113 protein-coding genes, 3 tRNA genes, 2 rRNA genes and 4 pseudogenes (1 of these 122 running past the window's edge) are annotated in these 110,703 nt (G+C 59.7%); 79 read left to right on the forward strand and 43 right to left on the reverse strand.

Going from position 1 to position 110,703, the window contains the following annotated elements:
- From SIC17_RS14175 to SIC17_RS14185, 3 genes are all read left to right on the forward strand, one after another.
- A 23S ribosomal RNA gene (locus tag SIC17_RS14175) occupies positions 1 to 1,055 on the forward strand; it begins 1,738 nt to the left of the window's first position.
- An 82-nt stretch (positions 1,056 to 1,137) separates the two neighbouring features.
- Positions 1,138 to 1,252: ribosomal RNA gene (gene rrf / locus SIC17_RS14180) — 5S ribosomal RNA — on the forward strand.
- Between the two features lie 155 nt (positions 1,253 to 1,407).
- Positions 1,408 to 1,484, forward strand: a tRNA-Met gene (locus SIC17_RS14185).
- Between the two features lie 272 nt (positions 1,485 to 1,756).
- Here the strand turns inward: SIC17_RS14185 and SIC17_RS14190 are convergent.
- Positions 1,757 to 1,993, reverse strand: coding sequence for a hypothetical protein (locus SIC17_RS14190; RefSeq protein ID WP_412545764.1), 237 nt, complete (start codon positions 1,991 to 1,993; stop codon positions 1,757 to 1,759).
- 243 nt (positions 1,994 to 2,236) lie between these two features.
- Here SIC17_RS14190 and SIC17_RS14195 point away from each other — a divergent pair, with 243 nt between their 5' ends.
- On the forward strand, positions 2,237 to 3,682 hold the full coding sequence (locus tag SIC17_RS14195) for an alpha/beta fold hydrolase (RefSeq protein WP_412545765.1): 1,446 nt from the start codon (positions 2,237 to 2,239) through the stop codon (positions 3,680 to 3,682).
- A gap of 89 nt (positions 3,683 to 3,771) precedes the next feature.
- Here the strand turns inward: SIC17_RS14195 and SIC17_RS14200 are convergent, their stop codons facing one another.
- Positions 3,772 to 4,704, reverse strand: coding sequence for a hydrogen peroxide-inducible genes activator (locus SIC17_RS14200; RefSeq protein WP_412545766.1), 933 nt, complete (start codon positions 4,702 to 4,704; stop codon positions 3,772 to 3,774).
- A 355-nt stretch (positions 4,705 to 5,059) separates the two neighbouring features.
- Between SIC17_RS14200 and SIC17_RS14205 the strand changes: the two genes are divergently transcribed.
- The 3 genes from SIC17_RS14205 to SIC17_RS14215 all read left to right on the forward strand — a co-directional run bounded on the left by SIC17_RS14205 (position 5,060) and on the right by SIC17_RS14215 (position 6,909).
- Entirely contained in the window at positions 5,060 to 5,377 is a 318-nt protein-coding gene (locus SIC17_RS14205; protein ID WP_412545767.1) for a Na+/H+ antiporter NhaA, read from the forward strand.
- Complete coding sequence (locus tag SIC17_RS14210; protein WP_412545768.1) at positions 5,338 to 6,141, forward strand: sodium-dependent bicarbonate transport family permease; 804 nt, start codon at positions 5,338 to 5,340, stop codon at positions 6,139 to 6,141. Before SIC17_RS14205 ends, SIC17_RS14210 begins: the two co-directional genes overlap by 40 nt.
- A 150-nt stretch (positions 6,142 to 6,291) precedes the next feature.
- Complete coding sequence (locus tag SIC17_RS14215; protein WP_412545769.1) at positions 6,292 to 6,909, forward strand: RluA family pseudouridine synthase; 618 nt, start codon at positions 6,292 to 6,294, stop codon at positions 6,907 to 6,909.
- 7 nt (positions 6,910 to 6,916) lie between these two features.
- Here SIC17_RS14215 and thrC read toward each other — a convergent pair whose 3' ends face one another.
- The 5 genes from thrC to SIC17_RS14240 all read right to left on the reverse strand — a co-directional run bounded on the left by thrC (position 6,917) and on the right by SIC17_RS14240 (position 13,188).
- Complete coding sequence (gene thrC, locus SIC17_RS14220) at positions 6,917 to 8,188, reverse strand: threonine synthase (protein WP_412545770.1); 1,272 nt, start codon at positions 8,186 to 8,188, stop codon at positions 6,917 to 6,919.
- 3 nt (positions 8,189 to 8,191) lie between these two features.
- The gene (locus tag SIC17_RS14225; RefSeq protein WP_291896475.1) at positions 8,192 to 9,154 is read right to left on the reverse strand and encodes a homoserine kinase; all 963 of its coding nucleotides are present in this window, start codon (positions 9,152 to 9,154) and stop codon (positions 8,192 to 8,194) included.
- Positions 9,151 to 10,935: a homoserine dehydrogenase gene (locus tag SIC17_RS14230; RefSeq protein ID WP_412545771.1), complete on the reverse strand. Its 1,785-nt coding sequence runs from the start codon at positions 10,933 to 10,935 to the stop codon at positions 9,151 to 9,153. The genes SIC17_RS14225 and SIC17_RS14230 overlap by 4 nt, the downstream gene beginning before the upstream one ends.
- A gap of 117 nt (positions 10,936 to 11,052) precedes the next feature.
- Positions 11,053 to 11,280 carry a hypothetical protein gene (locus SIC17_RS14235; protein ID WP_291896472.1) on the reverse strand — a complete coding sequence of 76 codons (228 nt, stop codon included), beginning with the start codon at positions 11,278 to 11,280 and terminating at the stop codon, positions 11,053 to 11,055.
- A 282-nt stretch (positions 11,281 to 11,562) separates the two neighbouring features.
- A complete protein-coding gene (locus SIC17_RS14240; protein ID WP_291896469.1) occupies positions 11,563 to 13,188 on the reverse strand; it encodes a phosphoenolpyruvate carboxykinase in 1,626 nt (541 codons plus the stop codon).
- Between the two features lie 405 nt (positions 13,189 to 13,593).
- On the opposite strand from SIC17_RS14240, the gene SIC17_RS14245 reads away from it, so the two are divergent.
- Positions 13,594 to 14,460 carry a TolB family protein gene (locus tag SIC17_RS14245; protein WP_291896467.1) on the forward strand — a complete coding sequence of 289 codons (867 nt, stop codon included), beginning with the start codon at positions 13,594 to 13,596 and terminating at the stop codon, positions 14,458 to 14,460.
- On the opposite strand, the gene SIC17_RS14250 is transcribed toward SIC17_RS14245, so the two are convergent.
- The gene (locus SIC17_RS14250) at positions 14,457 to 15,347 is read right to left on the reverse strand and encodes a pirin family protein (RefSeq protein ID WP_412545772.1); all 891 of its coding nucleotides are present in this window, start codon (positions 15,345 to 15,347) and stop codon (positions 14,457 to 14,459) included. The two genes, SIC17_RS14245 and SIC17_RS14250, sit on opposite strands and share 4 nt — an antisense overlap.
- A gap of 95 nt (positions 15,348 to 15,442) precedes the next feature.
- On the opposite strand from SIC17_RS14250, the gene SIC17_RS14255 reads away from it, so the two are divergent.
- The gene (locus SIC17_RS14255; protein ID WP_412545773.1) at positions 15,443 to 16,867 is read left to right on the forward strand and encodes a M20/M25/M40 family metallo-hydrolase; all 1,425 of its coding nucleotides are present in this window, start codon (positions 15,443 to 15,445) and stop codon (positions 16,865 to 16,867) included.
- Between the two features lie 45 nt (positions 16,868 to 16,912).
- Here SIC17_RS14255 and SIC17_RS14260 read toward each other — a convergent pair whose 3' ends face one another.
- The 4 genes from SIC17_RS14260 to SIC17_RS14275 form a co-directional block, all read right to left on the reverse strand.
- The gene (locus SIC17_RS14260) at positions 16,913 to 17,578 is read right to left on the reverse strand and encodes a glutathione S-transferase (protein WP_412545774.1); all 666 of its coding nucleotides are present in this window, start codon (positions 17,576 to 17,578) and stop codon (positions 16,913 to 16,915) included.
- Between the two features lie 61 nt (positions 17,579 to 17,639).
- Positions 17,640 to 17,963: a hypothetical protein gene (locus SIC17_RS14265; protein WP_291896459.1), complete on the reverse strand. Its 324-nt coding sequence runs from the start codon at positions 17,961 to 17,963 to the stop codon at positions 17,640 to 17,642.
- A gap of 222 nt (positions 17,964 to 18,185) precedes the next feature.
- The gene (locus SIC17_RS14270; protein ID WP_291896457.1) at positions 18,186 to 18,974 is read right to left on the reverse strand and encodes a hypothetical protein; all 789 of its coding nucleotides are present in this window, start codon (positions 18,972 to 18,974) and stop codon (positions 18,186 to 18,188) included.
- 63 nt (positions 18,975 to 19,037) lie between these two features.
- Complete coding sequence (locus SIC17_RS14275; RefSeq protein ID WP_412545775.1) at positions 19,038 to 19,874, reverse strand: hypothetical protein; 837 nt, start codon at positions 19,872 to 19,874, stop codon at positions 19,038 to 19,040.
- A 288-nt stretch (positions 19,875 to 20,162) separates the two neighbouring features.
- Here SIC17_RS14275 and SIC17_RS14280 point away from each other — a divergent pair, with 288 nt between their 5' ends.
- Complete coding sequence (locus SIC17_RS14280) at positions 20,163 to 21,911, forward strand: amidase (protein ID WP_412545776.1); 1,749 nt, start codon at positions 20,163 to 20,165, stop codon at positions 21,909 to 21,911.
- A gap of 8 nt (positions 21,912 to 21,919) precedes the next feature.
- On the forward strand, positions 21,920 to 22,549 hold the full coding sequence (locus SIC17_RS14285; protein WP_291896452.1) for a glutathione S-transferase family protein: 630 nt from the start codon (positions 21,920 to 21,922) through the stop codon (positions 22,547 to 22,549).
- Here the strand turns inward: SIC17_RS14285 and SIC17_RS14290 are convergent.
- The 3 genes from SIC17_RS14290 to SIC17_RS14300 all read right to left on the reverse strand — a co-directional run bounded on the left by SIC17_RS14290 (position 22,546) and on the right by SIC17_RS14300 (position 27,984).
- Positions 22,546 to 23,469 carry a carbon-nitrogen hydrolase family protein gene (locus SIC17_RS14290; protein ID WP_412545777.1) on the reverse strand — a complete coding sequence of 308 codons (924 nt, stop codon included), beginning with the start codon at positions 23,467 to 23,469 and terminating at the stop codon, positions 22,546 to 22,548. The two genes, SIC17_RS14285 and SIC17_RS14290, sit on opposite strands and share 4 nt — an antisense overlap.
- A complete protein-coding gene (locus tag SIC17_RS14295) occupies positions 23,466 to 25,508 on the reverse strand; it encodes a S9 family peptidase (RefSeq protein ID WP_291896448.1) in 2,043 nt (680 codons plus the stop codon). The genes SIC17_RS14290 and SIC17_RS14295 overlap by 4 nt, the downstream gene beginning before the upstream one ends.
- Before the next feature lie 136 nt (positions 25,509 to 25,644).
- Entirely contained in the window at positions 25,645 to 27,984 is a 2,340-nt protein-coding gene (locus tag SIC17_RS14300) for a TonB-dependent receptor (protein WP_412545778.1), read from the reverse strand.
- A 543-nt stretch (positions 27,985 to 28,527) separates the two neighbouring features.
- Here SIC17_RS14300 and SIC17_RS14305 point away from each other — a divergent pair.
- The 3 genes from SIC17_RS14305 to SIC17_RS14315 are packed head-to-tail and all read left to right on the forward strand — an operon-like array spanning position 28,528 to position 30,533.
- A complete protein-coding gene (locus tag SIC17_RS14305; RefSeq protein WP_291896443.1) occupies positions 28,528 to 29,568 on the forward strand; it encodes a hypothetical protein in 1,041 nt (346 codons plus the stop codon).
- Between the two features lie 3 nt (positions 29,569 to 29,571).
- Positions 29,572 to 30,162 carry a hypothetical protein gene (locus SIC17_RS14310; protein ID WP_412545779.1) on the forward strand — a complete coding sequence of 197 codons (591 nt, stop codon included), beginning with the start codon at positions 29,572 to 29,574 and terminating at the stop codon, positions 30,160 to 30,162.
- A gap of 2 nt (positions 30,163 to 30,164) precedes the next feature.
- On the forward strand, positions 30,165 to 30,533 hold the full coding sequence (locus tag SIC17_RS14315) for an MmcQ/YjbR family DNA-binding protein (RefSeq protein ID WP_291896439.1): 369 nt from the start codon (positions 30,165 to 30,167) through the stop codon (positions 30,531 to 30,533).
- Here the strand turns inward: SIC17_RS14315 and SIC17_RS14320 are convergent.
- Genes SIC17_RS14320 through SIC17_RS14335 form a run of 4 tightly spaced genes read right to left on the reverse strand, consistent with a single transcriptional unit; the run spans position 30,530 to position 36,056 of the window.
- Positions 30,530 to 31,006 carry a CC0125/CC1285 family lipoprotein gene (locus SIC17_RS14320; protein ID WP_412545780.1) on the reverse strand — a complete coding sequence of 159 codons (477 nt, stop codon included), beginning with the start codon at positions 31,004 to 31,006 and terminating at the stop codon, positions 30,530 to 30,532. The two genes, SIC17_RS14315 and SIC17_RS14320, sit on opposite strands and share 4 nt — an antisense overlap.
- A gap of 49 nt (positions 31,007 to 31,055) precedes the next feature.
- Positions 31,056 to 32,429, reverse strand: coding sequence for an alpha/beta hydrolase family protein (locus SIC17_RS14325; RefSeq protein ID WP_291896435.1), 1,374 nt, complete (start codon positions 32,427 to 32,429; stop codon positions 31,056 to 31,058).
- A 55-nt stretch (positions 32,430 to 32,484) separates the two neighbouring features.
- Positions 32,485 to 34,632, reverse strand: coding sequence for a methylmalonyl-CoA mutase (gene scpA, locus SIC17_RS14330; protein WP_412545781.1), 2,148 nt, complete (start codon positions 34,630 to 34,632; stop codon positions 32,485 to 32,487).
- A complete protein-coding gene (locus SIC17_RS14335; protein WP_412545782.1) occupies positions 34,632 to 36,056 on the reverse strand; it encodes a methylmalonyl-CoA mutase family protein in 1,425 nt (474 codons plus the stop codon). Before SIC17_RS14335 ends, scpA begins: the two co-directional genes overlap by 1 nt.
- Positions 36,057 to 36,210: 154 nt before the next feature.
- On the opposite strand from SIC17_RS14335, the gene SIC17_RS14340 reads away from it, so the two are divergent.
- A complete protein-coding gene (locus SIC17_RS14340; RefSeq protein ID WP_291896428.1) occupies positions 36,211 to 36,939 on the forward strand; it encodes a DUF2793 domain-containing protein in 729 nt (242 codons plus the stop codon).
- Here SIC17_RS14340 and pip read toward each other — a convergent pair.
- Complete coding sequence (pip, locus tag SIC17_RS14345; protein WP_291896426.1) at positions 36,936 to 37,940, reverse strand: prolyl aminopeptidase; 1,005 nt, start codon at positions 37,938 to 37,940, stop codon at positions 36,936 to 36,938. The two genes, SIC17_RS14340 and pip, sit on opposite strands and share 4 nt — an antisense overlap.
- Positions 37,937 to 38,305, reverse strand: a complete 369-nt coding sequence (locus tag SIC17_RS14350) for a hypothetical protein (protein WP_412545783.1) — start codon at positions 38,303 to 38,305, stop codon at positions 37,937 to 37,939. The genes pip and SIC17_RS14350 overlap by 4 nt, the downstream gene beginning before the upstream one ends.
- Positions 38,306 to 38,576: 271 nt before the next feature.
- On the opposite strand from SIC17_RS14350, the gene SIC17_RS14355 reads away from it, so the two are divergent.
- Entirely contained in the window at positions 38,577 to 38,903 is a 327-nt protein-coding gene (locus tag SIC17_RS14355; RefSeq protein ID WP_291896421.1) for a UrcA family protein, read from the forward strand.
- A 251-nt stretch (positions 38,904 to 39,154) separates the two neighbouring features.
- On the opposite strand, the gene SIC17_RS14360 is transcribed toward SIC17_RS14355, so the two are convergent.
- The 10 genes from SIC17_RS14360 to SIC17_RS14405 form a co-directional block, all read right to left on the reverse strand.
- Complete coding sequence (locus SIC17_RS14360) at positions 39,155 to 40,114, reverse strand: tyrosine-type recombinase/integrase (RefSeq protein WP_412545784.1); 960 nt, start codon at positions 40,112 to 40,114, stop codon at positions 39,155 to 39,157.
- Positions 40,115 to 40,332: 218 nt separating this feature from the next.
- Complete coding sequence (locus SIC17_RS14365; RefSeq protein WP_412545785.1) at positions 40,333 to 40,725, reverse strand: helix-turn-helix domain-containing protein; 393 nt, start codon at positions 40,723 to 40,725, stop codon at positions 40,333 to 40,335.
- Positions 40,722 to 41,690: a recombinase RecT gene (locus tag SIC17_RS14370; protein WP_412545786.1), complete on the reverse strand. Its 969-nt coding sequence runs from the start codon at positions 41,688 to 41,690 to the stop codon at positions 40,722 to 40,724. The genes SIC17_RS14365 and SIC17_RS14370 overlap by 4 nt, the downstream gene beginning before the upstream one ends.
- The gene (locus tag SIC17_RS14375; RefSeq protein ID WP_412545787.1) at positions 41,687 to 42,721 is read right to left on the reverse strand and encodes a PD-(D/E)XK nuclease-like domain-containing protein; all 1,035 of its coding nucleotides are present in this window, start codon (positions 42,719 to 42,721) and stop codon (positions 41,687 to 41,689) included. The genes SIC17_RS14370 and SIC17_RS14375 overlap by 4 nt, the downstream gene beginning before the upstream one ends.
- 118 nt (positions 42,722 to 42,839) lie before the next feature.
- Positions 42,840 to 43,265, reverse strand: coding sequence for a hypothetical protein (locus SIC17_RS14380; RefSeq protein WP_412545788.1), 426 nt, complete (start codon positions 43,263 to 43,265; stop codon positions 42,840 to 42,842).
- A complete protein-coding gene (locus SIC17_RS14385; protein WP_412545789.1) occupies positions 43,262 to 43,453 on the reverse strand; it encodes a hypothetical protein in 192 nt (63 codons plus the stop codon). Before SIC17_RS14385 ends, SIC17_RS14380 begins: the two co-directional genes overlap by 4 nt.
- A complete protein-coding gene (locus SIC17_RS14390; protein WP_412545790.1) occupies positions 43,453 to 43,776 on the reverse strand; it encodes a hypothetical protein in 324 nt (107 codons plus the stop codon). The genes SIC17_RS14385 and SIC17_RS14390 overlap by 1 nt, the downstream gene beginning before the upstream one ends.
- A gap of 176 nt (positions 43,777 to 43,952) precedes the next feature.
- Complete coding sequence (locus SIC17_RS14395; RefSeq protein WP_412545791.1) at positions 43,953 to 44,333, reverse strand: helix-turn-helix domain-containing protein; 381 nt, start codon at positions 44,331 to 44,333, stop codon at positions 43,953 to 43,955.
- A 256-nt stretch (positions 44,334 to 44,589) separates the two neighbouring features.
- Complete coding sequence (locus tag SIC17_RS14400; RefSeq protein WP_412545792.1) at positions 44,590 to 44,790, reverse strand: hypothetical protein; 201 nt, start codon at positions 44,788 to 44,790, stop codon at positions 44,590 to 44,592.
- A 99-nt stretch (positions 44,791 to 44,889) separates the two neighbouring features.
- The gene (locus SIC17_RS14405; RefSeq protein ID WP_412545793.1) at positions 44,890 to 45,051 is read right to left on the reverse strand and encodes a hypothetical protein; all 162 of its coding nucleotides are present in this window, start codon (positions 45,049 to 45,051) and stop codon (positions 44,890 to 44,892) included.
- Positions 45,052 to 45,136: 85 nt separating this feature from the next.
- Between SIC17_RS14405 and SIC17_RS14410 the strand changes: the two genes are divergently transcribed.
- The 9 genes from SIC17_RS14410 (at position 45,137) to SIC17_RS14450 (ending at position 51,637) form a co-directional block, all read left to right on the forward strand.
- Positions 45,137 to 45,640: a hypothetical protein gene (locus SIC17_RS14410; RefSeq protein ID WP_412545794.1), complete on the forward strand. Its 504-nt coding sequence runs from the start codon at positions 45,137 to 45,139 to the stop codon at positions 45,638 to 45,640.
- Between the two features lie 23 nt (positions 45,641 to 45,663).
- Entirely contained in the window at positions 45,664 to 46,311 is a 648-nt protein-coding gene (locus SIC17_RS14415) for a hypothetical protein (protein ID WP_412545795.1), read from the forward strand.
- The gene (locus SIC17_RS14420) at positions 46,311 to 46,769 is read left to right on the forward strand and encodes a RusA family crossover junction endodeoxyribonuclease (protein WP_412545796.1); all 459 of its coding nucleotides are present in this window, start codon (positions 46,311 to 46,313) and stop codon (positions 46,767 to 46,769) included. Before SIC17_RS14415 ends, SIC17_RS14420 begins: the two co-directional genes overlap by 1 nt.
- On the forward strand, positions 46,766 to 47,155 hold the full coding sequence (locus SIC17_RS14425; RefSeq protein ID WP_412545797.1) for an HNH endonuclease: 390 nt from the start codon (positions 46,766 to 46,768) through the stop codon (positions 47,153 to 47,155). The genes SIC17_RS14420 and SIC17_RS14425 overlap by 4 nt, the downstream gene beginning before the upstream one ends.
- The gene (locus SIC17_RS14430) at positions 47,152 to 47,865 is read left to right on the forward strand and encodes a hypothetical protein (protein ID WP_412545798.1); all 714 of its coding nucleotides are present in this window, start codon (positions 47,152 to 47,154) and stop codon (positions 47,863 to 47,865) included. The genes SIC17_RS14425 and SIC17_RS14430 overlap by 4 nt, the downstream gene beginning before the upstream one ends.
- Positions 47,865 to 49,340: a replicative DNA helicase gene (locus SIC17_RS14435; RefSeq protein ID WP_412545799.1), complete on the forward strand. Its 1,476-nt coding sequence runs from the start codon at positions 47,865 to 47,867 to the stop codon at positions 49,338 to 49,340. Before SIC17_RS14430 ends, SIC17_RS14435 begins: the two co-directional genes overlap by 1 nt.
- The gene (locus SIC17_RS14440) at positions 49,340 to 50,233 is read left to right on the forward strand and encodes a hypothetical protein (protein WP_412545800.1); all 894 of its coding nucleotides are present in this window, start codon (positions 49,340 to 49,342) and stop codon (positions 50,231 to 50,233) included. The genes SIC17_RS14435 and SIC17_RS14440 overlap by 1 nt, the downstream gene beginning before the upstream one ends.
- Complete coding sequence (locus SIC17_RS14445; protein WP_412545801.1) at positions 50,230 to 50,568, forward strand: hypothetical protein; 339 nt, start codon at positions 50,230 to 50,232, stop codon at positions 50,566 to 50,568. The genes SIC17_RS14440 and SIC17_RS14445 overlap by 4 nt, the downstream gene beginning before the upstream one ends.
- Positions 50,569 to 50,887: 319 nt before the next feature.
- A complete protein-coding gene (locus SIC17_RS14450; protein WP_412545802.1) occupies positions 50,888 to 51,637 on the forward strand; it encodes a hypothetical protein in 750 nt (249 codons plus the stop codon).
- A 253-nt stretch (positions 51,638 to 51,890) separates the two neighbouring features.
- On the opposite strand, the gene SIC17_RS14455 is transcribed toward SIC17_RS14450, so the two are convergent.
- Together SIC17_RS14455 and SIC17_RS14460 are read right to left on the reverse strand one after the other, a co-directional pair.
- Complete coding sequence (locus SIC17_RS14455; RefSeq protein ID WP_412545803.1) at positions 51,891 to 52,349, reverse strand: hypothetical protein; 459 nt, start codon at positions 52,347 to 52,349, stop codon at positions 51,891 to 51,893.
- Between the two features lie 8 nt (positions 52,350 to 52,357).
- Complete coding sequence (locus SIC17_RS14460) at positions 52,358 to 52,918, reverse strand: hypothetical protein (protein ID WP_412545804.1); 561 nt, start codon at positions 52,916 to 52,918, stop codon at positions 52,358 to 52,360.
- Positions 52,919 to 53,060: 142 nt separating this feature from the next.
- On the opposite strand from SIC17_RS14460, the gene SIC17_RS14465 reads away from it, so the two are divergent.
- Positions 53,061 to 54,410: a ParB N-terminal domain-containing protein gene (locus SIC17_RS14465; protein ID WP_412545805.1), complete on the forward strand. Its 1,350-nt coding sequence runs from the start codon at positions 53,061 to 53,063 to the stop codon at positions 54,408 to 54,410.
- On the opposite strand, the gene SIC17_RS14470 is transcribed toward SIC17_RS14465, so the two are convergent.
- On the reverse strand, positions 54,405 to 54,629 hold the full coding sequence (locus SIC17_RS14470) for a hypothetical protein (protein WP_412545806.1): 225 nt from the start codon (positions 54,627 to 54,629) through the stop codon (positions 54,405 to 54,407). The genes SIC17_RS14465 and SIC17_RS14470 overlap by 6 nt on opposite strands.
- Before the next feature lie 128 nt (positions 54,630 to 54,757).
- On the opposite strand from SIC17_RS14470, the gene SIC17_RS14475 reads away from it, so the two are divergent.
- The 11 genes from SIC17_RS14475 to SIC17_RS14525 all read left to right on the forward strand — a co-directional run bounded on the left by SIC17_RS14475 (position 54,758) and on the right by SIC17_RS14525 (position 63,229).
- Positions 54,758 to 55,225 carry a hypothetical protein gene (locus tag SIC17_RS14475; RefSeq protein WP_412545807.1) on the forward strand — a complete coding sequence of 156 codons (468 nt, stop codon included), beginning with the start codon at positions 54,758 to 54,760 and terminating at the stop codon, positions 55,223 to 55,225.
- Between the two features lie 88 nt (positions 55,226 to 55,313).
- Positions 55,314 to 56,870, forward strand: coding sequence for a TerL protein (locus SIC17_RS14480; protein ID WP_412545808.1), 1,557 nt, complete (start codon positions 55,314 to 55,316; stop codon positions 56,868 to 56,870).
- A 97-nt stretch (positions 56,871 to 56,967) separates the two neighbouring features.
- Entirely contained in the window at positions 56,968 to 58,305 is a 1,338-nt protein-coding gene (locus SIC17_RS14485) for a DUF4055 domain-containing protein (RefSeq protein ID WP_412545809.1), read from the forward strand.
- On the forward strand, positions 58,292 to 59,380 hold the full coding sequence (locus SIC17_RS14490; protein ID WP_412545810.1) for a phage minor head protein: 1,089 nt from the start codon (positions 58,292 to 58,294) through the stop codon (positions 59,378 to 59,380). Before SIC17_RS14485 ends, SIC17_RS14490 begins: the two co-directional genes overlap by 14 nt.
- 67 nt (positions 59,381 to 59,447) lie before the next feature.
- Complete coding sequence (locus SIC17_RS14495) at positions 59,448 to 60,230, forward strand: hypothetical protein (RefSeq protein ID WP_412545811.1); 783 nt, start codon at positions 59,448 to 59,450, stop codon at positions 60,228 to 60,230.
- A gap of 90 nt (positions 60,231 to 60,320) precedes the next feature.
- On the forward strand, positions 60,321 to 61,322 hold the full coding sequence (locus tag SIC17_RS14500) for a major capsid protein (protein ID WP_412545812.1): 1,002 nt from the start codon (positions 60,321 to 60,323) through the stop codon (positions 61,320 to 61,322).
- Between the two features lie 67 nt (positions 61,323 to 61,389).
- Positions 61,390 to 61,707, forward strand: a complete 318-nt coding sequence (locus SIC17_RS14505; RefSeq protein ID WP_412545813.1) for a hypothetical protein — start codon at positions 61,390 to 61,392, stop codon at positions 61,705 to 61,707.
- A complete protein-coding gene (locus SIC17_RS14510) occupies positions 61,694 to 61,903 on the forward strand; it encodes a hypothetical protein (RefSeq protein ID WP_412545814.1) in 210 nt (69 codons plus the stop codon). The genes SIC17_RS14505 and SIC17_RS14510 overlap by 14 nt, the downstream gene beginning before the upstream one ends.
- Positions 61,903 to 62,397, forward strand: coding sequence for a DnaT-like ssDNA-binding protein (locus tag SIC17_RS14515; protein ID WP_412545815.1), 495 nt, complete (start codon positions 61,903 to 61,905; stop codon positions 62,395 to 62,397). Before SIC17_RS14510 ends, SIC17_RS14515 begins: the two co-directional genes overlap by 1 nt.
- Positions 62,394 to 62,822 (forward strand): hypothetical protein, encoded by a 429-nt coding sequence (locus tag SIC17_RS14520; RefSeq protein ID WP_412545816.1) that lies wholly within the window; start codon positions 62,394 to 62,396, stop codon positions 62,820 to 62,822. Before SIC17_RS14515 ends, SIC17_RS14520 begins: the two co-directional genes overlap by 4 nt.
- Positions 62,822 to 63,229 carry a hypothetical protein gene (locus SIC17_RS14525; protein ID WP_412545817.1) on the forward strand — a complete coding sequence of 136 codons (408 nt, stop codon included), beginning with the start codon at positions 62,822 to 62,824 and terminating at the stop codon, positions 63,227 to 63,229. The genes SIC17_RS14520 and SIC17_RS14525 overlap by 1 nt, the downstream gene beginning before the upstream one ends.
- Before the next feature lie 3 nt (positions 63,230 to 63,232).
- On the opposite strand, the gene SIC17_RS14530 is transcribed toward SIC17_RS14525, so the two are convergent.
- Complete coding sequence (locus tag SIC17_RS14530; protein WP_412545818.1) at positions 63,233 to 63,607, reverse strand: hypothetical protein; 375 nt, start codon at positions 63,605 to 63,607, stop codon at positions 63,233 to 63,235.
- Between the two features lie 59 nt (positions 63,608 to 63,666).
- Here SIC17_RS14530 and SIC17_RS14535 point away from each other — a divergent pair, with 59 nt between their 5' ends.
- From SIC17_RS14535 to SIC17_RS14620, 18 genes are all read left to right on the forward strand, one after another.
- Positions 63,667 to 64,083: a phage tail terminator-like protein gene (locus tag SIC17_RS14535; RefSeq protein ID WP_412545819.1), complete on the forward strand. Its 417-nt coding sequence runs from the start codon at positions 63,667 to 63,669 to the stop codon at positions 64,081 to 64,083.
- A gap of 1 nt (position 64,084) precedes the next feature.
- Positions 64,085 to 64,270 carry a hypothetical protein gene (locus SIC17_RS14540; RefSeq protein ID WP_412545820.1) on the forward strand — a complete coding sequence of 62 codons (186 nt, stop codon included), beginning with the start codon at positions 64,085 to 64,087 and terminating at the stop codon, positions 64,268 to 64,270.
- A 64-nt stretch (positions 64,271 to 64,334) separates the two neighbouring features.
- A complete protein-coding gene (locus SIC17_RS14545; protein ID WP_412545821.1) occupies positions 64,335 to 65,282 on the forward strand; it encodes a phage tail tube protein in 948 nt (315 codons plus the stop codon).
- Positions 65,283 to 65,289: 7 nt separating this feature from the next.
- Positions 65,290 to 65,757: a hypothetical protein gene (locus SIC17_RS14550; protein ID WP_412545822.1), complete on the forward strand. Its 468-nt coding sequence runs from the start codon at positions 65,290 to 65,292 to the stop codon at positions 65,755 to 65,757.
- 119 nt (positions 65,758 to 65,876) lie between these two features.
- Entirely contained in the window at positions 65,877 to 66,047 is a 171-nt protein-coding gene (locus SIC17_RS14555) for a hypothetical protein (RefSeq protein WP_412545823.1), read from the forward strand.
- Positions 66,044 to 68,029 (forward strand): tape measure protein, encoded by a 1,986-nt coding sequence (locus SIC17_RS14560; protein WP_412545824.1) that lies wholly within the window; start codon positions 66,044 to 66,046, stop codon positions 68,027 to 68,029. The genes SIC17_RS14555 and SIC17_RS14560 overlap by 4 nt, the downstream gene beginning before the upstream one ends.
- A 56-nt stretch (positions 68,030 to 68,085) precedes the next feature.
- Positions 68,086 to 68,397 (forward strand): hypothetical protein, encoded by a 312-nt coding sequence (locus SIC17_RS14565; protein WP_412545825.1) that lies wholly within the window; start codon positions 68,086 to 68,088, stop codon positions 68,395 to 68,397.
- Positions 68,398 to 68,400: 3 nt separating this feature from the next.
- The gene (locus SIC17_RS14570; protein WP_412545826.1) at positions 68,401 to 68,991 is read left to right on the forward strand and encodes a hypothetical protein; all 591 of its coding nucleotides are present in this window, start codon (positions 68,401 to 68,403) and stop codon (positions 68,989 to 68,991) included.
- On the forward strand, positions 68,992 to 69,633 hold the full coding sequence (locus SIC17_RS14575) for a hypothetical protein (protein ID WP_412545827.1): 642 nt from the start codon (positions 68,992 to 68,994) through the stop codon (positions 69,631 to 69,633).
- Positions 69,634 to 69,653: 20 nt separating this feature from the next.
- Entirely contained in the window at positions 69,654 to 70,085 is a 432-nt protein-coding gene (locus tag SIC17_RS14580) for a DUF6950 family protein (RefSeq protein ID WP_412545828.1), read from the forward strand.
- Complete coding sequence (locus SIC17_RS14585; protein WP_412545829.1) at positions 70,085 to 74,674, forward strand: hypothetical protein; 4,590 nt, start codon at positions 70,085 to 70,087, stop codon at positions 74,672 to 74,674. The genes SIC17_RS14580 and SIC17_RS14585 overlap by 1 nt, the downstream gene beginning before the upstream one ends.
- Positions 74,675 to 74,704: 30 nt before the next feature.
- Positions 74,705 to 76,384, forward strand: a complete 1,680-nt coding sequence (locus tag SIC17_RS14590) for a hypothetical protein (protein WP_412545830.1) — start codon at positions 74,705 to 74,707, stop codon at positions 76,382 to 76,384.
- Positions 76,385 to 76,401: 17 nt separating this feature from the next.
- Positions 76,402 to 77,546, forward strand: a protein-coding gene (locus tag SIC17_RS14595) for an IS3 family transposase (RefSeq protein WP_412545501.1) whose coding sequence is annotated in 2 segments (ribosomal slippage) — positions 76,402 to 76,690 and positions 76,690 to 77,546 — 1,146 coding nt in all. Because the reading frame shifts where the segments join, the coding sequence is not laid out codon by codon here.
- 72 nt (positions 77,547 to 77,618) lie between these two features.
- Positions 77,619 to 78,029: a hypothetical protein gene (locus SIC17_RS14600; RefSeq protein WP_412545831.1), complete on the forward strand. Its 411-nt coding sequence runs from the start codon at positions 77,619 to 77,621 to the stop codon at positions 78,027 to 78,029.
- Positions 78,030 to 78,044: 15 nt separating this feature from the next.
- Complete coding sequence (locus SIC17_RS14605; protein WP_412545832.1) at positions 78,045 to 78,341, forward strand: hypothetical protein; 297 nt, start codon at positions 78,045 to 78,047, stop codon at positions 78,339 to 78,341.
- Between the two features lie 66 nt (positions 78,342 to 78,407).
- Entirely contained in the window at positions 78,408 to 78,740 is a 333-nt protein-coding gene (locus tag SIC17_RS14610; protein WP_412545833.1) for a hypothetical protein, read from the forward strand.
- Entirely contained in the window at positions 78,733 to 79,293 is a 561-nt protein-coding gene (locus SIC17_RS14615; protein ID WP_412545834.1) for a TIGR02594 family protein, read from the forward strand. Before SIC17_RS14610 ends, SIC17_RS14615 begins: the two co-directional genes overlap by 8 nt.
- Positions 79,290 to 79,739: a hypothetical protein gene (locus SIC17_RS14620; protein WP_412545835.1), complete on the forward strand. Its 450-nt coding sequence runs from the start codon at positions 79,290 to 79,292 to the stop codon at positions 79,737 to 79,739. Before SIC17_RS14615 ends, SIC17_RS14620 begins: the two co-directional genes overlap by 4 nt.
- A 358-nt stretch (positions 79,740 to 80,097) precedes the next feature.
- Here SIC17_RS14620 and SIC17_RS14625 read toward each other — a convergent pair whose 3' ends face one another.
- A complete protein-coding gene (locus tag SIC17_RS14625) occupies positions 80,098 to 82,350 on the reverse strand; it encodes a pentapeptide repeat-containing protein (RefSeq protein ID WP_412545836.1) in 2,253 nt (750 codons plus the stop codon).
- Between the two features lie 546 nt (positions 82,351 to 82,896).
- Between SIC17_RS14625 and SIC17_RS14630 the strand changes: the two genes are divergently transcribed.
- The 6 genes and pseudogenes from SIC17_RS14630 (at position 82,897) to SIC17_RS14655 (ending at position 91,926) form a co-directional block, all read left to right on the forward strand.
- Positions 82,897 to 83,787, forward strand: a complete 891-nt coding sequence (locus SIC17_RS14630) for an endonuclease/exonuclease/phosphatase family protein (protein WP_412545837.1) — start codon at positions 82,897 to 82,899, stop codon at positions 83,785 to 83,787.
- Between the two features lie 377 nt (positions 83,788 to 84,164).
- Positions 84,165 to 88,952: an RHS repeat-associated core domain-containing protein gene (locus tag SIC17_RS14635; protein WP_412545838.1), complete on the forward strand. Its 4,788-nt coding sequence runs from the start codon at positions 84,165 to 84,167 to the stop codon at positions 88,950 to 88,952.
- Positions 88,953 to 88,965: 13 nt separating this feature from the next.
- Positions 88,966 to 89,163, forward strand: coding sequence for a hypothetical protein (locus SIC17_RS14640; protein WP_412545839.1), 198 nt, complete (start codon positions 88,966 to 88,968; stop codon positions 89,161 to 89,163).
- A gap of 631 nt (positions 89,164 to 89,794) precedes the next feature.
- A pseudogene (locus SIC17_RS14645) lies at positions 89,795 to 89,887 on the forward strand (pyruvate, phosphate dikinase); the annotation flags it as partial.
- 70 nt (positions 89,888 to 89,957) lie between these two features.
- Positions 89,958 to 90,377: pseudogene (locus tag SIC17_RS14650) on the forward strand (integrase core domain-containing protein); the annotation flags it as partial.
- A 100-nt stretch (positions 90,378 to 90,477) separates the two neighbouring features.
- On the forward strand, positions 90,478 to 91,926 hold the full coding sequence (locus SIC17_RS14655) for a PH domain-containing protein (RefSeq protein ID WP_412545840.1): 1,449 nt from the start codon (positions 90,478 to 90,480) through the stop codon (positions 91,924 to 91,926).
- Positions 91,927 to 92,341: 415 nt separating this feature from the next.
- Here the strand turns inward: SIC17_RS14655 and SIC17_RS14660 are convergent, their stop codons facing one another.
- The 3 genes from SIC17_RS14660 to SIC17_RS14670 form a co-directional block, all read right to left on the reverse strand.
- A complete protein-coding gene (locus SIC17_RS14660; protein ID WP_412545841.1) occupies positions 92,342 to 92,710 on the reverse strand; it encodes a hypothetical protein in 369 nt (122 codons plus the stop codon).
- A 28-nt stretch (positions 92,711 to 92,738) separates the two neighbouring features.
- Positions 92,739 to 93,500, reverse strand: coding sequence for an endonuclease (locus SIC17_RS14665; protein WP_412545842.1), 762 nt, complete (start codon positions 93,498 to 93,500; stop codon positions 92,739 to 92,741).
- 235 nt (positions 93,501 to 93,735) lie between these two features.
- Positions 93,736 to 93,810: transfer RNA gene (locus tag SIC17_RS14670), tRNA-Thr, on the reverse strand.
- Between the two features lie 349 nt (positions 93,811 to 94,159).
- On the opposite strand from SIC17_RS14670, the gene murA reads away from it, so the two are divergent.
- From murA to fsa, 13 genes are all read left to right on the forward strand, one after another.
- Complete coding sequence (gene murA, locus SIC17_RS14675; protein ID WP_412545843.1) at positions 94,160 to 95,425, forward strand: UDP-N-acetylglucosamine 1-carboxyvinyltransferase; 1,266 nt, start codon at positions 94,160 to 94,162, stop codon at positions 95,423 to 95,425.
- 9 nt (positions 95,426 to 95,434) lie between these two features.
- Positions 95,435 to 95,869 carry a DUF2948 family protein gene (locus SIC17_RS14680; protein WP_412545844.1) on the forward strand — a complete coding sequence of 145 codons (435 nt, stop codon included), beginning with the start codon at positions 95,435 to 95,437 and terminating at the stop codon, positions 95,867 to 95,869.
- A gap of 2 nt (positions 95,870 to 95,871) precedes the next feature.
- Positions 95,872 to 96,348 carry a UPF0262 family protein gene (locus SIC17_RS14685; protein WP_291896414.1) on the forward strand — a complete coding sequence of 159 codons (477 nt, stop codon included), beginning with the start codon at positions 95,872 to 95,874 and terminating at the stop codon, positions 96,346 to 96,348.
- On the forward strand, positions 96,345 to 96,767 hold the full coding sequence (locus tag SIC17_RS14690; RefSeq protein WP_291896412.1) for a low molecular weight phosphatase family protein: 423 nt from the start codon (positions 96,345 to 96,347) through the stop codon (positions 96,765 to 96,767). The genes SIC17_RS14685 and SIC17_RS14690 overlap by 4 nt, the downstream gene beginning before the upstream one ends.
- A 107-nt stretch (positions 96,768 to 96,874) precedes the next feature.
- The gene (gene infA / locus SIC17_RS14695; RefSeq protein ID WP_019961978.1) at positions 96,875 to 97,093 is read left to right on the forward strand and encodes a translation initiation factor IF-1; all 219 of its coding nucleotides are present in this window, start codon (positions 96,875 to 96,877) and stop codon (positions 97,091 to 97,093) included.
- 21 nt (positions 97,094 to 97,114) lie between these two features.
- On the forward strand, positions 97,115 to 97,741 hold the full coding sequence (locus tag SIC17_RS14700; protein ID WP_291896410.1) for a Maf family nucleotide pyrophosphatase: 627 nt from the start codon (positions 97,115 to 97,117) through the stop codon (positions 97,739 to 97,741).
- Entirely contained in the window at positions 97,738 to 98,811 is a 1,074-nt protein-coding gene (locus SIC17_RS14705; RefSeq protein WP_291896408.1) for a ribonuclease E/G, read from the forward strand. The genes SIC17_RS14700 and SIC17_RS14705 overlap by 4 nt, the downstream gene beginning before the upstream one ends.
- Positions 98,812 to 98,822: 11 nt before the next feature.
- Positions 98,823 to 98,993: a DNA gyrase inhibitor YacG gene (locus tag SIC17_RS14710; RefSeq protein WP_291896407.1), complete on the forward strand. Its 171-nt coding sequence runs from the start codon at positions 98,823 to 98,825 to the stop codon at positions 98,991 to 98,993.
- A 108-nt stretch (positions 98,994 to 99,101) separates the two neighbouring features.
- Positions 99,102 to 99,177 (forward strand) — tRNA-Phe (locus tag SIC17_RS14715).
- 259 nt (positions 99,178 to 99,436) lie between these two features.
- Positions 99,437 to 100,954: a flavin-containing monooxygenase gene (locus SIC17_RS14720; protein ID WP_412545845.1), complete on the forward strand. Its 1,518-nt coding sequence runs from the start codon at positions 99,437 to 99,439 to the stop codon at positions 100,952 to 100,954.
- Positions 100,951 to 101,787 carry an SDR family NAD(P)-dependent oxidoreductase gene (locus SIC17_RS14725; RefSeq protein WP_412545846.1) on the forward strand — a complete coding sequence of 279 codons (837 nt, stop codon included), beginning with the start codon at positions 100,951 to 100,953 and terminating at the stop codon, positions 101,785 to 101,787. The genes SIC17_RS14720 and SIC17_RS14725 overlap by 4 nt, the downstream gene beginning before the upstream one ends.
- Before the next feature lies 1 nt (position 101,788).
- Complete coding sequence (locus tag SIC17_RS14730) at positions 101,789 to 102,751, forward strand: alpha/beta fold hydrolase (RefSeq protein ID WP_412545847.1); 963 nt, start codon at positions 101,789 to 101,791, stop codon at positions 102,749 to 102,751.
- Between the two features lie 70 nt (positions 102,752 to 102,821).
- Positions 102,822 to 103,472: a fructose-6-phosphate aldolase gene (gene fsa / locus SIC17_RS14735; protein ID WP_291896393.1), complete on the forward strand. Its 651-nt coding sequence runs from the start codon at positions 102,822 to 102,824 to the stop codon at positions 103,470 to 103,472.
- A 3-nt stretch (positions 103,473 to 103,475) separates the two neighbouring features.
- On the opposite strand, the gene SIC17_RS14740 is transcribed toward fsa, so the two are convergent.
- Entirely contained in the window at positions 103,476 to 103,730 is a 255-nt protein-coding gene (locus tag SIC17_RS14740) for a hypothetical protein (RefSeq protein ID WP_291896391.1), read from the reverse strand.
- Positions 103,731 to 103,977: 247 nt separating this feature from the next.
- On the opposite strand from SIC17_RS14740, the pseudogene SIC17_RS14745 reads away from it, so the two are divergent.
- Positions 103,978 to 104,943, forward strand: a pseudogene (locus SIC17_RS14745) (cbb3-type cytochrome c oxidase subunit I); the annotation flags it as partial.
- A 228-nt stretch (positions 104,944 to 105,171) separates the two neighbouring features.
- The gene (locus SIC17_RS14750; protein WP_412545848.1) at positions 105,172 to 106,680 is read left to right on the forward strand and encodes an alpha/beta hydrolase; all 1,509 of its coding nucleotides are present in this window, start codon (positions 105,172 to 105,174) and stop codon (positions 106,678 to 106,680) included.
- On the opposite strand, the gene SIC17_RS14755 is transcribed toward SIC17_RS14750, so the two are convergent.
- Positions 106,681 to 107,055, reverse strand: coding sequence for a hypothetical protein (locus SIC17_RS14755; protein ID WP_291896387.1), 375 nt, complete (start codon positions 107,053 to 107,055; stop codon positions 106,681 to 106,683).
- 79 nt (positions 107,056 to 107,134) lie between these two features.
- A pseudogene (locus SIC17_RS14760) lies at positions 107,135 to 108,486 on the reverse strand (IS3 family transposase).
- A 138-nt stretch (positions 108,487 to 108,624) separates the two neighbouring features.
- Between SIC17_RS14760 and SIC17_RS14765 the strand changes: the two are divergent.
- Complete coding sequence (locus SIC17_RS14765) at positions 108,625 to 109,110, forward strand: HAD-IC family P-type ATPase (protein WP_412546934.1); 486 nt, start codon at positions 108,625 to 108,627, stop codon at positions 109,108 to 109,110.
- Between the two features lie 17 nt (positions 109,111 to 109,127).
- Positions 109,128 to 109,268, forward strand: a complete 141-nt coding sequence (gene ccoS / locus SIC17_RS14770; protein ID WP_291896383.1) for a cbb3-type cytochrome oxidase assembly protein CcoS — start codon at positions 109,128 to 109,130, stop codon at positions 109,266 to 109,268.
- A 38-nt stretch (positions 109,269 to 109,306) separates the two neighbouring features.
- Here the strand turns inward: ccoS and SIC17_RS14775 are convergent, their stop codons facing one another.
- Positions 109,307 to 110,077 carry a DUF2189 domain-containing protein gene (locus SIC17_RS14775; RefSeq protein ID WP_412545849.1) on the reverse strand — a complete coding sequence of 257 codons (771 nt, stop codon included), beginning with the start codon at positions 110,075 to 110,077 and terminating at the stop codon, positions 109,307 to 109,309.
- 114 nt (positions 110,078 to 110,191) lie between these two features.
- Between SIC17_RS14775 and SIC17_RS14780 the strand changes: the two genes are divergently transcribed.
- On the forward strand, positions 110,192 to 110,674 hold the full coding sequence (locus SIC17_RS14780; protein WP_412545850.1) for a sulfite exporter TauE/SafE family protein: 483 nt from the start codon (positions 110,192 to 110,194) through the stop codon (positions 110,672 to 110,674).
- Positions 110,675 to 110,703 lie beyond the last annotated feature (29 nt).

The raw sequence follows: 110,703 nt of genomic DNA on the forward strand, positions 1-110,703 counted from the left end.
GTCTGACGCCTGCCCGGTGCCGGAAGGTTAAAAGGAGGAGTGAGAGCTCCGAATTGAAGCCCCGGTAAACGGCGGCCGTAACTATAACGGTCCTAAGGTAGCGAAATTCCTTGTCGGGTAAGTTCCGACCTGCACGAATGGCGTAACGACTTCCCCGCTGTCTCCAGTGTAGACTCAGCGAAATTGAATTCTCCGTGAAGATGCGGAGTTCCCGCGGTCAGACGGAAAGACCCCGTGCACCTTTACTACAGCTTGACAGTGGTATTAGCGGTAAATTGTGTAGGATAGGTGGGAGGCTATGAAACCAGGGCGCCAGTTCTGGTGGAGCCATCCTTGAAATACCACCCTATTTATTGTTGATATCTAACCGCGGTCCATGAACCTGGATCCGGGACCCTGTCTGGTGGGTAGTTTGACTGGGGCGGTCGCCTCCCAAAGAGTAACGGAGGCGCGCGATGGTGGGCTCAGAGCGGTCGGAAATCGCTCGTTGAGTGCAATGGCATAAGCCCGCCTGACTGCGAGACTGACAGGTCGAGCAGAGTCGAAAGACGGCCATAGTGATCCGGTGGTCCCGCATGGAAGGGCCATCGCTCAACGGATAAAAGGTACGCCGGGGATAACAGGCTGATGATGCCCAAGAGTCCATATCGACGGCATTGTTTGGCACCTCGATGTCGGCTCATCGCATCCTGGGGCTGGAGCAGGTCCCAAGGGTTCGGCTGTTCGCCGATTAAAGCGGTACGTGAGCTGGGTTTAGAACGTCGTGAGACAGTTCGGTCCCTATCTGCCGTGGGTGTTGGAAATTTGAGAGGAGCTGCCCCTAGTACGAGAGGACCGGGGTGGACGTACCTCTGGTGGACCTGTTGTCGCGCCAGCGGCATAGCAGGGTAGCTATGTACGGAAGGGATAACCGCTGAATGCATCTAAGCGGGAAGCCCCCTCAAAACCAGATTTCCCTTGAGAGTCGAGGAAGACTACCTCGTTGATAGGCTAGGTGTGGAAGTGTGGCGACACATGAAGCTTACTAGTACTAATATCTCGATAGACTTGATTTCACCGATGCTCATGCCCGGCGATCGCTTCGTCAGGCATGGCCTCAAATGCAGGATGTCTTTTCAACTGGATCTAGCGCGCTGACCGGGTGGTTATTGCAGGGGGACCATACCCGTTCCCATCCCGAACACGGCCGTCAAGACCCCTAGCGCCGATGGTACTCCGTCTCAAGACGTGGGAGAGTAGGTCGCTGCCCGGTCTGCTCGCTAGATCCAATACCCTCGTGAACATGTTTAATACGCCCTGCGTCATGCAGGGTGTTTTTGTCTCTGCTTCCAGTCGCTTAACGACAGTTTTCAAACTGTGCCGGAGTTGACGAGGAGCGATGTGAGGCCTAAAAGTTCCTCACCCTGATGCGGGGTGGAGCAGCCCGGTAGCTCGTCAGGCTCATAACCTGAAGGTCGTAGGTTCAAATCCTACCCCCGCACCCAAAACCAACCCGCCTGGCGCCTGCCCGGCGGGTTTTTTGTGTTCAGATGTCGGAGAGCCGGTTACCTGTACATGGTCGTGTGGTGACCGTACATCACATTTCAACCTGGTCATCTGGAAATCAGCTTGCTGAGATTTACGCCGCTGAGCGAGCATTGAAGGCGCTGGTTGCTCGAACGCTGTTCAATGGCCCATTCGGATCGTTATTCGAAGCACAACCTGCACTCCAATTCAGAGTAGATGTGCCAAATGCCGCCGTCGACTGAGCTGAATATTACTTCTTCCTGCGTCGCATCCGCTTCAATCGATCCATCGCTATCAGGTATTTGCTTGAGGCAATATTGCCTATCCGGAGCAAAATAACTGATGCGACCACCGCCAATAATGTAATCCAATGCAGCCAAACATCTAACTCGTTGACCCAGCGGCTCCAGCTGGCCACGGCGACGGCAGCAGCTAGCGCAATATAGAGAATACGGAGATTTAACTGACCTTTTCGAACACGTGTCATCGATTGACCCACCTCCCCGATAAAAAGCCTAAAACCGGGACACCTACCTTTTAATGGCGCGCCACCCCGCAGAACGAGGGAAGAATCAGTAAGTGTCCCCGTTTGTTACGCGCGAAATGTAGTAACCAGCGACCTATGATGGAATAGGTGACGGGAAATCGGTAAGTGTTCCCGTTTTATCCGGTACGTGTCCCCGTTTTATCCCGAGCTTGAACTCAGTCGATTTCCCAAGAGGAATTTGAAATGAAACTTCATTCCCTATTGGCTCTGTGCCTTCTGATAATGCTGGCGGGGTGTGGAAATTCTGATGAAGCATTGCCAGATTTGCCGCGGTTTGAATCTGTAGCTGCAGGTGAGGAATTCCCGGCTCAGGTCCCGTCTTCATTCGGGTCGACGCGTGGCTGGTTGGTGGTCGCGGAGGATCGTACCGATCCTCTATACTCCGAGATCAGATTGCCGGTTGTCATCGTCCACTGTCGAGCACGACGTCACAATGATCCGGTCATATATCTTGCCGGCGGGCCGGGTGTATCGGGCCTGAACGCGGCGGCTTACCCGGGCGCTTACCCCTGGCAGCAGGATCGGGATTTCATTGTCCTCGGCCAACGCGGCACTCAGGACGCCGTGCCCGCATTAATGTGTCCAGAGTATCGCGCCGCGGTGGGCAACGGGACCGACCTTGTTGATGCAGTCCGAGCGTGTCGACACCGGCTGACAGAGGCGGGCATAGGCGTGGAAAATTACCATAGCCTAGCAAGTTCTGACGATCTTGAGGATCTACGCCAAGTGTTGGAGATTGAGGCCTGGAACCTGTATGCGGGGTCGTACGGCACCTGGTTGGCGCTAACCTATGCGCGTAACTACAGCGAGTCCGTACGGTCGATGGTGCTCGATTCACCTCTGCCGCCCAATGCCATTTATGACGATGAAAGCGCAGTCAATTTTGAGGCTGCTTTGCGTGCGATTGCATCGGATTGTGCCGGGCAGCCCGCCTGCGATGCGGCCTATCCGGAACTGGAGAGCCGCTTTTTCGGTCGCCTAGAGACCGCGACAAGCTCCCCGTTCTTCGTCGAAGCTGTCTCGGCACCTGTGACCGGGGCTGATCTGGCCGCGCTGGTTCCATTGTCGTCAGGCCGCGATGTCATCGCCGCTCCGGGCATCATGGATGCCAGCGCGAAGATGGAGCCTGTCGTTATCGAAGCGCTCGGAAGGAGGCAAGAAGCCAGCGATTTCGCCTGGGGGATGCGTTTTTCAGTCTGGTGCAGCGAGGCTCTGCCTTTCAGCGAAAGAAGCCGTCGCCAGCGACCGGAAGCGACACTTGGCGGCTTTGAGAGCGCGGCGATGAGGCCTGAGCTGTGTGCTGCTTGGGATGTCCCCTCGCTCGGGGTCGAGTTTGTTGATCCGGTCACATCTGATGTGCGCGTGTTAATCGTCGCAGGAGAATTTGACCCACTTACACCGCCTGCATGGGGCGAACGCGCCGCTGAAACATTGACCCGCAGCCGTGTCGTGAGCGTGAGAGGAGAGGCGCATGTGCCGATCCAGCAATGGGGTGGAGATGGATGTGCGATGTCGCTGGTTGGGGCCTTTATCAATGCACCGGTGGCCACGTTATCGGCTCCAGCGTCGGAGTTTTGTGTTTTTGACCGTGCTGCACCACGATATGTTTTGCAAACCGGACAGGATTGAGCCCCTATCGACATGACGCGCGAAATCATCGAGCTTATAAACTGAGGCTCGCAGGGTGAATTCGGCCCCAGAGTTCAAAAAACAACCCGCTAGGCGCCTGTCTGGCGGGTTTTTTGTTGTCCAAGAGCGCCTCTTGCCGCGTCCCTCATGATCTCTGCCAGGAGTTCTAGCCCGTCGCGAATGGGGGAATTTCGGCGCCAGACAAGGGCGATGTCGCGGCTAGCTCTTGGGTCTTCGATCGGACGAAAAACGAGACTGTCATCGCGCCGGGCTTCGCATTGCACATAAAGGTCCGGCAGGACGGCGATGCCGGCCCCAAGGGCGGCCATGTGGCGGATGGCGTCGAGGCTGGTGCCTTCATAATCAGAAGCCACATAGCCGCCAGCGCGATAGGCGAGCTGCTGGACCAGCTTGGTTAGTCGATGGCCCAGCCCCAGGGTTAAAAAGCCGCGCTCTTTGAGATCATCAAGCTGGACGGGCTGGGACGTGGCGGCGAGGGGGTCTTCCGGCTCCACCGCGATCCAGAGCCGCTCGCTGAATAGCGTGACGCCTTCACACCCCGGGTGGTCTTCCAGTGTGGAGACTGTCGCGTCGAGCAGGCCCTGTTCCAGCATGCTGGCGAGACGATCAGTGGCTGCATCATTGATACTGAGGCGGAGCTCGGGAAAGCGGGCGTGAATCGGCTTGGTGCACCGCGGCAGGAGGTAGGGGCCGATTGTCGGCAGCACGCCCAGGCGGACACGACCAAACAGGCCGGTTTCGCCATGCGCGGCAATCGCCTTGAGATCTTCCATCTGACGCAGGATGTATCGGGCTCTGCGGATAACCTGTTCCCCGATCGGGGTGGGATAGGCACCGGCGCGGGAGCGTTCAAATAGCGTCGCCCCCAATTGTGTCTCGGCATCGGCGACCTGGGTGGACAGGCTTGGCTGGGCGACGTTGAGGCGCTCAGCAGCGTCGGAGAACCGGCCCGTATCGGCGATGGCGACGAGGTATTCGAGTTGGCGGAGTGTCGGTTTCATATAGGCAATAGCTATCTAAAATATACAGAACTTATATTTTATCTAATTCAGAGTCACAACTAACTTCTCCTCATCGACAACGACATGGAGATCTGCACGAAGAAACGGCGCCTCCGAATCAGCTTCCAAAGCCTGTCCCTGCACGCTCGGAAGTCGTCACGACTCTCCTCATCCGGACCAGGCGCGCCCGGCCCACCCTGTCAGTTTCCGGGCATCTGGCCAAACTTCGCCATTCCGTGTGCCCCGACTCGCACACGCGGCGCAGTCGGCCAGGGATGACGCCCGACCGGCCTCCTCCGTTCCTGTGTGCCGGTCGGGCGTTTCCTAATTGTAGATCAAGTTAAAGGACCAAGACATGACACGTGCGCTGGTGCGTATCGGCGAATTCCTGCGCATGGAAAGCGCCGCCGGGATCATCCTCATTTTTGCAGCAGCCTTCGCGCTGATTGCCTCGAACTCGCCGTTTGCGGTGGAGTATGCAGGACTGTTCCAGCAATACCTGCAGGTCGGCTTCGGCGAACAGGCGATCAACAAGCCGATCCTGCTTTGGATCAATGATGCCTTGATGGCCATTGGCTTCAAGGGGGGCGTGGAAATGGGCGCCGGCGCCAGTTGGGGGGGGCGGCGAGTGTTGTGCTGGCGGGCATTGTCCTGTCAGCCTGTCTGCCGCTGATCTCATTTACGGCGCTCAGAGCAACCACCCGGCTGGGCCAGGTTGATGCGGCTGCGGTTGCTGCGCACTACGGCTCGATATCCATTGTGACCTTTATCGCTGCCAGGGATGCCCTGGCGGGATTGGGGGAGGCGGCCAGCGGACATATGGTTGCCGTTGCTGCCGCGATGGAAGCGCCAGCCATTCTGACCGGCTTGATCCTGGCGGGCCGCGTTGCCAGCCAGGCGACCCTGCAACCTGCCGCGCTGAGCGCGGCACCCTCAGCGCCCAGTCGGCCAAATGGAGATCTGGTCAGGGAGTGTCTGACCAATGGATCCATTATGTTGTTGCTCGGCAGTTTTGTGATCGGCTGGATGACGGGCGAACGAGGCATGAGTTCGGTTGAGCCGTTTGTCTCCGACATTTTCCGCGGCATGCTTTGCCTATTCCTTCTGGATATGGGGCTGACGGCCGGGCGTGGCCTCGTGAAATCCTGGCGGCAATTGCGTCCTTCGCTTCTGGCCCATGGGCTGATGATGCCGGCGGTCGGCACGGGCATCGCCCTGCCGGTCGGGCTGGGCCTTGGTCTTTTGGCAGGTGATCTGGCGTTGTTGATGACACTGTGTGCCTCGGCATCTTACATCGCTGTTCCCGCCGCTTTGCGCATGGCCTTGCCGCAGGCGCAGTTGACGACGCCCTTGACGCTGTCACTGGGGGTGACTTTTCCGTTCAACCTGCTTGTTGGTATTCCGATCTATATCGCGATAGCGCAGGCGGTGACTTGATTGCGGAGAACCCGCCGGACACTGGTCCGGTGGGTTTTCTTGTCTGCGGCATGCTTTAGAAACGGGGCAAGCGAATGACAGGTCACAGCCATCTCTTCCCGAACAACCCCGCCTCGACCCTTTGTGTATAATCCGCCTGCCGCGGAGACTTTGCCGGTGCTGTTTGCGGACGAGCACATCCTGGTACTCGACAAGCCCTCGGGATTGTTGACCGTGCCGGGGAGGCCTGCCGAACACGCGGATTGCCTGGAAAGCCGGGCGCGTGAGGCGTTTCCGGAGGCGCGTATTGTCCACCGGCTCGACATGGATACATCAGGCGTCATTGTCCTGGCTCTAACGGCGCATGCCCACAGGCATATCGGCCTGCAATTCGAGAAACGCCAGACCCGCAAGGAATACCAGGCCCTGGTCTGGGGCGAGGTAAACGATGATGTTGGCCGTATCGATCAACCTATCATCACTGACTGGCCGAACCGTCCACGCCAGATGGTTGACCATGAACGGGGCCGCTCAGCGGTTACGGACTGGCTGGTGCTGGCGCGAGAAGGGGGAATGACCCGGGTCAGCCTCAAGCCCCTTACCGGGCGCTCCCACCAATTGCGAGTGCATATGGACTATCTCGGGCACCCGATCCTGGGCGATAATCTTTATGCGCACGACCAGGCGTTCCAGGCGCGCGGGCGGCTGTGCCTGCATGCGAAGGAATTGGGCTTTCGCCATCCCGATGGTGGTGAAGAGATGTGTTTTTCCAGCTCGGTACCGTTCTAGCCGTCGGTCAGCTCGCCAGGGCCGCCTGCAGAGCTGAAAGTTCTGCCGGGATGTCCCGGACCGTCGTCGGTCGTTCCAGCACATTGGCAAGCGTTTGCGGTGGTGAGATTTTTTGACCGATCAGCGGCTCGACGGTTTCACGGAATTTGTAGGGATGGGCGGTGGCGCCGACAAGCCAGGGGCGCTCTGCACGAACACGGTCGCTGATGCGGGTGTGCGCGACCAATGCCGTGGCGGTATGTGGGCAAGCGACATATCCGTGGAGTGTGTGTTCTTCCCGGATTGCCATCTCGATTTCATTGTCCGTGACACGGACCACCTCAACCGGGGCGTCCGGTTCGAAAGCAGCGAGGCGCTCAAAATTGCTCGGCGCGCCAACATCCATGGCGTTGGCGAGGGTCGCGACTGAGGCGCGGGCCTTGTACTGGCCATCGGTAAACCAGTCATAGAGGGTGCGGTTGGCGTTCGTTGCGAGGACGATGGGGCCGATGGGCTCGCCCAGCGCACGTGCAAGGATGGCAGCAAAGGCATTTCCCAGATTGCCGGTCGGGATGACAAGACCCGGTTTCTCACCCGTATCTGCCAGCATCTGCCTTGCAGCCATCGCCCAATAGCTCATCTGGGGCAGTAGTCGTCCGATGGAAATGGAATTTGCCGACGTCAGACCGAATGTGCGCGACAGGTCCTGATCCAGAAACGCACGTTTGACCAACGCCTGACAAGCGTCGAAATCTGCATCGACGCGCAGCGCGCGTACAGGTTTGTTCCAGCAACATAACTGGTGTTCCTGGAAGGGCGAGATACGGCCCTTGGGAAAAAGGATAACTGCGCCGGCATGGGCATTTCCTTGCGCCGCGCATCCAACAGCGCCGCCGGTATCGCCAGAAGTCGCTGCCAATACGGTAATTGGATCACTAGCATCCGCGATGCGATCAAAGGACCGGAACAGAAACCGCGCGCCGAAATCCTTGAAGGCCCCGGTCGGACCATGGAAGAGCTCGAGTATATGAGGCCCGCTTTCACCCGGCTGTACGATCGGTACCGGGAAGTTGAAAGCGTCATCACAGATCTGTTCGATCTGTCCTTCCAAGGCGCTTCCCGTGAAAAAGCTCGGAAGGAGTTCACGTGCGACTTCAGCGACTGAGCCGACGGCTCTCCCCGATCGGATCTGGGGCAAGCCTTCGGGCAGGTACAGGCCACCATCCGGGGCGGCACCGGCGCGCAGGGCCTTGTTGGCGGGAACGGAGGGGCTCTCGCCGCGCGTTGAATGAAAGAGCATGTCTCAGGCTCGCAGGGCTACGGGTTCCGACTCGATGACCAGGCCCCGGGATTTGAGCGGTGCGTTGTAACAATCCGCCTTGCAGCCTGTCTGTTCGAAAGCCTCCGCCATGCTGGCGCGCACGGCTGCCAGCTTGTTGCTTTCGCACCAAGCGAAAACAGAGGGGCCTGAACCAGAGAACGAGCAGCCGAGCGCGCCAGCATGCATGGCGGCAATCTTCACCTCCGCCAGCTCCGGCAGGAGTGGCAGGCGTTGCGGTTCGATCAGAATGTCCTTGAGACCGGCCCGGATGAGATCGAGGTCACCAATGGCACAACCGGCCACGAAGCTCGCGAGATTGCGGCTGTGCTCGACAGCGATTTGCCGATCAGTCACTGGAGCCAGCAGGTCGCGGGCGTCCTGGGTGTTGATCTTGCGTTCCGGATGAAAAAGCACACAGCTGAGGCCGTCCGGCAGGGGTAGGGCGCGGATCAGCGGTGGTTCCAGCCTGGCCGCCAGGACCAGCCCGCCATGAACGGCGGCCATGACATTGTCCCAGGGCGGCGGGTCTGCCGACACGCGTTCGCCTTGCATGGCGTGCACCAGGATCTCGTCCGGCGAGAAGGGGGAGCCGAGCAGCGCATTGACAGCACCTGCAGCCGCGACCGCCGATGCCGCGGACCCGCCCATACCGGCGCTAAGAGGGACACCCTTGTGTACATCGAGCCGAAGACCGATCGGAGCGCCTGCCGCATCCAGTACAGCTTTCGCAGCGGCGAGCGCGCAGTTTTGCGAGACCTCGCCTGGCAGGGCGTCAACCAGTCCGGTGACCTGGCCAAGCTCGATCAACCCAGGTTCATCCAAGCGATATGCTTCCACGCTGTCCCGGACCGCGTCGAAGGCGAGGCCGAGGACATCGAAACCGACACCGACATTGCCAATGCTGGCGGGCGCGCTGGCTCGCGCGCTGTTGGAGAGCTGGCTCATATCATCGATTCTTGCGGCATTCGCTGCGCTTGAGAAGCGGTTTTCTGGCGTGTTCGGGCAGATTTCCGTGTGCAGGCCTGATTGCGCTGAACATCCATCAGGTCGGCAAACATGGCTTCGGCCGTGGGCCAGCGGCCTGCGCCCTTGCCCTTGATATAGGTTGCGCCCTGGGCGCGGTGGATGAGGAAACCATTGGCTTCGTTGCGCAAGGATGCAAACGGGTGAGAGCGTGGCAAGGCGCGCAATTCCACCCGGGCCTCGACGCGGCCTGAATTGTCCGCCGCGCAACGGCCGACCTGTTTGAACACCAGGTCGGCCTCGCGCGCCGCTTCAATGCGCTCGGGGGAAAGGGCAGAAAGACTTTCTCGCGCGATATCGCGCAGATCGGGCATTACGCCAAAGGCGTGGTGGCAGATGATGGCCAGCTTGTCTGCAGCGTCATCTCCATCCAGATCCGTGCTGGGGTCCGCTTCGGCAAACCCAAGTCGCTGGGCTTCAGCAACGGCGTCGGCAAACAGCTCACCGCGGTCGAGAGCGTCGAGGATGAAGTTGCACGTACCATTCATGACGCCCTCAACGGCGAGCACATCGCTCGTCGGGCCGAGTTCGTCGAGATGTTCCAGGATGGGTGTGCCGCCGCCAACCGCAGCGGAATAGCGCAGCTCCAGCCCGTTCTCGCGCGCCAGGCCGGAAAGCAGTTCGAGGTCGAGCGCGATAACGGCCTTGTTGGCCGTAACCAGATGACGGCCTTCGCGCAGGGCGGACTGGCTCAGCGAACGGGCGACACCCGTACCGCCGAGAGCCTCGACGACAATGTCGACATCATCGCGCAAGGCCTCGGCAGGGTCCTGGGTGAACTTCAGGCGAGCATCGGCGATGGGGGAATGTTTCGCCGGGTCGCGCACCAGGACGGGGGAGAGTTGAAATCTGTTGGGATGTGCCAGCAAGTGCTGGCACAGGCCCGCGCCAACAGCGCCATGTCCGAGCACGGCGACACGGAGCGGGCGCTCGCTGCGGGCGGCGGCTGGCTTTTCTGCGGAGGCGGCGATGCGCGTCGCATAGGCCTTGCCAAGCGAGGCGACCTCGACGACGACATCCAGGGCCTTGGCTCGGCTGATCGCCTTGTCCTGGACCAGGCCATGACTGACTTTGCGGGCAGCCTCATAGTCCAGTGCGTCAAAACGATGTGCTTCAGGGTTTTTGGCCGGGTCGTCGGAATAGACGCCATCAACATCCTTGATCAGGCGCGCGCGTTCGGCCCCAAGCCAGTGCGCGAACATGACCGCCGTCAGATCCGTGCCGCCGCGGCCCAGCGTGATCGGGCCATCCTCATCCTCACCGAAGAAACCGGGCGCTACGATCACATCGGCCTGGTCAAACCGGGCCAGGACTTTATCGCGATTGAGGCCGGAGAGATTGGCATCCAGCGGATCACCGGAAGCGACCAGATCCATTTCATGCGGATCAAGCACAGCTACAGGGACGCCGGAGCGTTCCAGCGCCAACCCCATCAGCGCCGCGGATTTCAGTTCCCCGCAACGGACCAGGCGGGCCAGCACGCGATCGCTGGAGCCCTGGCCCACCTGGTCACCCATGGCAAACAGGGCATCGGTTTCGCCGTCGAGCGCCGAGACCACGGCAACAACCTTCTCCCCAGTGCGCGTGTGACGATAGATCTCGTGAGCGACACGGGCGTAATCGTCTGCATTGCGCAGGACCGAGCTGCCGAACTTCAGGACGCTGAAGCGGTGGGCCTGGCTGGAAGGTTGATACTGGGTCACGGTTTTGATCCTCGGGGTTTGTTGGGTCTGATCGCTGGGGTGGGGAGTTCGGGTAAGAAAAAACCCGCTCGCCGGGGTCGGGGAGCGGGTTTGGTGTGTTCTGGAATTTTTATTCCGTCAGTCCACGCCGTCCGCTCCCCCTGTCCAGGAGGTCATGGTCATTGTGGTAAAGGAATAAATGCCGAACGGCGTCACAGCGCCGACGGAGCGGTGCTGGAGCGTGATCGCGAGGATGTCGTTCGACAGGTGCATTTCTCTCATCCGTTTGGTGGGCGAATGCTGCGCCCGCGAAACTTCCCATATAGAAATGCCCAAAAATCGGGAAGCGTCAAACGAAAATTCCACGTCTTGCTTCATTTTCAATGATCGAGGGAAAAATAAACCTCCAGGTCGCCTTCAGGTAAAGCGCTGCAGATTTCCTGGAAGTGCGTCCTGTGACAAGGTAAGGGCGTAATTCCGGTTGGGGTGTTACCGCTTAAGGGCAGAAGGTCGCGCAGGGTCTTTCAAGCCATTTGTGTGCCGGTTGGAAAAATCACGCCCGGCGTGCAGCGCCGCTTCAATTTCAATTGAGAAAGAAAAAAGCCCCGCCTTGCGACGGGGCTTTGAGAACCTGAACCGGAAGGCATTCTACTCGGCGAATTCCTCAACCCGACGCTCTTCCGTTTGCAGCTTTGGGGCCGCGGCCCGGACATAGGGCTGAACATGGTCTTCGAACTTCTTGAAGTTCTCGATGAACATGCCGGCAAGCTTGGCCGCTTGTGCGTCATAGGCAGCCTTGTCGGACCAGGTGGACCGCGGATCCAGGATGGAGGCATCGACACCATCTACGGCGACGGGGACCATGAAGCCGAAATTCTGGTCTTCGCGATAATTGGCACCTTTCAGGGAACCGTCCAGCGCTGCATTGAGCAGGGCGCGAGTGGCTTTGATCGGCATGCGGTTGCCCGTGCCATAAGCGCCGCCCGTCCAGCCGGTATTGACCAGCCAGCAATCGACATTGTGTTCGGCGATCAGTTCGCGCAGCAGGGCGCCATACTCGGCCGGGTGACGCGGCATGAAGGGCGCACCGAAACAGGCGGAGAAGGTCGCAGTCGGCTCGGTCACACCTTTTTCGGTGCCGGCAACCTTGGCGGTGTAGCCCGACAGGAAGTGATACATGGCCTGGGCCGGCGTCAGCTTGGCGATCGGCGGCATGATGCCAAACGCATCACAGGTCAGCATGACCAGGTTCTTCGGCTGGCCACAGGTACCGGTTTCGCTGGCGTTCGGGATGGCACTGATCGGATAGGCGCCGCGGCTGTTTTCGGCCAGTGTTGCATCATCCAGGTCGAGGACACGGGTTTGCGGATCCATGACCACGTTTTCCAGGACCGTGCCCCACATCTTGGTGGTGGCGAAGATTTCCGGCTCTGCCTCTTCGGACAGGCGGATCATCTTGGCGTAACAACCGCCCTCGAAGTTGAACAGGCCGTTCTCGGACCAGCCGTGCTCGTCATCGCCAACCAGCGTGCGGCTGGCGTCAGCGGAGAGGGTCGTCTTGCCTGTGCCGGAAAGGCCGAAGAAGATCGCTGCGTCATCGTCCTCGCCGACATTGACGGAACAATGCATCGGCATGATGCCCTTTGTCGGCAGCAGATAGTTGAGGATGGTGAAAACGGACTTCTTGGTTTCGCCCGCATAGGACGTACCGCCGATCAGGACCAGCTTGCGATCGAAATCAACGCCGATCACGGTTTCCGAACTGCACCCATGACGCTCTGGGTCGGCCTTGAAGCTAGGCAGGTTGACGATGGTGAACTGGGCGTCGAAGCCTTCATATTCGTCGACTGCCGGTATGCGCAGCAGATGGCGGATGAAGAGCGAGTGCCAGCTCAGCTCGTTGACTACACGCACCGGAAGGCGATGGTCCTTGTCAGCGCCGCCGAACAATTGCTGGACGAACAGTTCCTTGCCTTCCATGTGGGCACGGAAATCATTCCACAGCGTCGCGAAATGCTCCGGCGTGATGGACGCATTATTGTCCCACCACACCTGGTTTTCGGTTGTTTCGTCACGGACAGTGAACTTGTCCTTGGCGGAGCGGCCGGTGTGAACGCCGGTCTTGACGACCAGGGCGCCACCTTCGGCGATTTCACCTTCACCACGACGAACAATCTCTTCGTAAAGACGTGCTTCATTCCAGTTCAGGTGAACTGTGCCGGCCTTGATGCCGAGCGACTCCAGGCCGCCGTCACGAACTTCCGAATTGGACATGGAAATACCCCCGATTGGTGGTGCGTTACTACGGGCACCGCCTTGTTGGTTCAAGATCGTCGCTCGCTGACCTTCTGTCGCGGACGATCCGGTTGCGGTTTCCCCATCACCCGTCGGGGATAACCGATGTCATAGCGTGCCGGTATCAGATCGAGATGGTGCGGAAAAGCCCAAAATTCACGATTTGGTAAAACGCCAGGCTGAGGCGAAGTTCATGTTATCGCAAACATTTTGGTCGCCGTGACCGTATTGCCTTTTGTTTGCAGAAAGATCCGGGATTTACCCTGTTGGAAGCGCGGCGGTGATAAATTTTCGTTTCCGTGTCCTACGCAGGAGATCGCGACTTTGTTAGCTGAATTTGACGACGAGGATTGCTAACCGGTTCGCGCTCGGAGAAGAGGTTTCATGAGAGTTTCCATCATTGCTGCGCTGGTGACGGCGGCGGTATCCGGCGCTGCCTCCGCGCAGGGCGCCCACCCGCAGGTCTCGCCGGACGGTGAGCGTGTCGCCTATTTCAGCTTCGACATGTCCGCGCGCTCGGCTTCGATCCATGTGTATTCCTTCGCCAGCGGCGAGACCGAGACGCTGGACACCGGAACGCTGTGGTCAGTCAATCCTACCTGGCACCCGAGTGAGAACCGGATTGCCTTTGGTGGTGCCGTCGGCGGGATGAGCGATGCCTGGAATGTCTACGAGATGAACCTGGACACCGGAGAGGTCACCCAGCTGACTGATACGGCGCAACGTGAAGCGCACACGCATTACTCACCAGACGGAACTCGCTTGGCGTTTGTGCGCATGGGGCCTACTGCAGACGTATTCATCCTGGATCTCGCCAGTCGCGAGGTGACTGCCGTGACCTCGACGGAGGGACGGGAATTTCACGTCAAATGGGCTGACAATGACACTCTTGTCTATGATCTGAGCGAGGGTGAGCGGTCCTGGATCGTCGCGCACGATATTGGCGGTGCGATCCACCGCATCGAAGGGGCTGTTGAAGACGGGCGTGTCGGCTTGCCCGCGGTGCAGCAGGGTACAGGCGCACTCGCGTTCGCCATACGAGGCCCGGCCGGCAGCGAACTTGTCGTTCTGCGCGGAGATGCTCGAACCGTAGCCTATGCGGCTGAGACGCGCTGGAATGTCGGTGGGAGTTACTGGCGTCCGGGACGCGAGGAAATCGTGTTCACGATAGCCAGTGAAGACCGCGTCAGCCGCCTGATGGTCGTAAATCCGGAGACGGGCGAAGCCCGCCCCCTGATCGCCGAAGACTAGTTATCTGGTAGCGGAATATGTTCGCTTTCTCCCCGCGGCAGGTGGAAACGCCCGTCGCTGGGAAAGCCGTTTTCGCTCGCTTGGGTCCAGTCCGCCTTGGCTTGCTCCAGGCGCTCGGCACTTGAGGCGACAAAATTCCAGTAGATCTTGCGTTCGCCAACAGGGGCGCCGCCGCACATCATGATGCGGGCTCCGCTTTTTGTTGAAACACGCGGGTTCAGATTTTCCGGCAATACAAACATGCTGCCAGCCTCGAGCGTCTGGCCATCAACGCTGAGGTCACCCTCTACCAGATAAATCGCGCGTTCTTCGTGTTCCACATCCATGGTGAAAGCGGAATCCGCGGCCATCTCGCTGTGCAGGTAGAATATGGGTGAGAATACGGCGACTGCGGCCTCGCTGCCCCAGGCGGTGCCCAGGATAAGGTCGAACCGCACCTCCTCCCGTTCGATCACAGGGATTGTCTCTGCCGGGTGATGGTGAAAGGCGGGGGCGACATCCTCATCCGCTTCGGGCAGGGCAACCCAGGTCTGGATGCCGTACATGCGATGCCCGTTCTCGCGCTCCGGGGAAGGCGAGCGCTCCGAATGCACGACGCCGTGACCCGCCGTCATCCAGTTTACCGCGCCTGGCCGGATAACCAGGTCCTCGCCCAGGCTGTCCCGGTGCTGCAGGGCCCCCTCGAAGAGATAGGTCACGGTCGCCAGGCCGATATGCGGATGTGGTCGCACATCAATGCCCTGACCGGGCGCGAATTGCGCCGGTCCCATCTGGTCAAAGAAAGTGAAAGGGCCGACCATTCGTTTCTTGGCATAGGGCAGCACCCGACGGACGCTGAACCCGCCGAGGTCGCGCTCTCGACCGGCGATTTCCAAAATTTGATCCATGCGACAGCTCCACTTTCAACGGGTTGCGGCGAGGGCGGCTTGCCTCGCGCGCGCGCTCGGGCTTAGTTGCCAGCCATATGTGAGTGGAGGAACACATGAAGGCAATACTTGCAGCCGGATCAATCGCCTTGATCACGGCGGGCGCCTTTGCCCAGGAGCGTTATGAACTACCGGCCGAGCAGGCCGAGACGGCACGCATGCTGATCGACCAGGCACTGGAATCAGATCTGGCCTGGGACATCGTCGAATCGCTGACCACGGAAGTTGGACCGCGCCTGGGTGGTTCCGAGGCCGAGGCGCGCGCCCGGGAATGGGGCGCAGCGCTGGGTGAGGAACTGAGCTTTGACCGGGTTTCCATCGAGGAATTCGACATGCCGTTCTGGACGCGCGGCGACATGGAAATCACCATGAACGCGCCCTACGAACAGGCACTCTACGGCACCGCCCTGGGGGGATCTGGCCGCTCACCGCGCCTGCGTCCGATTTCCAGCGATATCGTCTATTTCCGCTCGGTCGATGATCTGATGGCGGCTGCGGATGGTTCCCTGGAAGGCAGGATCGCCTTCGTCGATGGCGAGCCGATTGTTCGCTCCCAGACCGGAGCGGGATATGGCCCGGCCAATGTTCGGCGTCGTGTGGGCTGGCAGCATGCCGAACGCGCAGGAGCCGAGGCGCTGGTGGTGCGTTCCGTGGGCTCTGATATCCGTCGTTTCCCGCATACCGGCATGATGTCGTCCAACGGTAACGGCGAGTGGGCTGAGATCCCTGTGATCGCCGTTTCCAATCCGGATGCGGATCACATCCGCCGTCTGCACGAGCTGGGTGAGGACATCAATTTCACCATTCGATCAACTGCCGGCTGGCGTGGCGAAGTGGTCAGCGGCAATGTCGTGCTCGACATCATCGGTCGTGAAAACCCGGAGGAGATAGTCCTGATCGGTGGTCACCTGGACAGCTGGGACTTGGGAACGGGTGCCGTTGATGATGGCGCTGGCATCGCCATCACGGTCGCTGCTGCAGAACTGATCGCGCGTCTGCCGGAACGTCCGCGTCGCACGATCCGCGTGGTCATGTTCGGTGCCGAGGAAGTCGGCCTCCTGGGCGCACGCGCTTATGCTGCACAGCATGCCGCGGAGGTCCCGAACCATGTTCTGGCGACTGAATCCGATTTTGGTGCCGGTCCGATCTGGCAGTTTGTTTCCAACGTCAACGAGGATGCCAATCCGGTGATCGACGCCATTGGTCGTGAGCTGATGCCGCTGGGGATTATCCGCGGAGGCAGCAATGTCCCGGGTGGTGGTCCTGACATCATTCCGCTGGCGTTTGCCGGTGTGCCAACCATCCGTCTCAATCAGGACGGCACGGATTATTTCGATCTACACCACACGCCTGACGATACGCTGGACAAGATCGATCCGGAGAGCCTTGCCCAGAATGTGGCCGCCTATGCCGCCACGATCTACCTGGCCGCAGAGCTGGACGTGAATTTCCGGCCAGACCCGGAAGCGGCTAGCGAATAACTGCTGGACACAGAAATGACAAAGGCCCCGCTAGCGGGGCCTTTTTTATGCGTAATCGTATTCGCCACCACGTTCGAGCGCGGCCTGGTAGGCCGGTCTGGCATGGATGCGGTCGACGAAGGATACAATATTGGCGTAGCTGGAAAACCCGGGCGCGCGAGCAGCGGAAGCTTCGAGCGGGAAGCTCATCTGTATATCGGCAGCACTGAATTCCTCGCCACAGAACCATGTGTTTTTGCCGAGATGGTTGTTGATGTACTCCAGCAGGGAGCTGATCTCGGGACCGGAGAAGTTGGCTTCCATCTGTTTGGAGATGGATTTGACGATCGGCTTGACGAAAAACGGCACCTTGGCCTCGGTCAATCGGTCACCAATCAGTTTCACGAGCAGCGGTGGCATCAGAGAGCTTTCCGAGAAGTGCAGCCAATAGACATAGTCCCGGTAATGCACATCGTGGGTCGCAGGCTTCAGCTGGTTCCCATAGGTGTCCACCAGATATTCTATGATCGCGGCAGATTCAGCGTAGGTCTGCCCGTTGTCCGTGATCAGAGGCGACTTGCCGAGCGGATGGACCTCACGCAATTCCTGTGGAGCACGCATCGTTTCTGCATCACGCTGGTAACGCACGATCTCATAGTCGACGCCGATCTCTTCCAGCAGCCAGAGAATGCGCTGGGATCGTGAATTGTTGAGGTGGTGAACGGTAATCATGGCACGCTAGCTCCTGTCGGCGGTCAAGAGATAGCGCGTCTTTCCCAGAGCTCAAGGCTGGTTATTCGCCAACATCATCCGTGACACTTCCCGGAGGATTCCAGCCGTCCAGGCGCATGCCGCTGTCCAGCCCGTCACCTTGCAGGCGCAGTCGCAATTGCTCTGCCACTTCCTTGCGGCCACCAGCGATGTCGGCCAGCGTGAAGTTGGAAAGCCGCGCAACCTGGCCGACGAACAGATGTCCATGGTCGGCCAACCGATAGGCGAAATCGACCAGGTGAGGAGATCTCGAGCAGAAGCTGAGAATGTCCTCGTTGACGGTGGGGTTATTGCGACTCTGGTTCCAGATCCAGTCTGCATCCCGGTAGGTGTGGAAATCGACCATTTTCTATCCCTAGTGCCATTCATCTCCCAAGGCACAACATATTGTGGATCGATTTGAGTCGGCGATGAATAAGAATTGACCGCTCGCACCGCCCTCCGCTGTGGATAAGGGCGTAAAGCGCCTTGATCTCAGCGGCCAAGCATCCGCGAGGGCCGGGTAGTGTCTGATCGTTAAGGGATAGCCCACGCCCGGCTATGAACACCGGGCGCAGTAGGGTGGCGTCTAAATGCCTGACCAGCGCACGCGAGTGCCCAGCTGGTCGAACACTTCATTCCAGTAACTGCGCAGCGGACCACGCTGTTCGGCTTCCCAGCGGTCGCGCGGGATAAGGCGGATTTCGATTTCTACACCGCGCAGGCTGTCGCCATAGGTCTCACGGATGGCGTTCGCGACATCCCGGGCTGGTGGTACGCGGTCGCGCAGGTCACCGCGGCTGCGGCCATAGACCGTGAAGATCTCCGAATTCTGAAGCATGTCCGAGACAAGGACGATGCGACGGCCCGGTACGGTGCGGTCAAATTGCGGGTCCTGGCTCAGGCGGGCGATCGCCTCGATGATCGGGCTGTTTGGTGCATTCTTGGGGCTGATCAAGTCAGCCAGGGCACGGTCCAGCGGGCCTGAGAAGAGATATTCATAACGCGCCTGGACACGGTCCGGATTGCGATAGAGCGGATTGACCTGCTCTCCGGCGCCCGGATTGCACAGCGAGAAACGGTTGGTGTTGCGCAACTGCCCGCTTTCATTGAGCTCGTAGAGAGAGAGGCGTTCGCCGACCTCGAGCGAGTCGCGTTCGGACAGGATGACTCCTTCGATCGAGCCAGCCTGCTGCGGTGAATAAAGGTCCGTCTTGTCGATGATGACGACGCGATGGGGCGGTGTGACACCAACCATGCAAAGCGTATCACTGTCATACTCGGCTGGCTTCAGGATGAAGGCTGCGTAGCTGATCCCGCCAAGGATCGCGGCAACAATGATCAGGTTGAAGAACCCTACGATATCGCGTCCCGACATTTATCCCCCCGTCGCTCCGCTGGATGCCCCCGGCCCGGTGAGCCGGAGGCTTGTTCGTGCACTTTAGCGGCGAACGCCCGGTCCGGCGAGATCTGCGTTGACGTCACGCAGAACTTCATTGGCCTCGACCAGCAATTCCAGCTCTGCCTCGGACATTTTCTTGGCGTCCTTGAAGCCCGCTTCCGTGCATTTCTGCAAGTCACGTGCGGCACTTTCCAGGCGCTTGGTGACACCGCCATACCCAAGGATCGGGTCAGAGAAAGTGCGGCCCTTGTAGGCTGCAATGGCGGCAAAGGTCGTACCCAGGATGAAGAGCAGCAAAGCTTCCAGCGTCTGGAAACCGAACGGGTTCATCCGGGCTTCCGTAACAGGTGCCAGGACCTCTCCGGTCGTTTCAGCTCCGCCAAGCGCCAACGTTGCGGCGTTGAACTCCAGCAAGTCCCTGAAGTGGGCTGCGGTCAGGTTCAGCGCGATCAGAGCGATGGAGGTCGCGACGATCAGAACCGCACCCATTGCCATATGCATCGGGCGATGAGGGTTGGTCATCAGGCGCGAGCCGAGGAAGCCGATCAGGAAGAAGGCTGCGATGACATTGGTGAAGGACACGGTGATCGCCTGCAGCCAGCCACCCAGCAGGCCCAGATCAGAGCCCTTGGAGAAGAAATAGGCATTGGCCAGTCCCTCGAAGAGGACCAGGGAGGCCAGAACCGAGAAGTGCAGGATGTGCGACTTCGGATAAACGGCTGCACGCTCGATCGGCTTTTGACGGCCGCGCGGCTGGGCTTGTCCCTCGGCGACTTCCTGCGGCGGCTCGATTGCGCCGTCCCAGGTTTGTCGGAAGTGCAGCAGATCGGCATGGCGTGCCTGTGCCAGCGACTTGGCATTGTCCAGCCGAGTCATCTCGACCGGCGAATGCATCTGCCGATATTTTTCTAGCTCGTAATTACCGTGCCCGGCGTCTGGCGACGACGGTCTTGGCGGGAATTGGATTGGAGCTTCAGCGGTCATGGCCTCCCCCGTTTTCAGCTCACCGGAATGGTTCGAGTAATAGGGTTAAGAGCTAAATGTGGCGCACAATGGGGCAGTTTTCGGCGATTTGGCGATCTTTCGATAAAATGGCCATCAGGACTTGCCGATAACGCTTCGAAGCATCAGATATATAACAGAATTCACATGGGGAGAGTGATGATGAAAAAAGGTGGATCCAGACGCGATTTTCTCAAGACAGGCGCCGCGGGCATGGTCCTCGCGGGCGGGGGATCGGCCGCATTGGGGCAAGAAAATGGCGCCTCAACCGCGAATCCGGAGACCGAATCTCCCCTAACAGAAGAAACCATTCGCTCGGCCGAGGCGATTTTCGATGTGCGCTACACGGACGCTGAACGCCAGATGATGGTGGATGGCATGGAGGCGTGGATTGACCGCATGAGCCGGTTCCGCCGCATCTCCAAGCCCAACGAGCTCGCGCCGGCCTGTTCCTTTGATCCGCGCCTGCTCAATGTCGACTACCCCGAGCAGGACAATCAACTTGTTCGTTCCGGGCAGGATGCAGGTCAGTTGCCGTCCGGTGACACTGACATCGCCTTTGCTCCGGTCTGGCGCTTGTCACAGTGGATTGAACGGCGCCAACTCAGCTCCCGCCGCCTGACCGATATCTATCTGGAGCGCATCAGTCGCCATAATGGTGTGTTACAGTGTTTTGTCACAGTGACGCCGGAAATAGCGCGTGCCCAGGCGGATGATGCCGACAGGGAAATCGCCGCCGGACAGTATCGAGGCGCGCTGCACGGCATCCCCTATGGCATGAAGGACATCATCGATATTGCCGATATCGCTTCGACCTGGGGTGCGACACCGTATCGGGACCGGGTCGCCAGCGAGACCGCCTTCATCGCAGATCGTCTGCGCGAAGCGGGTGCTGTATTGCTGGGCAAGACCACGAACGGCGCGATTGCCTATGGTGATATCTGGTTTGACGGTGTGACCAAGAATCCCTGGAACCCGGAAGAGGGCTCTTCCGGTTCGAGCGCCGGGTCTGCCTCGTCGACAGCGGCCGGCCTGGTCGCTTTCTCGATCGGCACCGAGACGCTCGGTTCCATTGTTTCACCGTCCAATCGCTGCGGCACGACCGGCTTGCGTCCGACATTCGGACGTATTTCCCGCCACGGCGCCATGGCCCTGTGCTGGTCACTCGACAAGATCGGTCCGATCACACGTTCGGTGGAGGATACCGGCCTGGTGCTCGAAGTCCTGAACGGTTTCGATCGCCAGGACCCCGGAGCCATCGACATGGGTTTTTCTGCGGACTTCACCCGTGATGTGCGCGGTATGCGCGTGGGCTTTGACCCTGCCTGGTTCGAGCAGGGGTCGGATGCGGATCGCGCCACGCTGGAGGCCGCACGATCTGCCGGTGTAGACTTGGTCGAAATCACCTTGCCCGACCTGCCATACGACGCGCTTTTTGCTGTGGTTGAGGCGGAATCCGCGGCGGCCTTCGAGGAACTCACCCTGACCGATCAGGATGACGACCTGCGCTGGCAGGCACCGTTCGCCTGGCCCAATACCTGGCGCCAGGCGCGTTTCATTTCAGCCATAGATCTGATCAATGTGGACCGTTTCCGGCGACAGGTTATGCGGGAGATGCATACATTGTTCGAAGGGTTGGATGCGATGATCGGTCCGAATTTCGCCGGTGCGATGCTGACGATCACCAACTATACAGGGCACCCCCAGCTCGCGATAAAATCCGGCTTCAACGAGATCGCCAGCCGTGCTGCCTTCGATGTCGAGCCGGCCAATCCGGACACGCTGTATCGTGTGCCCCAGACGACCTCGCTCTGGGCGCCATTGTTCCAGGAGGGGAACATTCTGGCGCTGGGGCGTGAAATCGAGAACCGGTTGGGTGTTGCCGATATGCGGCCGCCGCTGTTCAGCTAGGAAAAGCCATGATCCTGTATGATTACCATCAGGCGCCGAGTCCGCGCCGCGTCCGCATGCTGTTGGCCGAAAAGGGGATCGAGGTCGAGACTCGACAGATCGATCTCGGCGCCCGTGAGCAGTTGGGTGAGGAATTCCGCAAGATCAATCCGCGCTGCACGGTGCCAGCCCTGGCACTCGATGATGGCACGGTGTTGTGCGACAGCATGGCGATCACGCGCTATTTCGAGGAAATGCGGGCGGAGCCGCCCATGCTGGGCCGTGATCCGGTTGAAAAGGCCCTGGTCGCCGAATGGATCGCTCGGTGCGAGCAGGAGGGTTTCTTCGCGGTCGCGGAAGCCCTTCGCAACAAGGCACGTTCCTTCGCGGATGCTGCGCTGACTGGCCCCAAAGCCTATGCCCAGGTGCCGGAGCTGGCCGAGCGCGGTCGAGCCCGGGCGCAGGATTTCCTGGCTATTATGGACGAGCGGCTTGCCGAGAGTGCATTCCTCGCAGGTGATAACTTCACCGCTGCGGATATCACAGGCTTCATTTTCGTGGAGTTTGCTGCCTGGGTGAAAGTCATGCCGAACGAGGCGCAAACGCACCTCCTGGCCTGGTACCAGGCGGTCAAGGCGCGACCCAGCGCGTCGGCCTAGCGCGGATAGATCCTGTCGCCCTCGAGGCGCACCTCGAACAGGTCCGGTCGGGAATAATGCCCGGCCGGGTCACAGGCGGATTTTGCCTTGCGCACTTCTTCCAGATCCGCTTCGGCCATCAGGATGGTCTCACCATCTGCCGGTCCTGCGATGATTTCGCCGCGTGGATCGATGATCGCGCTCTGGCCGGTGTGTTCGAAGGCGCTGAGTTCGCGGAAACGTTCCGGCACATGTTCGGTCAGGCGCAGACCGGCCGGAGCGATCACATAGGCGCCGGCCTGGCTTGCAAAAGCGCGTGACAGCAGGATCTGTCGTGACCAGACCGGATCACTGGGCGCCGTTTCCGGTTCGCGTCCGGGCCAGCCGGCCACGTGGATCTGGGTGCCCTGGCAGATCAGGGAAAAGCCGGGCAGGACGATATTGTGCTCCCAGCAATTGAGACCGGATAGTCGACCATAGGGGCGCTCATGGACCTTGAGGCCCTTGGCATCACCATCCGCCCAGACCGAGCGTTCGTGATGGGTCGGTTTGATCTTACGGTGGCGCCCCAGCAATTCTCCGTCCTTCGAGATGAAGACCAGGCTTGCGTAGATGCTGCTCTTCGTTGCCGGGTCGAGTTCGGCGATACCGATGACGACATCTGTTCCAGCCAGTTTGGCCGCCTTCCGGATGCGCGCCATTTCCGGCCCGTCAAGGAGCACGGCGTTTTCCAGATAGAGCGCTGCAGCTTCCCACCAGAGTTCGCTCAGTGGCGCTTCGATGAAGAACGGATAGCCCGGCAGCCAGGTCTCGCCGAAAGCTGTTACATCGGCTCCCTGCTTGCCGGCCCTGGCGATCCACTCACAGGCCTTGTCGGTCGATGCGGCCTTGTCGAAGAATACTGGGGCAGCCTGAACAGCGGCCAGCTTGATCTCGCTCATTGTGAGGCGTCCTCGCGGGCAGGGTCATGGGTTTCGAACCAGCGCAGAATTTCCGCGACCTTGGTCAGCAGGCGGCTGGGCCGGGAATTGGAAATGCCGTGGAAACTGTCCGGAATGGTGACGAAGGCCGTTGGAACGTCCTGAACGCGTAGTGCCGTGTAGTACTGTTCGGCTTCCGAGCCAGGTGTGCGGAGGTCGGCTCCTCCTACCATCACCAGCGTCGGCGTCTCGACATTCCCCACGAGCGATAACGGCGAACGACGCCAGTATTCCTCCGGGTCCTCCCAGGGCGGGTTTTCGAACCAGTAGCGCAGGAAGAAGGGCGGAAGGTCCGAGTGCAGCACGAAGCTCGACCAGTTGATAACCGGCTTGACCACCGCTGCTGCAGCGAAGCGATTTGTCGTGCCAATGGCCCAGGCCGTCAGTGTTCCGCCGCCAGAGCCGCCCGTGATGAAAAGGCGTTCAGGATCGATAAAGCCTCGGTCGAGCATGTAGTCGATAGCGCCCATCAGGTCGTCATGATCATTGCCGGGATAGGCGTGGTGGATTTCATTCGCGAACTGGTCGCCATACCCCGAGGAGCCGCGCGGATTGGTGTAGATCACGACATAGCCAGCCGCCGCCATCAGTTGAAATTCAGCCGAAAAGACAGGCCCATAACCAGAGAACGGCCCGCCATGGATCTCCAGGATTAGTGGATATTGCTGGGTCGGATCAAACTCGGGCGGGTAAAGGACCCAGCCCTCGATTTCGAGCCCGTCATGCGGTGAGTTGAAATGGATTTCTTCCGCATCGGAGATGTGGATTCCGGCGAGGGCGTCCGAGTTAACATCGGTAAGCTGCACGAAGCCCTGATCTGCCGTGCCCACAAAAAGCTCGGCCGGGCGGGTCGCGGTGATTCCGGTGATGGCCAGGGTCCCATCAGAGGCAACGCTGTAACTGCCACCTGTATAGGGGCGACCGAACACGGGATCTCCCAGCCCGCCTACCAGGGGTTCGAGACGACCATCCAGGTGGATGCGGGCGACCACGGTATCGCCGCTGTCCTCGTACTGAACGTAGATGGCCTGACTGTCCGAGGACCAGGTCGGATTGGCGAGGGAGCGATCCAGATCGGCACTCAGTACGCTGTGTTCGCCGGACTGGGTGTCTAGCAGCGAGAGGCGCGTATTGTGATACCCCATGCGCTGATCATCATAGCCCAGATAGGCGATGTATCGCCCATCGGGTGACACGGCGGGTGCAGTGTCCGGGCCAAGCCTGTTTGTCAGTTGCATCCAGCCGTCTTCGGCTAGGTCGATGCGGTAGAGTTCGGTATTGGGCGGGTCTGTCTCTCGCTCCCGGCGGTCCGCGGAAACTATGAGTGACCGGCTGTCCGGTTCCCAGGCCAGGGCGTCAATACCAGCAGTAGCGGTTTGGGTGAGGGGGGTAATCCGGCCGGAGCTTGCGTCCATGATGAAAATTTGCCGATCGCCATAGGGCAGGGTGCCAAATCCATCGAGACGGAAAACCAGTCGGTCTTCAACCTGTGCCCGTGCTGCCCAGCGCTCTTCGTCTGCTTCTACACCGAGACTGGCAGGCTGTGGTGCTGCGCCACCGACAAAGCCGACAAAAGCGAGCATGGAACCATCGGGCGACCAGGCCAGATCATTGAGACCACCGTCCAGGCGGGTCAGTGTCGCTCGACGACCGGAGGTCGGATAATATCGGATCAGGCTGGCGCCGTTTTCGTTCTGGAGGACATAGACAAAACTCTCACCATCCGGCGCCCAGAGCGGCGCTGAGGAAGTTTCATCACCGGGTGTCAGAGAACGTTGTTGCGAGCCGTCAGCCCGGCTGAGCCAGACATTGGACATGCCCTGATCGGCACCACGGTCATTTGAACGCCGCACATAGGCGATCCATTCGCCGTCGGGCGAGATCTGGGGTGCTGCTATGGCTTCGAGCTCGAACACGTCTTCAGGCAGAAACGGGCGGGAGACATCGGCAGTCTGGAGCGCTCCGGCGGCGAGGATCGCCGCCCAGATGGAAATCGACACAGCATACTCCCTGGGTATCTAACTGAAAATCGGCAGGCTGAAGGTCCTGCGGTAGTGAACCGCAAATCGCATTGAATTCCAAAATAAAAAGGCCGGGGCGATAACCCCGGCCTTGTCCTTGTGGTGTTGGAATCTACTAACGGGAGATCGTGAACTCGATTCCGATAGTCCGGCCCGGCTTCAGCGGGGACAAGGTTCCGACCGCCGGATACGCCCCGAACGGCGCATTCACGCCATCATTGAGACTGGGCAGACCGAACAGCGGAGCGACATTGCCGCCAAAGGGCAGCTGGGTGTCGCCACCCGCCTGGACTTCATCCAGCAGGTTGCGACCGAACAGAGAGATCTCGAGGCCGTCGACCGGGGTGTACCAGGTCAGGTTGGCATCGAGCATGTCCGCTTCCTGGATCCAGCCGAAATTGCTGTCCGTGTACGCGATACGATCACGGTGCTGAAGATTGACGCGGGTCGACACCGTACCGGAGTTACCCAGATCGAGATCGTGGATAAAGCCGATGCCCCAAGTGGTTTCCGGGACACGTGGCAGGGCGAGAGCCAGGTCCGCACCATCGACGAGTCCGCCTGGATCTGCGGAGATGTTGAAGGCGACGGAGTCATATTCGGCATCGATCAGACCAAGATTGGCCATGATCAGGAAAGTGTCGGTCAGCGCATAACGACCTTCGAATTCAAAGCCGGAAATGCTGGCATCTGCCGTGTTCAGGATGGTCTGGACGACACCTGCGGTCGGATCGGAGGCGTTTACCTCACGCTGCATGTCCGCAACATCCGTAAAGAACGCGCCAAGGCTGAACTGCCCGCGACCATCTTCGGTTTCATGACGAAGGCCGATTTCGTAGCTGTCCACAGATTCTTCATCGAACGCGTAGGCGCCACCATTGCTGGCCACGATGGCCTCGAACGGTGCAGGTGCGGTGATGCGGAAGTTGTAGCCGCCGGAACGGAAGCCGCGCGTGTAGTTACCATAGATGTTGGTGTTCTCACCCGGGAACCACTGGAACCCGATTTTCGGCGTAACGTTCGACCATTCATCAGCATCGGTGAAGCCGTTGTTTTCACCCGGAACAAACGGGTTGGTGCCCGTGAACGGGCAAGTGCCGGCGACGATCGAGCACTCTGGCCGGGGCCGGATATAGGTGATGCTCGCGTCTTTTTCCTCGTTCGAATAACGAAGCCCGAAGCTTGCGATGAAAGTCTCCGTCACATTCCAGTCAAGCTGACCGAAGAGGCCGAAGACCGTGTGGTCTTGGCGGCCACCGCCGAAGAAGCGTGCAGCAGAGACGGTCGGCAGATCACGGGTCTCGGTATAGGCGATCTCCTGATCGAAATAATAGATACCGGTCGTTACATCGACATTGCCGAACGTGCCCGCATACCGAAGCTCGTTGGAAATTTGTTCCTGCGTGGTTTCGGAACCCGAGTGGAAGAAGAAGCCCGGTGTCGAATCGATATCGCCATAGGAGCTGCCTTCGGAATCACGGAAGCCGAAAATATTGGTGATCGTGCCGTTACCGAAATCAACGTTCAGGTCGGCGCGTATCGAACCCAGCCATGCATCTGATTCATAAAACCCACGTTCGTCGATCGAGAAATCGAACGTGCTGCGTTCGAAAATACCACGGTTCTGAGTTGAAGGGCCGTCGCCATCGCCGGACGAATTTTCCAGCTTGGCTAGGATGCTGAGATCGTCACTCGGCGTCCACTCAAGCGAACCACGGATGATGGTGGCTTCATTGGCACCGTGGTCGGAGCCGTCAAGCAGATTCGTGAAATAGCCACCATCGTCGTTGCGGTACATGGACAGGCGACCATTCAGGACACCTTCTACAATCGGCCCCGAAACATAGCCCTGCAGGGTGTGAGCGCTGCTGCCGCGGTCGTCATCCATGGGGCCTTCGAACGTATAGCGCGCACCCCAGGTGAACTCGTCCGTCGGCGAACCGGTATTGATGACGATCGCGCCGCCGGTCGTGTTGCGACCGAACAAAAGGCCCTGGGGACCACGGAGAACTTCGATGGAATCCAGATCGAACATGTCGAAGACAAGTCCGCCATTATATCCCATATACACGCCGTCGATGAAGACGCCGACTGTCGGGTCAATCGACGGAATGGACGAATTCACGCCCAGGCCCCGAATTGAAAAGTTCGCGGTGCCTCGCGACGTTGCAATGTCATCGAGAGTGACGTTGGGAATGGAATAGCTAAGGCTTTCAAGATCACGCATGTTTAGCGCGTCCAGGGTATTGGCGTTAAATGCAGATACCGAAATGGCGACGTCCTGAACGTCTTCCGCATCCGGTCGTTTTGTTGCAGTTACGGTGATTGTGTCAGAGATGACACTTTGAACGCTGCCTCGGCGTTGTTCCTGGTTGTCCTGCGCGTTGGCGCCTGATGCGCATATCGCAATGGCACTAGCGCCCGCAAGGAGCGCTTTGGTGATGTCGAGTTTCATGTTTTCTCCCCTAATTATCGATCCGTCTGTATTTGTTGCCTCAGTCCGGGCGGCATGCCTTCGATAGCTTTCGGTCACGATTCTTCAGAACCAGACTATCTCGACCGTTCGCGCATCGAGCACTCATTTCGGTCGGTGTGTTGGCTGAAGCGAAGATGCTTCTTGTTCGGGTGTGGTCTTTTTGTTTTCTCCTCCTTAAGACCTAGACTGACGCATCTGGTAGTCCAGCGGGCCAGCGCATCTAAATCAGACAAGATAAGCATCTGGGCCGACACCGCGGGATGAAGCCTAATCTAGTTTCCTCTTGTAGGTAAACGCGTAGACGACCGAACTTTTCCACTTTGCTTCGCAAGTGATGGCTTAATTCACGTTTGCCCTTTTCTATCAGCGTGACTTAGCCGTTTTGTCAGACTTGTTAGGCCTGTCGGCTCGGTGTTATCTAGGTCAGTGTCATGAGTTGTTTTTTAAGGTGATTTTCACCACTAGAATCGGGCAATGGGTGTTAGGCGGACTGCCGACGATCATGGGTAGAGAGAAGGCGAGATGACACAGCGTACCAAACGACTTCTCCTAATGGCCGCCGGGGCCTGGCTGGTATTGACCGCGCTGGCCGTGAATTTTGGTCCGGTTTCCGTAGGAACACTTGAGCGTCGCCTGCAGGCCAATGCCCAGGATGCGCTGGATCGTCGTGGCTATAGCTGGGCTCAGGTTCGGATGGATGGCCAGGTTGCCACCTTGACCGGCGCAGCCCCCGACGAAGATCAACAGCAGGCTGCGATCGCGATTGTGCGTGCCTCGACCTGGTCTGGTGGCCGCGTTGCCGGTGGAATTAGCCGTGTTGTCGATGAGATGGTCGCCGAGACCCGATCCCGTGGCTTTTATATTCGCGGCGATATGATTTCCGCAGGCCGTGTCCATATCAGTGGCGGCGCTGCAACCGATGCCATGCGTCAGGAAATCGGCAGCTTTTCCTCCGCGACATTTTCCCAGGGTTCCGCAGTGGACCTGACGATTGTTCCGGGCGGTGAGGAAATCGCTGGCTGGGACGAAGCGGTCAGGAGATTGCTGGGTCAATTGGCGCGCCTTGAGCAAGGTTCCATTTATCTTTCCGGCACTTCCGCAGCCCTGATCGGCGAAGCGGCCAACCCGCAGATCGCCCGTTCGGTGACGCGCGCCCTGGTCAATATGCCCGAGGGATATGAAGCCGCTTCCGTAGTGACTCCGTCCGGAGCGCCGGCGGAAGTTTCCATCGCCGGAAGCGCGGGATGCCAGACTGTTCTGCGGGCAGCTCGCAGTGCTGATGAAGACGAATTACGTTTCGACCATGGCGGTGTTGAACCCAGCCCCTTTACTGAAGTGGCGCTGCGACGCATGGCTCGTGTTTTCCAGGCCTGTCCCGGAGAGCCCACGTTGCGGATCGGGATTGGCGTTGAAGAAGGCGGTGCGGAGTTGGCTGCGAGCCGGGCTGACCGCGTGCGGGCGTTGATGGTCCAGGCCGGAGCGCCAACCGAGAGATTGAATATCGTACTGGAGAACAATCAGGTCCGATTGCTTCAGTTCGAAGTGGAAAGCGATGAGGGGTAGGCCATGTTTTGGTTGATCTGGCAGATGGGACTGATCCTGTTGGCAGCGTTTGCGCTGGGCCTGTTCTTCGGAAGACAGATTTGGAGCGGTGATGCGCGAAGCGCTGAAGCTGACCAGGCTCTGGCGGAAGCGTCCCGCCTGCGCGCGGAAAATGAAAACCTGGCCCGTCGCCTAGGTGAATCCGAAGCCCGCCAGAAAGATGTCTCGCCAAACGTGCAACCCGTGCCGGCGCAGAGTGCACCCGCGCCAGCGAAAGCCGAGGCGGATACCGGGGCAGTCAACGCAGACGAGCAGGAACCAGATCCGGCTGCCGAGACACCCACTCCGAAAGTGGTCAAGCCGACCCCCTCCGCCAAGCGCGGGAAGACTGCGGCGAAGCCCGCCAAGGCAGATGCTCCAGCTGACGATTTGACGAAGATCAAGGGCTTGGGCCCAAAGGCCGCTGCGGCGCTGCATGACGGCGGCGTGACCCGTTTCGCCCAGATCGCCGCCTGGTCCGACACGGATGTTGAAGACTGGGATGCCCTCATCAATGGACGCGGCCGGATTACCCGGGATGACTGGGTCGGGCAGGCCCGTTCTCTCGTCGGCTAGCCATGCGGTCTGCGGATGATTTTCATGCGTTTTGTGCTGCTCTTCCGGCGACCAGCCATGTTGTTCAGTGGGGGGGGCATGATGTCTGGAAGGTGGGCGGCAAAGTCTTCGTGATCGCGGGCTTCAGTGAGGAAGAGGGGCCCCGCCTTTCCTTCAAGGTTTCGGACATCTCCTTCGAAATCCTGCAAGACCAGCCGGGCCTGCGGCCGGCGCCTTATCTTGCGTCGCGGGGAATGAGCTGGATCCAGCATTATGAAGAGCCGGGCCTCGATGATGCTGCGCTGCGCGACTATATCCGCGAGAGCCACCGTCTCGTGGCGGCGGGTCTGACCAAGAAGAAGCAGAGAGAGCTGGGCCTGCTCAGCGACTAGTCGATTTCTGCGTAGTTGAGGACATCGATTGCGTTGTAGGCGTTCCGATCCTGCGGCATCTCACCCGTTCGGATAAGGATCTCCAGGGAGACACGCTTCTCACCGGCATCGCCGTCAAAGTGTACGCCGAGGCCAACTGACGTGCCTGAACGTCCTCCGGAACCAAATCTGTGGCTGACACCCGTCCGAACGCGGACCGGGTCGCGCTCATTGCCGTCACGCGAGCTAGAGACGACGAGGAACCATTCGCCATCATTGAGCAGCGTGACTTCTGCAGCGCGCCGAAGAGCCATGTCCTCCGCGTCACGAAGGGACATGTCCGAGCCCGCATCGAAGTGAATCCGGAAGCGATCGCTCTCGATCTGCTGTTCCGAATAACCGCGGTCACGGCCGTTCGCAGGGGTATAGGTCGTCGGAGTGTTAGCGCAGGCGACAAGAGCCGCAGACGCCAGGATGGGAGGCAAAACACGCATTCGAAATTCCTTCACGCTGGCCCTATGAAAGCCCGTCGCGGCAGCTGGATCAATCCTCATTGGCGAGGTCGTCGAGCGGGGGGGCGGCAAAGGGTGATAACTCGGCGTTGCCATAGGTCTGGGTGAAGGCCTGGTGTCGGGACCAGTCGACCAGCATCTCCAGATAGCCCTGCGCATATCCCAACCCCTGGCGGCTACCGTCCTCGGCTTCGACAAACCGCGTTATCCCGTGATCCGTGTCCGGGAAGAATGCGATATCGATGATGTGTCCATCGCTCTGCAATTCGGTCAGGATCTGGCGCGTCGGGGCCGACGGCGCCTCTCGGTCCGCACCGGCGAGCACCCACAGCATGGGGACACCGACCTTGCGCAGGACGGGCACGGGTTCATGGCCCCAGCTGGTGCCAACGCCAAGGAAGCGATAGCCCATCCGGAATTGCCACAGCGGTCTCATGGTCATTTCGCCGGTTATCTCTCCGCGCATCTCCTGGAACCAGGCTTCATCGCCCCATTCGCGGCGAACTCGGGCGAGGTCTTCAGCTCCGTCCTGGAAATTCGAGGCCAGCAGCCGGCCGGTGATGTCGGTGACCTGGCGGGCGCGGTCCAGCACCGCGTCATCATAACCGGCCTCCCGCAATTCCATCTGCACCTGCTCGCGGTCCTCGGCCAGCGGGCTTTCCGCCAGTCCGAAGCTGGCGATGACAAAATCGGGTTGGCTGAGGGTCGCTGCCAGTGGCGCGACCCATCCACCCTGGCTGCCCCCGAGATAGCCGGAGCTCGAGGCGCGCCCGGCGGCCAGTTCCAGGGCAGTTCGGTGAGCGGCTGCCGCATCCGCAGCCAACAGGTCGAAGTCCTGGGTGTACTCCCCCGTCGATGCGCCTGTGCCCCGCTTGTCATAGACGAAGGCACCGATGCCATGGGCCGGCAACATCCGCTGCAGGAAGGCATAATCCCGCGCGCTCCAGTCTTCCGATCCGTGCACGAGGACAACGATCGGCACCGGTTCGTAGCCCGCTGGCATGACCAGGCGGCCCGCGAGCTCTTCGTCCGCGCCTGTAAAGCGGACGTCCTGAATATCATGGGAGATGCGGGTCGCATGACCCTGCAGGCTATCAATGCCGTTGATCTCTATCCCGTCATCACCGCAGGTGGTCATTGCCAGCCGGGCGGTGTGGGGCAGGTCGCTCCAACCCGTTGTGCCCGTCCAGACGCCGTCCTCGTCGCGGCTGACGCGGCCCACTTCGCCCGACATGACACGCCAGCGCAAATGATCCGAACTGGACAGGCCGACATCGATCACATCGCCGGTAGCCACGCGGTAACTCCCGACCAGACAGCGCATGTCAGCGCTGATCTCGTCATCCGATGATGAACATGCCGCGAGCGTGATGCTGGCTGCCAGTGCAACACTGAAAAAGCGCATGGGGCCCCTCCTGATCCAATATCAGCTTAGCGGAGAGAAGGGGCCGACGACCAGCTTATTCTGCCAATTCTGCCTCGATATCGACGCCCATACGCTCCAGCATCACGATGGCACTGTCTGCGATGATTGTGCCCGGCGGGAAAACTGCGGCTGCACCCATCTGGCGCAGGACCGGCTCGTCGTCCGGCGGGATAACGCCGCCAACAATCACCAGAATGTCGTCACGCCCGTTGTCGCGCAGCGCATTGCGCAGCTCGGGTACCAGGGTCAGGTGACCGGCCGCCAGTGACGAGGCTGCAGCGGCGTGAACGTTTTCCTCCACCGCCAGTGCCGCAGCCTCTTGCGGTGTCTGGAAGAGCGGTCCGGCGACGACCTCCCAGCCGAGGTCGGCATAGGCCGAGGCGACGACTTTCTGGCCGCGGTCATGCCCGTCCTGGCCCAGCTTGGCGATCAAGATCTTGGGCTTGCGGCCGTGACGCTTTGCAAAGTCTGCAGCAAATCGTTTTGCCAGCTTGATGCGGTCATCATCACCTGCTGCGGCGGCATAGACGCCTTTGACCGTCTGGATCTTTGCCACATGGCGGTTGAAGGAGCGCTCCATCGCGTCTGAAATCTCGCCGACGGTCGCCTTGGCGCGTGCTGCGTCGACGGCCAGTGCCAGCAAATTGCCGTCACCCGCGCGCGCGGCATTGGCCAGCCCGTCCAGCTTGCTTTCGACCTCGGCGCTGTCGCGCTCCTGGCGCAGGCGTTCGAGCTTCTCGATCTGCTGTTTTCGAACCAGGTAATTGTCGACCTTGAGAACCGGAACGTCTTCTTCCTCGTCGAGACGGAACTTGTTGACGCCGGTAATCGTCTGCTGACCGCTATCGATCATCGCCTGGGTGCGGGCAGCAGCTTCTTCAATCCGCAGTTTCGGGATGCCGGCATCAATCGCCTTGGCCATGCCGCCCAGCTTGTCGACCTCGGCGATATGATCGAGCGCCTTGGCTGCCAGATCGTGGGTCAGGCGTTCGATATAGTGGCTGCCGCCCCACGGGTCGGCGGCGTCACACAGATGAGCCTCGGTCTGCAGCAGAAGCTGAGTGTTGCGGGCAATGCGTGCGGAGAAATCCGTCGGCAGGGCCAGGGCTTCGTCCAGCGAGTTGGTGTGCAGGGATTGGGTGTGACCATCCACCGCCGCAATGGCTTCCAGTGCTGTACGGCCAACATTGTTGAACACATCCTGGGCCGTCAGCGACCAGCCGGAGGTCTGGCAGTGCGTGCGCAGGCAGATCGACTTGTCGGATTTCGGCGCAAAGCGCTCCTTGACCAGCTTGGCCCACAACAGGCGCGCCGCGCGAAGCTTGGCGATCTCCATGAAGACATTCATGCCGATGCCGAAGAAGAAGGAGAGACGAGGCGCGAAAGCGTCCACGTCGAGGCCGGCATCCACACCCGTCTGGATGTATTCCAGACCGTCCGCGATCGTGTAGGCCAGCTCCAGATCCGCCGGCGCGCCGGCCTCCTGCATGTGATAGCCCGAGATCGAGATCGAGTTGTATTTCGGCATGTTTGCCGAGGTATAGGCAAAGATGTCCGAGATGATGCGCATGGAAGGCTGGGGCGGATAGATATAGGTGTTCCGCACCATGAATTCCTTGAGGATGTCGTTCTGGATCGTACCGGAGAGTTTATCCGGGCTGACGCCCTGTTCCTCGGCCGCAACGATGTAGAGTGCGAGGACCGGCAGGACCGCGCCATTCATCGTCATCGAGACGGACATCTGGTCGAGTGGGATGCCGTCAAACAGGGTCCGCATGTCATAGATGCTGTCGATCGCCACACCGGCCATGCCGACATCACCGGCAACACGTTCATGGTCACTGTCATAACCGCGGTGAGTGGCCAGGTCGAAAGCAACCGAAAGGCCTTTCTGGCCGGCGGCCAGATTGCGGCGGTAGAAGGCGTTGGAGTCTTCCGCCGTCGAGAAACCGGCATATTGACGGATGGTCCAGGGGCGCTGGCCATACATGGTCGGATAGGGGCCGCGCACAAAGGGCGCTGCGCCCGGAACACTGGTCAGGAAATCAATGCCCTCGCTGTCGCCGGCGCGGTATTGCGACTTGATCGGAATGCCTTCTGCCGGCGTCCATTCGCGGCGAGCGCCATCATTGCCGGTCTCCAGCGCGCCGAGCTCGATCTGAGTGAAGTCAGGGTTCTGCATTACTTCTCTCCTTCGAAGGAGGCCGCAAGCAAGACGGGAGCAAGAGGGCTGTCGGGGGAGGTCATCTCGCCCCAGGTACCACCAGTCTCGACGGGTTTCGGATCCGGGTCTGGGTATTTGGTGACACCCAGAATGATTTCTTTGCCATCGGCAATCTGCTGCAGTCGGGCTTCACGCGCCGCAGCGATCTCGGCCTGCAGCGATCCGTCGCCAAAGGCCTCGACAAGCCCGCCCTTGCGCTCGATGTCCTGGAACAACGACCAGGCCTTCTGTGCCAGCTGCTCGGTCAGGTGTTCGTGCAAATAGCCGCCGGCTGCCGGGTCCGTGACCTTGCCGGCGTGGCTCTCCTCGGCCAGCAGGATGTGGAGATTGCGCGCGACGCGGCGTGCAAACCCGCCGGGGCGGGCGATCGCGTCCGTGAGCGGGCGGATGGTGATGCAGTCCGCGCCGCCGGCCGCTGCGGCGAAACCTGCGCAGGCATTGCGGATCAGATTGGTCCACGGATCCTGGGCGCTGAGCATGCGTCCTGCCGTGACGACATGGATGTTGGCGCGTGTTTGTGTTGCACCGAAGCTGCTGGCGATCTGCGCGAATACCCGGCGTGCCGCCCGCAGCTTGGCGATGGTGAGGTGAATGTCAGTGTCGGCTGCAAGCTTGATCTCGATGGCCTGAGACGCCTCATCCGCGCTCATGCCGCATTCACCCATAAGGCGCATGTAGGCCGCGACCTTGCCGGCCATGACGGCGAGTTCCTGTGCTTCAGTCGCACCGGCCTCGAAGGCGAGGGCGCCGTCAGCACGGAAGGTCTTCAGTTTCGGAAACGCGGCCTGGCAGAGCTGAACGTGGGCTTTGGCCTTGTCGAAACACTCCGGATCCAAGTCCACATTCTGGCGTGCAGCGCGGCCGATCGGGTTGAGCCCCAGACCGCCCTCGAGCGTTTCACCGTCAATCCGACGACGCGCATAAAGTGCGAGCAGGTGATGGGCGTGCGTGCCCTGGCCCAGGATGACATCGAGGTGGATCGGAGCGAGAGACAGGTCGACTCCCTTGAGGGCCGCGTCCAACGCGTCGACATCATTCGCCGCGAGACCGGTTTCGCCCCGCGGGTCGAGATTGAGTTCCAGCTCCGAAACTCCGCCCATCAAATCTGCGAGAGCCGCTTCATTGGCAGTTTCCGGAGTCGCTTCAACGATGGAGGCGCGCATGCCCCAGGGCAGGTGTAGGTCGCGCTCACGCAAGTCCACGGCACCCGCATTGTCAGCCCGCTCGAAAAAGGCCGGGCCGCGATCAATACCATCCGCGCTGGCCCGCCCGAGTGTCTCGTCGAAATCCGCTCCGCGCAGGGCCTTTTCGGCCAGCGGGCGCCAGTCTTCGGCGGTTTTTGCGGCAAATCCCCCGGACATGGTGTGGATAGTTTCGCTCATCGGACAAATTCCTCGCGGCGCAATGATCCTGTTGGGCGGAGAAAAGGCATGAGAGGGGCCTGCGTCAAGTGCGCGATATGCGCATGGATAGTGCGCGAGCCTCTCCACCCGCCCCGGCCACCTTGCATGCTTTACATACAGCAAGGAGATCGTCATGTCCGAACAAAGCCCGCGCCTGTCACTTCCGCTCGTCATGCCGGACCAGGCCCAGAAACATGTCACCGTGAATGAGAGCCTGCTGCGTCTCGACACGCTGGTTCAGTTGAGCGTGGAGAGCCGCGTCCTCACGGCTCAGCCCTCATCGCCCGTGAATGGCCAGGCCTGGATCCTGCCGGCCGGAGCAAGCGGAACCGACTGGTCCGCGATGTCGACCGCCTCGATAGCGTTGTGGCGGGACGGTTCCTGGAGCGAGATTATTCCTCAGACCGGTTGGCAGGGCTGGGTGATTGATGAGGGCACTCGCTGTGTCTTTGGAGACGGGCACTGGACCGCAGCCTATGAGACTTCCGAACGCGTCCTGGCGCTTGGCGAGATGGGCGCACTGACCAAGGCGGTCTTGCTGGAGGAGGAGTTGGGCGCTCTTGCGGGCGCAAGCGTTCAGACGACGATCACCATCCCTGATCGCGCAATCGTCTTTGGCGTCTCCGTGAGAACCATCAGCGTGATCAACGGTGCCACCAGTTTCGACTGCGGCATAGCCAGCGAGACGTCCAAGTTCGGCGGATCACTCGGTATTGCCGCGGGCGCGTCCAATGTCGGCGTGATCGGCCCCCAGGCCTTTTACGCTGAAACGCCCGTTGTTTTGACGGCGAATGGGGGTGATTTCGCTGGCGGTACGGTGAGGGTAGCTATCCACGCCGTGGTGCCGGAAGCGCCGGACTAACCCTCAAACCCACTCATGATCTCCCGCAGCACCGCCTGTGTCGTTTCCGTCATGCCGTGCCCGTTGACCGGTACAAGACGGAAGTCCGCATGCGGACAGGCCGCAGCCAGGCGGAAGGCGGACTGAGGCGGGCAGACCATGTCATACCGGCTGTGCAGGATCGCCATCGGAATGTCCGCGAGGCGGTGGGCGTCCTGGATAAGCTGGTCGGGTTTCAGGAAACACCGGTTCTGGAAGTAGTGCGCCTCGATCAGGGAATGTGAGGCGATATAATCCGCGCCACGCTCGCGCAGGCTCTCCAGGACTTCCTGCGGCGAGTTTTCCAGGTAGGAGGTGCGGTCTTCATACTCAGTCCAGCGATAGACGGCGGAGCGCCGCAGTTCGTCAAGAGAGGCCGTCGCCAAGTTGGCCAGCAGCGGATAGCCTGCCGCCTGCTCCGCGCGCATGACATCCAGATACCAGTCCATGACGTTTGTGGCGCTTTCGCGTGCGGGTATCGGCACCGGGCTGATGAAGGCGTCCCACGCGTCCGGGAAGAAGCGCTGCAGCCCGTCCGGACTGTGCCACCAGTTCAGCTCACTCTCTGTGCCCAGGAAGACGGCCTGTACGACAAGTCCGCTGATCCGTTCCGGATGAGCTTGCGCGTAGGCGAGCGCAAGGGTGGAGCCCCAGGACGGTCCGTAGACAATCCATCGGTTCAGCCCGAGCGTGTCGCGAAGGATTTCGAGGTCGTCGATCAGATGAGCAGTGGTGTTGTGCTCGAGACTGGCGACCGGGCGGGATTGTCCTGCGCCGCGCTGGTCCAGCATGAGGATGCGAAACCGCTGGGGATCGAAGACCCGGCGATATTTCGGTGAACACCCCGAACCTGGCCCGCCATGCAGGAAGAGTAGGGGGATACCCGCCGGATTGCCGCATTCCTGCCAGAAGAGCTCATGCCCGTCTCCCGTTTCGAAACGGCCGGAATTGAAGGGGGTGATGTCGGGGAAAAACGCGCTCATCGCGCAAGCGTATGACTATTGCCCTGATAGTTCACGCGGATTGTCCAGTCGCAAACCTCGTCATCGGCGAGGCGCGCCTCGACCTCATGCATCATTACATCTGGCCCCTCCGCGATCGGGCTGAAAACACCATCCAGGCGTTCGGCGGCAAGGCGCGATTCGATCTGTGATCTCAGCGCCGGCTGATGCAGGGGGCAAGCTGCCCAGACAGACGGGTCCTCGGTGATGTTGAGAATGGAGTAGAGGCGCTCCTCTCTCGGCAGGTCCGCTGCCAGGCCCAGATGGGGGGACGCCCATACCGCGCCACCGGCCATCATGGCCGCAACGACAAGCGCTGCTCCTGCACGCATCAGATCAGATTGCATGACGTCCCCTCGGTCCCGCACGTGTTTTAGCGCCGCCAACATGGCGGGGCCAGATGCTGGCCGAGCTTGCAGATGGGAGCCGAGGCAGCGCGCGAAGACGAACCTGTTGAAAACCTGTCCGGAACCTCAACAGAAGTTCTCAAATGTCTAATACGGGCGAAATGCTGAGGACAGGTGCGCCGGGCGATGATCCCATCAACGGTTCAGCACACACACGGCATGAGATCGTGGGGCGCGGATCGTTCAATTGGTGCAGAGAAAGGTCCCCCCAATGAAACATGCGATTCTCCCCCTCGCCATTGCTGCAACCCTGCTGGCAGGTGCCAGCGCTTCCGCGGCCGAGCCGACCCAGATTGTGGATTTCCATCCGGCAGATCTGGCGACTGAAGCCGGCCAGGCCTCTATCCGCGCGGATATCCTGCGAGCCGCTGAAGACGTCTGTGCGAATCGCGACACACGCGCCCTGTCACTTCGCTCCGACCAACAGGAGTGCCTGCAAGCCGCCGTCAGCGAGGGTGAGGCCCTGTTGCAGGAGCGTGTTCGTGAGGCCGGTTACTTCCATTTCACCGTCGCCAACATCCCGCGCGCCATTAACTAGACGCGCTACATATCTCGCTGAGAGGGTTCAGCGTTACGAAAGGGGGCTTGCTTGCAGGCCCCCATTTTCGTGTTCGTACGTACGAGCGGAGCCGGGCGGTCCGAGAAGGCTGTGAGCTTTGGGGGAATGGTGCCGCGAGAGAGAATTGAACTCTCGGCCTCACCCTTACCAAGGAAACTGCGGCTTTCTCTTTCACCCAAGTATAGCAAGCACGTTGCCGTTCATGTGCCTGAGATTGTGTAAGGATTGTGTCAGAGCGTCCAGCCGTGGCGCTCTAGGCGCTCTGGCAGATCAGGTGTTGCGGCGTGCACGTAGCGCTGCACCATCGCGAGGCTTTTCCACCCGCCGTAGGCTTGCAGTCTGGGCAGGTCGGGGTCAAGCGCGTAGCGCCACGTAGCGCCCGTGTGGCGCAGGACATGGCAGGAAAAATGCGGCAGTCCGTTCTCACGACAAACCCGGGCGATGGACGTGTTGATCGCGTCGTAGGCATGGTAGCGCTTCTGGTCGTCTGCGCAGATCGGCGGGCGCGATAGATCCATCAATAGCGGCCGGGCGCGCGACAGAGGCTCTATAGAGCGTGTGTACCCGCCTTTGGTGCTCTCGCCCCACAGGGTGATCTTCCTGCCGTCCTGGGACACATCCCGCACATCCAGCTCAACGCCTTCGCTCGCTCGCATCATGGTGCCAAGATAGATGATGACGTTTCGTGCCACGTGCCATGGCGCGGCCTGGATGAATTCTTCGATCTCTTCGGGCGTGCGCCAGTCTGTTCGCCCCTCTGGCTGTTTGGGCCGTTTCCATTTTCGATGCCGACACCAATCCTGGTCTGCCGCAAATCGAAGGACGGCGATCGCTGGCGTGTAGAACTGCCGATTGACGGTGGATGGTTTAGCGCTTGGGTAGGCCTCTCGTGCGGCCCGATCCAAATCCGGTTGCCGGATTTCTGAGATCGGCCGGTCCATAAACGCCTGGACGACTTTGAGCATGTACTTGGCCTCGCCATGCTCAAGGTAGGCTTCTGCGGCTTCCGCAAAGCCAACCGGCCGAGCTTCCCCTAGGACCTTCTGCGCATAGATCGCGCGCTCGTACTTTTCTCGGACGGTTTCGGCTTCGGCTCTGACAGTTGTGCCAGCAGCCTTGCGGACGGAGACCCCGTGGTGGGTGCCTTGAATGTGCCACCAATCTCCACGTTTGATGAGTTTGAGGGGCATGGTGTCTGCAGGGCCTTGTACGCTTCAAGTTGGTCCATGGTGACACGCCGGCGCTTACCCACGTAGAAGCATAGGCCTCGCGCCTCGAGGTCTTTGGCCAAGACTCTAGCTGAAACAGCCATGAGCTTTGCCGCTTCTTGTATCGTCAGTGCGCGTTGCATGGGGCGGATCGTCGGAATTTGAATTGTTAGTGGCCTTCTGGCGTCCAGGGCGCTTGGCTACGCCTCAGATCGAAGGGTGCGTACGAGCTCAATCAGGCTGCGACGAACCTTTTGATCTTTCACTTCGGCGAAGGCGCTTGCGAGTGCCAGTCCGTCGGGGCTCGCGATGAATTCGTAGACCTTGTCCGCGGTCTCTTCGTCCAGCGCGGTTACGCCCTGGTCGTCGAGACCCTCGAAAAAGTAGGCAACGGGAACCTTCAGAACGCGCCCGACGTGGAAGAGACGGCTTGCTCCAACACGGTTCGTACCGCGCTCATACTTTTGGATCTGTTGGAAGGTCACGCCGAGCTTGTCGCCAAGGTCGCTTTGGCTGAGCTTCAGGTGCGCTCGGCGCAAACGAAGGCGTGCGCCAACGTGCTTATCGATATCCGTCGGTGTACGGGTGCTCATGTGGCCGCTCCATGTTCTGTGGTCTCGTTCTCAATAGCGTCTATCTCCCCATTTGCGAAATCTGCGGTTGCAACCTCGTTAGCGAGAAGTGTTCGCGCTCGTGTTTCATGCGCTGCTCGGACGGTGTCTTGTTCCGCGGCTGTGGCCTGAGCCCAATCCTCTGAGTGTTGCAGGTCGTTGAAGGCCTCGCCGAGTTCGCCGAGGTCGGCGATCTCGCTCAATTGCTCGGTGAACATCGTCAGCGTTGAGCTACAGGGGGCGTGCGAGCTCTGATCGGGGGCTAGAGTGTCAGTGGTCGGTTCAGCCTTGAGGAAGCGCCTGTGCATCCCCTCTGAGCTGTTTGAGCGATGATTGATAACGCTTCCCTGGTCTGCCATCTCGTCCTTGCTGACGACGCCGAGCATGACACCGGGTGTGAACCGGCGCCCCCAGGCACGTGCAGCGAAGTAGGCCAATTGCTGGTCGGGGTCATTCTTCCAAAGGGGGCTGTTCTTCGGTGTGATCTTGCCCAGCGTTGGTGTCTCGTACGTGCGGCTCACCACCTTGCCGTCATGGCTTTTGAACTTTCCTATGCAGGCGCAAGACCGTGTTTCGCCGCTGCCGGAGTATTGGAAGTCGAGCGGCTCGACGAGTGGCGCATTGAGATCAATGGCTGCTTTGATGACCTTTGCCTCGTAGGCGACCTTGTCGTTCACCACATAGGCGTTCTGACAAACGCCGAAAGGGTCCATTCGCCAGCGCAGCGCCTGCATGGCGACAGCGAGGCACAGCCCCGGCTGGTTCCGGAACGGCTTTGGTACGCCCTGTTGGGCCTGGCACATAAGTTTTGCGAACTCGACGACCTGAGGCAGGCTGTCCACGTTGATTGCCCCTTCGACGCCAAAGCTGGTGCGTTCTGCGATCGCAGAGACACGGTCGCCTTGGTCCAGAGTAAGGGGATCAGTAACCGCGAGCTGATGGTTCATGCGGCTTGCTCCATGTTCTTGAGGTTTTCGCACCATGCAGGTGCCGGTGGTAGCAGGCCTGCGTCCTCTTCGGCCTGCAGGCGTTGGTGAAGCCAGTCGGGCGTCTCGATGCACCCGCTGGGTACGTCGTAGGCCGGCCAGTCGTTGTTCTGGACGCATTCAGCGAAGGTCCTAATGGCGCGTCGGTTGAGTTGAGCGGCCCGCCAGATCAAATCTTGGCTGAGCTCGATGGGTACGACGGCGTAGGGTGGCGCCTTCTCCTGCATCACCAGGACAAAGCACCGAATTTCCTGGCGACGTGTGTGCCATAGGCCCTCAGCGCAGAGTGCGAGCTGTTGTGCGTAGCCCCGTTCGATGATGTCTCGCTGACGGGCACGGTGTCGCGCATCGGTGGTCGTTTTGTAATCGGCCAAGGTGTCATCGGCGTGCAGGCCGTCGACCGAGATAGCTGGGATCACATCAGGGCGCGCCTTAAGCCAGACACCGGTCTCTTCGTCCTGCCAGATAATCGATTTCTCGACTTCTCCCTGGAAAACACCGCCCTGTACGATCGGGTGTGCTTCCAGAGCTGATTTCATGCCTTTGATGGTGTCCATCTGATCAGGCATGACGAGGGTGCGCCGTGTCGCCTGTTGGTCGGTTTTCCACTTGCGTTTCGCGGTGACGGTCCAATCGCCAATCACGACACCGTCCGCTTCGCCATCGGCCTCGTTCTTGTTCCAGTTGGTGAACGGCACAAGCGTGAACGAGCGTGCGAATGGCTCATCACCGAGCAGCAGGGAGTGTGCGGCGCGACCGAAAGCCAGTGCCTTGGTGTCTATCGCCGCACGGTCCGGATTGAGATAGCTCTCAACGAAATAGTGGGCCGGTGAGAATGCCTCGATCTTGCGCAGGCCAGATGAGGAGATCGACGGGCCGACACAGCAGTCACCGTGATAGAACTCCATCGGCAGATCGTAGACGCCCGGGCGATCAATTTTCGCAATGTTGAGTTCGTCAGGGCACACTTTACCCGTCGTGTCGTTAGGCATTGTTCAACGTCCTATCGGAGAAAGAGACCGGCCAGGCAGGCGAGAAGGGCGGGCGCGCTCAACACGACAATCCAGCCGGTCAGAGTGAGGGGCACTCGTCTATGCGGTCGCACAGAGTTCATGCCGCCTCCGGCGGCTCTGGGCTTTGGGGAGGAGTTCCAGAGCCCGCCGAACCATTGATAAGGGTGAAGGGACGACCCCGCTGGCCATCCTGATCGGGGGAGGGTTGATCAGGAGTGCTCGGATGGTTGCCCGCGCCAGCGGGGTCGCTTTTCACTGAGGAGACGGGACAGGGTTTCCCCTCAGTGAGGTCGGGTCGCAGATCGTCGACAGTCGAGAGCACCTGAAGGGCGCGCTCTGATGCGTCGATACCTGCTTGAATGTGTCGCTTGGCCGCTTCCAGGGAAGCTGAATCCTTGGGCACGGAAATGTTGTAGATCGTGCTCTCAGCCTTCCCCACGTACCGCATCGCCTTTCGTGCGGACTGGTCAGCATTGCCGAGCTCTTCGTCGACCTGGTTCAGGAGGTTGAAGATCGCGTTCATGCTGCCACCTGTTGGGTTTGAGCAGCAATCGCAGCCTCGATCATGTCGGGGTAGAAGGAGGCGCTAGGCATAGGCTTGCGGCGATGAAAATCCGCAACGCGTTGGGCCTTCTCCACGCCTTCCGTGACAACAAGGCGTTCGGCTGCATCCCTGAACCATTGGTTCTCGGTGTTCGTGATCGCATCCATCAAGCGGCCTCCTTCTGTTCGGAAATGACCGCATTCGGGCGACGGGCAGCCTCAGCCAGAGCCAGACGCTCGAAGCCCTTCGCGGTCAGTTTGTACTGGTAATAGAAACGGTTCGGGGAGAGGCGCTTCTCAACGAGGCCCTGTTGCTCGTAAACGCGAGCAGAGCTGTCGCTGAGGTCGTTCGGGTGATCACCGTAGCTCCAACCACCGTCAACCAGTTCCAGCTCCGGGCGAAACTCGCCAGCCAGAACGCGAAACCAGTTGTAGGCCGCCAGCGGAAGGCGGTCGGCTTCGGTGTAACGATGTTGGTTGTTGGTGTGCATTTCCTGCTCCCCGGTTGTGAGAGCAAGTTACATGCGGTGTAATTACATGGCAAGTAAAAAATTACGTCCCATGTAAAAATTCTCGATGGGTTCGCCCGAATGCCGCGCACAGCAAGGGGAATCGGCGTGTGATTTTTTCACACCCGGCGAGCAGTCTTTGTGTGACTTGGTGTGTCCTAGGCCTTCTTCTTGTCCGTGAAGGTTTCAAGAATCTGGCGGGCCTGGTCGCGCTTCTCAGCGCTGATGCGGGACCAGATGTTGAAGACCTCTGCAGCAGGCGCTTCGGGCTCTACAGAAAGAAGATCCGCCGGTGTGCACTCCAGCGCCTCGGCGATCTGCTCAAGCTGACGCTGGTTGTAAGGCTGTTTGCCATTCTCAATGCGAGAGAGGCTGGCGGTTGTGATGCCAATAGCATCTGCCAGCCATTCTTGGCTGCGCTCGCGATGCTTGCGCCACTCGCGAATGAAGGTTTTTCCGAGCTCTTTATCCATGGCGCCAATGATCGCGCTCCTCTCGGGCGGCTTCCATATCGCCTGATGTAATTTTGTGCTTGCCATGAAATTACATCACACGTAACTTACATCCCATGAAACATTTAGAGACATTCCAGGCTTGGCTCGACGCAGCTGAGCTGTCTGACAAGGAAGCCGCGCGAGTCCTGGAGACAAGTGCCGTGACTGTGTGGCGCATCCGTACTGGTCGCCAGTGGCCGTCCCGGGAGTTGGCGCAGAAGATAGTGACCGCTTCAGATGGTGCAGTTTCTCTCGGTGGGATCGCATTCGGCCCCTCGAAAGACGCGGCCTGATGCAGGCCTCATCCAAATCTCTTGAATGCGGTGACGTTGTCCGGGCTGGATCCCAGCACCTGGAACAATTCATGCGCGAGCGCGAGGCCGGCGTGCTTCGTGAGGTAGAGCTGGATGAACTTCTCTCCGCACTGAAGCTCAACCCATGCGCCATTATCCTTGGCAGCCGTAACCGGCGCTCTGTCCACGAAGAGAGCGTAACCATCCATGCTGAACCCCTGTGTTTGTTGTTCAGCAATCTGTACGCGAGTGGGGCGTCAAAAAGAGTCCGATCGCGTTTACGATTGGCAGCACTCGTACGCACCGCGTCACGCCGATTTCTTCCGGCTCATGTTCGCCGCTCGGGCGTCATAGAGGTCCGCGGCCGCGTTGAGCGCCTCCCGGTATTTGGGCTCCACGATCCGGCACTGCGCCAATTCTCTCAACGCCGCAGACCTGTCTTCCAGTTTTTCCACCAGCTCACCGAACATCGTTCGTTCTCCACTTGCTACGCCTGCGGGGAACATCGGTCGGGTGCTGGTCTGTCGTCCATTACATCAGCACGAGTGAAATTTAATGACCGCCTACAAGCCGCGTAAGCCGGGAACCTTTGACGAGGCAACGACGACCATCCGCAACCTGTTCGGCGCCGGTCCTATGGGGCTGCACGTTGGTGTGTCGGATGCGACGATCAACGCGGCCTGTGATGCTGACGTGTCCAACTATACGCCCCTCCGGGTCGACCGAGCTCTGGACCTGGATGTTTGGTACGTGAGGGCGACGGGCAGGGCGGCTCCGATCCATGCAGCCTATGGACAGATGTTGGCCGACCGTACCCAGCAGGCGCCCATGGCAGGGCTGCCCCATGAGAACATGGCCAATCTCTCCAAGGAGAGTTCCGAGGTCATCGAGGCCATTGCCAAATTCGTCGCGACCGAGGGCTGCTCATCCGCTTCGGAAGAGGTCGTGCGCCAGTGCGACGACGTGATCCGTCTCATGCAAGCCATCAGGACCAAGCACGCCCGCAATGCCGGGCTGCTGCCGGCCGACACGCAGCAGGCCGACGACAACGCTGCGTAATCTCCAACCGAAGGAAGTCTGGAATGACTGAAGAAGTGAAGGACGTCGAGACGCTACCGAACCTCTCCGATGATGTGATCATCGCCTGTCACCGTCGCATGTCCGAGATCGAGGCCGAGGAAGAGAAGGCCAAGGGGGCCCTCAAGGCTATCCGTGATCGCAAGAAGAACACGCGCAACGAGTTCAAGGGTTATGGCATCACGTTGGGTGTCTTCGACCAGGCCCGAAAGGATCTCCTCAAAGACGAGGACGAGGTGCGCGCTGAGCTCGCGGAGCGTGGTCGCTATCTGACCGCCATGAAATCCCCTCTGGGTCATCAGTTCGATCTGTTCGCGGATACGGACAAGACACCGCAGGATGATCGCTGGTTCAGCCAGGGTTTCAATGCGTATCTGCGCGGCGAGGCCATTGAAGACAATCCGCACAAGCCTGGTGATGAAGGGCGTGCTCATTGGGAACGCGGCTTCCAGGCCTGTCACAATCAGAATGTGATGGGGCTCCAGGCTCTGGCTGGCCCGAGCGATGAAGACGCGGGCGAAGAAGATGCCGAGCCGACGAGCGAGCTGGAAGAGGCCATGGAGGAGGCGGACGCCGCTGCCGAGGCCGCAGAAGGCGCTCCTGTCGACGAAGATGCTGCCAATGACGCAGCAGAAGAACCGGCAGCTGCCTGATGCCGGTTTCTTTCCTCATAAAAGGAAAGCCGGTTCCCAAGGGACGGGCGCGTGCCACCATCATCGGTGGTCACGCCCGCCTCTATACGCCGGACACCACTCGTCGGTTCGAGGAGCTGGTCGCGCTATTCGGACGTTCAGCGATGCGCACGGCTGGGCTGAAGCTTCTGGATGAGCCCCTGGCTTTTCATCTGATCGCCCGGATGCCGATCCCCAAATCGACACCGAAGTACAAGCGCAAGGACATGCTCTCTGGGCTGATCCTCCCGGCCAAGAAACCTGACCTGGACAACCTGACCAAGTCCGTGACTGACGGCCTCAATGGCGTCGTCTATCGCGACGATGCGCTGATCTGCCAGGCGTCCCAGTCGAAGATCTATCACGCCGAACCAGGCGTGTTCGTCTCCATCCAAACCATTGCCGAGCAGCGAGCTGCTGCCGAACGGAGAGCTGCATGAAACGCAGAAAGCTGACCCGTAAACAGAAGGCCGAGCTCTTCCTCGCATATGACGGCAAATGCGCCGCGTGTGGTGTGAAGCTCCATGTCACGGACGCAGAGTGGGATCACATCAAAGAACGCCGCATGGCAGTCGACGAGGAAGACGCAAAGGCCCGTGAGCAGCTTTCCAACTTTCAGCCGCTCTGCACCCAATGCCACCGTGAGAAAACCGACGATTGGACCGGAAAGCACGCCAAGGCCGAGCGCCAGGGCGGACGCACCGGACAGCAGGCTAGGCGCCAGCGGAAGAAGGCTGACGGTTCCTATCGGGGCATCCCGTCTCCTGCCAACCCGTGGCCGGCCAAAGGAACACGCAAGATCCAGAGCCGGGGGTTTGGAGCATGAGCAGCAAGCCGATCGACGCGCGCATCTTCGAGCGCGAACAGCATGAGCATTATGTCGAGCAACGCTGGTGCACGGAGCTCCTCTTGGCCGCTGAACAGTTTGACGGCCAGATCTGGGACCCCGCCTGTGGCTACGGCACAATCCCGAAGGTCTGTAAGGCCGCCGGGTTTTCTGTCACTGCGACCGACATTGTGGACCGAGGGTATGGGCAAGGCGGCCAGAACTTCCTGGCATTCAGTCGGAAGCTGGTGGGGCCGGTCGACAACATCATCTGCAATCCACCGTTCGATCTGGCGGAAGAGTTTATCGACCAGGCGCTTCGGTTCGCTCGGAAGAAGGTGGCGATGCTGCTGCCGCTCACTTTCCTGAGTTCTGGTGGGCGCTATGACGACTTCATGGGCGGCTGGCCGGTGTCACGAATTCACTTTCTGTCGACCCGCCCCTCTATGCCGCCCGGACGCTTCCTTGATCCAGAAACCCTGCGTTTCTGCTGCAACGATCCGGAGCCGAAAATCAGCCAGGCGAATGGTGAAGCCAAGTATCGCTGGCGTGTTGGCGACAAGCCCGCGGGAGGCACCAAGGATTTCTGCTGGGTGGTGATGACCAAGGGCCATGAAGGCCCATCCCAGAACAACTGGCTGGCCGAGCCTGGGCGGCTCGCTCGATCGCGTGCGCTCCGTCGCCGGCCGATCATGTCGGAGGCCGCATGATGGACGATGCCTTGGTGCCGATGGAGTACGAGCCTGCCGACTACGGAGAGCCGGAGGTGGTTCTCGACACAGCACCGCATAACCTAGAGGCCGAGCAGGCTCTGCTGGGCGCGTTGTTGTACGATAACGAGGTGTATTTCCGGGTCTCGGACTTCCTTCATGTCGAACACTTCTATGACCCGGTCCATGCACGCATCTATGAGACGGCGAGCGATCTGATCGGCCGTGGCAGCCGGGTGGATGCTGTCATCCTGAAGACCCATTTCGAGCGCGATGACGGCCTCAAGGAAATCGGTGGCGTCACCTATCTGGCCGTCCTTATGGAGAGCGCGGCTGACACTCCGGCGGCCAAAGAGTACGCCAAAATCATCTATGAGCTGGCCACCAGACGCGAGCTGATCCGAATTGGAAACGCCCTAAAGGTCAGCGCGACCGATGCCACTGATGTCGCTCCACGTGAGTTGATCGTCGAGGCCGAGGCGGAATTGTTCTCGCTAGCCGAGCAGGGCACTGCAAAGGGGGGGCTGAAGGCGTTCAAGACAGGGCTGGCGAAGTCCCTCGACATGGTCGCTGCTGCCCATGCGAATGAGGGTGGTCTCAGCGGCATCTCGACCGGCCTGAAAGCCCTGGATGAGAAGCTCGGAGGCTTGCATCCGTCCGACCTCATCATCCTGGCAGGGCGTCCCTCCATGGGTAAGACCTCGCTGGCAACCAATATCGCCTTTGATGTTGCCAGAAACTACCGGTACGAGGACCAACCAGATGGCACCCGCAAGACCGTTTCCGGAGGGATCGTCGGGTTCTGGTCGTTGGAGATGTCCGAGGAGCAACTGACGACACGATTGCTCTCCGAGTACACAGGCATCTCCGGCATTGCGATGCGTAAGGGTCAGCTAGACGTTGACCAGTACGGCGAGGTCCGGGAAGCCGCCCTGGAGATCCAGAACCTTCCCCTTCACATCGACGATACCGGCGGCATCCACATCGCAAAGCTCGCCGCGACCGCGCGCCGGCAAAAGCGCAGGACCGGTCTCGACCTGATCGTCGTCGACTATCTCCAGCTTGTGACCTCGTCCAAGGGGCGGGAAGGTCGGGTGCAAGAAATCTCCGACGTCACGCAGAAGCTCAAGGCGCTCGCCAAGGAGCTGAATGTGCCGGTGATCGCGCTTTCCCAACTGTCTCGCCAGGTGGAGCAGCGCCAGGACAAGAAGCCTCAACTCTCGGACCTGCGCGAATCTGGGTCAATCGAGCAGGACGCGGACGTGGTCATGTTTGTCTACCGCGAGGCCTATTACAAAGAGCGCGAGCGCCCTCAGTACAAAACGCCCGAATACCTGGCGTGGGAAGACGAGTTCGAGCGCATCAAGGATCACGCCGAGGTCATCATCGGCAAGCAGCGCCACGGACCCATTGGCACGGCTGAAATCGCTTTCGACGGCTCGACCACGACCTTCCGAGATCGGGAGGCGTATTGATGAGCAATCCTTGGATGAAATTCTATCCTTCCGATTGGCGCGCTGATCCGCGCCTTCGCATGTGTTCCCTAGCCGCCCGGGGTTTGTGGGTGGAAATGCTTGCCCTGATGCATGAGGCAAGCCCTTACGGCCATTGTCTCGTCAACGGTCTACCGCCCAATGAGATGCAGCTCGCCGTGTTGGCAGGAGCGCCCTCCGACCAGGTCCCCGATCTTCTCGGCGAACTGGAAACGGCCGGCGTTTTCTCCCGCACGAGAGAGGGCGTCATTTATTCGCGGCGGATGACCCGGGACGACAAGAAGAGCCGAACAGCCCGGAAAAACGGCAAAAAAGGAGGCAACCCAACTTTAGGAAAAGAAACGCTTTTCCCGTCGTCGGATAAGCAAAAGCATAAGGGTGAGGATAAAACCCAGAAACCAGAGGCCAGAGGCCAGAAAGAACCCCAAACCCCTTACGGGGTGGAGGACGCGGTTCATGATTGGAACCGAATGGCTGAGCGCTGCGACCTGCCCAAGTGTAAGGCGGTAACCAAGGCCCGGAAGTCAGCCATTGGCATGCGGTTGCGTGACCATGGCGAGAAGGGCTGGAAACAGGTCATAGAGTTCATCTCGAAGAGCTCACATCATCTCGGCCAGAACGATCGAAACTGGAAGGCGGGAATTGACTTTGCCTCCCGTGAAAGCGCGTTCGTCGGCATCCTGGAGCGATGTGAAGAGACAACCATCGCAGCACCCCAGACCCCCGAGGCGTGGGCCCGGCGGGTGGAATACTTCCAAACTGAGGGCGAATGGCATGCGCCAGGCCCGAAGCCGAATGAGCCTGGCTGCCAGGCGCCCCCTGAGGTGCTTGAGCGAGCCGGTTATCCGCAACTCATCCAGGGAGCGCTTGTATGATTGGCGTTGTCGAAAACCCCCACATGAAGGCCCTCATCGAGAGCTATGTGCCGTTGTTGGTCAGTGACGCGTGGAGCGACAGGCGCAAGGCGTCGGCACGGCGCGCAATTGAGCAGATGTGCAAGCGGGCATCCCAGATCGGAGCGACCGGAGCCCATGTCAGCCATGACCGAGCAGCGCACCAGCACGCGATGGAATTGGCGGTGGAGCTTGTGGCCGCAATCGATCCCGAGAAGGTTTCCACGGACCCCGACCGTCTAGCAGCAGCGAAGGAGATGCAGGGGCTGGTGGTTCTGCTCCTGTCCTCCCTGGACCAAGGCAGGGCTGCCGCATGAGGATCACCATCGTGAAAGCGGGAGAGACCCGGGTGCCTGGCCAAGTGCCGCATTGTGGCAAGTCCCGCTCACCGAAGCGCGGCTCTTCCGAATGGATTTGTGCCGACCATTGGAAGCAGGTCCCACGCGGTTACAGGAGCGTCCTGCGGCGAACCGCTAAGGCCTGCGAGGCGAGCCTGACCAGTCGCAATCTCAGAAGAAATGAACGGGCATGGAAGCGCTGTGTCCGCATGGCAATCGAAGCAGCAGCGGGGATAGCGTAGTGCCAAGACGTAACCGTCCAACAGATCCGGTATTTGAACCAGTCGCTCCGAAGCCGTTGAACAGATCACAGGCCCGCCGGTTGGCTGCCGCCTTTGAGCTGCCCGAGTATCCGATCGTCAGCGCTGCGTCGACGCCGGACGTGATCCGCGCCGAGGTTGATGAAACGGTGATCAAGAACAGGCTTGCCCGGCTGAAAACCGAGCAGGAACGACGGGAATTCGCGCTGCGCACGTCGAGCCCAGGTGGCCGAGACGGGGAAAACCTCCAGCTGACGCACCGGGCCAGGGTCAATGACAATCCGAAGCACGCAGATCAGTGGGCGGATTTCGACACAAGCCACCCAATCGAGAAGATGCGTGTCCGCCAATCTCTGGGCACCTCAGCCCAGCAAAGGTTTCGCCGGTATTGCGCGGCCAAGGTGTGGCTCACGTTCTTCCTCAAGGCCCAGGGGTTCAATGTCAGCACCTGGCTGAAGGAGCAAGTGGACGGCACCGGAGACCCAGAAGCGAGCGCCCTGTCTCGCCTGGACGCCATGATGCAGCGCATGAATGTGATCGACGCCAGCCTTATGGATTTGTCGGCTCACCGTTCGCTGGTCATGCAACGGCGCTTTTTCGACCTTGATTCGGTTTGCGCGATCGGTTTCACCGTTTCGGAGGTCGCAAACCGGACTGGCCGGAGCGAGCGCGGCGTAAAAAAATCGCTGCTTTCTGGCCTGGACGCGATCAGCGGATATGCCCCGTGGGACAAGCATTTAGAAGCCGTTGGGGTGCTCTACATCGAGGGGCGTGACCTAGCTGCTTGAAAAGACTCTTGAAAAAACCACTTGCGCAAAGTCCGGTTTTTGTGATTCCCATCTCTACGTTCGAAGAATCCGCCCGGCGCCCAGCGCTCCGGGCGGTTTTTCGTTAGGGTTGCTGAAACTGCATCGGATCGCGTCCAAGGCAGCGTAACGCCACGAGGGTCGCGCCCTCAGCCCTTGATTGCCATAGAGGCACCGGCCCGCCACGTGGTACCAGGCGGGCCGCTTTCCACACGATCCGGTGACGGGGTGGAGGCTAGGAGAAGGCGGCCACCAGCCCGCACAGTGCGAGCACGAAGGCGATGGCTCCCATGCCGACGGCACCGGCTATCCCAGCGTGAAAGAGCCGGCGTGCGGCGGCCAGATTGCTCGCCTCGTTCCAACCGCCGATAATTATCAACGGATCGCCCTCTCTGGACTCGTGGTGCTTGTGGGTCGGCCTCACAAACGCCGTAGCGAGCGCGCTGGCGAGCGATCCGCCCAGGGCGAGCCCAGCGGCCCAGAACCACAGTAGGTCCGCCAGGCTGAAGGTCGAACGGGCCATCAGTGAGCCGATCAGTTGGAAACCGAACAGAAACAGAGCGAAGCGGTAATAGGGTTTCACGAATTTAAACGTCGCGCTGACATGCGCATCGAGAGGAGTCGGTTCCACCAATGTTGGTGGGACACGATCCCTCACTATGTTGTCGATCTTTTGGTCGAGCCAGTTCAGCATGCGCCTTCCTAAGATCCAAAGCGCAGGCAGATGAAACCGGCCATTGCCGCAACGCTGCCTATGACGAGAAGCCAGAACGATGCGCCGTGGAAGTGGCTCGAGAGGCGGTGGGCGTTGTTCAGCTTCTCGAACGCTTCTTCTCTTCGCGCGTGGATAGCCTCTGGCATGTTCAACGACGCACACTCCGCATTGGTTAGGACGAATTCACCTTGCTGGATTGCGACAGCAAGCTCCGAGACCGAAATCCGATAGGTGTTGTAGGCGTTCGTAATCAAGTCCATCGACCACAACGCTGAAAACAGCGAAACGGCGTACGCGACGACAGCTGCTCCGTAGAGAACTTCGGGGCCGGTGGCCATTTCGTTGGTGAACTGCGACAGAACCAAGCCAACTCCGGCCGCCGCTCCGACAACCTGCAGCCTTGTGAGCTCCTTATGCGTCTCGCGCTGGGTTGCTTCGGCGGTCTCGAGCGTATCCACGAGTTTTTCGACGCAGTCGATCAGCTTCGGAAGGGCCACCGTGTTCGGCGCCGCGTCGTTAGGACCGACCGCATTTCCGTCATCAACCATGCATTACCTCCGTCTGAAGAGGCGGGGGCTACGGTGCGCCAACACCGTAAGCCGGGTGCTGTAACACCCATGACCTGAACCGGCCTGCATCCAGGCCACCCCGCCACCGTGCAACACGGCGGGTTCATCCAGAAATTGAGTCATGGGAAAAAGCGAGTCCGGGGCTGTTGATGCCCTGAAGGTCGAGGCGTGGGCACTCGACAAGATTAAGGCCTATCCAGGAAATCCGCGTGTGATACCGGATGAAGCCGTGCTCGGCGTTGCCCGAAGCATCGAGCAGTTTGGCTGGCGGCAACCGATTGTCGTTGATAAGGACGGCGTGATCATTGTTGGTCACACCCGCCTGAAGGCGGCGCACCATCTGGGTCTGACAACTGCGCCGGTCCATGTGGCAGACATGCCGAAGGAACAGGCCCAGGCTTACCGCCTGGCAGACAACAAGACGGGCGAGGCCACGAGCTGGGACCTGCCCGCCCTGAATATTGAATTGGCTGGGCTCGGTGACCTCGGCTTTGATCTTGCGGTTATCGGTTTCGATCCAGCCGGCGGCGAGCTGAGCCCGGTCACGGCACCAACACCATTGGACAATCACGCCCAAGGCGCGCTCTCCGACAGTTTCGGCGTCCCACCGTTCTCAGTTCTGTCCGCCCGGGGCGGCTGGTGGCGAGAGCGCAAAGAACAATGGTTGGCCCTGGGGATTCAGAGCGAGCTCGGCCGAGAAGGGGCGTTTGACGCGCTCGGTTCGTTGGCGTCGGCCCAGAAGGGCGTGTCCGGAGATACCGCATGGGCATCAACATCGATCTTCGATCCGGTGCTGTGTGAGCTGATCTACAGGTGGTTCTGTCCGCCTGGTGGCGTTGTGCTCGATCCGTTCGCAGGTGGATCCGTCCGCGGATTGGTGGCGTCCCGTTTGGGCCGTGCCTACACCGGTATCGAGCTTCGACCTGAGCAAGTGGCGGCCAATCGAGCGCAGATAGGCATCTGTGGGGAGCCTCGACCGCAATGGATCGAGGGAGACAGCAGAAACATCCCAACCCTGGCTGCTGACGTGGACGCGGACTTGATTTTCTCCTGTCCACCGTATGCCGACCTCGAGGTCTATTCTGACGACCCCAAGGATTTGTCGACGATGGACTATCCGGACTTCCGAGATGCCTATCGAGATATCATCAGTAAGGCAGCGGCTCGCCTCAAGGAGAACCGTTTCGCTTGTTTCGTTGTCGGAGAAGTCAGAGATGCCGGCGGCGGATATAGCGGCCTGGTTCAGGACACGATTCAGGCGTTCTGTGATGCAGGGCTGAGCTACTACAACGAAGCGGTCATCGTCACACCGATCGGCACGCTGGCTATGCGAGCGCGCAGACCATTCGAGGCAAGCCGAAAGCTCGGAAAGTCACATCAGAACATGCTGGTGTTCTGCAAGGGCGATCCTCGCAAGGCCGCTGAGGTCATCGGTGATGTCGAGTTCGGCGAGGCAGATGCTGGGCTATAAGCCGTAGCGCTCTCGGAGGGCGCGCTTCCCCTCCTCGATGAGGGCGACAGGGTCTTTGCCGACCTGACGGTAGAAAGCGGGGTTGGTCAATGCGCCATGCCCCCTTTCAATCGCCGCTTTGGCATTGCCCAGGCGCGGGAAGCGGGCCGCGATGCGCAAAGCTGTCGGCCAGTCATCCTGGGCAACGGCGGCGCGTATTTTGTCAATCTTGGTTTCCATGAAGACACGCTAGCGGAGGTCCGCGCGGTCTTCGAGGGCCATAGTTTTTTTCGTCTATCAAGAAAGGGCGGACCATGGGTCGACCCTCGCATAAGCCGGATGAGCAGTCCGTTGGGTATGTGAAAGCGATGGCCAGCTACGGTGTTCCGCAGGCCGATATTGCTGAAGCCCTGGACATCTCCGAGCCCACACTTCGCAAGCACTACGGTGCTGTTCTTCGGCGCGCCTCCATTGAAGCAAATGCCAGGGTTGGCGAGTCCTTGTTTCGCCAAGCCGCAGGAGCGCCAGCGCAGTACGACGAAAACGGCAAGAAGGTAAGGGACGAGCAACTGCCGGTGCCATCGGTCGGTATCTTTTGGGCCAAGTGTCGGATGGGCTGGAAGCCCACAGAACGGATGGAAGTCACAGGCCGAAACGGAGGGCCAATCCCGCTGCTGAAGGCAGAACAGCTGAAAGGTGCATCTGATGAAGAGCTCGTCGTACTCGAAAAGTTCTTCGGTCGACTTCAGCGAGGCGATGGTAGCGATCAGGGCGGAGAAGCTGCGCAGGCAGGCGAAGACGAATACGCCGCCTCCCTCGACGGCACAGAAGGATAGCTGGCCACCCGATTACATCAGCGTCCGCGCCTGGCGTGCAGCGCAGTGCGCTAAGTTTGAATTGGACCCAAAGCTCGCAGCGTCTGCGTTGTCCTACTACAGCAGCCGCCCGGTCGAGTTCATCAACCACTGGTGTGACACGTTTGATCCTCGGAATGTGGGAACGGGAACGCCGACACACATCCCGCTGATCATGTTCGAGCGGCAGGAGGATCTGGTCTGGGCCGTCCTTGGTTGTCTCGACGACAAGGAGAGCGGCCTCACCGAGAAAAGCCGCGACATGGGGGCGTCGTGGATCTGTTGCGCTATATCGGTCTGGCTTTGGCGTTTCCGGCCCGGCACCGCGGTAGGGTGGGGGTCGCGAAAAGCGGAGTACGTCGACAAGATCGGCGACCCAAAGTCCATCTTCTGGAAGATCCGATACATCATCGACCGGCTTCCGCCCCAGTTCCTGCCTGCTGGGTACCGCACCGACATGCACGCTACGTACATGAAGATCATCAACCCCGCGAATGGTGCGACGATCACCGGGGAAGCGGGTGACAATATTGGCCGCGGTGGCCGTACCTCGATCTATTTCAAGGACGAGAGCGCTCACTATGAAAAGCCCGCGCTGATCGAAGCCGCGCTCATGGACAATACCGATGTCCAGATCGACATTTCGTCGGTCAACGGCATTGGGAACGTGTTCCATCGGCGCCGTGAAGCAGGAGTGGAATGGGAGCGGGGCAAGGAGATCCCGTCAGGGAAGACACGCGTTTTCATCCTTGATTGGCGCCACCATCCGGCCAAGGACGATGCCTGGTACGAGCGTCGTCGCCAAAAGGCGATCGATGACGGCCTGGAGGCGGAGTTCGCACAAGAGGTTGATCGCGACTATGCAGCCAGCCGCAAAGGCGTGCTGATTAAGCCAGCATGGGTGAAGGCAGCAATCGACGCCCATATCAAGCTGGGATTTGACGACCGCGGAAAAGTTATCGCCGGGTTGGATGTTGCCGACGATGATGACGGTCGAGGCGACCAGGACAAGAACGCCATGGTGGTCCGCAAGGGTGTCGTCGCAGTCCATGCTGAGGATTGGGGCAACCGGGACACCACAGAGACCACTGAGAAGGCGGTGGATATCGCAGCTGGGATTGGCCCGATGGAGATCCATTACGACTGCATCGGAGTTGGTGCCGGCGTGAAGGGTGAAGCCAACCGGATGGCCCACGCCGACGAGCTGCCCCATGGGCTGGTGTTCATCCCTTGGAGTGCATCGGCAGCGGTGCTGGACCCGGAAATGCACGTCGTGAAGAAGCCAGACGGTACGGATGACAAGAAGTCACCCACCAACAAAGACTTCTTCCAGAACTTCAAAGCGCAGGCTTGGTGGTCGGTTCGCGAGCGGTTTCGGAAGACATTTAAGGCTGTCCGAGAGGGGGCAGAGTATCCGCCTGACGAATTGATTTCGCTGTCCTCTGACTTGCCACACCTCCACCAGCTCGAGCGCGAGCTGAGCCAGGCCACTCGGGGAACGTCGGGCCGGGGCCTGGTCATGATCAACAAGTCACCGGATGGCACGAAATCGCCAAACATGGCGGACGCGCTGGTGCAATCGTACTTCCCGGCTCGCAAGCAGCAGACGACCGTTCTGAGATTCTAGGAGTCCTCATATGCCGAACCAACAGGATCTGAAGCCGGACTATTGCACATCCTACTTCTCAGACATGGCCCACGATTGGAGCATTGTCTCAGCTCTGTTGGGCGGAACCCGCCGCCTGCGTGAGTCCGGCAAGGCCTATCTGCCCCAGCACGAGAGCGAAACGGAGACAGGGTACAAGACACGCCTGCAGGGAACGACGTTGTTGAACGTATTCGGTTCCACGGTTGCGCAGATGACCAGTCAGGCGTTCGCGAACACAGTCACGGTTGATGACCTGCCCGAGGACCTTGCCTATGCCCAGGCCAGCATCGACGGGAAAGGCAAGACCGTTTCGGATTTTGGTCGCCGCATCTTCGATTGTGCCTTGAAGCGGGGCGAATGTTTCATTCTCGTGGACATGCCGTCTCGCGGGGAAGATGAGCGCACACGTCGCGATTCCATAGAAGCCAATCGGCAGCCCTATGCGGTCTTCATCAATCCCAGCCAGATGCTCGCCTACCAGAGCGAGATCATCCAAGGTCAAGAGGTTGTGACGTACGCTCGCTGGAAGCACACGGTGGTGGAGCGCGAAGGGGAGTTCGGCGAGGTCGAGAAGACCTATGTCACTGAGTGGACGGATACTGACTGGCGGCGTTGGGAGAAGCCCGAATCCAAAGAGCGGGATTGGCCGGTCGTTGGTGAGGGCACTCATGATTTCACGTTCGAGGGAGTGCGGGCGGTGCCGATTGTGCACCTGTCATTTAGCGAGCCTGGGGATGATGGGCTCCGCCGGCCGCCACTGATGGACCTGGCCGACAAGAACATCGAGCACTGGCAGTCCTCCAGCGACCAGCGAAACATTCTGACTTTCAGCCGGTTTCCGATCCTTATGCTGGCTGGGATGTCTGCTGAAGACGTCCCGAACTCTAACGGCAAAGCCGCACTCGGGCCCCAGACCCTCATCCTGTCGAACAGCAAAGATGCGAAGGGAAATTATCTGGAACCCAGTGGCGCTGCTATTGCAGCCGGAGAGCGCGACCTGGACCGGTTGGAGCGTGCAATGGCTCTGCTGGCCGCTCAGCCCTATATCAGCCGCCCAGGCAGCATCACGGCCACACAGACGGCCCTTGAGGAAGGAAAGTCGTCATCGATCGTCGAGCATTGGGTCGAGTTGACCGCCCAGGCACTTGCTCGGGTCATCGGCATGCTTGGGGCGTGGCGCAACAAACCTGTGAAGGTCTCTGTCCAGATCAAACCGGAATTCGCCGCTATGACGGCCAATGCTGAGAAGGTCAAAGCGTTGATTGAAGCGCGTCGCAACGGTGACATCTCGCGCCGCCAATTCTGGATTGAGATGAAGGCCCTAGACTTCGTGTCCGACGGGTTTGATTTCGAAGAGAACGAGGCGGGTCTGACAGCTGAGGGCGAGGGCGGTTTCGAAGATGTCGCCGCCTGATGGTGCTCCGGCACGCGACGCGACTGAGAGATATGCCGAGAGCCTGAGACGGCGCCTGGTCGGCGGGTTGCGGTTCGAGGGGCATGAGCGCCGGCGGATTCTGGCATTGCTCCAGGAGGTCGAAGACGAGATCGTTCGCAAGATTGCGGAACTGGACCCGACGGGCGTCACGCAGACAGCCGCTCAACAAAGGCGGCTCCGTCGGCTCCTCCGGGATGCTCGCGCACGGATTCGGGAGTTGATGCGCACCATCAGGGATACGGCTGTGTCCGGACTGGATGAGTTTGCCGCTGCAGAGGCTGCGTGGGCTCAGGCGTCCATGCAGCGTGCCATTTCGGCAGCTGGAATAAGCCTGTCGGTTCGCCTGGCTCCGAGTGAGGTCCTGCGCACATTGGTCGGCGACAGTTTAATCGTCGGCCGCCCCCTAGAGGAATGGTGGTCGAGGCAAGCAGATGGGCTCATCGATCGCTTTCAGGTCGAAATGCGCCGGGGTGTTGCCCAGGGCGAGACGCTTGACCAACTCATCCGACGGGTGAGGGGTACCAGGGCCAATCGTTACGCCGACGGCTTGATGGCCACGTCCCGCAGAACGGCAGAGATGGCGGTGCGGACCTCGGTCAACCATGTTGGCAATGCGTCCCGACAGGCCGTGTATGAAGCGAATGCGGACATCATTACGGCCTATGTCCACTCCTCGGTTCTGGACAGCCGGACGTCCGTCACCTGCAGCGCGCGGGATGGCAAGGCTTGGGATATCGCACGGAAGCCGGTAGGCGGGCACAAAATCCCGTTCGAGCAGCCGCCGCTGCACCCCAATTGCCGGAGTGTGATCGTGCCCCGTATCGGGGACGTGACCCGCATACCAGGTCAGAGGGCATCAGCAGATGGGCCGGTGCCAGCATCGCAGACGTTCGAAACCTGGTTGAAGGCAAAGACAGTGGCTGAGCAGAACGCAATCCTCGGATCAGGCCGGGCCCGCGTTTGGCGGCAGAACAAGCTGACCTTGAGCCAGCTGCTCGACTTCAAAGGTGATCCACTGTCACTCACCGATCTTCAGCGCCGGTACTCGGCCTGACCACTGCCCCGCCTCGAGCGGGGTTTTTCATGCCCGCTGGGCGGGTGCAATCTCCATAGGAGCAATCATGACCATCGAAGAACTTCTCAAGGCGCTGGGCGTCGAGGTGAATGACGATAACAAGGACCAGGTGGAGAGCCTGATCTCGGCCGAAACAGCAGGGCTGAAGGCCAATCGCGACAAGCTCAAGTCCGAACGCAACAAGGTCCGCGATCAACTCAACACCCTGAAGGGGCTGGATGTCGACGAGGTTCGGGAAGCGCTGGGCGTGGATGAACTGTCGCTCGATGAACTGCCCGACCTGATCCGCACGGCCAAGGCTGGCGACAAAGACCCCAAGCATGATGCCCGGGTCGTCGAGCTGGAGGGCAAGCTGGAGCGTGCCGAGAAGCGAGCTCGCGAACAGTCCGCTGAGGCGGATGCCCGCGAAGCTGCCCTCAAGCGAACCCTTACGCAGAAGGCCGTCGAGTCCATGGTGACTGACGCTGTTGCGAAGGCTGAGGGCAACATCACGCTGCTCAAACCGCACCTGGAGTCTCGCATCAAGGCCGAGGTCGATGAAGATGGCATCGTCACAACGACCGTTCTTGGCGCCAACGGCGACCCGCTCGAAGACAAGCACGGCAACCCGGCCACGATGGCCCAGCTCATTGATGAGTTCGCCAATAACGAAACCTTTGCAGCCGCGTTCCCGGCGGAAGGCAAGGGGGGCTCCGATGCTCGTGAGGGCCGTGCCTCACGCGTTTCCAATAACCCGTGGGCGAAGGATTCGGAAAATGTCACCGAACAAGCCCGCATTCGCCGGGAAAACCCGGCACTCGCGGATCGGCTGCAAGCGGCTGCCGCGTAAGCATTTCGCCGGGTTGGCAGGGCCGACCGGCGCCACAGGCCCAGGGGGCCGTCTCTCCAAACCTGAAACGGCCAACTAAGGGAGTTTCCTATGCCGTATACCATTTCTGACATCATCGAGCCGCGCACGTTCGAGGATTACCGCCTCGAGCGTTCGCGGGTTAAGTCCAACCTGGTGAGCTCTGGGATCATCGACTTCAACGAATTCGGCGCTCTCGCGGCCGGCGGTGGCCGAACCGTTGACATGCCCTTCTGGGACGACTGGGGCGACAGCGACGCCAACATCGACGACAGCACCGGCGCGGATGCTACGCCGGAAACAGCTACCTCCGGTGATGACGTTGCGTTCCTTCACAGCCGGAACATCGCCCTGACGGGCCCGGATCTGGCCGCAGTCGTCGCGGGTTCCGATCCGCTGAAGGTCCTCGCAGATCGCTCCATCGCCAAGTGGGACCGCGAGTACCAGAAGCATCTTGTCTCCTCTGCGCTCGGCATCCTGGCAGACAACCAGACAAACGACGGCGGAGACATGATCTACAGCGTTGCTACCGACGCAGCAGGCGACCCGACCGCCTCGGAGAAGTTCAGCGGCGAAGTCGCCGTGGAGGGTGCTCAAACCATGGGTGACAGCAAGACCGACCTCGTGGCGATTGGTATGCACTCCCGGGTACACGCCAACCAGCAGTTGCTCGGCTTGATTCAGGACCATCATGACCTGGAGACCGGCGAGCTGCTGTTCCAGACGCACCTGGGGCGCCGGGTCATCGTTGACGACCGCATGCCGGCCGTTATGGGCACCAACCGCATCACCTACACGTCGATTCTGTTCGGCGAAGGAGCATTCGGTCACGGCGAGGGTAGCCCGAAGGTGCCGCTTGAGTACGAGCGTAGCGCTGTCGCCAATTCCGGCGGCGGTCAGGAAACCCTGGTCAATCGCCGCAAGTACATCCTGCACCCGCGCGGCATCGCGTGGAAGGGAGCCAATGTGGCAGGCAAGGGCCCGACGAATGCCGAGATGGAAGACGCGACCAACTGGGATCGGGTTTTCCAGCGCAAGGCCGTCCGCCTGGCGTTCCTGCAGACCAACGGCTGATCAATCCTGATCAGTTGAAATCTGGACCGGGGGCTTCGGCTCCCGGTCTTTTCATAAGGGATCTCCCATGAATTCTGACAAACACCTCGCACTTACGAACGCTGTTGAAGCCAATGGCGGCGTGATCTCCGACGAAATTCGAGAGCGGTTTGGTCTATCAAAACCGGGGGCGGACGAGGCTGACTCGGCTCCAGCGCCCCTCGTCGAAATCCCGGAAGGTTTTGCTGACTTGCCGTGGAAGCAGCTCCAATCGCTGGTGAAGGACGTCACCGGCACGGGCCCGGAGAGCAAGCTCGATGCTATCGCGAAGCTGGCCGAAGAGGTGGAGCGGCGCGCAGCAGAGGCTAACGGCAATGCCAACGGCGGGGACAATGGCGACGCCTGACGTCGCCTTCCTCAATTTCTCGCAAGGCCTGGCGATCCTGACTGCTGGCCGGGTCTGCGAGATCACCACGCTGATCGACAGTGATGGTGACATCACCAAGGCACCAGATGACGCCGTGGTGTGTGTGGCACAGACGCCGTCCGGCGACTGGCTGACAATCGACCTCGATGTCTTTGAACCAATGGAGACGAACTGATGGCCCTGACAGTTGAAGACGGCACCGGCCTCAGCGAGGCAGACAGCCTGGTGTCGCTAGCCACGTTCAACGCCTTTCTGTCCGACAATGCGATTTCCACGACGGCCACAGATGCCCAGAAGGAGGCCTGGCTGCGCGAGGCTACGCGTTATCACGAGGCGACATATGACTACCCAGCGCCTGTGCTGAACTCGACGCAGGCTCTGCGCCTGCCCCTCAATCAGGTGATCACCATGGCAGATGGGCGTGCTTGGGACGGCGTGCCGGCCAAACTCCAAGAGGCAATCTGCCTTCTGGCGGCTGAAGCCAGAAACGGCCCGCTGGTCGTCAACCAGGCGGCCAAACGAAAGGTGAAATCAAAGACAGACGTGATCGAAAGCGAGTTCGTTTACGACGAGGCTGATCGTCGCCGCGTGTTCCTCGCTGCTGATGACCTCGTGCGGCAGCTGGGGGGCTGGAAGGCCTCGGGCCTCACCCAAGTGAGCCGGGCATGACCAAATACGCTGAAGAGATCGCTGACGCCCTCGAGGCAATCGAAGAGGCGGGCACGACATTGACCTTGCTCCGTCACCCCATGGAGGTTGACGCTGCGGCCGGCGAAAAGCCCTGGCTGGCCGATCACTCGAACCAACTTGGAGAGGGGCAACTCGACGAGCCCGAGCCACACACCATCACATGCGTTGTCCTTCCAGCCTCCGGCGGCAAGATCGAAGCCTTGGACTCTCGGTTGAAGAGTGGGACGCTCATCCTTGAGCAGTACCGATATCTGATCATCGCGGCGTCTGGCCTGGCTGTTGAGCCCCTGCCGAAGGATCAGGTCGAGTATCAAGGGCAAACGTGGACGGTCATCGCCTCCACGTCATTGGCCCCAGACGGAGTGCCGATCATCTACAAAGCCGCGATCCGGAAGGGCGGATAATGCCGAGTTTCGCGGATCGAGTGAAAGCCTGGGGAGATAAGGCGAGGGACCGGGTGGATGCCACTCACCGAGGCGCGGCGCTGGAAGTGCTTACCCGCGTCGTCATGAAAACCCCGGTCGATAAAGGCGGGGCCCGAGGAAGCTGGCAGGTTACACTTGATGGACCGGTGACGGCTGCAATTGAGCGCCTTGATGTTTCGGGAAGCGCAGCCATGGCGGCCGGAGCTTCGATTATCCAGGCGGCACGGGCCGGACAGACCATCTACGTCACGAGCGCTTTGCCCTACATCGTCCGCCTTGAGCAGGGGCACTCGAAGCAAGGCGACCACATGGTCGCCACGACGGCAGCGGAATGGGATGACATCGTGTCGCTGGCAGCTAAGGCGGCTGAACGAGCTCACCCGTAGTCGTTATTCGAATGAGCAGTGAATGCCGTGCTCGTCACCAAACTCGTTCACGCGGTCCAGTAAACGGTTAAGCTCCTCTGTCGCGAGCCGGTCCGTTGGTGGGCGCTCTAAAAGGGCCGCCATTCGAGCATAAGAAACCGAGATTGCGACCTCTTCGCTGGGGTGCCAAACGAACGGTGCAAACCCTGTCATGCCACCACGGTCATTGGGTAGGTTCACACGTCCACAGACCCTACCGTCGGCGCCGAAGTGCAGGCCTTCAAACTGAACCTGATCCGGGTCAGTGGAGCGACGGGCGAGTGTGTCCTTCGCATCCGCATACGGGTCTGAGCATGCCGCAAGCATCAAGCCCGCGACTATCACGATAGCTGTTCTCATAATTCTCCCCTTGGGTGCGAGAGCCTATCGATTCTTCGAAAAGTTGCAACGGGGTCCCAATGTCCATCCAAGCAATCGAGAGCGCGCTTCTGTTGAAACTGACGACGCTCAATCCTGGCATCGCCATCGTCCACGAGGGTGAACCCTATACGCCGTCGGATAACACGCCGTATTTGCGCGTTGAGTTTATCCCGAACGAGACGCCCGCAACCGGTCAGGAGGCAGGGCAGGACGCGCCTGTTCGTGAGGCTGGCCTTCTTCAGCTCACACCCGTTTATCCGGTCGCCAGTGGCCCAGGTCCATTGAAAGCGATGAACTCGGTTCTAAAGACCGCCTTTAAATGGAAGCAAACCGTGCAAGCCGTCGGTTTCAAAGTTCGGATCGATCGATGTTCCCGCGGCCGCCTTGTGTCCGATGCCGGTTGGAACTCGCTCCCCGTAATTGTGCGGTGGAGCGCACACACACCTGGAGACTGACATGAAGTTGAAGTTCACAAACAAGGCTCCTGGAGCCAAGGCCCTGAAGGTCAGGGGGCAGCCGGTGGTGATTGAACCCGGCAAGTCACACACGGCTGAATTCGACAAGGTCGACGAAGCCACGTTGAAGGCCCTCAAAGCTGAGGGGTGCACCTTCACGAAAGCTCGGGCCTCTTCCGCCGAATAGCCCGGTCGGCATCGTTGAAACCACGCCCCGCTAATGCGGGGCTTTTTCGTATGGAGCGAACCCTATGACCACCATGAACAATGCGGCCACTGGCGGCGGAACCCAGGCCGGTTTCATTGAAGAGACCGTCTACGGCACGACGCCGGCCACGCCATCGCTGACCGCGCTGCGCAATCGACCCTTCTCCTTCTCTCCGGAGGTCGAAAACTACATCAATCGCGAGGTCGGCAATAACCGCATCGCCAAGGGTGTGAAAAAGGTCTTCGAGCGCGGTTCTGTCGCTATCCCGATGGATCTGATCTACGGGAATGCTGATGCGATCCTCGAAGCGATCATGAAGGGCACCTGGACGGGCGCTGGCACGCAAACGCTGGCGAATGGCTCGGTCAATCGCGCCTTCTCGCTCGAGCAGCACCGGGCAGACGCTGCGACGCCTTACTTCATCCTTGCGCGTGGCACCATGTTCCATGGATTTGAGATCGCGATCAGCGCTGATGGTTCTGACCCTGTCCTGCTCACGCTGAATGGTCAGTGCGCGGAGATCTCGCCAGCTGCAGCGACGGTCGATGCGGGCAGTGGATATACGGCGGCGCCTGGCAACACCCCGGTCGATGCCGGGGAGGTTTCGTTCCAGATCGACGCAGCCGGCATCGACATCATCGGCGCGACCTTCACCTACAACGATGCCATCGATGCCAAGCGCGAGTGCGGCTCGAAAACGCCGACCGGGTTCAATCCTGCTGCGGGTGGTCGCAGCGGCCAGGTCTCGCTGACCGGCTACGCGGTGAACAAGGATGCCTTCGACCGCATGAAGGCGGACGCACAACATGCCTTCACAGCGACGGCAGTTGATGCGGAGGGCAACACGCTTGTCATCAGTGCTCCCGTCATCAAACCGATTGGAGCCTATCAGGAGTCCGCGGACGACGGTTCGATCCGGTGGGAGCAGACCTTTGAGGCATTCGATCCGGCTGGCGGCACGGTCTTCAGCTTCACACGCACTCCGGCATAGGTGATCAATGACTGATCTGAACGTCTATGATGGCCTTGTAGCGGATACGCCCATTCCGGTCCCTTTGCGGGATCCAAATGGGCGCGTCCATCTGGGCTCCGACAAGAAGCCGATCACCTTCTTTCTCCTGCCGCCAAGGTCGGAAGCGCTGGCCAACAAGATCGATGACATCACCGATCGCAAACGCGCCCAGGCAGAACTGGAAACGCTCTCTCGCGAGCAAATTCGGGCCTATGCCTACGCGCAGCTGGCCGCGTACATCACCGGATGGACTGAGAACTTCACCCTGGACGGTGAGACTGTCCGATACGGCGATGATGCGGCTGTCAGGCTGGTCACCCGGCTCTCACCACTCCGCGAACTGCTGACCAACTGGGGACTGAACCCGGGAAACGCCTGGTCGGCCCTCTTGGACGCGCAGAAAGCTGGGCGCAATGGAGAGGCCGGGTCGATAGGCCAGAATCCACAGGGCTGAGCCGGGCGAAAGAGCTCCAACAGCTTGTGAAACGGGGAGGAGCGGTCGCTCAGGCCGCCCGCCTCGAACTGCAAGGACCTCCGCTCGATGGAATGGCGGCTGTGTTGGTCCAAAAATGGATGAGCGTGCAGCTCGGCCGCGGCGAGGGGGCCCTGTCGTGGAGCACGTTGAAAGACTTCACCCAAATAACCGGCGAGCGCCTCAAACCAGATGAGGCCCAGGCAGTGATCCGGATCGATCACGCATATCTCGCTGCGCTCCGAAAACCGAAGCCGGGAGGCCAAACATGACCGACATTGCCAAGCTCGGCCTTGCCGTTGAGTCCCGCGACGTGAAGGAAGCACGCCGCCACGTCGAGGCCCTTGAGCGGTCGGCCACCTCTCTCGAGCGTATTGTCGACAAGCTCGGCGATGAGGCGAAGAAGACCGACGATGATATCGACGGCATGGGGCAAAGCTCTCAGCTTGCGAGCCGGGGCTTTAATCTGGCAGCCAGCGCCGCCGCCAGCTTTATTGCGGCTCTCGGTGTTGGTGAGATCGTCCAGACCGCCGACAGCATCGCGCTCCTGCGTGGCAGGATTGGGCTCTACACCGACACTACGGCGGAAGCTGATGCTATTGTCGGGCAGCTCTTCGATCGTTCTCGTCAAATGGGGGCTTCCTTCGACGCGCTCGCCGAGACCTATGCTCGGATCGTGCCGGCCCAGGATGCCATGGGGCTTTCAACTGGACAGCTGCTGGATCTCACCGAGGCGGTAGGCACCGCCTTCCAAGTCTCCGGTGCGTCCGCTGAGGAAGCCCGCAACGCCACCCTGCAGCTGTCCCAGGCTTTCGCGTCCGGTGAGCTGCGGGGTGAGGAGCTTCGCTCGGTGATGGAGCAGGGCCAGCGTATCATGCTCGCGCTGGGCAATCAGACAGGCAAGACAACCGGCGAACTTCGCGCTATGGCCGAGGCTGGTCAGCTGACGTCTGATGTGGTCGCAAACGCGCTGCTGGCCGAACTCCCGCAACTCCGCCAAGAAATGGAAGACCTGCCGCTGACCGCCGGGCGAGGGTTTCAGTCTCTCCAGACGGGTTTCACCGAGCTGATCGCCAACATCGATCAGGCCGTGGGTGCAACGGAGCGTTTGGGCGGTATCTTTTTCAGCCTGTCTGAGGCTGTGGACGGCGTGAACGAGCGCTTCTCGACCGATCTCAGCGTTCAGTTGAACGTGACCCGGCAAGACCTTGAAAACCTCACTGCCCAGCTCACGGGGATGCAGCGCGTATTGGCCGATCCGTCAGCGGCTGGCATCGCGGCAGGTGAGCTCGCCAGTTACCAAGCGCGCGTTGCAACGCTCGAAAAGGAGATCCAAGAGCTGACGGTCCAGGAGCAATCCTTGACCATGGCGATTGAAGCGCGGGCTGAGGCTCAACGCCGGGCGGATGCCTACCAGGCTCGATTTGGTGTCGAGGAGGAAGTCGACCCGCTTGAGGATGTCGCCGAGGTGCTCGCTGCGCTGAGACGGGAATCTGAGGTCGTCGGTCTGACCCGGGCCCAGCGCGAACTCTACAACCAGGAACTCCGCTTGGGGCGGGACCTCACTGAGGATGAAGAGGTCGCAATCCGTGATGTGGTCGCTCAGATCGAACGGATGGCCCAGATCCGCGGTGAAATGGCCGCGAAGGTTCCCCAAGAGATCCAGGCGATCCACGAGATGTCTGCCGCCAAGGCTCAAGAGTATGAGCGCGAGGAACAGCACCGGGAGGAAGCTGCCCGTTTGGCCGAGTATCAGCTGGAGCAGCAGATACGCCTGGCAGAGCTGGCTGGTGATCGTGATGTGCTCACAATGCTGGAAACCGAGCGGGACGTTCGCCGGGAAATCAACGAGCTGGTCGAAGCCGGTATCTCACAGGAGGAAGCCAGGTCGATTGCCCAGAGCAATGCGCAAGCCCGCCTTCAGGCCGCGCGGCACGGTGAACTAAAAGAGGCTGTGCATGAAGGGCTCGATCAGGGACTTCGCGCATTCGTCGAGAGCGGAGACCTCAGCGCGATCGGTCGAGGACTGCTGGCTGAAGCCGCCGATCACTTCCTTGAAGACTTGGTGGATCAAGGAGCGGACATTCTCTCTGGGCTGATCTTTGGACAAGCCGAGGCTACCGCAGCCGGCGTCGCGCAGGGCTCTGCTGCCGGAGCAGCGATGCAGACGGCCATGGCAACGGGGGAGCGACGGCAGCGACGGCGTTGCAGCAAGCCTTGGTCCTGGGCGGCTCCCAAGCAGCGGCCCAGATAGCGGCCGCGGCAGGGGGCGGGGGCTCGGCAAGTGCGGCGAAGGCGATCATCAAGACCGTGTCTGCTGGCCGCGCGACAGGCGGTACCGCACTGCCCGGCGGCGCATATGGCATCAACGAGGTCGGTGATGAAGTGTTCGTGCCCCATGTGCCGGGCAAGATTGTCCCTGCGTCGTCTGGTGGGGTTCGCGAGCGCATCATTGAGCGCGAACGCATCGTGCGCATCGAGACCGAGGCCAGCGACTACTTCACCACCAAGGTCCGTGAGGACGTTCAACCGATGCTGGATGCCACGAAGGACGCGGCGGTCAGCGAGTCACGAATGGCGACCGCGCGAGATTTGCAAAGTCGTCGTCGACACCTGGAGTAGACCATGGCCATTCAATTGCCATCAGGCGGCTTGGAAGGCGTCGGTGAGTTTCTCATCGACCATTCCAACAAGATCGGCTCAGCCACAGGCGTTGGACCGGAAACGGAGATTGAACGCGCAGGCTCGAAATGGGGCTTCAACGTTGCGGTGTCGGCCAAGACAGCTGATGAGGCCCTGGCTTGGAAAAAGCTGCACCGGCGCGGAGAGCCGTTCCTGTTGGACATCATCCAGCCTGGTCTCGATGTCGGTAACCCAGGCACGCCGCTGGTAAGTATTGGCGGGCAGGTGGGCAGTCAGCTCCCTATCAAGGGGCTGACGCCAGGCTACACGCTCGTGGATGGTCAATTCCTCTCTGTCATCGTTGCCGGACAACGCTACGCCTACATGGTCACCGCAGACACCGTTGCCGATGGCACTGGAAACGCCACGGTGCCCATCACCCCACTGCTCCGCGCCGCGCCCCAGCTCAATGATGTCGTCGAGATTGCCGCGCCCAAGGCTGAAGGCTGGGTCACAGTCCCGGCCAGTGGTTTCAACCTCGATGTAGTCGCCGTGATGCGCGGCCTGAAATTCGTTTTGAGGGAGGTGGCCTGAATGGACGCCAATCTCAAACAGGACCTTCAAGGCGGCTCACCGCTCGTATTTGGTGCCATCGAAATCGTCTTGCCGGCTGACACGGTGCGGCTGTCGACTGGATTGCCGGTGACGATTGAAGGGCAGCCTTTTACGCCGAAACACACCGTGTACGGCTCCCTGGGCCGTGTGGAGGGCATCGAGGACGGAATAGGGGACACAGTGCCCGCACCCACTGTGGAGATGCTCACGGGCTCTGACGCCGGTATCGTCAACCTATCGACGGCAGCAGCACAAGGCTCGCGCGTTCGGCTCTGGTTCGGGTCGATCAATCGTGTCTCAGGCTTGGCAGTCGGCATCCAGCAGGTGTTCACCGGCATTCTCGACACGGCTGAGCTTGATCCACACGCCACGGGCAAGAGCTTGAAGCTCCAGCTGCTGACGACCTTGGCGCTGGCGTTGGAGCCCAAAGACCATCGGCGCTGTTCGGATAGTTTCCACCAGTCCGTCTGGCCCGGTGAACGCGGTATGCGTCGCCGGTCTGATCTTCGCCGCAAGTTTGCTTGGCGGACCAACCAGCCGGGCGCCAAGTACACCTACAGCTCTGATGGCTCTGCCACCTCTGGGCGCACCCCCGGCGGCCGGGGACGGATTTCCATCTAACCCCATACCAGGACGGATCAATGCACGAACGCGAACGACGCGCCCGCGCCGCTCAGGCGTGCGTGGACCTCTATCTCAATAAGCCGCTGTCCTGGGGAAAGCGGGACTGCATCACCCTCGCACGCACCTCGCTTCACAAAATGGGAGTGAAGGTGCCGGCCGAGCTGAAGGGCATTCGCTGGACATCGCTGAAAACGGCGGTGCGTCGGCTTGATGAGCTGGGCTTCAACGACCTCGATGAGGTCATGGATGCTGTCGGCTTGGCCGAGATCGCTCCGGCTCTTGCTTGGCCAGGCGACATCGTCGCGTTGCCGGGTGCTGACCGCCATCCATTCGGTTGTGCGCTCACGCTCGCGGTCGGCAATGGCAAGCTCCTTGGGTTCGGTGAGGGGGCTGATCACTGCGGCATTCTCAAGCCGCACCACTTTCACAAAGCTTGGAGGGTTGCCTGATGGCCGAAGCCGCAGCAGCTGCATTCACATGGGTTGTCGGCCAGGGCACGAAGGCGCTTGTTGCGGCTGGGTTCTCAAAGGCCACGGCAACAGCGATCGCGACCTTCGCAACAAAGGCGGCAGTTTCTGTGGCGCTATCAGCGGCCACGAGCGCAATCCTTGCTCCAAAGGTTGGGGCGGAAGGTGGGGCTCTCGCGCTCAATGACAGCCTCGATGCCGGTATCCCCTATGTGGCCGGTCGGCGTGCGGTTGCGGGTGTGCTTCAGCATGCCGACGAGTTCGGCAAGGACGAGCGCTATATGGGCTTCATCAATGTGATGTCCGGCGCTGGCCCTGTCGAAGCCATTGAAAGCACGCGTGCTGATAGTGTCACCATCACGGTTGATGGAACCGGCAAGGTCACAGCGCCTTCCGAATATGCCAGCAAGATGTGGTATCGCAACCAGCTCGGCAATCAGCCTGAAACCGGGCATCTGACCCAGTCTGGACTGCATCTCAACGCACAAATGGCAGGCTGGGCCTCCACTGAGAAGCTGTCGGGTAAAGCCGCCCACATTCTGACGCTGCAGCAGGACTCGAAGTTCAAGTCATTCCCTGCCGGCCCGCCTGTGGTCGAGAGCACGATCCGAGGCATCAAGTGGTATGACCCGCGCCTAGACAGCACTTACCCGGGCGGTTCCGGTGCCTGCCGCTTCGACGATCAAGCGACTTGGGTCTACTCCACAAACGGCGCAATCCATGCGCTGGGCTATGCCTTGGGGCTCCGCGAAAACGGCAAGGTCGTTGAGGGCTTTGGCTGCCCGATCACGGACGTGGTCATTGAGGATTTCGTCGACGCCGCAAACGTCGCGGATATGAACGGCTGGACTTGCAACGCCTACTGGACCTCCAGAGATAGCGCTTGGCAGGTCTACACCGCGTTCCTGCAGGCTGCTGGCGCCACGCACACCACCAAATGGGGAAAGCTGGGCTGCTTGCCTCGCGGCGCCGCTCGCGTCTCTCTGACAACGATCTCGGCGGCCGACACTGCCGCGGCGGTGTCGATCAGCCCGATTGCATCGCGCCGCGACCGCATCAACACAATCACCCCGAAATGCCCGCTCGAGTCCCACCGATGGGCCGAGCCGGACCTGACGCCGGTCAAAATCCAGTCTTACATCGACGGCGAGGACGGTGGCGAGGAACGCGAGCGCGGTGTGCACTACCCGTTCGTGACGAGCGAGGCACAAGCGGGCCAGCTTGCGGCTTATGACATCCTCGACAGCCGTGAGGGCATGGCGGGGATCATTCCGGTGCGGCCATATCTCATGGATCTCGATCCTGGTGATTGCTTCACGGTGACTGAGCCTGGCTTCAATCTCTCCGCGCAGAAATTCCTGGTCCATCGGCGCAGCTTCGATTTCGAGACCGGTGTATCGATCCTTCACCTGATCTCGGAGACCGATGGAAAACACGCGCTCGCGCTGGGCCAGTCCACGGATGCCCCGGATGCTCCATCTCTTACTGTGCCCGATCCGACCGACGTGCCGGCACCAGCGGTTTCTGTCTGGACAGCGGTCGCGGGCACGGGCGACCAGCCGAACCTGGTTGTCTCAGGGGCAACGGATAACGCCACCGCGACCCATGTCCGCATCGAGTACCGTCTGACGACGCCCTCGGGAGGCGGCTCCTGGCCGGATGATGAAACGGGTTGGGCGATCTATGCCGATTTTCCGATTGAGACTGAAACCATCACGGTCACGGGACTTGAGCCGAGTACGAGCTATCAGGTCGCGGTTTCCTATATCTCCGCGTTCGGCGTTCCGGGTGATCGACGTATCATTGCGACGCTGTCGACGGGAGTCATCAATGCCGGCGCCGTTGGCGGGCTGAGCCGTGAACAGTTCGAGGCACTAGTCACCGCTGTTGAAGCCCAGCTCAACGCCGGCCGTGATGCGATCTCTGCAGAGGCTGCAGATTTCGCGGCCTCGATACTGGCCCTCAAGGAGAGCTTCGCGACAGGTCACGCCACTGTTGACGATGCAGTCCAGGCCCGACTGGGGCTGATCGACAGCACCACAGACACGCTGACCAGCGATATCCGCACGCAGGCTCGTGACACCCGCGAGGCGCTTGCTGTCGCGTCGCGCACGGCTTTGGCCGTCTTGGCGCAGGTGGAAGAAAACCGGACGCTGTCTGAAAGTGTCGGCAATTACTCTGCGTCCTTCTCCTCGCAGATCGCTGTCATCATCAACGACATTGGCAGTCTGACAACGCAGGTGGATGCCTGGACCGCTGCGAATGTGACCGGCGACATCACGTCAGCGCTCACGGCAGAGATCAACGCGCGCGTGGCGGGCGATGCGGCGCAGGCCTCCCGGTCGGACAGCATCGAGACGACGGCCAATGATGCTCAGTCCAAGGCCAATGAGATCCTCGCGCTGACCGTCAGTCCGACCAGTGCCATCGCTCTCAAGTTCTCCGGAATCGAGCAGAGCGTCGGCACGTTGCAGACGAATTACACCAACATCATCAATTTGGAGAACATCGGTGGCTCGTCGCTTTTGCAGCGCTTCGAGAACATTGAGGCCCAGCAGGACCCGGCAACGCCCGGCGGGCTTCGGGCTCGCATCGATGAGGCTGCTGAGATCCAGATCGCGGACAATGCGGCCCGCACGCGCGAGATCCGGGAAACGCAAGCCTCTGTCGCCCGTGCTGCTCTGACGATCTTCGCCGCACAGGAAACATTCCTGACCGAGAATGAGGCCACGCTCCAACTGATCGAGCAGGCCAATCTGGCTATTGGGGCAAACACCGCCGGTTTCCAGTCGATCATTGATATGACGCTGAACCCGGCAAGTGGACTTGTTCAGCGCTTCCAGACTATCGAGCTGGACCTAGACGAGACCGAGGCGGGCAGTCTGGCCGCTGATGTGGCCGACCATGAGTTTGCGCTCTTTGACGGCGTGGCGGGTCTGTCTGGCCGCATGTCGACGGTCGAGACAGCGCTTAACCCTGGCACAGAGGGCAGTATTGCGAGCCGGGTCGCTGGGCTGGAAGAGACCCGTGTCACGGACAATGCCGCAACAGCCCGCGAACTGCGCGAGCTTTGGGCCACCCATGCGCGCAGCAATGTGGCCTTCCGCGCCCAGGTCGAGGCCTTCGCTGGCGAGACCGAGAACACGCTGACGATCATCGAGCAGGCACGGCTGGAAACGGCTGAGGTGGACCTGCGCGTTGATAGCATTCTGGACCTGTCGATTGTGGACGGCACTGCGCTGGGCACGCGGCTGAATGACATGGAGGCGGTAGCGGAGGAAAACACGTCCGCGATCACCAATGCGGCTCAGGTGCAGGCCAGTGACAATGCCGCTGTGCTGCGTTTGTTGCGCGAATCCTTGGCGTCTACCTCCCGTGTCGCTCTGATGGCTCAGCAGATGGTCTACGGTCGCGCCGAGGCTGATGAGGGCTTGCTGTCCGTCCTGGAGACGCTGCGCGTCTCAACGGATGCGAGCCTCGCGTCACTCGAAGAGACCAAAATCACCAATGCCGATCTGGAAACAGCGTTCGCGCTCTTTGGGTGGGACCTGTCTGCGGCTTACGACGTTGAGGGGCGGCTAGGCGGGATCGATGAAAATCTGAGTGCTGTGGCGACGGTCGCAGCCGCTGCAACCACGGTCGCAGAGGCTGAACAGCTCATTGCTGATTACCAGGTCATGGTTGGTACGAACTCAGAAAATCTCGCGACCTGGGTCAATCAGCACGCCACGGCCATTGAGACGATGCAGGGCGGCGGTGCGGCCTACGCGCTAGAGCTCGGTGTCGGCGACCGCATTCAAGGCCTCTACGCCCTGAATGACGGGCAGCAGCGGTCATTCGTCTTTGACACCGACGTGTTCAAGATTTGGGACGGCGAGGCCGACACCCAACCGTTCGTCTATGATACTGTCTTGGCGAAGTTGAAGCTTCAGAACATCGCTGTCGCCTTTGCCGATATCGAGGACTTGCAGGTTGATCGCATCCACCTCGCCGCCGGTGCGGTCGGCACATACGGATTCGATCAGACCGCCCCGACCTCCCACACGTTTCACACCAACCCCTCGCTGAATACGCAAGCAGGGTTCACGAACTTGGGGATGCAGTCCGACTGGATCGACATCCAGGTCGGAGATCGGGTGGAAGGAGAGCTGAACTACACCATGCAGGCAGGCTTCAACACCTACACTTGGCTGTATTTCCAAGACTCTATGTCAATCGAGGTCGAGCGTGAGGACGGGAGTACCACCGTGTTTTTTCCGCCGCAATACCTGCGCAGGAGACGCACAGGGTACACTTCTCAGACCGGAGGCGGCGACGGCAGCACCCCGAACGGTACGGACGTGCCCGACGACTTCATCAACAAGTACGCCTTACAGGTTCCCTCATCAGGGTGGCCTTGGCATTCAAGCGGAAACGGGCCTGTCCGTGTTCGAGCGCTTGCTACCATTAAGGCCGTCCCAAGGCACGGAACTGCCGTCTTTCAAGGGGGGGTAGGGTCTGCGGCATCGTTCCGGGGTGACACCTCGATCATCTCACCATCATTGGAGATCCGGGCTTTCGGCCTGGATTGACGCACAACCTAACTCTCGGAGAATCTGAAAATGAAGTTCGACCTTGCAACCGGCAGGGCGGTTGGTGCCGCTGTGCCTGAACATTTCCTTGCTGGCACAAACTGGTTGGACGGAATTCGCAAATGGGCGATGGCCGGCGTGTCTGTTCTGCCGTCGCTGGCGCTGGGTTTCACCATCGACACCTACCTGATGGATGGGGAGTACGCTCCGAACTTCGTCGAGCTTGCGTCACACTCGCGTGCGTCAAAAGCCTGGTATCCCAACTGGGACTTCAAGAGCGGCTCTGAGGTTGGCCGTCTGGTGGAGTACGGTGCCCATGAGCGCCGCTATGGGGACTATGGGGCACTCGATGAGGGCTCCGCGACGAACCATATACGGAACCCGAGGGCTGAAGGGGCCGAGGGTAGCACTGCGCCGACCAACTGGGTGACCGCACTCGCCGGGGCCTCCGCGACCTACATGCGGGGCGTGGAGAAAGGCTGGGAGTACGTGGACATCGCCCTCTCGGGAACCGCGTCCGGCACCATCGCCATCTGGTTCGACAGCCTCGCCCTTGTCGCAGCAGCGCAGGGGGAGACGTGGACGAGTTCCCTCGGTCTTCGGGTTGTTGAAGGCACGCTTCCGGGCACCAGCTCGCAGCTCCTCGTCAACGAGCTGGACTCTGGTGGCATCTCCATCGTCACGAATGGTGCAACCATCGAGCCAGATGCGGAACACTGCCGCTTCGCCAACTCGGTGATGCTGTCGAACGCCTCGACCGCCTACGTCATGAACGCCTTGTACCTCAACGGCACCTCTGGGTCGGTCTCCTGTACCCTCAGGGTCTACCTCCCGCAGCTCGAACAGGCATCCGCGCCTACCTCTCCCATCCTGCCAATCGCAGGAACCCCCGCAGCAGCCACCCGCGCCGCTGATGTGGTCTCAGGTGTCACCGCCGACCGTGCTTCGCGGGGCTGGTACGATACCCAGTGGGACTACACGAGCGGCGGGGGATGCGGAGACTTGCTGGAGTTCCTACCGGGTGTGCCGAGGGTTGGCCCAAAGGGGCTTTTGGTCGAAGAGGCGACGACCAACCACATCAGGAACCCGAGGGGCGAGGGCGGCGGCGCAGGCGTGCTACCAACCAACTGGATTGCGGGCTCTGGGCTCACTATAGAAGGGGTCGGTCAAGAGAACGGCATCGATTACGTAGAGTTCTCGATCACGAATCAAGTCTCTCTAACCACCCTCTACTTCGAGACGTACTCTCAGATCGCCATGCTGGACGGCGAGGATTGGACGGTCGCCTTTGATCTCAGGCTGGTCTCGGGCTCAATGGACAACCTCGATGTCAATCCCTCTATCCGTCTTGCAGACAGCGGGGGAGGGCAGATCGCCAACCTAGAATATACAGGTGGCCACGCTGACGATGCCCTAGCATCCGGGAAGCGCGTGCGTATCTTCCATTCGTGGTCCATCAGTAACCCCTCGGCATCCGCAGGCGGACCGCGTGTCAATTTGCGCAGTTCTGGAGCAGGCGCTACGGCAACCTTCCGGGTCTATAACCCACAAGTCGAACAGAAAGCCTACCCAACCTCCGTGGTTCTCCCAGAAGCTGGCAGCCCTGCTGCGGCTACTCGGGCGGCTGATGACCCACGGCTTTCCCTCGGGAGTTGGTTTGCTGGTGGCGCGTACTCTGAAGTGGTCCTAGAAATTCGGACAGGTTGCTAAGGTGTATCCCGACCCGCATGGAGGGATACGAGATGACGAGACGTCGGAAGTTCACAGATCAGTTCAAAGCGAAGGTTGCGCTTGAGGCGCTGCGTGGGGACCGGACGATCCAGGAGATAGCGGCTCGGCACCAGGTTCACCCGAACCAGGTGAGCATGTGGAAACGTCAGGCTGTCGAGGGCATGGCGGACGTGTTTGCGCGTGGCGGCAAGACTGACGGGCCAAGCGAGGCGGAGGTCAAGGAGCTGCACGCCAAGATCGGGAGGCTGGCGGTGGAGAACGATTTTTTATCACAAGGGCTCAAGCGATGAGCCCTGCGGAGAAGAAAGCGTTGATCCGCCGCGACCATGAAGCGCTGAGCATCAGCCAGCAGTGTCGGCTGGTGAAGCTGAGCCGGTCATCCTTCTATTATGAACCGGTTGGTATCGACGCGGTGACGCTGGACGTGATGAAGTCGATCGACCGGGTGTTCACGAAGTATCCCTTCTTCGGGTCGCGCCAGATCGCTGCGTATCTGCGCCGGGAAGCGATCATCGTTGGACGCCACCGGGTGCGGCGGTTGATGGCGAAGATGGGGCTGGAAGCGATCTACAAGCGGCCGCGAACCAGCCAGCCGCATCCCCACCATCGGATCTATCCGTATCTGCTCCGGGGCATGGCGGTCGAACGGGCCAACCAGGCCTGGTGTGCCGACATCACCTTCATCCCGGTCCGCCACGGCTTCCTCTATCTGGTGGCGATCATGGACTGGGCGACGCGCAAGGTCCTGAGCTGGCGGCTCTCCAACACGATGCATGCGGACTTCTGCGTCGAGGCACTGCAAGACGCCATCGCCCGCTTCGGCCCACCGCAGATCATGAACACGGATCAGGGCAGCCAGTTCACCGGGGCGGCCTGGATCACCACGCTCAGTGAGGCCGGGGTCCAGATCTCGATGGATGGCCGCGGCCGCTGCATGGACAATATCTTCATCGAGCGACTGTGGCGGTCATTAAAGCAGGAGGCGATCTATCTTGAGGAGCTGAACGATGGCTTCGCTGCGCATCGGACCATCAAAAACTGGATGATCTTCTACAACACAGAGCGGCCTCATTCCGCCCTCTTGCGGCGTACGCCGCAAGAGGCATACTGGGGCTCAAGAGACGAAAAACAGGCGGCATGACAACAATCCCGGATACACCTTAACTCAGCCGCCAAACTGTCCGGAAAACCGGGACCACTTCACTCCTTCGCCTTGGATTACTCTCTGCCCGCCAACGACAAAGCCACCTCAACATTGTATGCGCTGGGAATTGGAAACGGCGCCAGCTCCGAAACAGTCGGAATCGGGTTCACCAACACGGCGACCAACCGTCTTCTTGTCGTGGCAGGTGGCAGCACCGGCATCAATGCGTCGAGTGCTTTGAGGCCCAATAGTCAGGAGCAACGCATCGCAGTGAGGTTGGCGCAAGGCGATGCATATTTCGCCGCGAGCGGAGAGGTTGGCCGGAGCTACGCTTTACCGGCAATGCCCTCCGGTGCCGACACGGTTTTCCTCGGTCGATATCCAAACGGGGGTGGCGCCGCAAACGTGCTTTTCGTCAAGTCGTTCCGGTACTTCCCTGCAACTCTTTCCAACACTGAACTTGAAGCCCTCGTGGCGTAACCAAAGGACATCACAATGAGTTCCTATTTCTACGCTGCGCAAGACGCGGCGACCCTTTCGGCTGCCTTAAGCGCGGCCTTCGTGACTGACGAGGAGACGGGCGCGGTTCGTCCGGTGTCTCCCAAGGTCTGCCTATCGACATCCGGTGTCTGGCTCCAAGAGCCCGTCATGTCGGAGCCTGACGAAAACGGCGAGCAGACGGTCGAGACGGAAGGCGTGCGGAGTGAGCCATATGTGGTTCTTTCGCCAACTCCCATCGCGGCCTGGGCCGCGTTCCAAATCGTTCCGGTGGGCGTGCAGGGGTTTGCCTGACGCCTTCAACATCACCGAGTTATCTGCCGCCGCCGGGCGGCTTTTTTGTGCCTGAAAGGAAGGGCGATGATTGAAGACTTCCCGCGTGCAGCTCCGATTGTGGTGCTGTCCATTGTCACCGCGACACTACGGGTTCTCGTGGCCGGTAAGCGATCCCTCAAGGTCGCCCTTCTTTCCTGGTTTGTCGCGCTCATGTGCGGCCTGACCGCTGGATATGTCGCAGATGGGTTTGAGATCGGTGAGGGCGCTGTCCGTGCGATCGCGGTCTGTGCTGCCCTGATGGGGGATCACCTGGTGGTCGGCGCCATGGATCTGGCAAAGACGTTCCGCGAGGACCCAGAGGGCACAATTATGCGTTGGACCAACTGGTGGCGATCGGGAGGGCGTCCCGATGGATAAGCTTCTACCCGCCGGTTACGTCTGGCTGATGCTTGAGGCGGTGATGCCGCAAATGCTCCTCGAAGCCGTGCGCCTGTACGGGGTCGAGGAAATCCCGGGCGAGGACCACGACCCGCGCATTCTGGCCTGGGCAAGCACCGTCGCTGATGCCGGCGCCGGTGCCTGGATCAAGGACTTCTACACCAACGATGAGATCCCTTGGTGCGGGCTATTCGTGGCCTATGTCGCGGCGAAGTCCGGCCACAAGGTCCAACCCGATTGCCTCTCCGCGCGCGGCTGGCTCGACTGGGGCGCGCGCTGTGATTATCCGGGGCTCGGTGATGTCCTGATCTTCTACCGCGGCAATCCGAGCGGAAAGAGCGGGCATGTCGGCCTCTATGTCGGCGAGGACGATGAGGCCTTTCACGTCCTGGGCGGCAATCAGGGCAACCAGGTTTCCATCACCCGCATCTCCAAAGACCGTCTGCTCGGCGTTCGTCGTCACCCAGATGCACAAGTCGGCCGGCGCGTATCTCTCTCGCCCAAGGGCAAGCTCTCGGAGAATGAAGCATGACCCGTATCTTTGCCTGGCTCAATGCCATGAAGTTTGGCCTGATCGTCGGAGCCTGCATCGGCTTTGCGTTTCTCTACTGGGTGGGGGTGCCCTGGTTTCTCCCGCCGTATGAGAGCGTGCGCGCGGACCTGCGCGACCTGCAGGGCGTGGCTGAAAAGGTCGTAGGCGTTGTGGACGAGGCGGAGGGGCTCCGCGCGGAAGAGAACGCCGTGAGTGTCGAGGCTGTGTCCGAGGAGCGCGCAGCCCATCAAGACGAAGTGAACCGCCTCCTCAACACCATCACCATTCTATCAGCTCAGATCCAAGAGGTTGAATATGATGAGAGCAATTGTCCTGTTCGTCGTCTCATTCCTGCTCACCAGCTGCACGGGGACGAAATTCCTCGAGCTGCCGACGTTGCGGGAGAGGGCGATGGACCCCCGGATTTGCGCGAGGCCCCCGGCTGAACCGGAGTTGCCGGCCAGCGCAGGCCTTGTGAACCCGGTCACGGTCGAGGAGGCCGACGCCGTCTCCGGCTATGTGACCTGGTCAGAACGCCATGCCGCATGGGGGCAGCGAGGTTGGGAGCTGGTTACAATCGCAAGGCAGCGTTGTTGAGAATTCCCTCAGCTGAGAGTCAACGATTGAATTTATTTTGGTGCTCAGGTCTCGAAAGGTTTGTCTCCAAGCTGGTTGTTGAATCACCGCTCGCCTTGGTGCAGCTCGCGCCGATGAGCCTTTCAGGCCAAACTACCTGCGAAGAGCGAATGGTGCTTTCTCGTCATCTCGATTTTGTGGCTTGCGGCCATCAGTCGCTCCTGTGCGCTAGTTGATCTGGAATTTGCGGCGAAGGGCCAAAAGGCTGAGAAATATCAGCACGCTTGATGCGAGCGATTGCAATGCGCTGACAATCAAAACGGTAAATCCGAAAATTGGCGCTGACCCGTTTAAATGTTCGAAGCTAGTTCCGCTTCCCAAAACCAAACGAAATGGGCCCAGAGCATTTGTGATCGCGAGCTCACATATATCCATGAAAGTCGGGTGAAGCGGTGAAACTTCGTTTATACCGTGAGGCGTCGCCCAGATATCTGATCCGAAACCTCCGAAAAATAGGGCGAGATCTAAGAGGATTAGCCATGACAGAATTGTAAGGGTGCCCAGATGTCGGAGCGGGATCGCTGCGGACTCCCCATATTCCGAGAATGTTCCATAGAGTTGAGTAAACTGGCGAGATAAGGTGGGCAGGTCACGCCGGTGCTCGCGCGCTTGAAGTTCGAACCGGTAGAATTTCTGCTCGCGCCGTCGGTCGCTCTCCTCTGACATGGCGTGTTTGAGCATCCTACAACCCGCCTCCAAAGAAGCGAAGTGAGACTGATTTCGATCATCACTACCCCCTGGCTCGTGGTCTAACGTCGTCGCGTCTGGTGAGGTTTTTAACGCCTGCTCAAACTGACCCTGTTTGGGATGGTCAAGATCGAGCAGAATGCCATCTTTCAGCCGAATGCCTTGGAAAGCAGAAAAGGGGAGTGTGCGCACGCTCTTGAAATCAAGTGGTTCATAAAATCTTGTGCCCTCGAACATCGCCATGCACTTCTCAGTTTCGTCCGGAAATACACATCCGGCAAAAACGGATAATGCCTCGAAGGTCGCGCCACGAAATGATGTGTGCCCGCTGAATGTGGCACCGCCTCCAGCCATGTTGATAGATTCAGATCCCAAATTGGCATCACCAAAAAAGGCCGGCCCCTTGAACAGGGCACCACGAAAGTTAACGTCGGCATAGAAAGTGCAGCCAATCAAATACGCGGCTTTCGAAAAAACCGCATTTTGGAAAGATACATAGGTTCGGCCTGCATCGGATGTGCGGTTATGATTCAGCGTAACGGTTGCGCTTGAGGCGGCGTCGCCAAAACTAGCACCGCTGAAGTCTGCGTTTCCGGCAAAGTTAGTGTCCCAGAATTCCGCGCGCTCCACAAAACTCGTTCTTTCAAATAACGCTGGGCCACAAAATTTGACGCCCACAAAATCAGTGGGTGCGTGAAATTTTGCTATGTTGAAATCCACTCCTTTGGCGAATTCGGCCGAAGCGAAGTTTGAGGCGCCGTCAAATTTAGCCGACCAAAAAATTGCCTTACCCAGTACTACAGCTTTTGAGAAGTTAGTTACATCATTAAAGCGGACTTGCTGGAAAGAGGCGTTCCCTTCGAAGCGAGTACCCGTGAACGCAACACCCTCAAAAGTCGTATCGAGGAAACTCACCTCATGGCAGAAACACGCGTTCCGGAAAGCTACGAATCCATCAAATTTAACAAGTGTAAAAGGGCATCTCCCTTTGAATTCAACTTTGTCGAATGTTGCGCCATTACCAAAGCCGACCTCCTGAAAGCTTGCGCTACCGTCGAAGGTCGCTTCAGAAAAATCTACGGCTTCATAAAATTGCGCTCCGTGAAACGAAGTGCCGTGGCCAAATGTTGTTCTGCTTGCATCAACGGGTTGTAGAAATGCGCTTCGATGAGCGTTGATATGAAGCTCGGTATTTACACCTTTGGTGGTGGCGCTGGAGCCGAAAGGCAGAGTTTTAATCACGCAACCAAGAATCTGGGACCGTCGGTCCGGGCCATCGATTTGCCATGTGCTACCATCTATTCTCGTCTCTGCTCCCCTGGCAATAAGAGAAGCAACTTCAGCTTCGACTGTGTCCCATTGAGGGTCCTCCGGATCGTTCTTCCAAGTTGGATCGCCTTCTGGGCTGTATACGGGTAAATGAAGGACATGGAATAACCAGCCGTTGGGTGCTTCCTGCAACAAGTTCAATTGCGTCAGAGCAGCATCGTCGCGAAGGGTTTCACTTTTGGTATCCCAGCGGAAATAGTCTTGTAGCGTTGCAACTCTCGAGTCCGCTGGGGCTCGCTCGGTCTCGACGACAGTGTTGGATGGTGTTACCGACCAACCGATCCAAAGCTTAGCGGATAGGCCTAGCCAACTATAATCATCTCCCCACCATAGATCTTTCCAGTCTTTTTTTTTAAACGGTTCCTCAGTATCGTCATCTGAGTGGTGCGAGCTGGACGCTGACATTTGCCCCTCCTGTCTGTCTTTAGTCATTTCGTTCACGGCTGTGGGCATAAAGGCGGACCTAGGACGTCTTTGATAAAGAGCCGCCCGATCAATCAATTTTGCAATATCAAAATGTGTGTGGGGGATGCAAAAGAAACGATCAACCGTTTAAGTCGTTTCGATGTGAGCCTTTTCCCGGATCGTCATTTCGTCGGTCCAACCGTTGTCCCAGAACAACGATATCAACCCGGTTGACCCACACCGGGCACAGCGAGCGTTCTTTCGAACCCGCTCCACTTCACGGACAGACGGTGCCTCGGATACGTCCTTGTAGGCCCGTCTTCCGCACTTCCCATTCTCACATTCAAATATGAACAGCGTGACGCGAGGCATGGTCACAGGTAGTCTCTCTTTCCCGCCCCGGGAAGGTGAGCTGTCATAGATGATCAATCGCTAGGACGGAAGCTGTCACCTCTTTTGTTGTTCCGGCGATGCTCTCAAATAATTCACTGGCGTCAGCTTGTGTTCTGCCTCATTGATTTCGGAGATTTTCACCGGGGAATATTGATGCTGAAATCCGTCGCCGTTCTTTCGACCGCTTTGCTGACCTCTGGCGCCTCACTCATTGGCGTTGACCAGAGAGGCCAAGACCCGATCACGGTGGCTGCTTGGAATATAGCGCATCTGGCCGGCGAACCTGGACAGGGCTGCGTCCCTCGTGACGCGGTCGGATACCAGCTCGTCGCCGACACGATTGAAGCGGTTGGTGCCGATGTGTGGCTGCTCCAAGAGATCGAGAATGAAGCAGCGCTGGCCCGCGTGTTCGACCCGGAGGAGTGGACATTCCACGTTGAGGCACGCGCCGACACGGGGCCAGGGCCGGAGTGTCGTGGCCGGGATGATGGAACTCGGCTCCGGATGCAGCGCACCGCGATCGTCGTGCGCAATGGTGTCGTGCATACGCGAGGGGCGGACCTGGCTGCGCTTGATGTCGACGGTCGAGGGCGCCTTCGCCATGGTGTATCCGTGACCTTGGAAGTTGGCGACCAACAGTTCGATTTGCTCAGCGTACACCTTAAGTCGGGTTGCTTCTTCGGCGATACTCGCGACGCCTGCGCGACCTTGTTTCGCCAGATCCCGGTCCTGGAGGCCTGGATCGATGAGCGCAGCGAGGTCGGTCGTGCAGTCCTCGTCGGTGGTGACTTCAACCGCCGCCTGGAAGGCGAGGGGGATGCTGTGTGGCGCGATCTGGCGGATGGCGATCCCGCTGCCTTGGGCATCGCGGGAGAGGGCATCGGTCCTGAGTGTGACCCACGTTATCGACAGTTCATCGATTTTCTGGTGATGAACGAGGACGCGAGCGCCAGTGTTGACCCCGGCTCGTTCAACGAAACGACGTATGGGGATGGTGTACGACCTTCTGACCATTGTCCGATCAGTGTTGTCATCGGGCGATAGCGCTCGCCGAGCTCGCGTGTGGTCTCTCTTTCCTGCCCCGGAAGGGCGAGTAACATATGGATCACCGCATGATGAGACGCTCTCAGATTAATTCCTCGAGGCTTCAAGCTACTTGCTGCTATCGGCCCAAGCCCCTGGATCAATAAAATTCCGGGGAATAGCTACCGCACGATCGACCGATTTCCGACTATGGCAAACAGTGTTTTTGGTCGTCGATGAACCCAGCAGTCTTGACAATTACAACGGATGATTGAAGCGTAATTGAAGTATTCGCGTTATAGCGCGAATCGAAGCGCTACCATCACCTCGATGTTCAGCGCCTACGTTTGTATTGGTTTAGACAAACCATCGCTGACGGTATAAAGATGGGGGGTTCTATGGTGCTTCGTTCTATCAATGCATCCTTTACCTGTGCGGCATTCGCGCTATCTATATCCTTAATTCTTTCCAGCTCTACGTTTGCTCAATGGGGTTACACGCCACCCGCACCTCAGCCCCCGGAACCGGTTCAACTTGAAGATTATGTAACCACCAATGTGCAAACGACCCTCTCGGCTTATGGCGAGGGGCTTTTGGGTGACACGATCAATCCTGATACTGGATCTCTTTCTTTCCAGAGCGTGGATGTAAGCATTCCTGGTAATTCCTCTCTGCCGGTCATGTTCGGCCGCTACATTGATGCAAATGCCGAGCGGCACGTAAATCTCGGGCCAAACATGCCCGTCTCGTCAAACGGCAACCAATGGGAGCAGGGCTGGTCCGTGATGGTTCCGCACATTATGACACGTACGCCTTATGACGGTGTATGGCGGTCAGATCGGTGCACGGATCCGATCGATGAACCTGATTTGGATGTTTCTGGGTATCACGGCCAGAGTGCGCCTGCGACATGGTCTGGACGCTATGGAATCCGGTTTTACTCCCCAGGCAGTGGCCTGAGGCCGTTTCTGAACGGGGATAGTCCAGCGTTTGCTGCTAACCCGCCGGACTATGTGACACGAGATTATTGGCGAATTGATTGCCGCAGTGGAGCTAACGGGGAGTATTTCGAGGCGACCTCACCAGAAGGGCATACATATGTCCTCGACAAATTTTACACCTACAAAAGTGGGCAGACCTATCAACCCCGTTTTCCGGGTAGCGCGGATTGGGACTCTGGTCTCTATGACGCTTCCGAAAACCACATCGCCTATCCAACAGAAATCCGGGACCGGTTCGGAAACTGGGTGCGTTTCGAATACAACGATGCAGCGCAAGGTGTGTCGCGCATCTACAGTAACGACGGACGGGAAATACTGATTAATTACACCAACGGCTCTGTTTCATCCGTTGAGGCGAATGGTCGAACGTGGACTTACTCCTACACCAATGGCGTTCTTGACCGCGTGACGCTGCCTGATGGCCGATATTGGACTATTGGCAATCTCGATGGCGTTGGCCGAGTTTTGTCCTGGATTTTTGGCCAAAGTTGTTACTTTGGCACGGACGCCTATATCCGCCATCCCGATGGCGTTGAAGGCTTCTTCACAACACAAAAGATCGTCAACTTCCGGAGTGCGTTTATATCTGGCATCGCATCAGCCCGCGCGCGATGCATGTCCCGGCAAGGCAATTACTCCGGCAACATGCTGTATAATACTGGCTTCGTCCGCCAAGACAGCTGGAACAACTTCTTCACTTCTGCAGTGACTGAAAAGCGGTTGGTCATACCGGGGGCGCCGGACGCCGTCTGGACCTACGATTATGAGGACGGCGACCACTACAATACCAATGTCTGGGGAACGTCCGTCGGTGATAATCCAACAGACACAACACTGACGCGGAAAGTTCGCACGATCACAAACCCCGAAGGTCATGTAACGCGGCTGGAATTCGATATCCGACTCGACACTGAAGGAACGCTGCTTCGCCGTGAGATGTTTGCCAATGCGTCCAGCTCGATACCGATGCAGACGGAAGTATTCACCCACAACATATCGTCCGAGCCGGTCGGATCGCCTGTTCAATTTAACTATGGGATGAGCATCAACGCCCATATTTATCACAATCAAAGAACGCGTTCTGAACTTATGCGCGATGGGGAAACCTATACTACCAATATGGTCTATGATGGGTTTAATCGTGTTACGAGCTCGTCTGCGTCGAGTAGTCTTGGAAGTGGCACCCGTAACAGTGCGACGGTCTATCAATACGACATCACGGACTGGGCGCTGGGACTTCCGACACGGGTGACTCGAAATGGAAGAGTGTTTGAGGAATTCACATACACCGCGAACCACCAGCTTCATACAGTGAGCCACTTCGGCACTCTTGCAGCCACGATTGGGTATAACGCACAAGGACAAGTCAACTCGATTACCGATGCCCTTAACCGCGTGACGTTGCTTTCCAATCATTATCGGGGTCATGCGCGTAATGTGACGCTACCAGACGGTGCTCAACTAAGCTGGGCGATCAATGGAAATGGCTGGATCACGAGCATGACTGATGCTCGTGGGCAAACAACCGGCTACAGCTACAACGCGATGGGCTGGCCGACCCTTATAAATCGTCCCGCAGGCTTGGCTGACACCTCGATTAGTTATTCGAATTTGGGGGCTGGAACCCGCCAAACTGTTACCGAAGGGTCTGTTCGGACCATCACCGATCATGATGGTATGCACCGCCCTCTTCTTGTGAACAACCAAGCGCTCTCCAACGGGGGAGGGTCAATCTACACACGATATGAGTATGATGGGCTGTCTCAGCAGATCTTTGCGTCTATTCCGTCCACCAGCTCGCACCCAACTTCGGGCGTGACAACGAGTTATGATGGGCTAGGTCGTGTTACGCAGGTGGCGGAAAATATGGCCCCATACGCTACGACCACAACGGCCTATCTTTCCGGTAACCGAACGCAGTTTACTGACCCGTTGGGCAATGTGACGATCAACACAGCCAGTGGGTTTGGCGGCCCCGGTGACGGAGCAGTGACCCTGATCCAGCATCCGATGGGCCTATCGACCGCGATGACCTATGACATCTGGGGTAATCTGCTGACCGCGCGCCAATATGGCTCGCACAATGGCTATACCTCGAACCATACCCAGTCTTGGGTCTATGATAGCCGTATGCGCCTATGCCGGCATTCCGTGCCGGAAACCGGAGACACGCTCTATGCCTATGACAATGCCAACCAAGTGACCGCCATTGCGCGCGGTCAGTCGGCTGGCTCAAGCTGCGCCAGCTCACTGCCGGGCTCTGCGACTATTACCCAGGTCTGGGATAATCGCGGGCGTTTGGATCAGGTGCTCTATCCCGATAGCGCACCGGATATGAATTTTGGTTATGACGCCAACGGCAATATGACTTCGGCTGTTCGCGGTACAACCAGCTGGAGTTATGCCTATAACAACGCCAATGCGATAACGTCTGAAACCCTCAGCGTGGACGGGCTCAGCTTTACGACCAGCTATACCCGCAATGCCAATGGCTATGTGACGAACCAGGTTTTGCCGGGTGGTCGCACGATAAACTACAATCCAGATGGCTTCGGACGGGCCAAGCGTATTCGCTCCAGTGGGTTTGATTACGCCTCCGCAGGGAGCTACCACGTCTCAGGCGCGCTGCAGTCCTACAATATGGGCAATGGCCGCAATTATTCCGCGACCTTCAACAGCCGTCATCAGATGACCAGCCAGACGGTGGGCGGCAGCTCGACCCTGGTGGATTTTGACTATCTCTACAACGCGGGCGGTCAGATCATCGATATTGATGATAATGTCGTGTCGGGCCAGGACAGGGTCTTTACCTACGACGGTCTGGGTCGTCTGGCGACGGCGTCCGGTCCTTGGGGCTCGGGGAGCTTCACCTATGATCCGCTGGGCAATCTGCGGCGACAGGTGCTGGGCTCTCGTACGGTGGATATCAGCTATAACGCGCTTAACCGCGTGTCGCAGGTGCGTGATAGTGCGCGCGGGTCGCTGTGGGATTTTTATAGCTATGACAGCCGCGGAAATGTCACCTCAAACGACCAGCTAAATTGGGCGTATGATCGCTCAGAACAACCCATCTCGATGTCGGGCAATAATTCCGGCAGTTTTGTCTATGACGCACATCGCCGCCGGGTGAAACAGGTCATCGATGGGGAGACGATCTATTCGGTTTATTCCCAGTCGGGCAGCCTGATCTATCGCCGCAACCACACCACGGGTGAGGAAACGGATTATCTGCGCCTGGGCGTGGGTGGGCGGTCTGTGGCGCGGGTGGTGGATAATGGTTCGACCGAAACGGTGACCTACACGCATACCGACCATCTCGGCTCGCCCGTAGCCTCGACGAGTGCGTCGGGTGCGCTGCTGTGGCGAGAGGACTACACTCCGTTCGGCGAAGCCCGACAGCGACCTGCCGCAAATGATAATGACGAAGGCTATACCGGTCATATCAGCGACAGCGATACTGGCATCGTCTATATGCAGGCGCGCTATTACGACCCGGCCATTGGGCGGTTCTTGAGTAGCGACCCGGTAGGGTTCGCGAGCGGTGGGCCGGCGTATTTTAATCGGTATGCGTATGTGGGGAATAATCCGCTTAACGCGACCGATCCGACGGGCGAGTTCGCTCAGTTTTTGATTGGTTGCGCAATGAATACGGCCTGCAGGACAACTGTGGCCAGCGTCGGGGGAGCTATTTTGGGAGGAGGAGCTAATCTGGCTGTCCAGCTCGCCTCCGGGGAGGACGTCAGCTGGCGCGAAGTTGGGGTTTCCGCACTGGGCGGCGCCGCAACGGGTGCTGCACTGGCAAACGGCAAACCCCCGTCTGCCGTTGGTGGCATTGTAAACACAGCGACCAGTCTGACCAACAGCGCTCTGGATGGCGACTTCGAGAGCCTTGATTCAGGTATCGCCGCTACGTTGGAGGCTGGCACGGCTGGGTTGCTCGGTGCGGCTCTCGGTCCGGCAGGCGGTCGGGGTGGCGATGATGTTGGAGGTGCCGCATTCACCGCAACCTTAAACGCGACTGAAGATTTGGCGACGGCGTTCCTGACCGGTACGGTTGCCAAAGAAACCACGGGTATTATTGCAGGTGAGACGATTGCAACTATGGGCAGCCCAGCCTTTGAAGAGGTCGGCGATGTCATAACACAGGGATTGTGTGACACGATGTATGCGAGCTGTGACCCATGATCAGGCGGGTAAAATGCGGGGGCTGATCCGAATTTATTTGCTTGGAATGGCGGCACACCTTGCGATTCATCTTATTTGGCTGCTGATGTCACCAGACCTGTCGGAAGTAGGAGAAAACTTTATCCGCGGCGCTCTCGGGTTTTCCGTGTTCATGGGGGCGGTGATGATCATTGGTCGCCTCTTGGCCTGGTTGTTGGGGCGGCTGAAATAGGCTCAAGCACAGTCCCCAAGGGAGAATTTGCAACTACGACCGCTTCGCTGAAGCTAAGACGACCTGATCGGCCTGTACTGCTGGTCGCGACCTCCCCTGCGCCAAATTCCCCTATGCCTATGTCGGGAACAACCCGCTGAACGCGACAGATCCGACGGGGGAAGCAGCGTTGTGGGGAGCTGCGCTAAATGCGGTCTTTGAGGCAGCCATTATTGTGGCCGAAAATGGCGGCGATGTTGGAGCTCTTGCTTCGGGAGAAAGCGCAGCTCGTGTGGCTGGTGCGGGTCTGGCCGGTGCCGTAGGTGTCGGCGTAGCCAATCGAGCTGGGCGGGTGGCCAGAATGGCCACAAGAGCCTCAGGAGAGACGAGAACCGCTCGCCGCGTTGTCGGAGGGGCTGGCTCTAGCGGACACCGGCAAGCGGGCCGTGTTGGTGATGTGATTGCGCGAGGTGCTGGCGATGCAACTGGTGCCGCTGTGACTGATGTCCTCACGGCGACAGCTGAAACTGCCGCTACAGGTGAAGCCGGCCATGCGGACCCGACAACCGCTGCACAAGTTGGTGGCGCCGGAGGGGCTGTGAGACAAGGAATGCGGCAGGCAACAAGTGCAGTGTCGAGCCGCAGCCGCGTCGGCAGGGCACAAGCAATCATAAAACGAAGAGAAAGGATCAAGCGACAGACACTCGAACATCGGCGCTTGCAACACCGCAGGCTCGCCGCCTAAACATCAATCACAGACGAGGCCCAAACTCCGCAAGCCTACGCCGCGAGTTGTGCCAAATGTTCTGACGACGGACAGCCTGGCCATCCGGGTGGAGCGCAAGCTGAACTCGAAGCTTGTCCTGGAGACGCTGGCAGATCTGTTCGTCGAGCATGGGTCGCCCGATCATATCCGCTCGGACAATGGCCCTGAGTTCATCGCCACGGCGCTGCGCGAATGGCTGGGGCGTCTGGATGTAAAGACGCTCTACATCGCGCCGGGAAGCCCGTGGGAGAACGGATACTGCGAGATCTTTAACTCGAAGCTCCGCGACGAGTTCCTGGATCGGGAGGTGCTCTACACACTGAAGGAAGCCCAGGTGCTCATCGAGGCCTGGCGGCGGCACTATAACACCGTCCGGCCGCACTCATCGCTCGGCTACATACCACCGGCTCCTGAAACACTCTTGCCAGCACCGCTCATGCCGCCCTACGTTGAGGGCGTGTCGGCATGACCGCCGCACATAACCCGCCGGGCCCTAACTTTAAGTCTGGGCCACTTCGATGGGGCAGGGCGATACGATGTGTGTGTGCTGGCGAATTAAGGGCAAATGAATGCAAGGCTTTAAAAAGCTAGAAAAAAATGGGCATCAAATTTATCGCACTCGGCCAGCTTGGCAGTCTTATTGGGGCAGTTGGCTCACTCTCGGGGCGAGCGTCGCTCTTTGCGCTAGGTTCTATACTGATATACCGCAAGACGCCTACGCCTACATCGCTGGGTGGCTAATACTCATCTACCTCTTCATCGCCGGTCGCCGTCAAATGGAGACCTTCGATATTATTGATGGTCAGGTTGTCCGTGCCCACAAAGGCCTCATACTTCGCAAAAGACGTGACTTGACGCTAAGTCCACAAGTTCACGTGGATATGGAACAAAGCATAATCGGGCGGATCCTGAATTACGCGACATTGCGTTTTTGGACCGGCGATGATCGCTCAACCGCGAGCTGGGGCCGGATAACTAGTCCAGAACGCGTCAGCCGAGAAATAGAGGACCTCAAAGGACTAAACCACCCCTCAGAAACCATCCCACTTGCAGAGAAATTCGAAGACCCGAATGCAACGAATTTTGAGGTTAGCCATCCCAACCTGCCATTCTCCTTACAGGCAGAAACTGGCCTAAGGCCTGCAGAAGAATTCCGCTTCTTTCAACCCCTCGACCAAACCAGCCGACCGGAAAGTTTTCACCAGCTAGTGCAATCCAGCACCCATGGAACCGCTCCTCGGAGCGATTATCGCGTTAGCGCTTATGGACAAACCATTACCGTTACACACGAGCCCAGCAGCAAATCGTTTTCCTTTGGGGTCCCCGGTTATATCTGGTCTTACCTTATCAGCGCGTCAGGCAGAGACCTGTTTGTTTGCTATACTCCATTTTCTACAAACTTCTCGGATATGCGAGCAGTCATAGTTAGATACGTTAGAAGCGAGCGAATATTTGGGAATGGTTTTAAATTTAACTTTAAAGACGAAGTGAATCTGTCTGACGTCGATCATCAGGTTGTAATTTACAAGTTTCTGAGCAACGGCAGCTTTCTCGCAATGCTCAACAGAGGATACCGTGAGAGCTCGGCCGCCTTTAATATCGGGCCGGCTCATCTTGTCCTCGGAAGGTCGGAACACCCATTGGTATCGACTGAGTCAGTGGCTAGCGGAGGCGGTGCTGCCAACAGGCAGTTGCCTGACGTTCTAGGAAGTGTTGCTCTAAACCTATCCGAGAGCTTTTTAGTACAATTAAGCTATGTTGAAAGAGGGCGGTTCCCCCACCTTGGGCACTTCGGCCAGACAAGCGAGCAATGGTTCAAACCACAAATTCGCGTCTACGACCTACAAAACTTGTCTTTGGCCGCATCGCTAGAACTAGACGAAAAATATGCGCTGGTTGACCGAGAAGGCTACAGGAAGATCGACCCCTACCAAAGAGTAGGCGTCGACATTTCAAATGATAGGGTGTTCGGCCTTAATGTTGGAACCGACAAGGTAAGGTCTTTTCGGTTGAATTGATTTTCAAGCAATGGTGGTGTCTGCTTCCTGCGGGGCTTTTGATCGGCGATTTTGGCCAAGTTAGGCGGCACCGCTGAAAGAAGGAAATACGGATGGTGACCCAGCCCCGTGATCCGGGCCGTTCGTTAGTAGAGTCTGTTCGCCCTTCTTTCTGGTTTTGGTTCTGGGTTCAAGGCCCGGTGAGCGGAGCCCATGCGTAGCTCAGGCGAACCGGGCCGGTGTTTGCGGGTTTGCTGGGCGTAGATGGCAGGCGCCAGTCCGCCCAGCGAGGCGCGAGGCTTCCAGACCCGGTCCTAGCCCAGTGGAAGCGCCAACGCTAAACTGCCGATAGCAATAATGAAAGCCGCGATGACTAGGGCGGTGCCCCAGCCGGGTGGCGGGCCGCCGTAGTCGCGGGAGTGCTTCTCATAGCCGTTCAATGGCCTGGGCTTGATAGCTGGCAGATGGACCCCGTTCCGCTGAGGCGCACCCCGTCCTCGCGGTAGAGGTCCCTACAGCGAATGTAAGCATCATCAGGCATCCGCCAGTAGGTGAACTCGACAACGGTGACCAATCCGGCCTCGGCGTCATCTGTGGAGGTGATAACGCTGGAGTGAGCGGCAACCAGCTCTCGGTTCAACGAAGCCATATATGCGGACGTGACCCCCGGAAGTCTTGCCCAGCAGGGGCCGACATCATCATCTGACCGTGAGCCCATCGCGCCGGTACAATCTTGACCATAGCTGGCTCCGGCGAACAGCGTGATCACAGCAAGGGCGGCACCGGTCCCAGCGAAACGTTTCATCATTATGTCTATCTCTGCTTCTCAAGTATCACGGTGTCGCTGGCGTGGATGGTTCCCAGGAGCAGGCTCCAGCTGGATCGGTACCACCGCCTGCAACGAACTGGTTTCTCACCCCGGTCAGATCGAAAATGCGCTGTTCTCGTTCTGCCTCCCAGGGAGAGATCGGATCTGCGTCCATCCACTCGACGAACATTGCGCGTTCTTCTGTTGGGATCCAAACGCCGTGCTCTGCCTCCATGAAAAGCCAGATCCGGGCGACATCTCCCTTTTTACAATCTGGCGGCTCGAACAGGTCGTCGGCTCGTGAGGTCTCGATCTCGCACATTCCATACTCGCTGACGCTGTCATCGAGGTCAGCGTATCGATGATTGTCGCGGTCTCCGTTCGCTTGGCCCACGGACGGGACGAGGTTGTGGAGCTCGAAGATCATGGCTTGGGCTTCGGGGTTTTCGCGCTCGCACCGACCGCGCTCACCCTCAGGACCATCCCAGCAAGCAAACTGTCTTGCCGGCATCAGGGAAGCAGGGACGACATGCTCCCACTCAATCCTCTGCGCACGGTCCTGATGATTGGCGCCGCGGTCGTATCCACAGGCGTTGATATCATCCACATCACCTGATCCGTCATTGTCTTCATGTGAAGTGTAATCACACCCGCAGTAGAATGTTTGCCGCGCCTCGGAGGTGTAGACCAGGTCGGAAGCCGTGTTCTTGGCTTCGCGCCAGGATTGAGCGTGCGCTGATCCGGCGAACAACACGCAGACCGTTGCGCAAAGAACTGATCGAAGCATCCTTCTCCCCCTCAAGCTGTCTAAACTGAAGCTATCGAAGCGCACCCTTACGCAAAAGTGTGTCGGAGAGCACGTGATCATCGTCACGTCACAACGAATCTCGCGACGGCCTTGTGTAAGTTTTGTGTAAGGGAGTTGGAATGTTCTCTGCCTGTTCCGTCGCGAAACGACAGAAACAATGATTGCGCAGCAGGGCGCAGACACACATTTTTCTTATATATTATGGGGTTGTAAATGGTGCCGCGAGAGAGAATTGAACTCTCGGCCTCACCCTTACCAAGGGTGCGCTCTACCACTGAGCTACCGCGGCGCTGGATCGCGAGATCGCGAACGAGAGACGGGCGTATAACGCAAGGTCGCGCGCCCGCCAAGAGTGTCTTGACGTAACCAGCTGCATTCGACATGACAAAACGCATGAGCGACATACCCAAAACACCCGCATCCGCCCGCAAAACCAAGCCAGAAGGCACACGTGAAGAACGTCTGGCCGAAGCCTTGCGTGCCAATCTTCGCCGCCGCAAGGCAGGCCGGTCGGCAGCGCCGACTGAACAGGATCGGGAAACAACTGACAATTCTGCCTCTAAAATACCCCCGGAGAGGTCATAATCCCGCCGGACTTGCCGGGCTATTTGCCGCGTATCTTGAAGTGAGGAGTTAAGATGGACCGTATCGTCATTCAGGGCGGCGCGAAGCTCAACGGGAGCATCAGTATTTCTGGTGCCAAGAATTCGGCACTCAAACTCATGGCCGCAGCGCTTTTGACCGATGAACCGGTTGTTCTGACCCGCATGCCGCGCCTGGCAGACAGCCGCTTCATGGGACATTTGTTGGCGCGCCTGGGAGTGTCCGTGGAGGAGGGACCTGGTCCGGAAATGACGCTGCATGCTGGTCGGATCGCTGACACCTATGCGCCCTATGACCTGGTCCGCAAGATGCGTGCGACATTCAATGTTCTGGGACCACTCGTTGCCCGTGAGGGCCGGGCCAAGGTATCGCTGCCTGGCGGGTGCGCGATCGGAGCCCGTCCGGTTGACCTTCACCTCAAAGCCCTTGAAGCTCTTGGTGCACAGATCGAGTTGTCGGAAGGATATGTCGAGGCGACAGCGCCGAAGGGTGGTCTGGTCGGCGGTGAAATCGAGCTTCCATTCGCATCTGTTGGTGCGACTGAACATGCCATGCTCGCGGCCTCCCTGGCCCGCGGGGAAAGCGTGATCGACAATGCAGCCCGCGAACCGGAGATTGGCGACCTTGCCGATTGTCTCGCCGCCATGGGCGCTGAAGTGGAGGGCGCCGGTACTTCGACGATCCGGATCCAGGGGCGTGAAAGGCTCAGCGGCGTCCGCCACCAGGTTGTCGCTGATCGTATCGAGACGGCGACCTACGCGCTTGCGGTGGCCGCTGCGGGTGGTGATGTCGAGCTGGAGGGGGGCCGCTGGGAACACAATAAGGTGCTGTGGCGCGCGATGAGTGATGCGGGTGTCACGGTCGAGCCCTCGGATGCTGGAGTTCGGGTCGCCCGCAATGGCTCACAGATCGTCGGAACGGATATCGAGACCCAGCCTTTCCCCGGTTTTCCAACTGATGCCCAGGCGCAATTCATGGCCGTCATGACCATGGCGGAAGGCACCTCGGTGATCCGGGAGACGATTTTCGAGAACCGTTTCATGCACGCTCCGGAACTCACCCGGCTGGGTGCGGATATCGCTGTGCACGGGAACGAAGCCATTGTTCGTGGTGTGAAAAGCCTCAAGGGCGCGCCGGTCATGGCAACGGATCTGCGGGCCAGCGTCTCCCTCGTCATCGCCGGACTTGCGGCGGAAGGGGAAACCGTGGTCAACCGGGTCTACCATCTTGATCGCGGATTCGAGCGTCTGGAGGAGAAACTCTCCAAATGTGGCGCTCAGATTCGCCGGGAATCCGAATAGGAGCCTTCCTTGCCCAGGCCTGCCTTGCCACTGAGACTGTCCGCGCTGGACGAGAATGATCTCCAAACCATAAGCGCGACCCTTCAGGATGCCGTGGCGCAGCTGGGTGATTTCGAGTTTTCCAGGTCGGCACGCACTTTTACGCTCGCGCTCAACCGGTTCCGTTGGGAAGGCGGCGGTCGCAATGAGCGTGTCCGCACGGGATTGCAGATTGCCCAGGTGACGGGCGCTCGGTCACAAAACCTGCGCCAGGGCGCGGATGACGCCGTTGTCAATCTGCTCTCGGTCGGCTTTGAGTCCTCAGACGCGCCCTCCGGTGTTGTTGTCCTGGTATTTTCCGGTGGTGGAGAATTGCGGCTCAGTGTTGAATGCCTGGAAGCGGTGATGATCGACATCTCCGCGCCCTGGCCGGCATCGAGCCGTCCGGAACACGAGGCGGAGTGATCATGAGCGAGCATCGCATCATTCGAATCGACCTGGAGGCCGCAAGCCTGGGGCCGGGGGATGTGAATGCCGATCACGAGCGCCGCGTCGCCATCGCGGATCTTCTGGAAAGCAATCATTTCCGTCCCGAGGCCGAGGGACAGGGGCCCTATGCGCTTCGCCTGGCGATCGAGGATGATCGACTGGTCTTTGATGTGCGCCAGGAAGATGAGACGCCCGTGCATGCCTTTGTCTTTGCGCTGGGGCCGCTGCGTCGGATCATCAAGGATTATTTCCTGATCTGTGAGAGCTATTATGAGGCCGTGCGCGATGCACCACTGGCCCAGATCGAGGCGATCGATATGGGGCGTCGCGGTGTGCACAACGAGGGCTCCAGCCTGTTACGCGATCGTTTGACCGGCAAGATCGAGGTTGATTTTGATACCTCGCGGCGCCTGTTCACTCTGATCTGTGCCCTGCACCGCCGAGTCACAACATGAGCGCTCCATCCGTCTTGTTTGTGTGTGGCCGCAACGCCATTCGCTCTCCCATGGGCGAAGGGCTGTGGCGACTGGAACATGGCGAGAGAGCGAACGCCCGTTCCTGCGGGGTGATTCCTGCCGCTTTTGTCGATGGTTATACGATCTCGGTCATGGAGGAGCTGGATTGCGACCTGTCCGAGTTTTCGCCCATTGCCCTGAACGGTGTCGGTGAGCCGGCAGCTCAGATTGTGGTGTCTCTGTCGACCGCGGCGGACCGCACGGCGCGGGAATATGCCGAGCGGACGGGAGCAACTTTCCTGGCCTGGCCGATCGCCGATCCGAGCGAGACACCGGGGGATCGAGAGGCCAAGCTGGCGGCCTATCGGCGGACGCGCGACGAGATCCGCGAGCATATCCGCAGCTTCCAGCCCGCCTAAATGCGTGCTGGCCCTCGACTTTGACCGCCGACCGGGACTATATAGCGCCGCTCAGGCCGCCGGCTGGTCTGAACATCCAGATTTCGAAACCATGAAAGTGGAGCCGCATGGCGAAAGAAGAGTTATTGGAGTTCCCGGGTGAGGTGACGGAATTGCTTCCGAATGCCACCTTCCGTGTGAAACTTGAAAACGATCACGAGATTATTGCTCACACCGCAGGCAAGATGCGCAAGAACCGCATCCGTGTCCTGGCGGGCGACAAGGTTCTGGTCGAGATGACGCCCTATGACCTGACCAAGGGCCGCATCACCTATCGCTTCAAATAAGTCCGACAGCGTGGTTCCGCGATGACGAGAGCTGATCCGGTCGCAAGCCGACCACGCTTGATCCTTGCCAGCGCGTCGCCCCGGCGGCGCGATCTGTTGTGTCAGGCTGGTCTTGAGCCTGACAGTATCGAACCGACCCATATCGACGAGAGCGAAATCCCTGGCGAACTGCCGGGGCCGCTCGCCTTGCGCCTGGCGCAGGAAAAGGCCGCGGCCCACGCCGGTGCCGAGGACGGATTTGTCCTGGCGGCGGATACGGTTGTCGGTGTTGGTCGCCGCATCCTGCCCAAGACCGAGGACGCCGATGAGGCGCGGCGCTGCCTGGAGCTGATGTCCGGCCGCAGCCACCGTGTCTATACCGGTATCGCCGTCAAGGCGCCCGACGGTCAGCTGACCTCGCGCCTGGTGGAAACACGCGTGAAGTTCAAACATCTCAGCGCGCCCGAGATCGCGACCTATCTCGCCTCCGGTGAGTGGAAGGGCAAGGCCGGTGGTTATGCCATCCAGGGCATGGCGGGCGGCTATATCATCAATCTCATCGGCTCCTTCACCGGCGTGGTGGGGTTGCCGCTATACGAGACCATCAATCTTCTGTCGGGCGCGGGTTTTCCTGTACTGCTACGGCAGGGCGAGGCTGAAACGTCATGAACCGCACCATCCTGATCGAGGAAAACATCGGCGAGACCCGGGCGGCCGTGGTCGAGAATGGCCGTATCGTCGAGCTGCACCTGGATCGCTGGAGCGAACAGGACAGGCGCGCCATCGAGGGCGAGGTCTATCGCGGCCGTGTGCGCAAGGTCGAGATGGCGCTCAACGCCGCCTTTGTCGATCTGGGCGTTGGCGAGGAGGGCTTTCTGCCCTTCGGCAAGTCCGGACGCCCCAAGGGCATGCATGAAGGTGCGGCCATCAAGGTGCGTATCGCCCGGGAAGCCTATGACGACAAGGGGCCGAACCTCGCTCTGATCGAGCTGGACGACGGGCCGGCACCGGAATGCCTGGAACCCGCTCCCATCCTGGCCCAGCGCCTGGTCCGCGCCTTTGGCGATGCCGAGGCCCAGTGGTCGGATGAAAGTGATCTGGACATGGATGAGGCCTTTGACGAGGCCCTTTCCCCGGCCGCCATGATCCCGGGCGGTGGTTCTCTCTATATTGAACAGACCCGGGCGCTGGTTGCCATAGATGTCGATGCGGATGGCCGCAAGGGGCAGGGCAATGCAACCAAGCTGAATCAGCAGCTCAACGTATCCGCCGCCAAGGAAGCCGCGCGCCAGGTGCGCCTGCGCGGACTGGGCGGTCTGGTCGCGATCGATTTTGTACACATGCGCGCGCAGCCGGATCGCAAGGCGACCGAGCAGGCTTTGCGCCAGGCCTTCAAGCGTGACCGCGCCAAAGTCGATGTCGCACCGCTCTCCCAATTCTGCATCGGTGAACTCGCGCGCCAACGCCGCGGGCGTTCTCTCGCCGAGCTGATGCTGGACAAGCGCGGAGAGCTAACCGTCGAGACCGAGGCCCTGCGTGCCTTGCGTGAAGCCACCTCGGCCCTGTCGCATTCGCGCAAGGCATCGGTGACCATCAAGGCCGGCCAGGATGTGTTTGACTGGCTGGAGGTTGACACGATCAGCTGGCGCGAAGCCTGGGGCGAGCGGCTTGGCCCGCTTCCCAAACTGCAGCTGGATGACAAGATGCGCCCACGTTCCGTCACTGTCCGCGCGGACTAGGAGTAAGATCGATGAAATGTCCCATCTGCCGCCAACCCGCGGATCCGGAATTCAAACCCTTCTGCTCCAAGCGTTGTGCGGACGTTGATCTGGGCCACTGGGTGTCGGGAAACTATGCCATTCCGGGCGAACCGGCAGACCAGGCGGAGGAGACGCCGTACAACAATCGCAATGAAGAATAGGGCCGAACTGCAATTGGCTGCGTCCGAGCGTCGTTGAAGCGTGGACAGGCGCAAATCATCACCGTATAAACCGCGCTCTCTGGCGGTTACAACCGCAGCGGAAACAGTGCCTGGGTAGCTCAGTTGGTAGAGCAGCGGATTGAAAATCCGCGTGTCGGCAGTTCGAGTCTGCCCCTAGGCACCATTCCTTTTTCCAGACAATGCTGCAGCTTCTTCCGGTTCGCTCGCGACCTCGGCGATGACGGCTTTCAGGGCATCAAGCTCAACTGGCTTGCCGATACAGCCGCTCATTCTGGCGCACAGATAATTTTGGCGCCCCTGTCCCATTGCACTGGCGGTTAGGGCGATGCCGTTCAAGCTCGGTATGGCAGCCTGGCTTGCACTGATTTAGCGAACAGTGTTCACTAAAATCCGGAAGCCCGGGGCTCGGGCAGGGAGGAAACATGTCCGAAGCATTCTCGCCGTCTGTTACGGTGGATGTCCTGATCGTCGGTGCCGGCGTGTCCGGCATTGGTGCTGCGCACCATCTGACCACGCGCTGTCCCGACCAGAGCTTCGCCATTCTCGAAGCGCGGGATGCGATCGGCGGAACCTGGGACTTGTTCAAATATCCCGGCATTCGCTCTGACAGCGACATGCATACGTTCGGCTATGCGTTCAAACCCTGGGAAGACGGGCAGGTCTTTGCCGATGGTCCGAATATCAAGCGCTATGTGACCGAGACCGCCAACGAAGCCGGCATCACGCCGCGTATCCACTTCGGACATCGTGTTGTCGAATCCAGCTGGAACAGCACGCGGGCGCGCTGGGAGGTGACGGCTGAGCGGACGGATACAGGCGAGCGCGTGCTGTTCGAATGCCGTTTCCTGATGATGTGTTCCGGTTACTACCGGTACGATCATGGCCATATCGTCAATTTCGAGGGCGAAAGGGACTTCAAGGGCGATATCGTGCATCCCCAACACTGGCCCGAGGGTTACGACTATTCCGGCAAGAAGGTGGTGATCATCGGATCCGGAGCGACGGCGGTAACACTGGTGCCTGCGATGGCGGGAACGGCCGAGCATGTGACCATGTTGCAGCGCTCGCCGACCTATATCGCCCCGCGCCCTGCGAGGGACCCGGTCGCCAACTTCCTGCGCAAGATTCTGCCACGCCGAGCAGCCTATTCCGCCACCCGGATCAAGAATGTCCTGATCTCGATAATCTTTTTCGAGCTGGCCAAGCGCCACCCCCAGATGATCCGCAATATGGTGATGAAACACATCCGCGCCGAACTCGGCGACAAGATGGATGTCGAGAAACACTTCACGCCGAAATACAATCCCTGGGACGAGCGCTTCTGTGCGGCTCCGGACGGTGATTTTTTCGACGTGCTCAAGAATGACAGCGCCTCGGTGGTCACCGATCATATCGAGCGTTTCACGGAGACCGGCATCCAGCTGAAATCCGGTGAGCATCTGGAGGCCGATGTCATCATCCCGGCTACCGGTCTGGAAATGCTGCTGGCGGGAGGAATGGAGTTCAACCTGGACGGCCAGCCGGTCGATCCGCGCCAATCCATCAGCTATCGTGGAATGATGCTCAGCCCGATCCCGAATATGGCGATCGCGTTCGGTTATACCAACGCATCCTGGACGCTGAAGATCGACCTGACCTGTGAGCGGGTCTGCCGCTTGCTCAAACACATGCAGAAGAAGGGTTATGACTGGTGCGTGCCCGAGCCGCCGGCGGACATCGAGACCATGCCGCTGCTGAACCTGCAATCGGGTTATATCAAGCGTGCCGAGCCCTATTTGCCGCGCCAGGGCACCAAGCCGCCATGGCGGACCTATCAGAACTATATCAAGGACATGATGGCCATTCGGTATGGACGTCTCGAGGATGGTGCGCTGACATTCGGCCGCGTCGAGGATGAGCAGGTCGCCCCGGTTTCCCCCGTGGCGGAAGCTGCGGAATGAGCGGACGTCTGGAGTTTGCCGGCAAAACGGCAGTGATCACTGGCGCAGCCAGCGGGATTGGCCGCGCGCTGGCCTTTGCGCTCGCCGAGCGTGACTGCAATCTGGCGCTGGCAGATATCAATGAGGATGCACTCCGGGAGGTCGCAAACGCGCTGGCCAGCAATGAACGCAAGGTCACAGCCACGCGTGTGGATGTTGGCCGGCGCGGTGATATTGCTGACTTTGCTGACACGGTGCGCGCTGAACACGGCGAGGCACACCTCCTCTTCAACAATGCCGGCGTTGCTGCCGGCGGTACGTTCGAGGAATTGTCCGAAGAGACTTTCGAATGGCTGGTCGGAATCAATTTCTGGGGGCCGATCCGCATGACCCGAGCTTTCCTGCCCCTGATGCATGCGAGTGGCGATGGGCACATAACCAATGTCTCCAGCATTTTCGGGGTTATTGCGCCGGCCGGGCAGACTGCCTACAGCGCCAGCAAGTTCGGTGTTCGTGGCTTCTCTGACGCCCTGCGTCACGAGCTGGCCGGGTCCGATATCTCGGTGACCACCGTCCATCCGGGCGGTGTGAACACGAACATCGCCAAGTCGGCCCGGGTATCGGACAGCGCCAGCGAGGAAGACATCGAGGCCGGCTTGAAGCAGGCGGCCCAGAATCTGGTGATGCCGCCAAGCGAGGCGGCCGGAATCATCCTGCGCGGTGTCGAGCGCCGCAAACCACGGGTGCTGGTGGGCAGGGACGCGCATTTACTACACTGGCTCGAACGCCTGATGCCATCGAGCTATTGGGGGCTGATGGCGCGTCGCCTCGGCAGGGCGAAAGCGGAGGACTGACATGGAACTGGCTCTGACAATTCTGGGCGCGCTGTTGCTGATCGTGATGCTGGTCCTGATCGGTTTCGCAGGCTTCTCGGCCTATGTGTCTGGCAAGATTTCCAAGGCCATGGCGCCAGCCGGTGCTTTCCAGGAGGTTGAGGGCGGCCGCATTCACTATGTCGAGAAGGGCGAGGGGCGGCCGCTGCTGCTGATCCATGGCCTGGGCGGCAACCTGCACAATTTCGGCTATGCGATGATCGATCGTCTGGCCGAGCGCTATCACGTCATCGCTATCGACCGTCCGGGATGCGGACATTCCGAACGGGATAATGACGAGCTGGCGCGCCTTCCAAGGCAGGCGGAAATGATTGCCGATTTCATCCGCCGAAAGGGCATCGAGAAACCGCTTGTCATCGGACATTCCCTGGGCGGTGCGATCTCCCTTCGCCTGGCCATCGACCACCCTGAACTGGTCGGCGGGTTGGCAATGCTGTCACCGCTCACGGCTGTCCAGGAGAGCGCTCCGGCCGTATTTGGTGGTCTCTTTGCGCCCAATTCCGCCCTGCGGGGCATCATCGCAAACACGATCGCTGTACCGGCGTCCATCCGCAATGGCGCCGCCGTGGTGGAGACGATCTTTGCTCCGGAACCGGTCCCTGAGGACTTTCGAACGCGCGGAGGTGGATTGTTGTCGCTTCGGCCGGTTGCCTACTACGCGGCGTCGACCGATATGCACGCAGTGCCGATGGATATCGGAGCGCAGCAGGATTTGTACGCTCGGATTTCTGCTCCCATGGGGATGTTGTACGGCGATGATGATGCGGTGCTGGTGGCCGACCATCATGTCGCGGCAATCATGGCGGTGCAGCCGGAACTTCACCTGGTCCGCATGGGCGGGGTGGGGCACATGCCGCTGGTGACCCAGCCGGACACGTGCGAGCGCTTTATCGACGAAATGGCAAGCCGGGTTTTTGCGACTTAAAACCAGCTTGGCTTGGGCGCGCGAACATGTCATGTCGCTAGGCCAATGATCACCCAGCGAGGGCACAGCCATGAAGTTTTTCGTCGACACTGCTGACGTTTCTGAGATCCGTGATATCGCCGATGTCGGCCTGCTTGATGGCGTGACCACAAACCCCTCGCTGATCATGAAATCAGGTCGCGACTTTATCGAGGTGATCGCCGAGATATGCGAAATCGTCGAGGGGCCGGTCAGCGCTGAGGTTACGGCCCTGGAAGCCGACGCCATGATCGCGGAAGGCAAGAAACTTGCGGCTATTGCATCAAATGTCGTGGTCAAATTGCCATTGACATGGGATGGGCTGAAGGCGTGCAAGGCGCTCGTCAGTGCAGGCATCCAGACCAATGTCACCCTGTGTTTTTCGGCCAATCAGGGCCTGATGGCTGCGAAGGCCGGCGCGACCTATGTCTCGCCCTTCATCGGTCGTCTGGACGATCTTGGGGTTGATGGCATGGAGCTGATCCACGATCTGCGCATGATCTTCGACAATTACGGTTTCGAGACCGAGGTGCTGGCTGCATCAATCCGATCTGCTGCGCATGTGCAGGAGTGTGCCATCGCCGGAGCTGATGTTGCGACCGTACCGCCGGGCGTGCTCAAGGGGCTGGTCAAGCATCAGCTGACCGACAAGGGCCTGGCTGCTTTTATGGATGATTGGAAAAAGACGGGTCAGTCGCTCTAGAGCTCAGACTACGTCAACCAAACTCCAGTCGCGTCGCGCCGTATCGGTATCAAGATACTCGTTGAAGGCGTCGAGTGTGCCCGAACTGGTTGCCTGGACGGTGACCAGTTGTCGTCGGACCGTGCGATTATTGGTTAGGAAGAGGCATTCGCCATTGTTGGTTTTGCTTTTGTCCAAGCGTGTAATGAACCGCAGCACGTGTTGCTGAAAGCGCAGAACCTCTTCTTCAGTCTTGAAGCTATGTGTCTGTGACAACATGATTTTCCCCCACGAGCGTCATATGGCTCGCTCCCCGATCAGGCCTTATTGTGCAGCCTGTTCTTCGCAGTTTTGCAGATTGTAACCCTAAAACGCAACCTGAACGGCAAATCCGTCGCGAAAAATGGGTAAGCGCAGGGCGTGCAAACTGCGTCCATCCTGTCGCGCAACAAATTGCCATACAGATTTTGTGGAATTGAACCCGTAACCCGGAGACCTGACAGGCAATCAAGAACCGGGGGCGTCGATGACTTCGTCGCAATCTCTCCAGCGTAGCGGGTTTGATATAAACCTTGCTGGCGTTGGTCTAATTACAATTTTAGGGGCGCTCTGGGCGCTCTTCGCTGCTGCCTTTGCGCCGGATGCTGCCATGAAAGGGCAGTCCTGGTTGATTCTCGGCGGCTTCCTGACGGGCATTTTCCTGGTCGTCGGCGCTGCGGCGCGCGGCGGTGTGATCACGGATCAGTCCGACTATAACGAGGACATCGTCAAGGCAGGCGTCATCGCCTCGCTCTTCTGGGGCGTTGCCGGATTGCTGGTTGGTGTCATCATCGCTGCCCAGCTGGCCTTCCCGATCCTCAATTTCGATGATTTCGGCTTTTTGAGCTTTGGTCGCCTGCGCCCGCTGCATACGTCAGCGGTGATCTTCGCCTTTGGCGGCAATGTGCTGATCGCGACATCCTTCTACGTCGTTCAGCGGACGTGCCGCACGCGCATTGCCGGCGGGATCTGGCCCTGGTTCGTCTTCTGGGGCTATCAGTTCTTCATCGTCATCGCGGCGTCCGGTTATCTGATCGGCATCACCCAGGGGTAGGAATATGCCGAGCCGGAATGGTATGCCGACCTCTGGTTGACCGTGGTCTGGGTCGCCTATCTCCTGGTCTTCCTCGGCACGCTGATGAAGCGCAAGGAGCCGCACATCTATGTGGCCAACTGGTTCTACCTCGCCTTCATCCTGACGATCGCGGTACTGCACGTGGTCAATAACCTGGCCATGCCGGTCGATTTCTTCGGCTCGCGCAGCTACTCGCTGATGGCCGGTGTGCAGAACGCTCTGACCCAGTGGTGGTATGGCCACAACGCGGTTGGTTTCTTCCTGACGGCAGGTTTTCTTGGCATCATGTACTACTGCATTCCGAAGCGGGTACAGCGTCCGGTCTATTCCTACCGCCTCTCCATCATCCACTTCTGGTCCCTGATCTTCATCTTCGTTCCTTCGTCACTACGACGAAACCCAAACCCTCCCTAAATAACAACCTCAAATCTGTGCCATAGGCGCTGACGGGGGACAGATCGCGCCGGAAAACCCGCGCCCGCCTCTCATTATCAGGCCCGAAGCCCCGACGGTTCGGGCCTTTTGCTTCCGTTCGCAAGAGCCCCTTAACCCGAGGCGCTTCAACCCTCGCTTTCTCTCGTGACGATTGCGCCTGAACCGTCTAGCTTGGCCGGATCTGCATGTGTCGAGGTTATCATGTTCCATCTGCGCTTTATCGGGCTTGCCGCCAGCCTGCTTGCCTTGTCCCTCCTCGTTCTATCGGTCTCGAGTCAGGCTCAGGCCCAGACGCAGACTGGGGCACAGGACGAGGCAAGCGGTTTTCAGGCTGAGGCCGATGCGATTGCCGCGCGCTGGACCGAGATACTCAATAGTCGCTATCGCGAACTCGCCGCCCTCGACGAACAAGCTTTCATCACCGGCTGGGCAGAGGAGATCGACGGGTGGAAAACACAACTGCGCGCACTGGAAGTCGAACATGATCGTTCAGCCGAGGCTTACATCACGCGTATCCATTATGAATGGGCCATCGGTCGTCTGCTTTACGGCCCGATGCACGGACGCCTGACGCAGGATCGCGCCTTTCGTCCCAGTTCCACCTATGATGCCTATCTCGACGAGGTGGATCTGGGACGGGCGGACCTGCTCGAACTGGACGAGTATCGCAGCTTCATCGAACGACTGCGCGATTACTGGGCCGATACACGCTTTGACGAAGATGTGCCCGGCACCGTGCAATTCCTGACGGCCAAGCTGGAGTCGGGCCACCGGTTCAGTCATCCCGATATCCAGTGTTACCTCAACACCCAGTCTCTCAGGCTCTGGGTGGAGGAAAACGCCGCCGATGGCCTGCACACCGAAGCCGAAGATCACCGCGCCGCCTGCCCGGGCGAGGCGTCCGACGATATCCTGGCGATGGTCGCCGCCGAACGCGCCGAGCGGGACGGTCATATCATCGAGACCTTCAAGACCTTCGACGATTATGATCTGGAGATTCATATCTACCTGCCCGACGACTGGAGCGCGGATGATGACCTTCGTCCCGCCATGGTCTGGGTCCACGGCGGTGGCTGGTTTTTCGGGTCCTGGAGCTGGTGCGGGCCCTGTAGTTTCTTCAAGGATCGCGGCCATGTGGTGGCGCAGATTGAGTATCGCACGCGGGGGCGTTTCGGTGTGCGGGCCGGAGACAGTCTCGCCGATGTGACAGATGCGATCGCCTGGCTCCGCGAGAATGCCCAGACCTATGGCATCGACGCGTCCCGGATCGGCGTGTCGGGTTTTTCCGCTGGCGCGCATCTCTCCGTCGCAGCGGCCACACTGGAAGCGCCGACTTCGCCCTCGCGACCTGATTTGGCCCTCTCCTTTTCCGGCTGTATGGACATGACCGATGACGGCTACATGATCTCGATTGCCGGAGGCTGGCCAACCGCCCGCTCGCTCTCACCCTTGCACATGATGGACGGAGCGCTACCCCCGCTGTTTATCGCCCATGCCCACGAGGATACGGACTGTTCCTTTGAGACGGCCACGGCCTTTGCCCAAGCCGCCCGCGCCCAGGGCACGTCTGTCGACATGATTGATTTCCCCCAGGCCGGTCATTTCTTCCTGCGTGATCCGGACCGCGCGCACCTCACCCGTACCCGTGTCAACGCGTTCCTGGATAAGCACGGCTATTGATCAAGCGGACCGATCTCCCCAACTGAGCGGGCACGGTCGCGCGCGCTGGACGTCAGGCGGTCCTGCGAGCTCTTTATGGTTGATTTGCTCATCGAGCAGTTCGTGACCATCCGGCTCATCAATTGAGAAGGCGTCGAGGATGCGACGTTCCTCAGCCGGATCGGTCCACGCGAAGAAGGCGTCGATCTCGACCGGGTTTCCGTGGTCGTTGTAGAACCCGCTATCAAGCGAGAGTTCACCGCGCTTGCAACGGACGCGCTGCACCCGATTAGCTTCCTTCGCTGCGGGGATGAATGCGAGGAAACGAGAGCCGTCCTGCGGAGCCTCTTCCGTATTCCAATTCCACATCATGCGGGTCGAGAAGAACTTATCCATCTTAGTGTCCGTCGTCAGAACATTTGGCACAACTCGCGGCGTAGGATTGCGGAGTGTGGGCCTCGTCTGGGATTGATGTTTAGGCGGCGAGCCTGCGGTGTTGCAAGCGCCGATGTTCGAGTGTCTGTCGCTTGATCCTTTCTCTTCGTTTGATGATTGCTTGTGCCCTGCCGAAGTAGGCGTCGGCGGGTGTGACGTTGTCGAAGCTCTCGTGGTAGCGCTGGTGGTTGTAATGCTCGACGAAGGCCTCGATCTGCTGTTCGAGATCGCCGGGCAGGAAGTAGTTCTCCAGCAACACACAGTTCTTCAGGGGCTGGTGCCAGCGCTCGATCTTGCCTTGGGTCTGCGGATGGAAGGGCGCGCCGCGAACGTGATCCATCTGCTTGCCATTGAGATAATCGGCCAGTTCTCCGGCGATGTAACTCGGGCCGTTGTCGCTCAGGAGCCGCGGCCTGTGCAGCACGTTGGCGTGGTCGTAGCCTGAGGCTGCCAGAGCCATGTCGAGCGTCTCGGTGACGTCCTCGGCCCTCATGGTGGAGCAGAGCTTCCAAGCAATGATGTAGCGCGAGTAATCGTCGAGCGCGGTGGATAGGTAGACCCAGCCCCATCCGATGATCTTGAAGTAGGTAAAATCGGTCTGCCATATCTCGTTGGGCCGAGTCGTCTGCGTGTGGAACGCCTCTGCCGCCTTGATCACCGTGTAGGCCGGGCTGGTGATCAGATCATGGGCCTTGAGAAGGCGATAAACCGTGGCTTCGGATACGAAGTAGCACCGCTCGTCGGTGAAGCGCACCACCAGTTCGCGAGGAGACAGTTCGGTCAGCTCCAGCGCCATCTCGACGATCTGCTGCTGGATGTCCTCACCGATGCGGTTCCACACCCGGCTCGGCGTCGATGGCCGGTTTGCCAGCGCCTCCGGCCCGCCTTCAATGTAGAGGTCATACCAGCGGTAAAAGGTTCGCCTTGCCACGCCGATCTGGTCCAGCGTTTGCTTGGCGGGCAGGTGAGACTGCTCGACGATACGGATGATCTCCAGCTTCTCGGATGCGGGATACCTCATTCGTTGTCTCCCCCATCCGCGACCATGCTTTTTTTGAGCAGGCGGTTCTCCAGGATGAGGTCGGCCACACACTCCTTCAGATCGCGGGCCTCGCGGCGAAGATCTTTCACCTCGTCCGTGGTAGCAGCACGGGCGGTGTCACCGGCAAGCCGACGCTTGCCAGCTTCCATGAATTCCTTGAATCAGGAGTAATACAGGCTCTGGGCAATGCCTTCCTTGCGGCACAGCTCGGCGATGGAGTCATCACCGCGCAGGCCGTTGAGCACGATCCTGATCTTGTCTTTAGCGGAAAAATGCCGACGGGCCTTTCGGCGGATGTCCTTCACCACCTGCTCGGCAGGCGATTTAGACCTTGAGGATTTGGGCTTCATCTTCGTTCCTTCGTCACTACGACGAAACCCAAATCCGCCTTAAATCACAACCTCAAATCTGTGCCATAGGCGCTGACGGGGGACAGTTTCCGCTTTGAAGACAAGCTGCGCCCGGAAGCGCGCGAAACCATCGATGCGCTGCACAAGCGCGTGTGCCGCGTGATCCTGCTTTCCGGTGACCGCCAGGCTCCGGTAGCCGCTATCGCTGAGGAGCTGGGGCTGGACAAGTGGCAGGCCGAGCTGAAACCGCAGGACAAGATCGAGCGTATCCAGGCCTCTAAGGAACAGGGCGCCAAGGTCGCCATGGTCGGTGATGGCATCAATGACGCGCCCGCCCTGGCTGCCGCTGATATTTCGGTGTCTCTTGCCTCAGCAGTAGAAATCTCCCAGGCCGCCGCGGATTTTGTGCTGCAGGGCGACAAGCTCGACCGCATGGTCCGGGCGATGGATGTTTCCTGCGGCGCGAAACGCCGCGTATTGGAGAATTTTGGCCTGGACGTTGTCTATAATATGATCGCGGTTCCACTGGCTGTGTTTGGTTTTGTCACGCCTCTGGTTGCGGCGATTGCCATGTCCGCATCCTCGCTTCTGGTGATATTGAATGCGTTGAGGCTCGCTCGCTGAAGTCTTTCCTGATCTGGATGATTCCGCTCGCCCTTTTGATGGGCCTGGCCGGCCTGACCGGCTTCATGTGGAGCCTGAAATCCGGCCAGTTCGAGCATCTCGATGGTGCCGCCCACCGCATCCTCATGGATGACGACAAGCCGCTCGATCGCGATTGAGCGCGAATGAAAACGCCCGGCTGTGCCGGGCGTTCATCTCAGCTTTTTGCTGCGCTGGCCGATGGCTCCGGCCTCGGTTCGAAATCCTTGTAGGCATAACAGGACGCATGCGCGATCCATAGGAAGGTGAAGGCCAGGCCGATGGTGAAGACGGCTGATCCCGCAACAACCATGAAAGCGATGAGCCAGGCCCAGGTGATCATCACGAAAGGCTGGGCAAGGACCGAGCGGAAACTCGCGACCAGGGCCGTGACAGCGTCCACATCCTGATCGATCAGCATCGGGAAGGAGAGCACGGAGATCGTGAAGGCGAAAGCCGCCAGGATGGCGCCGGTGATCGTGCCGATGATCATGAAGGTCATGCCCTCGGGGGCTGTCAGCATGAATTGGATGAACTCGCCCGGATGGAACGGCCCGGACGGGGCCAGCACGATGAGCAGGATCTGGGCGATGTGGAACCAGAGCAGCAGCAAAACCAGAATCACACTCATGAAGCTGACCTGGGAGATGCGAGAGGGATAGCGGGAAATCACCACGCGGAAACGTGGTTTCTCCCCCCGTTCGAAGGCGTGGCTGACCTGGTAGATGCCGATGGCCAGGGCGGGGCCGATAAGCGCGAAGCCGCTTAGCGCGACCGGAATGGCCTCCTCGCCACCAAAGGCCCACAGCGTGCCGCTGATGGCCAGGCCGCCCAGCACGAAGATGAGACCATAGCTGATCGAGACCAGCGGTGCGCGCCGCAGATCCTCGAAGCCCAGCTTGAGCCATTTCCAGGGTGCGTCCCGGCGGACTTTCTTCAAAGTGACCATGTTAATCCTCCCCCTCCATATTCGCCCGACAGGCGTATGAAATCTGCGCGTCATTACGCCACACGTTTTTTGTGATTATTCCGGGACATAAGGTCGGGGCCAAGGAGAAAGAACATGCCACCAGCCGGTCTCGCCGACCTCAGCATTCTGGGCGGATTGCTCGCGGGTTTTGCCTCGAGCCTTCACTGCGTGGGCATGTGCAGCGGAATTGCCGCCAGTCTGATGTTTACGCTGGCGCCTGAGGCAAGTGAGAACGAGCGCCGGATAGTGATACTGAAGGCGCAGTTCGGGCGTATTGCAGCCTATATGCTGGCGGGTGCGGTGCTGGGAGCCATCGGCAGCCAGTTCTATTTCGACGCCGATCGCGCCGAAGGCTTCACGATCCTGCGCTGGGCCGGTGCAGTGACACTGGTCTGTATCGGCCTCTCCGTCGCGGGCTGGGCCCCGGCACTCGCTGGCCTGGATCGCGTCGGCGCGGGGTTGATACGCATCGCGCAAAATCCACTGGGCGGAAAGTTGAGCGCAGCCACACCGGTGCTCGCTGGTTTCCTCTGGGGACTGTTGCCCTGTGGGATGGTCTATGCCGCGCTGTTCTAAGCCATGCCTTCAGGTTCGCCAGGGTAGGG

Origin of the sequence: Maricaulis sp. MIT060901, from assembly GCF_047123815.1 — a bacterium.
Classification (GTDB): domain Bacteria; phylum Pseudomonadota; class Alphaproteobacteria; order Caulobacterales; family Maricaulaceae; genus Maricaulis.

Bases quoted from the DNA above. Each gene is read 5' to 3' on its own strand.
- SIC17_RS14465 (WP_412545805.1), top strand. From the start codon at position 53,061: ATGGGAAAAAGCGAGTCCGGGGCTGTTGATGCCCTGAAGGTCGAGGCG.
- SIC17_RS14475 (WP_412545807.1), top strand. From the start codon at position 54,758: ATGGCCAGCTACGGTGTTCCGCAGGCCGATATTGCTGAAGCCCTGGAC.
- SIC17_RS14190 (WP_412545764.1), bottom strand. From the start codon at position 1,993: ATGACACGTGTTCGAAAAGGTCAGTTAAATCTCCGTATTCTCTATATT.
- SIC17_RS14300 (WP_412545778.1), bottom strand. From the start codon at position 27,984: ATGAAACTCGACATCACCAAAGCGCTCCTTGCGGGCGCTAGTGCCATT.
- SIC17_RS14380 (WP_412545788.1), bottom strand. From the start codon at position 43,265: ATGAACGCGATCTTCAACCTCCTGAACCAGGTCGACGAAGAGCTCGGC.
- SIC17_RS14440 (WP_412545800.1), top strand. From the start codon at position 49,340: ATGAGCAATCCTTGGATGAAATTCTATCCTTCCGATTGGCGCGCTGAT.
- SIC17_RS14495 (WP_412545811.1), top strand. From the start codon at position 59,448: ATGACCATCGAAGAACTTCTCAAGGCGCTGGGCGTCGAGGTGAATGAC.
- SIC17_RS14630 (WP_412545837.1), top strand. From the start codon at position 82,897: ATGCTGAAATCCGTCGCCGTTCTTTCGACCGCTTTGCTGACCTCTGGC.
- SIC17_RS14775 (WP_412545849.1), bottom strand. From the start codon at position 110,077: ATGGTCACTTTGAAGAAAGTCCGCCGGGACGCACCCTGGAAATGGCTC.
- SIC17_RS14690 (WP_291896412.1), top strand. From the start codon at position 96,345: ATGAGCGCTCCATCCGTCTTGTTTGTGTGTGGCCGCAACGCCATTCGC.
- SIC17_RS14375 (WP_412545787.1), bottom strand. From the start codon at position 42,721: ATGCCTAACGACACGACGGGTAAAGTGTGCCCTGACGAACTCAACATT.
- SIC17_RS14530 (WP_412545818.1), bottom strand. From the start codon at position 63,607: ATGAGAACAGCTATCGTGATAGTCGCGGGCTTGATGCTTGCGGCATGC.
- SIC17_RS14620 (WP_412545835.1), top strand. From the start codon at position 79,290: ATGACCCGTATCTTTGCCTGGCTCAATGCCATGAAGTTTGGCCTGATC.
- SIC17_RS14405 (WP_412545793.1), bottom strand. From the start codon at position 45,051: ATGTTCGGTGAGCTGGTGGAAAAACTGGAAGACAGGTCTGCGGCGTTG.
- SIC17_RS14320 (WP_412545780.1), bottom strand. From the start codon at position 31,006: ATGCGTGTTTTGCCTCCCATCCTGGCGTCTGCGGCTCTTGTCGCCTGC.
- SIC17_RS14415 (WP_412545795.1), top strand. From the start codon at position 45,664: ATGACTGAAGAAGTGAAGGACGTCGAGACGCTACCGAACCTCTCCGAT.
- SIC17_RS14225 (WP_291896475.1), bottom strand. From the start codon at position 9,154: ATGAGCCAGCTCTCCAACAGCGCGCGAGCCAGCGCGCCCGCCAGCATT.
- SIC17_RS14550 (WP_412545822.1), top strand. From the start codon at position 65,290: ATGACTGATCTGAACGTCTATGATGGCCTTGTAGCGGATACGCCCATT.
- pip (WP_291896426.1), bottom strand. From the start codon at position 37,940: ATGAGCGCGTTTTTCCCCGACATCACCCCCTTCAATTCCGGCCGTTTC.
- SIC17_RS14685 (WP_291896414.1), top strand. From the start codon at position 95,872: ATGAGCGAGCATCGCATCATTCGAATCGACCTGGAGGCCGCAAGCCTG.
- SIC17_RS14655 (WP_412545840.1), top strand. From the start codon at position 90,478: ATGCAAGGCTTTAAAAAGCTAGAAAAAAATGGGCATCAAATTTATCGC.
- SIC17_RS14740 (WP_291896391.1), bottom strand. From the start codon at position 103,730: ATGTTGTCACAGACACATAGCTTCAAGACTGAAGAAGAGGTTCTGCGC.
- SIC17_RS14540 (WP_412545820.1), top strand. From the start codon at position 64,085: ATGAAGTTGAAGTTCACAAACAAGGCTCCTGGAGCCAAGGCCCTGAAG.
- SIC17_RS14520 (WP_412545816.1), top strand. From the start codon at position 62,394: ATGACCAAATACGCTGAAGAGATCGCTGACGCCCTCGAGGCAATCGAA.
- SIC17_RS14505 (WP_412545813.1), top strand. From the start codon at position 61,390: ATGAATTCTGACAAACACCTCGCACTTACGAACGCTGTTGAAGCCAAT.
- SIC17_RS14270 (WP_291896457.1), bottom strand. From the start codon at position 18,974: ATGTCGGGACGCGATATCGTAGGGTTCTTCAACCTGATCATTGTTGCC.
- SIC17_RS14455 (WP_412545803.1), bottom strand. From the start codon at position 52,349: ATGCTGAACTGGCTCGACCAAAAGATCGACAACATAGTGAGGGATCGT.
- SIC17_RS14545 (WP_412545821.1), top strand. From the start codon at position 64,335: ATGACCACCATGAACAATGCGGCCACTGGCGGCGGAACCCAGGCCGGT.
- SIC17_RS14285 (WP_291896452.1), top strand. From the start codon at position 21,920: ATGATCCTGTATGATTACCATCAGGCGCCGAGTCCGCGCCGCGTCCGC.
- SIC17_RS14385 (WP_412545789.1), bottom strand. From the start codon at position 43,453: ATGGATGCGATCACGAACACCGAGAACCAATGGTTCAGGGATGCAGCC.
- SIC17_RS14205 (WP_412545767.1), top strand. From the start codon at position 5,060: ATGACACGTGCGCTGGTGCGTATCGGCGAATTCCTGCGCATGGAAAGC.
- SIC17_RS14310 (WP_412545779.1), top strand. From the start codon at position 29,572: ATGTTTTGGTTGATCTGGCAGATGGGACTGATCCTGTTGGCAGCGTTT.
- SIC17_RS14570 (WP_412545826.1), top strand. From the start codon at position 68,401: ATGGCCATTCAATTGCCATCAGGCGGCTTGGAAGGCGTCGGTGAGTTT.
- SIC17_RS14525 (WP_412545817.1), top strand. From the start codon at position 62,822: ATGCCGAGTTTCGCGGATCGAGTGAAAGCCTGGGGAGATAAGGCGAGG.
- SIC17_RS14250 (WP_412545772.1), bottom strand. From the start codon at position 15,347: ATGGATCAAATTTTGGAAATCGCCGGTCGAGAGCGCGACCTCGGCGGG.
- SIC17_RS14560 (WP_412545824.1), top strand. From the start codon at position 66,044: ATGACCGACATTGCCAAGCTCGGCCTTGCCGTTGAGTCCCGCGACGTG.
- SIC17_RS14355 (WP_291896421.1), top strand. From the start codon at position 38,577: ATGAAACATGCGATTCTCCCCCTCGCCATTGCTGCAACCCTGCTGGCA.
- SIC17_RS14255 (WP_412545773.1), top strand. From the start codon at position 15,443: ATGAAGGCAATACTTGCAGCCGGATCAATCGCCTTGATCACGGCGGGC.
- SIC17_RS14710 (WP_291896407.1), top strand. From the start codon at position 98,823: ATGAAATGTCCCATCTGCCGCCAACCCGCGGATCCGGAATTCAAACCC.
- SIC17_RS14425 (WP_412545797.1), top strand. From the start codon at position 46,766: ATGAAACGCAGAAAGCTGACCCGTAAACAGAAGGCCGAGCTCTTCCTC.
- SIC17_RS14430 (WP_412545798.1), top strand. From the start codon at position 47,152: ATGAGCAGCAAGCCGATCGACGCGCGCATCTTCGAGCGCGAACAGCAT.
- murA (WP_412545843.1), top strand. From the start codon at position 94,160: ATGGACCGTATCGTCATTCAGGGCGGCGCGAAGCTCAACGGGAGCATC.
- SIC17_RS14350 (WP_412545783.1), bottom strand. From the start codon at position 38,305: ATGCAATCTGATCTGATGCGTGCAGGAGCAGCGCTTGTCGTTGCGGCC.
- SIC17_RS14660 (WP_412545841.1), bottom strand. From the start codon at position 92,710: ATGAAACGTTTCGCTGGGACCGGTGCCGCCCTTGCTGTGATCACGCTG.
- SIC17_RS14500 (WP_412545812.1), top strand. From the start codon at position 60,321: ATGCCGTATACCATTTCTGACATCATCGAGCCGCGCACGTTCGAGGAT.
- scpA (WP_412545781.1), bottom strand. From the start codon at position 34,632: ATGCAGAACCCTGACTTCACTCAGATCGAGCTCGGCGCGCTGGAGACC.
- SIC17_RS14340 (WP_291896428.1), top strand. From the start codon at position 36,211: ATGTCCGAACAAAGCCCGCGCCTGTCACTTCCGCTCGTCATGCCGGAC.
- SIC17_RS14265 (WP_291896459.1), bottom strand. From the start codon at position 17,963: ATGGTCGATTTCCACACCTACCGGGATGCAGACTGGATCTGGAACCAG.
- thrC (WP_412545770.1), bottom strand. From the start codon at position 8,188: ATGCTCTTTCATTCAACGCGCGGCGAGAGCCCCTCCGTTCCCGCCAAC.
- SIC17_RS14720 (WP_412545845.1), top strand. From the start codon at position 99,437: ATGTCCGAAGCATTCTCGCCGTCTGTTACGGTGGATGTCCTGATCGTC.
- infA (WP_019961978.1), top strand. From the start codon at position 96,875: ATGGCGAAAGAAGAGTTATTGGAGTTCCCGGGTGAGGTGACGGAATTG.
- SIC17_RS14640 (WP_412545839.1), top strand. From the start codon at position 88,966: ATGCGGGGGCTGATCCGAATTTATTTGCTTGGAATGGCGGCACACCTT.
- SIC17_RS14490 (WP_412545810.1), top strand. From the start codon at position 58,292: ATGTCGCCGCCTGATGGTGCTCCGGCACGCGACGCGACTGAGAGATAT.
- SIC17_RS14315 (WP_291896439.1), top strand. From the start codon at position 30,165: ATGCGGTCTGCGGATGATTTTCATGCGTTTTGTGCTGCTCTTCCGGCG.
- ccoS (WP_291896383.1), top strand. From the start codon at position 109,128: ATGATTCCGCTCGCCCTTTTGATGGGCCTGGCCGGCCTGACCGGCTTC.
- SIC17_RS14610 (WP_412545833.1), top strand. From the start codon at position 78,408: ATGATTGAAGACTTCCCGCGTGCAGCTCCGATTGTGGTGCTGTCCATT.
- SIC17_RS14665 (WP_412545842.1), bottom strand. From the start codon at position 93,500: ATGCTTCGATCAGTTCTTTGCGCAACGGTCTGCGTGTTGTTCGCCGGA.
- SIC17_RS14400 (WP_412545792.1), bottom strand. From the start codon at position 44,790: ATGGATGGTTACGCTCTCTTCGTGGACAGAGCGCCGGTTACGGCTGCC.
- SIC17_RS14725 (WP_412545846.1), top strand. From the start codon at position 100,951: ATGAGCGGACGTCTGGAGTTTGCCGGCAAAACGGCAGTGATCACTGGC.
- SIC17_RS14615 (WP_412545834.1), top strand. From the start codon at position 78,733: ATGGATAAGCTTCTACCCGCCGGTTACGTCTGGCTGATGCTTGAGGCG.
- SIC17_RS14515 (WP_412545815.1), top strand. From the start codon at position 61,903: ATGGCCCTGACAGTTGAAGACGGCACCGGCCTCAGCGAGGCAGACAGC.
- SIC17_RS14290 (WP_412545777.1), bottom strand. From the start codon at position 23,469: ATGAGCGAGATCAAGCTGGCCGCTGTTCAGGCTGCCCCAGTATTCTTC.
- fsa (WP_291896393.1), top strand. From the start codon at position 102,822: ATGAAGTTTTTCGTCGACACTGCTGACGTTTCTGAGATCCGTGATATC.
- SIC17_RS14705 (WP_291896408.1), top strand. From the start codon at position 97,738: ATGAACCGCACCATCCTGATCGAGGAAAACATCGGCGAGACCCGGGCG.
- SIC17_RS14780 (WP_412545850.1), top strand. From the start codon at position 110,192: ATGCCACCAGCCGGTCTCGCCGACCTCAGCATTCTGGGCGGATTGCTC.
- SIC17_RS14730 (WP_412545847.1), top strand. From the start codon at position 101,789: ATGGAACTGGCTCTGACAATTCTGGGCGCGCTGTTGCTGATCGTGATG.
- SIC17_RS14585 (WP_412545829.1), top strand. From the start codon at position 70,085: ATGGCCGAAGCCGCAGCAGCTGCATTCACATGGGTTGTCGGCCAGGGC.
- SIC17_RS14260 (WP_412545774.1), bottom strand. From the start codon at position 17,578: ATGATTACCGTTCACCACCTCAACAATTCACGATCCCAGCGCATTCTC.
- SIC17_RS14240 (WP_291896469.1), bottom strand. From the start codon at position 13,188: ATGTCCAATTCGGAAGTTCGTGACGGCGGCCTGGAGTCGCTCGGCATC.
- SIC17_RS14420 (WP_412545796.1), top strand. From the start codon at position 46,311: ATGCCGGTTTCTTTCCTCATAAAAGGAAAGCCGGTTCCCAAGGGACGG.
- SIC17_RS14555 (WP_412545823.1), top strand. From the start codon at position 65,877: ATGAGCGTGCAGCTCGGCCGCGGCGAGGGGGCCCTGTCGTGGAGCACG.
- SIC17_RS14325 (WP_291896435.1), bottom strand. From the start codon at position 32,429: ATGCGCTTTTTCAGTGTTGCACTGGCAGCCAGCATCACGCTCGCGGCA.
- SIC17_RS14755 (WP_291896387.1), bottom strand. From the start codon at position 107,055: ATGGATAAGTTCTTCTCGACCCGCATGATGTGGAATTGGAATACGGAA.
- SIC17_RS14395 (WP_412545791.1), bottom strand. From the start codon at position 44,333: ATGGCAAGCACAAAATTACATCAGGCGATATGGAAGCCGCCCGAGAGG.
- SIC17_RS14580 (WP_412545828.1), top strand. From the start codon at position 69,654: ATGCACGAACGCGAACGACGCGCCCGCGCCGCTCAGGCGTGCGTGGAC.
- SIC17_RS14460 (WP_412545804.1), bottom strand. From the start codon at position 52,918: ATGGTTGATGACGGAAATGCGGTCGGTCCTAACGACGCGGCGCCGAAC.
- SIC17_RS14390 (WP_412545790.1), bottom strand. From the start codon at position 43,776: ATGCACACCAACAACCAACATCGTTACACCGAAGCCGACCGCCTTCCG.
- SIC17_RS14410 (WP_412545794.1), top strand. From the start codon at position 45,137: ATGACCGCCTACAAGCCGCGTAAGCCGGGAACCTTTGACGAGGCAACG.
- SIC17_RS14195 (WP_412545765.1), top strand. From the start codon at position 2,237: ATGAAACTTCATTCCCTATTGGCTCTGTGCCTTCTGATAATGCTGGCG.
- SIC17_RS14470 (WP_412545806.1), bottom strand. From the start codon at position 54,629: ATGGAAACCAAGATTGACAAAATACGCGCCGCCGTTGCCCAGGATGAC.
- SIC17_RS14200 (WP_412545766.1), bottom strand. From the start codon at position 4,704: ATGAAACCGACACTCCGCCAACTCGAATACCTCGTCGCCATCGCCGAT.
- SIC17_RS14305 (WP_291896443.1), top strand. From the start codon at position 28,528: ATGACACAGCGTACCAAACGACTTCTCCTAATGGCCGCCGGGGCCTGG.
- SIC17_RS14275 (WP_412545775.1), bottom strand. From the start codon at position 19,874: ATGACTCGGCTGGACAATGCCAAGTCGCTGGCACAGGCACGCCATGCC.
- SIC17_RS14435 (WP_412545799.1), top strand. From the start codon at position 47,865: ATGGACGATGCCTTGGTGCCGATGGAGTACGAGCCTGCCGACTACGGA.
- SIC17_RS14445 (WP_412545801.1), top strand. From the start codon at position 50,230: ATGATTGGCGTTGTCGAAAACCCCCACATGAAGGCCCTCATCGAGAGC.
- SIC17_RS14635 (WP_412545838.1), top strand. From the start codon at position 84,165: ATGGTGCTTCGTTCTATCAATGCATCCTTTACCTGTGCGGCATTCGCG.
- SIC17_RS14335 (WP_412545782.1), bottom strand. From the start codon at position 36,056: ATGAGCGAAACTATCCACACCATGTCCGGGGGATTTGCCGCAAAAACC.
- SIC17_RS14625 (WP_412545836.1), bottom strand. From the start codon at position 82,350: ATGTCAGCGTCCAGCTCGCACCACTCAGATGACGATACTGAGGAACCG.
- SIC17_RS14370 (WP_412545786.1), bottom strand. From the start codon at position 41,690: ATGAACCATCAGCTCGCGGTTACTGATCCCCTTACTCTGGACCAAGGC.
- SIC17_RS14605 (WP_412545832.1), top strand. From the start codon at position 78,045: ATGAGTTCCTATTTCTACGCTGCGCAAGACGCGGCGACCCTTTCGGCT.
- SIC17_RS14510 (WP_412545814.1), top strand. From the start codon at position 61,694: ATGGCGACGCCTGACGTCGCCTTCCTCAATTTCTCGCAAGGCCTGGCG.
- SIC17_RS14590 (WP_412545830.1), top strand. From the start codon at position 74,705: ATGAAGTTCGACCTTGCAACCGGCAGGGCGGTTGGTGCCGCTGTGCCT.
- SIC17_RS14535 (WP_412545819.1), top strand. From the start codon at position 63,667: ATGTCCATCCAAGCAATCGAGAGCGCGCTTCTGTTGAAACTGACGACG.
- SIC17_RS14575 (WP_412545827.1), top strand. From the start codon at position 68,992: ATGGACGCCAATCTCAAACAGGACCTTCAAGGCGGCTCACCGCTCGTA.
- SIC17_RS14365 (WP_412545785.1), bottom strand. From the start codon at position 40,725: ATGAGCACCCGTACACCGACGGATATCGATAAGCACGTTGGCGCACGC.
- SIC17_RS14245 (WP_291896467.1), top strand. From the start codon at position 13,594: ATGAGAGTTTCCATCATTGCTGCGCTGGTGACGGCGGCGGTATCCGGC.
- SIC17_RS14280 (WP_412545776.1), top strand. From the start codon at position 20,163: ATGAAAAAAGGTGGATCCAGACGCGATTTTCTCAAGACAGGCGCCGCG.
- SIC17_RS14360 (WP_412545784.1), bottom strand. From the start codon at position 40,114: ATGCCCCTCAAACTCATCAAACGTGGAGATTGGTGGCACATTCAAGGC.
- SIC17_RS14700 (WP_291896410.1), top strand. From the start codon at position 97,115: ATGACGAGAGCTGATCCGGTCGCAAGCCGACCACGCTTGATCCTTGCC.